The sequence below is a fragment of the Nostoc sp. ChiSLP03a genome, assembly GCF_034531215.2.
Classification (GTDB): Bacteria; Cyanobacteriota; Cyanobacteriia; order Cyanobacteriales; family Nostocaceae; genus Nostoc.
In genome coordinates, this window is the sequence record NZ_JAVRBQ020000127.1 from 1 (window position 1) to 115,343 (window position 115,343).

General features: G+C 41.1%; 77 protein-coding genes and 3 pseudogenes (1 of these 80 running past the window's edge). 36 read left to right on the top strand and 44 right to left on the bottom strand.

Annotation, left to right across the window (positions count from 1 at the left end):
• A pseudogene (locus RMY32_RS20630) lies at window positions 1-255 on the bottom strand (photosystem II q(b) protein); the annotation flags it as partial.
• A gap of 1,054 nt (window positions 256-1,309) precedes the next feature.
• Here RMY32_RS20630 and RMY32_RS20635 point away from each other — a divergent pair.
• Window positions 1,310-1,681 carry a DUF2237 domain-containing protein gene (locus tag RMY32_RS20635; protein WP_322709179.1) on the top strand — a complete coding sequence of 124 codons (372 nt, stop codon included), beginning with the start codon at window positions 1,310-1,312 and terminating at the stop codon, window positions 1,679-1,681.
• A 160-nt stretch (window positions 1,682-1,841) separates the two neighbouring features.
• Here RMY32_RS20635 and RMY32_RS20640 read toward each other — a convergent pair whose 3' ends face one another.
• From RMY32_RS20640 to RMY32_RS20660, 5 genes are all read right to left on the bottom strand, one after another.
• Entirely contained in the window at window positions 1,842-4,022 is a 2,181-nt protein-coding gene (locus RMY32_RS20640; RefSeq protein WP_322709180.1) for a response regulator, read from the bottom strand.
• 4 nt (window positions 4,023-4,026) lie between these two features.
• Window positions 4,027-4,599 carry a chemotaxis protein CheB gene (locus tag RMY32_RS20645; protein WP_322709181.1) on the bottom strand — a complete coding sequence of 191 codons (573 nt, stop codon included), beginning with the start codon at window positions 4,597-4,599 and terminating at the stop codon, window positions 4,027-4,029.
• Between the two features lie 77 nt (window positions 4,600-4,676).
• Window positions 4,677-5,540, bottom strand: coding sequence for a metal ABC transporter permease (locus tag RMY32_RS20650; protein ID WP_322709182.1), 864 nt, complete (start codon window positions 5,538-5,540; stop codon window positions 4,677-4,679).
• Between the two features lie 45 nt (window positions 5,541-5,585).
• Window positions 5,586-6,365: a metal ABC transporter ATP-binding protein gene (locus RMY32_RS20655; protein WP_322709183.1), complete on the bottom strand. Its 780-nt coding sequence runs from the start codon at window positions 6,363-6,365 to the stop codon at window positions 5,586-5,588.
• 150 nt (window positions 6,366-6,515) lie between these two features.
• Window positions 6,516-7,505, bottom strand: a complete 990-nt coding sequence (locus tag RMY32_RS20660) for a metal ABC transporter substrate-binding protein (protein ID WP_322709184.1) — start codon at window positions 7,503-7,505, stop codon at window positions 6,516-6,518.
• Between the two features lie 794 nt (window positions 7,506-8,299).
• Between RMY32_RS20660 and RMY32_RS20665 the strand changes: the two genes are divergently transcribed.
• From RMY32_RS20665 to RMY32_RS20685, 5 genes are all read left to right on the top strand, one after another.
• A complete protein-coding gene (locus tag RMY32_RS20665; RefSeq protein WP_322709185.1) occupies window positions 8,300-8,800 on the top strand; it encodes a DUF2231 domain-containing protein in 501 nt (166 codons plus the stop codon).
• Window positions 8,797-9,414 (top strand): DUF2231 domain-containing protein, encoded by a 618-nt coding sequence (locus RMY32_RS20670; protein WP_322709186.1) that lies wholly within the window; start codon window positions 8,797-8,799, stop codon window positions 9,412-9,414. Before RMY32_RS20665 ends, RMY32_RS20670 begins: the two co-directional genes overlap by 4 nt.
• Before the next feature lie 105 nt (window positions 9,415-9,519).
• Window positions 9,520-10,434, top strand: a complete 915-nt coding sequence (locus RMY32_RS20675) for a cytochrome c oxidase subunit II (protein WP_322709246.1) — start codon at window positions 9,520-9,522, stop codon at window positions 10,432-10,434.
• Window positions 10,435-10,447: 13 nt separating this feature from the next.
• Window positions 10,448-12,109, top strand: a complete 1,662-nt coding sequence (gene ctaD, locus RMY32_RS20680; RefSeq protein ID WP_322709187.1) for a cytochrome c oxidase subunit I — start codon at window positions 10,448-10,450, stop codon at window positions 12,107-12,109.
• Between the two features lie 138 nt (window positions 12,110-12,247).
• A complete protein-coding gene (locus tag RMY32_RS20685; RefSeq protein WP_322709188.1) occupies window positions 12,248-12,850 on the top strand; it encodes a heme-copper oxidase subunit III in 603 nt (200 codons plus the stop codon).
• Between the two features lie 114 nt (window positions 12,851-12,964).
• On the opposite strand, the gene RMY32_RS20690 is transcribed toward RMY32_RS20685, so the two are convergent.
• Entirely contained in the window at window positions 12,965-13,561 is a 597-nt protein-coding gene (locus RMY32_RS20690; protein WP_322709189.1) for a hypothetical protein, read from the bottom strand.
• Between the two features lie 199 nt (window positions 13,562-13,760).
• Window positions 13,761-15,113, bottom strand: coding sequence for an OB-fold nucleic acid binding domain-containing protein (locus RMY32_RS20695; RefSeq protein WP_322709190.1), 1,353 nt, complete (start codon window positions 15,111-15,113; stop codon window positions 13,761-13,763).
• Window positions 15,114-15,666: 553 nt separating this feature from the next.
• Here RMY32_RS20695 and gatA point away from each other — a divergent pair.
• On the top strand, window positions 15,667-17,127 hold the full coding sequence (gatA, locus tag RMY32_RS20700; protein WP_322690198.1) for an Asp-tRNA(Asn)/Glu-tRNA(Gln) amidotransferase subunit GatA: 1,461 nt from the start codon (window positions 15,667-15,669) through the stop codon (window positions 17,125-17,127).
• Window positions 17,128-17,232: 105 nt separating this feature from the next.
• Here the strand turns inward: gatA and RMY32_RS20705 are convergent, their stop codons facing one another.
• Together RMY32_RS20705 and RMY32_RS20710 are read right to left on the bottom strand one after the other, a co-directional pair.
• Window positions 17,233-17,694 (bottom strand): helix-turn-helix domain-containing protein, encoded by a 462-nt coding sequence (locus RMY32_RS20705; RefSeq protein ID WP_322693938.1) that lies wholly within the window; start codon window positions 17,692-17,694, stop codon window positions 17,233-17,235.
• A 296-nt stretch (window positions 17,695-17,990) separates the two neighbouring features.
• A complete protein-coding gene (locus RMY32_RS20710; protein WP_322709191.1) occupies window positions 17,991-23,447 on the bottom strand; it encodes a Calx-beta domain-containing protein in 5,457 nt (1,818 codons plus the stop codon).
• A gap of 512 nt (window positions 23,448-23,959) precedes the next feature.
• Here RMY32_RS20710 and RMY32_RS20715 point away from each other — a divergent pair.
• Both RMY32_RS20715 and RMY32_RS20720 read left to right on the top strand, forming a co-directional pair.
• The gene (locus RMY32_RS20715; RefSeq protein ID WP_322709193.1) at window positions 23,960-25,087 is read left to right on the top strand and encodes an acyltransferase family protein; all 1,128 of its coding nucleotides are present in this window, start codon (window positions 23,960-23,962) and stop codon (window positions 25,085-25,087) included.
• Between the two features lie 264 nt (window positions 25,088-25,351).
• The gene (locus RMY32_RS20720) at window positions 25,352-26,056 is read left to right on the top strand and encodes a CAP domain-containing protein (RefSeq protein WP_322709194.1); all 705 of its coding nucleotides are present in this window, start codon (window positions 25,352-25,354) and stop codon (window positions 26,054-26,056) included.
• A gap of 566 nt (window positions 26,057-26,622) precedes the next feature.
• On the opposite strand, the gene RMY32_RS20725 is transcribed toward RMY32_RS20720, so the two are convergent.
• From RMY32_RS20725 to RMY32_RS20750, 6 genes are all read right to left on the bottom strand, one after another.
• Window positions 26,623-28,005 carry a carotenoid oxygenase family protein gene (locus RMY32_RS20725; protein ID WP_322709247.1) on the bottom strand — a complete coding sequence of 461 codons (1,383 nt, stop codon included), beginning with the start codon at window positions 28,003-28,005 and terminating at the stop codon, window positions 26,623-26,625.
• A 573-nt stretch (window positions 28,006-28,578) separates the two neighbouring features.
• Entirely contained in the window at window positions 28,579-31,770 is a 3,192-nt protein-coding gene (locus RMY32_RS20730; protein ID WP_322709195.1) for an efflux RND transporter permease subunit, read from the bottom strand.
• 227 nt (window positions 31,771-31,997) lie between these two features.
• Window positions 31,998-33,626, bottom strand: a complete 1,629-nt coding sequence (locus RMY32_RS20735) for an efflux RND transporter periplasmic adaptor subunit (protein WP_322709196.1) — start codon at window positions 33,624-33,626, stop codon at window positions 31,998-32,000.
• Window positions 33,627-33,987: 361 nt separating this feature from the next.
• Window positions 33,988-34,086, bottom strand: a complete 99-nt coding sequence (locus RMY32_RS20740) for a hypothetical protein (RefSeq protein ID WP_409883626.1) — start codon at window positions 34,084-34,086, stop codon at window positions 33,988-33,990.
• A 494-nt stretch (window positions 34,087-34,580) separates the two neighbouring features.
• Window positions 34,581-35,870, bottom strand: coding sequence for a glycosyltransferase family 4 protein (locus RMY32_RS20745; RefSeq protein ID WP_322709197.1), 1,290 nt, complete (start codon window positions 35,868-35,870; stop codon window positions 34,581-34,583).
• A gap of 742 nt (window positions 35,871-36,612) precedes the next feature.
• Window positions 36,613-37,191, bottom strand: a complete 579-nt coding sequence (locus tag RMY32_RS20750; RefSeq protein WP_409883591.1) for a PEP-CTERM sorting domain-containing protein — start codon at window positions 37,189-37,191, stop codon at window positions 36,613-36,615.
• A gap of 577 nt (window positions 37,192-37,768) precedes the next feature.
• Here RMY32_RS20750 and glyS point away from each other — a divergent pair.
• Window positions 37,769-39,922, top strand: coding sequence for a glycine--tRNA ligase subunit beta (gene glyS / locus RMY32_RS20755; RefSeq protein WP_322709199.1), 2,154 nt, complete (start codon window positions 37,769-37,771; stop codon window positions 39,920-39,922).
• 84 nt (window positions 39,923-40,006) lie between these two features.
• Window positions 40,007-41,542 carry a UDP-N-acetylmuramoyl-L-alanine--D-glutamate ligase gene (gene murD, locus RMY32_RS20760; RefSeq protein WP_322709200.1) on the top strand — a complete coding sequence of 512 codons (1,536 nt, stop codon included), beginning with the start codon at window positions 40,007-40,009 and terminating at the stop codon, window positions 41,540-41,542.
• A 139-nt stretch (window positions 41,543-41,681) separates the two neighbouring features.
• Here the strand turns inward: murD and RMY32_RS20765 are convergent, their stop codons facing one another.
• From RMY32_RS20765 to RMY32_RS20780, 4 genes are all read right to left on the bottom strand, one after another.
• Window positions 41,682-41,906 carry a type II toxin-antitoxin system HicB family antitoxin gene (locus RMY32_RS20765; RefSeq protein ID WP_292719064.1) on the bottom strand — a complete coding sequence of 75 codons (225 nt, stop codon included), beginning with the start codon at window positions 41,904-41,906 and terminating at the stop codon, window positions 41,682-41,684.
• Window positions 41,906-42,097 carry a type II toxin-antitoxin system HicA family toxin gene (locus RMY32_RS20770; RefSeq protein ID WP_322709201.1) on the bottom strand — a complete coding sequence of 64 codons (192 nt, stop codon included), beginning with the start codon at window positions 42,095-42,097 and terminating at the stop codon, window positions 41,906-41,908. The genes RMY32_RS20765 and RMY32_RS20770 overlap by 1 nt, the downstream gene beginning before the upstream one ends.
• 136 nt (window positions 42,098-42,233) lie before the next feature.
• Complete coding sequence (locus RMY32_RS20775) at window positions 42,234-42,842, bottom strand: hypothetical protein (protein ID WP_322693924.1); 609 nt, start codon at window positions 42,840-42,842, stop codon at window positions 42,234-42,236.
• 170 nt (window positions 42,843-43,012) lie between these two features.
• A complete protein-coding gene (locus tag RMY32_RS20780) occupies window positions 43,013-43,600 on the bottom strand; it encodes a thylakoid membrane photosystem I accumulation factor (protein ID WP_322709202.1) in 588 nt (195 codons plus the stop codon).
• Window positions 43,601-43,956: 356 nt separating this feature from the next.
• On the opposite strand from RMY32_RS20780, the gene RMY32_RS20785 reads away from it, so the two are divergent.
• The 4 genes from RMY32_RS20785 to RMY32_RS20800 all read left to right on the top strand — a co-directional run bounded on the left by RMY32_RS20785 (window position 43,957) and on the right by RMY32_RS20800 (window position 51,351).
• A complete protein-coding gene (locus RMY32_RS20785) occupies window positions 43,957-45,315 on the top strand; it encodes a Mur ligase family protein (protein ID WP_322709203.1) in 1,359 nt (452 codons plus the stop codon).
• Window positions 45,316-45,385: 70 nt separating this feature from the next.
• A complete protein-coding gene (locus RMY32_RS20790; RefSeq protein WP_322709204.1) occupies window positions 45,386-46,204 on the top strand; it encodes a type 1 glutamine amidotransferase in 819 nt (272 codons plus the stop codon).
• Between the two features lie 73 nt (window positions 46,205-46,277).
• On the top strand, window positions 46,278-46,922 hold the full coding sequence (locus RMY32_RS20795) for a Uma2 family endonuclease (RefSeq protein WP_322709205.1): 645 nt from the start codon (window positions 46,278-46,280) through the stop codon (window positions 46,920-46,922).
• Window positions 46,923-47,382: 460 nt separating this feature from the next.
• On the top strand, window positions 47,383-51,351 hold the full coding sequence (locus tag RMY32_RS20800; RefSeq protein WP_322709206.1) for a COR domain-containing protein: 3,969 nt from the start codon (window positions 47,383-47,385) through the stop codon (window positions 51,349-51,351).
• Window positions 51,352-51,637: 286 nt separating this feature from the next.
• On the opposite strand, the gene RMY32_RS20805 is transcribed toward RMY32_RS20800, so the two are convergent.
• From RMY32_RS20805 to RMY32_RS20815, 3 genes are all read right to left on the bottom strand, one after another.
• Window positions 51,638-52,243, bottom strand: coding sequence for a Uma2 family endonuclease (locus tag RMY32_RS20805; RefSeq protein ID WP_322709207.1), 606 nt, complete (start codon window positions 52,241-52,243; stop codon window positions 51,638-51,640).
• A gap of 202 nt (window positions 52,244-52,445) precedes the next feature.
• Entirely contained in the window at window positions 52,446-54,059 is a 1,614-nt protein-coding gene (locus RMY32_RS20810) for an NAD(P)H-quinone oxidoreductase subunit 4 (protein ID WP_322709208.1), read from the bottom strand.
• A 586-nt stretch (window positions 54,060-54,645) separates the two neighbouring features.
• Complete coding sequence (locus RMY32_RS20815; RefSeq protein WP_322709209.1) at window positions 54,646-55,755, bottom strand: S-(hydroxymethyl)glutathione dehydrogenase/class III alcohol dehydrogenase; 1,110 nt, start codon at window positions 55,753-55,755, stop codon at window positions 54,646-54,648.
• 405 nt (window positions 55,756-56,160) lie between these two features.
• Between RMY32_RS20815 and RMY32_RS20820 the strand changes: the two genes are divergently transcribed.
• Both RMY32_RS20820 and rimM read left to right on the top strand, forming a co-directional pair.
• Entirely contained in the window at window positions 56,161-57,444 is a 1,284-nt protein-coding gene (locus RMY32_RS20820; RefSeq protein WP_322709210.1) for a valine--pyruvate transaminase, read from the top strand.
• A 203-nt stretch (window positions 57,445-57,647) separates the two neighbouring features.
• Window positions 57,648-58,235 (top strand): ribosome maturation factor RimM, encoded by a 588-nt coding sequence (gene rimM, locus RMY32_RS20825; protein WP_322709211.1) that lies wholly within the window; start codon window positions 57,648-57,650, stop codon window positions 58,233-58,235.
• A gap of 76 nt (window positions 58,236-58,311) precedes the next feature.
• Here rimM and RMY32_RS20830 read toward each other — a convergent pair whose 3' ends face one another.
• On the bottom strand, window positions 58,312-59,631 hold the full coding sequence (locus tag RMY32_RS20830) for a hypothetical protein (RefSeq protein ID WP_322709212.1): 1,320 nt from the start codon (window positions 59,629-59,631) through the stop codon (window positions 58,312-58,314).
• 806 nt (window positions 59,632-60,437) lie between these two features.
• Window positions 60,438-60,962: a hypothetical protein gene (locus RMY32_RS20835; protein WP_322709213.1), complete on the bottom strand. Its 525-nt coding sequence runs from the start codon at window positions 60,960-60,962 to the stop codon at window positions 60,438-60,440.
• Between the two features lie 255 nt (window positions 60,963-61,217).
• Between RMY32_RS20835 and RMY32_RS20840 the strand changes: the two genes are divergently transcribed.
• Window positions 61,218-63,599 (top strand): phosphoketolase family protein, encoded by a 2,382-nt coding sequence (locus RMY32_RS20840; protein WP_322709214.1) that lies wholly within the window; start codon window positions 61,218-61,220, stop codon window positions 63,597-63,599.
• Between the two features lie 431 nt (window positions 63,600-64,030).
• Here RMY32_RS20840 and RMY32_RS20845 read toward each other — a convergent pair whose 3' ends face one another.
• Both RMY32_RS20845 and RMY32_RS20850 read right to left on the bottom strand, forming a co-directional pair.
• On the bottom strand, window positions 64,031-64,213 hold the full coding sequence (locus RMY32_RS20845) for a hypothetical protein (RefSeq protein WP_322709215.1): 183 nt from the start codon (window positions 64,211-64,213) through the stop codon (window positions 64,031-64,033).
• Window positions 64,191-64,727, bottom strand: a complete 537-nt coding sequence (locus tag RMY32_RS20850; RefSeq protein ID WP_322709216.1) for a GNAT family N-acetyltransferase — start codon at window positions 64,725-64,727, stop codon at window positions 64,191-64,193. The genes RMY32_RS20845 and RMY32_RS20850 overlap by 23 nt, the downstream gene beginning before the upstream one ends.
• Window positions 64,728-65,041: 314 nt before the next feature.
• On the opposite strand from RMY32_RS20850, the pseudogene RMY32_RS20855 reads away from it, so the two are divergent.
• A pseudogene (locus RMY32_RS20855) lies at window positions 65,042-65,200 on the top strand (hypothetical protein); the annotation flags it as partial.
• Between the two features lie 215 nt (window positions 65,201-65,415).
• Here RMY32_RS20855 and RMY32_RS20860 read toward each other — a convergent pair.
• Entirely contained in the window at window positions 65,416-67,917 is a 2,502-nt protein-coding gene (locus RMY32_RS20860) for a hypothetical protein (RefSeq protein ID WP_322709217.1), read from the bottom strand.
• Between the two features lie 231 nt (window positions 67,918-68,148).
• Between RMY32_RS20860 and RMY32_RS20865 the strand changes: the two genes are divergently transcribed.
• The 3 genes from RMY32_RS20865 (at window position 68,149) to RMY32_RS20875 (ending at window position 72,946) form a co-directional block, all read left to right on the top strand.
• Window positions 68,149-69,666 (top strand): DUF1565 domain-containing protein, encoded by a 1,518-nt coding sequence (locus tag RMY32_RS20865; protein WP_322709218.1) that lies wholly within the window; start codon window positions 68,149-68,151, stop codon window positions 69,664-69,666.
• A 607-nt stretch (window positions 69,667-70,273) separates the two neighbouring features.
• On the top strand, window positions 70,274-72,385 hold the full coding sequence (locus RMY32_RS20870) for a TIGR00300 family protein (protein ID WP_322709219.1): 2,112 nt from the start codon (window positions 70,274-70,276) through the stop codon (window positions 72,383-72,385).
• A 42-nt stretch (window positions 72,386-72,427) separates the two neighbouring features.
• The gene (locus RMY32_RS20875) at window positions 72,428-72,946 is read left to right on the top strand and encodes a DUF2085 domain-containing protein (protein ID WP_322709220.1); all 519 of its coding nucleotides are present in this window, start codon (window positions 72,428-72,430) and stop codon (window positions 72,944-72,946) included.
• A gap of 76 nt (window positions 72,947-73,022) precedes the next feature.
• On the opposite strand, the gene RMY32_RS20880 is transcribed toward RMY32_RS20875, so the two are convergent.
• The 8 genes from RMY32_RS20880 to RMY32_RS20915 form a co-directional block, all read right to left on the bottom strand.
• Complete coding sequence (locus tag RMY32_RS20880) at window positions 73,023-73,667, bottom strand: hypothetical protein (protein ID WP_409883608.1); 645 nt, start codon at window positions 73,665-73,667, stop codon at window positions 73,023-73,025.
• Between the two features lie 211 nt (window positions 73,668-73,878).
• Window positions 73,879-75,156: a glycosyltransferase gene (locus RMY32_RS20885; protein ID WP_322709222.1), complete on the bottom strand. Its 1,278-nt coding sequence runs from the start codon at window positions 75,154-75,156 to the stop codon at window positions 73,879-73,881.
• 559 nt (window positions 75,157-75,715) lie between these two features.
• Window positions 75,716-76,975, bottom strand: a complete 1,260-nt coding sequence (locus RMY32_RS20890; protein ID WP_322709223.1) for a glycosyltransferase family 2 protein — start codon at window positions 76,973-76,975, stop codon at window positions 75,716-75,718.
• A gap of 203 nt (window positions 76,976-77,178) precedes the next feature.
• On the bottom strand, window positions 77,179-77,646 hold the full coding sequence (locus RMY32_RS20895) for a DUF2141 domain-containing protein (RefSeq protein WP_322709224.1): 468 nt from the start codon (window positions 77,644-77,646) through the stop codon (window positions 77,179-77,181).
• Between the two features lie 78 nt (window positions 77,647-77,724).
• Window positions 77,725-78,708, bottom strand: coding sequence for a glycosyltransferase family 2 protein (locus tag RMY32_RS20900; protein WP_322709225.1), 984 nt, complete (start codon window positions 78,706-78,708; stop codon window positions 77,725-77,727).
• Between the two features lie 221 nt (window positions 78,709-78,929).
• Window positions 78,930-79,934 carry an NAD-dependent epimerase/dehydratase family protein gene (locus tag RMY32_RS20905; protein ID WP_322709226.1) on the bottom strand — a complete coding sequence of 335 codons (1,005 nt, stop codon included), beginning with the start codon at window positions 79,932-79,934 and terminating at the stop codon, window positions 78,930-78,932.
• Between the two features lie 204 nt (window positions 79,935-80,138).
• Complete coding sequence (devC, locus tag RMY32_RS20910) at window positions 80,139-81,317, bottom strand: ABC transporter permease DevC (protein ID WP_322709227.1); 1,179 nt, start codon at window positions 81,315-81,317, stop codon at window positions 80,139-80,141.
• A 98-nt stretch (window positions 81,318-81,415) separates the two neighbouring features.
• Window positions 81,416-82,624, bottom strand: a complete 1,209-nt coding sequence (locus RMY32_RS20915; RefSeq protein WP_322709228.1) for an ABC exporter membrane fusion protein — start codon at window positions 82,622-82,624, stop codon at window positions 81,416-81,418.
• 1,443 nt (window positions 82,625-84,067) lie between these two features.
• Between RMY32_RS20915 and RMY32_RS20920 the strand changes: the two are divergent.
• The 7 genes and pseudogenes from RMY32_RS20920 (at window position 84,068) to RMY32_RS20950 (ending at window position 102,001) form a co-directional block, all read left to right on the top strand.
• A pseudogene (locus tag RMY32_RS20920) lies at window positions 84,068-84,345 on the top strand (hypothetical protein).
• Window positions 84,346-84,547: 202 nt separating this feature from the next.
• Entirely contained in the window at window positions 84,548-90,058 is a 5,511-nt protein-coding gene (locus RMY32_RS20925) for a polyketide synthase (protein WP_322709229.1), read from the top strand.
• Window positions 90,059-90,237: 179 nt separating this feature from the next.
• Window positions 90,238-91,965: an SDR family NAD(P)-dependent oxidoreductase gene (locus RMY32_RS20930; RefSeq protein ID WP_322709230.1), complete on the top strand. Its 1,728-nt coding sequence runs from the start codon at window positions 90,238-90,240 to the stop codon at window positions 91,963-91,965.
• Window positions 91,966-92,241: 276 nt separating this feature from the next.
• Window positions 92,242-96,990 carry a PfaB family protein gene (locus RMY32_RS20935; RefSeq protein ID WP_322709231.1) on the top strand — a complete coding sequence of 1,583 codons (4,749 nt, stop codon included), beginning with the start codon at window positions 92,242-92,244 and terminating at the stop codon, window positions 96,988-96,990.
• 234 nt (window positions 96,991-97,224) lie between these two features.
• The gene (locus tag RMY32_RS20940) at window positions 97,225-98,901 is read left to right on the top strand and encodes a PfaD family polyunsaturated fatty acid/polyketide biosynthesis protein (protein WP_322709232.1); all 1,677 of its coding nucleotides are present in this window, start codon (window positions 97,225-97,227) and stop codon (window positions 98,899-98,901) included.
• 2 nt (window positions 98,902-98,903) lie between these two features.
• Window positions 98,904-100,418 carry a thioester reductase domain-containing protein gene (locus RMY32_RS20945; RefSeq protein ID WP_322709233.1) on the top strand — a complete coding sequence of 505 codons (1,515 nt, stop codon included), beginning with the start codon at window positions 98,904-98,906 and terminating at the stop codon, window positions 100,416-100,418.
• Window positions 100,419-101,197: 779 nt separating this feature from the next.
• The gene (locus tag RMY32_RS20950) at window positions 101,198-102,001 is read left to right on the top strand and encodes an SDR family oxidoreductase (protein ID WP_322709234.1); all 804 of its coding nucleotides are present in this window, start codon (window positions 101,198-101,200) and stop codon (window positions 101,999-102,001) included.
• A gap of 111 nt (window positions 102,002-102,112) precedes the next feature.
• Here RMY32_RS20950 and hetI read toward each other — a convergent pair whose 3' ends face one another.
• Complete coding sequence (gene hetI / locus RMY32_RS20955) at window positions 102,113-102,832, bottom strand: 4'-phosphopantetheinyl transferase HetI (RefSeq protein WP_322709235.1); 720 nt, start codon at window positions 102,830-102,832, stop codon at window positions 102,113-102,115.
• Between the two features lie 494 nt (window positions 102,833-103,326).
• Between hetI and RMY32_RS20960 the strand changes: the two genes are divergently transcribed.
• Window positions 103,327-103,494 (top strand): hypothetical protein, encoded by a 168-nt coding sequence (locus RMY32_RS20960; protein WP_181929464.1) that lies wholly within the window; start codon window positions 103,327-103,329, stop codon window positions 103,492-103,494.
• A gap of 94 nt (window positions 103,495-103,588) precedes the next feature.
• Here RMY32_RS20960 and RMY32_RS20965 read toward each other — a convergent pair whose 3' ends face one another.
• Complete coding sequence (locus tag RMY32_RS20965; RefSeq protein WP_322709236.1) at window positions 103,589-104,653, bottom strand: YheT family hydrolase; 1,065 nt, start codon at window positions 104,651-104,653, stop codon at window positions 103,589-103,591.
• A gap of 157 nt (window positions 104,654-104,810) precedes the next feature.
• Between RMY32_RS20965 and RMY32_RS20970 the strand changes: the two genes are divergently transcribed.
• A complete protein-coding gene (locus tag RMY32_RS20970) occupies window positions 104,811-105,554 on the top strand; it encodes a response regulator transcription factor (RefSeq protein WP_322693880.1) in 744 nt (247 codons plus the stop codon).
• Window positions 105,555-105,987: 433 nt separating this feature from the next.
• Window positions 105,988-106,452 (top strand): hypothetical protein, encoded by a 465-nt coding sequence (locus tag RMY32_RS20975; RefSeq protein WP_322690784.1) that lies wholly within the window; start codon window positions 105,988-105,990, stop codon window positions 106,450-106,452.
• Window positions 106,453-106,537: 85 nt separating this feature from the next.
• Here RMY32_RS20975 and RMY32_RS20980 read toward each other — a convergent pair whose 3' ends face one another.
• Window positions 106,538-107,380, bottom strand: a complete 843-nt coding sequence (locus tag RMY32_RS20980; protein WP_322709237.1) for a methyltransferase domain-containing protein — start codon at window positions 107,378-107,380, stop codon at window positions 106,538-106,540.
• Between the two features lie 267 nt (window positions 107,381-107,647).
• Here RMY32_RS20980 and RMY32_RS20985 point away from each other — a divergent pair, with 267 nt between their 5' ends.
• Complete coding sequence (locus tag RMY32_RS20985; protein WP_322709238.1) at window positions 107,648-108,982, top strand: TrkH family potassium uptake protein; 1,335 nt, start codon at window positions 107,648-107,650, stop codon at window positions 108,980-108,982.
• 179 nt (window positions 108,983-109,161) lie between these two features.
• The gene (locus RMY32_RS20990; protein WP_322709239.1) at window positions 109,162-109,857 is read left to right on the top strand and encodes a TrkA family potassium uptake protein; all 696 of its coding nucleotides are present in this window, start codon (window positions 109,162-109,164) and stop codon (window positions 109,855-109,857) included.
• A gap of 208 nt (window positions 109,858-110,065) precedes the next feature.
• Here the strand turns inward: RMY32_RS20990 and RMY32_RS20995 are convergent, their stop codons facing one another.
• Complete coding sequence (locus RMY32_RS20995) at window positions 110,066-111,166, bottom strand: tetratricopeptide repeat protein (RefSeq protein WP_322709240.1); 1,101 nt, start codon at window positions 111,164-111,166, stop codon at window positions 110,066-110,068.
• A 206-nt stretch (window positions 111,167-111,372) separates the two neighbouring features.
• Window positions 111,373-112,566, bottom strand: coding sequence for a tRNA preQ1(34) S-adenosylmethionine ribosyltransferase-isomerase QueA (gene queA, locus RMY32_RS21000; RefSeq protein WP_409883621.1), 1,194 nt, complete (start codon window positions 112,564-112,566; stop codon window positions 111,373-111,375).
• Window positions 112,567-112,838: 272 nt separating this feature from the next.
• Here queA and RMY32_RS21005 point away from each other — a divergent pair, with 272 nt between their 5' ends.
• Window positions 112,839-113,228, top strand: coding sequence for a hypothetical protein (locus RMY32_RS21005; RefSeq protein WP_012412259.1), 390 nt, complete (start codon window positions 112,839-112,841; stop codon window positions 113,226-113,228).
• A gap of 70 nt (window positions 113,229-113,298) precedes the next feature.
• Here RMY32_RS21005 and RMY32_RS21010 read toward each other — a convergent pair whose 3' ends face one another.
• Window positions 113,299-113,847: a YraN family protein gene (locus tag RMY32_RS21010; protein ID WP_322709241.1), complete on the bottom strand. Its 549-nt coding sequence runs from the start codon at window positions 113,845-113,847 to the stop codon at window positions 113,299-113,301.
• Window positions 113,848-113,933: 86 nt separating this feature from the next.
• Window positions 113,934-114,443 (bottom strand): hypothetical protein, encoded by a 510-nt coding sequence (locus tag RMY32_RS21015; RefSeq protein ID WP_322709242.1) that lies wholly within the window; start codon window positions 114,441-114,443, stop codon window positions 113,934-113,936.
• Between the two features lie 87 nt (window positions 114,444-114,530).
• Between RMY32_RS21015 and RMY32_RS21020 the strand changes: the two genes are divergently transcribed.
• Complete coding sequence (locus RMY32_RS21020) at window positions 114,531-115,040, top strand: pentapeptide repeat-containing protein (RefSeq protein ID WP_322692137.1); 510 nt, start codon at window positions 114,531-114,533, stop codon at window positions 115,038-115,040.
• A 210-nt stretch (window positions 115,041-115,250) separates the two neighbouring features.
• On the opposite strand, the gene RMY32_RS21025 is transcribed toward RMY32_RS21020, so the two are convergent.
• A protein-coding gene (locus RMY32_RS21025) for a hypothetical protein (RefSeq protein ID WP_322709243.1) crosses the window boundary here: on the bottom strand, window positions 115,251-115,343 show its 3' end. It continues 285 nt past the right edge of the window; the window shows 93 of its 378 coding nt (coding positions 286-378); its start codon lies off the right edge, out of view — the gene reads right to left on this strand; the stop codon is at window positions 115,251-115,253.

The following is a 115,343-nucleotide window of genomic DNA, read 5'->3' on the forward strand; positions in this document are numbered from 1 at the left end:
GGAAGGTACTACTGCACCGGAGATGATGTTGTTTCCGTAAATCAAGGAACCTGCTACTGGTTCGCGGATGCCATCAATGTCAACAGGAGGTGCGGCGATGAAGGCGATTACGAAGCAAGCGGTGGCGGCTAGCAAGGTGGGGATCATTACTACGCCGAACCAACCGATGTAGATCCGGTTGTTGGTGCTGGTGATCCATTCGCAGAATCGATCCCATACATTGGCGCTTTGGCGCTGTTGTAAGGTTGCTGTCATGGTTTTATGATTGCGGTTATTTATGAATCAGGCGGTTTCGTTTTTGCCTGTGAAACTACTTTACACTGCTTTACAAAATTTAATCAAGTTTTATTACTACAGTAAAACTGATACGAGTTATCAGGTTTGCTTATTTAAAATCAAACAACGAGGCAAGAATACGCCAAAGTTATCTTTATATATAGCGGAGCGGAATGGCACGCTTGTAAAGCTCAAAGACTTATTGTATCCTCGTTCCTAGCCTGGAGGCTGGGAATGAATTTTGAGAGGCTCTGCCTCTTGTCAAGCTATGGAGGCGGAGCCTTCGAGGTTTCCCAGCTTGGAGGCTCTTAACCAGTTAGGGCAAGGGCTGTATCTTAACCAGCGTGCCATTCGCAAGTCTGACTTTTCACGTTATGTGGAAAAGCCAACGATTGACCTAACCCCCTAACCCCCTTCCCTCATAGGGAAGGGGGAAAATTCAAAGTCTCTCTCCTGAAGGAAGAGAGAAATAGAAGAGAGGTTTTCCAGATACCGTGAAAAGTCAGATTCGCAAGTAACCCTCTGTTCGCATAGCCTTTCATAAAAAAGGGAACAAGAAATTTTGATAGTCAGAAGCCACTTCGATTTGTAAAGACTGGCTCCTCTATTACACCAATAAAAAACGACTATAAGTATTATTTGCTTACTTTTCTGGGAATAATAAGTTTGTATATTACCGCTATTCTAAAAAATTAACCCTCAGCTTACCACTGAGGGCTTTTTTTGTTTGGCAAAATGGCATATCTGTAAATTACAGGGTTGCTATGGTATTTGAGTAGGATACATTCCATGCGAAAGTACTGACTTGCATTACCCCTGGTAATTAGCCAGGGGTTTTTATTTTTATTTAAAATGAGAGCGATCGCTCTTAGATATTCTGCTGAAAAATTTATTTTTAACGATTTTGAGTAAATAATTTTAGCATTCCCTGCTTTTGGGAATTAATTAGCGATCGCGATTTTTATTCAACCAGAAAATTGACAATAAATATAAGCTTATATTAAGTGGAAAAATCAAGTACAACGAATTAACGATGATAGACGCTAAAAATGTAATCGATGGAAACCTAGAGGTTTGCTGTACTTCTCCCGTGACTGGGTTTTACCGCGACGGCTTTTGTCGTACAGGTGGTCAAGATTTTGGATCGCACGTCGTATGTGCCCAAGTGACACCAGAATTCTTGGAGTTTACCAAATCACAAGGAAACGACCTCAGCACACCTGTTCCTGATTTTAATTTTCCTGGATTGAAGCCTGGCGATCGCTGGTGTTTGTGTGCTTCTCGCTGGCAAGAAGCTCTAGAAGCTGGCGTCGCTCCACCCGTCATACTTTCAGCAACCCATGCTAGAGCTTTGGAAGTGGTTTCTCTAGACGAACTGAAAAAACATGCTCTAAGTTCGTCTTGATTGGGCATTGGGCATTGGGCGTTAGGAGTGCTGAGTAATGAGTAATGAGTTAAGAGTTAGGAGTTAGGAGTTTTGTTTATCCCCTTGTCCCCTCATCTCCCCTGCTCCCCTGCCTCCCCTGCCTCCCCTGCTTCCCCTGCTTCCCCTCCCCAATTCCAAATCAACTCACTGGAACTTCAATAGGTAGTTTTAATATATTGGCAACCGCAGAAATCAACTTATTGGGGTCAATTGGCTTAGATAAATGCTGCTGAAACCCTGCTGAAAGTGCTTCTAAGCGGTCTTCCTCTCGCGTGTATGCTGTTAAAGCGATCGCGGGGATGCGTCCGCCTTTTTCTGGTTCCAAAGAGCGCAGTTTCCTAATCAGTGTATAACCATCTTGCTCTGACATACCGATGTCGCTAATCAGGATATCTGGTTTTGCTTGTTCGAGTACTACTAGCGCTTCATCAACTGATGCTACCGCACTGGCAAAAGCCCCATACTCCTCAAACATAAAACTGAGAAAGTTACGGGTATCTGCTTCATCATCTACAACTAAAACTCTTAATCCAGCAAGGGGCGTCGATGCCACAGGGGAAGAAATTTCTCCTGTAGCTTCTCTACTCACCTTACTACCCTTATTGTCTTGTAGAAGTGGTAGTCTGACAGTAAAGGTTGCTCCTTGTCCAGTACCTAAACTTTCGGCAAAGATTGCACCTTTGTGCAGTTCTACTAAATGACGGACGATCGCTAATCCTAGTCCTAACCCATTGTGCGATCGCGTTGTGGTACTATCTGCTTGGCGAAAACGCTCAAATACTTTGGGTAAAAACTCGGAACTGATACCAACGCCCGTATCGATAACTTCAATTTGGGCGTACTGGGATTTTAGATTTTGGATTTTGGATTTTAGATTATTGCTTTCATCAATATTTGCAGAGTCTAAATTTTCACTATCAGATTCAAATCTCAAATTGTTCGACTGGCTTGTACTGATGGTTGTGGAAGTAGCGCCCACACCGAAGTCTGAAATCGAAAATCCAAAATGTTTTGATAGCCTGACTTCTACCCTACCGCCTTTAGGGGTAAATTTTATTGCATTAGTTAATAGGTTCCAGACAATTTGCTGTAAACGGGCTGGATCGCCATAGACTGAACCGATCGAAGTATCCAGCAGAGTATTTAATTGAATATCTTTTGGTTCTGCTAGGGGACGAACTGCCTCTAATGCCGCCTCCATCACTGTGAGCAGATTCACTGCCGATACGTTTAACCGCAACTGACCGCGGATAATCCGAGATACATCCAAAATATCCTCAATTAGTTGCATCTGAGATATGGCGTTGCGTTCGATCGCCTCCAAGGCGCGAGAAGTGGCTTTTTCGTCAAGTTTCTTGGTGCGGAGGATTTTTGACCAGCCCAGCATTGAGGTTAGAGGCGTGCGGAGTTCGTGAGAGAGAACTGCTAGAAACTCATCTTTCATCCGATTCGCAGCTTCTGCTTCGTGTCTTGCCGTTTGTTCGCGAATCACTTGAGCGCGGACTTCTTCTGCTTGCTTGCGTTCGGTAATATCTTCGAGAGTGCCTACATAACCCAACAAGTCTCCTTGACTGGAAAGCATCGGTGATGAGCGAACTTGAACCCAACGAATATTACCGTGAGCAGCTTGAAAGCGAAATTCTTCTGAGTATTCCCGACCTTCACAAATGTAAGCAGACCAACTAGCGATCGCTCGTTCTCTATCTTCTGGATGAACAGATTCCAGCCATCTCTTCTCTAAACTCTCTGCGGCTTTCAGACCACAAATTATCTGATATCGGGGATTAGTATATTTACAGTTACCTTCAGTATCAGTTTCAAAAATGCCAACGGGTGAGCAGGTACTTAGCGATCGGAATCGTTCTTCACTTTGCCTGAGTTCGGTATTCACAGCTACCAGTTGCGCTGTTTGTTGCTTGATGGCTTCTGTTTTCTTAAATAGTTCTACAAATACTGTGACTTTAGAAGTCAAAATATTGGGGTCTAGTGGTTTGAGCAGATAATCAACAGCACCCAAGGCATAGCCTTTAAACAGCATTTGGTCGCTGGTGCTAAAGGCGGTAAGAAAGATAATTGGAGTGTGACGCGATCGCCCCCGATTGCGAATTAAGGTAGCAGTTTCAAAACCGTCCATCCCTGGCATTTGCACATCCAGCAAAATCACTGCAAAGTCTTGATGCAGCAGACACCTCAAAGCTTCTTCCCCGGAAGTAGCTCTCACGAGATTCTCCCCTAGTTTTTCTAGGATTGCTTCTAGTGCCAGCAAATTTTCTAGTTTATCATCTACTAGGAGGATGTTGACTTTGGATTCCATCTGCATCGGTTTATTTCGGTGATGATTGACAAAGCTTGACCATCTGGGAAGCAATGTTTGAGAGTGTCAAAATCCAGTCTACTTCAATAGCAGAAATTGCTGCCTCTGGCATAATGTCGCTTTCAGCTGTGGCAGGTTCTTGTACAATAGTAATTCCTCCCCGCGCTTTTATTTTCTTAAGACCTTGCATACCATCTTGGTTCGCTCCTGTCAATATTACACCAATAACTTCTTCTGTGTAGACATCGGCTGCCGACTCAAATAGCACATCAATAGATGGTCTAGCATAAGAAACAGGCTCATCAGTTGAAAGAGCAAAGTGACCTGGTTCAACCAGTAAATGATAATCTGCTGGGGCTATGTATATATATCCCGGTAGTATTTCGTCCTTGTCTTCCACTTCGCGAATTTTCAACAAAGTGGATTCTTGTAATAAATCCTGGAGTGTGTTGCTAGACTCTTTATGACGGTGTTGCACGATCGCGATCGCTACAGGAAAGTCTGCGGGTAAATTACCCAAGACGATTTTCAGTGCTGATAATCCGCCTAAAGAAGTACCAATTACCACAATTTTAAACGACACTTATTTCGCCCTCATACCTGTGGAATGGGGAGTTACGTAAATAGCAAAGAGTATAACAAAGAGTATTTCATACTGAATCAGTCAGTGTTTTCTTGCTTCTTTGCTCTTACTAGTAACCCATGCTTAGGTGCAAAAATCATTGCTACGATAAACAACAAGGTTTGCAACACAACTATGCAACCCCCCGTTGCACCATCGATATGATAGCTGATGTAAGTCCCCATGACACTAGAAAATACGCCCGATGCCATTGCAATTAGTATCATGTGGTCAAAACGGTCTGTTAATAAATAAGCTGTTGCTCCCGGAGTAACTAACATAGCTACAACCAAAATAATTCCCACTGTTTGGAGTCCGGCGACAGCAGTTAGCGAGAGTAATGATAGTAAAATATAGTGCAGTACTCTTGTATTCAAGCCGATGGAACGTGCATGAGAGGGGTCAAAACAAAATAATAGTAGGTCTTTGCGTAAAACAGCTATTGTTACTAAAGTAATTACGCTAATAATCACTGTTTGGATAATATCTTCATTAGAAATACCCAAGACATTACCAAACAAAATGTGCGTCAAGTCTACGCTGCTGGGAGTTTTGGAAACTAATACTAAACCAAGAGCAAAAAATCCTGTAAATACAAGTCCAATTACAGTATCTTCTTTAATTCTCGTCTTCGCTTTGATATAACCGATCGCAATAACTGAACCCACTCCAAAGACGAAAGCACCCACAGCAAAAGGGATATTTAAGACATAAGCAATTACAACCCCAGGCATTACTGCATGAGAAACAGCATCTCCCATTAATGCCCAACCTTTGAGGGTCATAAAACAAGATAAAACAGAACAAACCACCCCAACTAAGGCACTTACACAAATTGCCTTCACCATGAATTCATGCTGTAGGGGTGTAGTGAACCAGTCTAAGAATGCAAGAGTATTCATATTTTTATAACTTTAATCCAAGCAATATCAACTAAAAATTCTCAATCAATCAGATTCACCTTGATTTCCACGGATTAGCTGACTTTTGTTGAGAGATAAATCTCCAAGAGAACCGCCAAAAGTCCGTGAGAGATTCTCTTCTGTGAAAACTTCGGATGTATCACCATAAGCTAAAATAGTACGGTTAATGAGTACTACTTGGTCGCAGAAAGTAGTGATAGATGCTAAGTCATGAGTAGAAATCAAAATTGTATGACCTTCCTCTCGCAATTCCAGCAATAAGTCAATCATCGCTTTTTCTGTTTTGATATCTACCCCGGTGAAAGGTTCATCTAATAGTAAAACTGTTCCCTGTTGTGCCAAAGCACGAGCGAGAAAGGCACGTTTTTTCTGTCCGCCAGAGAGTTCTCCAATTTGGCGATCGCGCATTGACCACATTTGCATCCTTTCCAAACTCTCCCTCACCACTCTTCGATCGTTCGCCGATGGAATTCGCAGTATATTCATGTATCCATAGCGCCCCATCATCACCACATCATGGACACTTACTGGAAAATTCCAGTCCACCTCTTCTGACTGTGGTACATAAGCAACCAAGCTTTTTTTCTGTACAGTCTTTATCGGTAAACCATTAATCAAAACCCTTCCTGTAACTGGCTTCAAAAAACCCATAATTGCCTTAAATAGGGTTGATTTACCACTACCATTCATCCCTACTAAACCACTAATTGAACCTGCTTGAATTTGCAAAGAAGCACCATGTAAAGCTACTTTGCCGTGATAAGCAACTGTCAAATTTTCGACATCAATACTAATGGATTTCATTAAAAATCACCTCTAAAATTAATTAATAGTTTGTAGTGAGCGGCTTCAGCCCTCTTTCCAAAGACGTAACGTTTTCCAGAGAACAAAATCGGACTAAATTCGTTACTACAAGCTTATTTACAATAGTTAGATTTATTCTTGCATACTTGCTCATTTTTGCTCTAATCCCTGAGTTAGAGTATTAATATTACCTTCTAGCAACTTGAGATAAGTTGGTGCTGGCCCATTGGCTGGAGACAGGGAATCAACATAAAACACTCCACCAAACCTTGCTCCCGATTCTCTCGCTACCTGACGTTGCGCTCCATCGTTAACTGTACTTTCACAGAAAACTACAGGTATTTTATTTTTTTTAACTATATCAATAACTTTTTCTAGCTGTTTGGGAGTAGCTTGTTGTTCAGAGTTAACCGCCCAGAGATAAGCTTCTTTCAAGCCATAATCGCGGGTGACGTATGAGAAAGCGCCTTCACAGCTTACCATGTAGCGCTTGTCTGCTGGAACTACCGACACGGCTTTTCGCAGTTTCTCATCAACTTCCTTAATCTTTTGGCTGTATGCTTTGGCATTGGTGTTATAAGTCTCTGCATTCGCTAAGTCCAAATTAACCAATGCCTTACGAATATTCTCTACGTAAATCAAGGCATTTTCTGGTGACATCCAAGCATGGGGATTAGGTTTCCCTTTATAGGCATCCTCCGTAATTTCAACAGGCTTAATTCCCTCACTTAGGGTAACGTGAGGTACATTAGGAACGCTGTTATACAATTTCTGTGCCCAACGCTCTAAATTCAGACCATTATTCAAAATTAGGTCTGCTTTTTGCGCCCTCACCAAATCGCTAGGAGTTGGTTCGTAACCATGAATTTCCGCCCCTGGTTTGGTCAAAGATTCAACAATCGCCTTGTCTCCTGCCACGTTTTGCGCCATATCTGCAATGACTGTAAAGGTGGTAAGAACTACTTTTTTATCTAGATTGGTGTTAGTTGTGCCTGGGTTTAGACTTAACTGTGGTTGAGAATTGGAAATTGATGGGCTACACCCACTCAAACATAGCCACAATAGCAGCCCAGACGCTAAAGCCAATTTTTGCCCGTGCTGCGGTAGTTGCATCTGAAAGTTATTGATATTAAATCTCATTATAGCAATTTCATAATCTTCTCACTTTTGTTTCACTTTAGCAGAAGTAAGATAAAAATGAAAGAATTATGAAAATAATCTCAGAGCAAAAAAGCGAACCTATTGCAATAAACTGTATTTCTGAGTTCTGACTTAACCTTGATACTTTACTTTTGTCTTTTTAAAGGTTTTTTTGAGTGATTCAAATATTTTTGTTATTTACATCACAAACAAATATTTGACTATTGTGAAATAACTTACAGACAAATATGATTTTTCGGCTTTTTTGTATTTAAAAAAATGCAAAACTAAATACATTCTGAAAATCTTTTTTTGTTAAACAACTAACCTTTAAAAGTTTAATATTTATTGTTTTGACAATTCATAAAAATTTACTTAAGCTAAAGGATAGGTTAAGCAAATCAACAAACGACAGCGATTTGATTTAGCTACATCAAGAATTGCTGTTGCAGACTATTGGCATAAGGAAATGAATCAAAACAAAAATTATTCCATATAGGCAATTTAACCAAATTTGGCTACAAAAAGCTAAGACATGATTAAGCGTATTGCACCGCGCAGATATTGAACAGAATTCGGTCAATTATGGATGGATACTTGTGGTGATGTTAGTGAGTATCCAGAAATTATTGAAACTTGACGAGCGATTTTAGATTTTTGATTAGGGTCTTCTAGTTTATATCTCGTCTGGGACGGAATAAATCTAAAAGACGCTCGCTAAGACTGCGCGATCGCCAATCCAAAAATCCAAAATTTATTGACCAAAGTGCGGTAGATATGTCCAGGAGAAGACGATGCTTGAGTATTTGACATCTTTGAACGACCACAATTTGCCCTATCCAGATACGATTCATCCCATCGTTGTCCACTTCGTAATTGCGATGGTGTTATTTTCCTTCTTCTGTGATGTAATCGGCTATTTTACTGGTAAATCCGGTCTTTTTGAGGTGAGTTGGTGGAATATGTTAGTTGCCACGATCGCCATCTTCGTTGCGATTATCTTTGGTCAGTTTGAAGCGGGATTAGCACAGCCTTACAGCCTAGCGAAATCGGTGCTAAATTTGCATACGCTAATTGGTTGGTCGCTTTCAGGAATTATCACAGCGATTACAGCTTGGCGCTATGTGATTCGTGCGCGTAATCCCCAAAAAGTATCGATTTATTATTTGGGAGCCGGACTAATTTTAACCCTGATAGTTGGCTTGCAAGTATATCTCGGTGATGAACTTGTTTGGGTATATGGATTGCATACCGTGCCAGTTGTGGAAGCAATAAAGGATGGTGTGTTGCGATGAAATCAGAATTAATTAACCAATTAACCGACTCTCTAGGCGCAAACGGATTACCTTACACAATTCCCATTCATCCCAACTTAGTCCATCTGACAATAGGTTTGTTCATCATTGGAATCGCCTTTGATATCGTTGGTGTTCTGTTCCCCTTTGAAAAATGGGTCTTCAAATTTTTGGCAATTACTGTCGAACGTGACAACTTATTTGCTGTTGGCTGGTACAACATGTTAGCTGCCAGCATCATCACATTTTTCACAGTGGGAGCAGGCTTTTACGAAATGCTGTTGGCAACACCACCAGCAGATATAAAGAGTGCCTGGGGATTGCAGGCAATGGAAACTATGCTTTGGCATGGTGTAGGTGGTGTGTTCTTATTAGCGCTGATTGTTAGCATGACCGTCTGGAGAGCATGGCAGCGCTTCGTTTGGGGCAGACAAGAATATAAACAGACAGATAGAGAAGTGCAATGGATCTATCTGTTCGCAGGCATAGTAATCATGTTCGTTATGTACATCCACGGCACACTAGGAGCGCAACTAGCCGCCGAATTTGGCGTACACAATACAGCAGATAATTTACTGCGATCGCATCAAGACCTCAACACAATACTCAAGTAAGTCATTTGTCCTTTGTCATTTGTTTAAAGTTACTAACGATCGACCAATGACCAATAACTAATGACTAATGACCAATGACCAATGACTAATGACTAATAACCAATGATGAAAATCCAAAAGATTTTAAATATTTTGACGCTGCTTACAGGCGCGATCGCAGTGACTGTTACGAGTCTCTGGATCGGCAAGCAGGCTTACTCCTGGCTTCCTCCCCAAGCAGCAGCCGAATCCCTACTAATTGATGATTTGATTAGTTTCTTAGTAACCCTGGGTGCTTTCATCTTCTTGGGAGTCACAAGTACTCTGATGTATTCTGTGATCTTCCATCGGGCAGTCAAAGATGACTTCACTGACGGCCCGCCAATTCATGGCAATGTCACCTTAGAAGTTGTCTGGACAGCAATCCCAATTCTCTTGGTATTTTGGATTGCAGGCTACAGCTACCAAGTTTACGAACAAATGGGAATTCAAGGCCCATCAGAATTAGTTCATCTGCATAATCCGTTGGCAATGGAATCAGCTGATGCAGCACCAGCTAACGCTTTAGCAGAACCTGTTGAGAAAATTGACGTACTAGCTAAACAGTGGGCATGGGTTTTTCATTACCCAGAGAGAGATATTACCAGTACCGAATTGCATTTACCAAGCGATCGCCGGATACGTTTAGCGCTGAAATCACAAGATGTTCTCCACGGCTTTTATATACCTGCGTTCCGCCTCAAGCAGGATATTATTCCTAACCACGCGATCGATTTTGAATTTACTCCCATCCGCCCCGGACAATACCGATTAACCGATTCTCAATATAGCGGCACATACTTTGCGACGATGCAAGCGAATGTGGTTGTCGAATCTCCTGAAGATTATCAGCAATGGCTGGCACAAGCTGCAACCCAAAAGCCATCCCCAGCAAAGAATCAAGCGGCTTCTGAGTATGCTCAAACATCCAATCAATCAGTCCAAACTGGTTGGGTTACAGTTTCACCTGCTGCACCTCCTCTAGTCAATTCACCTGGTTGAAAGGAAAGTAATCATGACTAATGTTCCTATTGAAGGTATTCTTCTCCCTGATGAGAAGCATAACCACGAATCTTCAAGTAGCTGGAAAGAATACTTCAGCTTTAGTACTGACCACAAAGTAATTGGTATCCAGTATCTCGTTACCTCATTTTTCTTCTTTCTCGTCGGCGGTATCTTTGCGATGGTGATGCGGGGAGAACTGATGACACCCGAATCAGATTTAGTTGATCGCACCGTCTACAACGGTATGTTCACCATGCACGGCACTGTGATGCTGTTTTTGTGGACATTTCCCTCACTGGTTGGTTTTGCTAACTATTTAGTGCCCCTGATGATTGGGGCGCGAGATATGGCATTTCCCCGCCTGAATGCCGTTGCCTTTTGGATGGTGCCAGTAGTTGGGATTTTGATGATGGGGAGCTTCTTCGTCCCTGGTGGCCCAGCCCAAGCCGGTTGGTGGTCTTACCCGCCAGTCAGTCTCCAGAATCCCACAGGTAACTTGATTAATGGTCAAGTTCTCTGGCTGCTAGCGGTGGCAATATCCGGCGTATCCTCAATTATGGGGGCAGTCAACTTTGTCACCACAATCGTGAAGATGCGGGCCCCAGGAATGGGCTTCTTTCGGATGCCCTTGTTTGTCTGGGGAGTATTTAGCGCCCAGATTATCCAACTATTCGGACTACCTGCATTGACAGCAGGCGCGGTGATGCTGCTACTTGACCTCACAGTTGGCACCGCCTTTTTTGACCCTAGCAAGGGTGGGAATCCAGTCATGTTCCAGCATTACTTCTGGTTCTATTCCCACCCCGCCGTTTACGTGATCATTCTGCCTGTCTTTGCGATTTTCTCAGAAATCTTTCCAGTTTATTCACGTAAACCTCTATTTGGTTACAAAGTAGTTGCTATTTCATCCATCTTGATTGCAGGAGTAAGCGGCATTGTTTGGGTACACCACATGTACGTCAGTGGTACATCAGGCTGGATGCGGTTGATTTTCATGCTGACAACGATGTGTGTGTCTGTCCCCACAGGAATTAAAGTATTTGCTTGGGTAGCAACTATTTGGGGCGGTAAACTGCGGCTAAATACCCCCATGCTTTTTGCCTTGGGCGGATTAATCATGTTTGTCTTCGCCGGCATCACAGGCATCATGCTTTCTTCTGTGCCAGTTGATGTCCACGTTAACAATACCTACTTTGTAGTCGGACACTTCCACTACGTCCTCTACGGCACCGTGACGATGGGCTTATTTGCAGCCATCTATCACTGGTTTCCCAAAATGACCGGGCGGATGTACTCCGAAAGCTGGGGTAAAATCCACTTCTGGTTAGCCTTCATCGGCACCAACCTCAACTTTTTGCCCATGCACCCCTTGGGATTGCAAGGAATGTTACGCCGAGTTGCTTCCTACGCCCCAGAGTATCAATTCTGGAATATCATCGCCAGCCTCGGCGGATTTCTCTTAGGAATGTCCACCTTGCCCTTCATCTTCAACATGGTGATTTCTTGGATGCAAGGCGAGAAAGCACCCGCTAACCCTTGGCGAGCAATTGGACTAGAGTGGTTAGTTTCTTCACCACCCCCACTAGAAAACTTTGAAGAAACTCCCATCATCATCTCTGAACCCTACGGCTACGGCAAATCAGAACCCTTAACAGCCAACCTCCCAGAATAAACGCAAACTATCGGGAAGACGCAAAAACCCTCCGCGTACCTCTGCGCTTCCCTCCGCGACGGCAGTCGCTCATGGGGGAGACCCCCAAGACCGCGCTGCCTCTCCTTTGCGTTTCAAATTCATCCCTCAAAAAGCAAAATGGACAGCTATATCAATTCCGAAGAATTGCACCATACAAGCGCAGAACACAGCCACGATGAAGAAGGCAACAAAATGTTTGGCTTCATCGTCTTCCTACTGTCAGAAAGTGTCATTTTCTTGAGTTTTTTCGCCGGATATGCCATCTACAAAACAACAACCCCTAACTGGCTACCAGCAGGTGTTTCTGGACTAGAAGTAAAAGAACCGGCAATCAACACAGTAATTCTTGTTGCTAGTAGCTTTGTAATTTACTTAGCAGAACGCGCCCTTCAACGCCATGACTTAGTAAAATTCCGCCTGTTTCTCTTAGCAACAATGGCAATGGGAACTTACTTTTTAGTTGGACAGGCGATTGAATGGAACGGTCTGGCTTTTGGTTTCACCTCCGGGGTATTTGGTGGAACCTTCTATTTACTTACAGGCTTCCACGGTTTGCACGTTTTCACTGGTATTCTGTTGCAGTTGATAATTTTGGTACGTTCTTTTCTACCTGGCAACTACGATACAGGTCACTTCGGTGTCAATGCAACTTCATTGTTTTGGCACTTCGTCGATGTTATCTGGATTATTTTGTTTATCCTTATCTATGTTTGGCAGTAAAAATTGGTGGGAAGGAAAACCCAGATAAACTCTCTGGGTTGGTGTATGTGGCATTGTTAATTACTTTTATGCCCCATACACCATTCACTGTAATAACTATATTTGGGTTTTAGTTCAACCTTTCAAATTAACCTTTTCTTCAAACTTTGACCCATCTTGATGAGATAAAAATTTTTCACTACTGTGATAATTTCTTCGCCATTGTTCGAGCTTATCTATAGATATTGATTTAGATGTAACATTCACACCATTTCCTCGCCAAGCAACTTCTGCATCTGTTGTAAAAACTCCGCACTCTAATTGATCTAGCCTCATATTCCAATATTCGCTAAATCGACCTTTTAAAGTAATAACTTGCTCAAATACCTTGTTTCGATGCTTATTTCTTCTTTTTCGTTCTGTTGCTCCAGTTGCTTCTGTATCAATAAACTTAGTTTCTATTAGAAATAAACTACCTTTAAAGGTTAGGAAGACAAAATCACACTTTCCTAAATCTGTATAATCTGAAATTGGAGACTTTTCAAATAACAGCAATTCAGCGCACGAGGGAAACAATTCTTTAATATTCAGAAATAAATAAGCTTGCAATAGAAGTTCCTTATCATAAGGAAACAAGATTACTCCTTCAAAAAATTTTTGAATGTCATCGTGAGTTTGGGGTTGAATTTTTTTACAGTATGAAACAAATCTATGTAGCTCGTTGACAATCATCAAGTTCTAACTCCTTCCCCCGGTCGCAGCCTTAAGGGTCTTAGCATCAAAAGATACCATTCTCTCAAGGAAATCATCATCCGCATAAGTAACTAAAAAAACGATTAAAATCCTCAATACTTAAGGCAATTTACTGTTGACAGTTCAATCAAACGAATTTTTAAGTTGCTCAGTATTGGTGGATTTTTCATTCCTGGCTTCAGCTACCAGTCAGCGATTTTATATGAGCAGGAAAACTGGCATTTTGCAAAGCTTGAACAGTTATTCGAGAATCTTGTACGCAAAATTGCCAACCTAAGCGAACAAGTTTACGAGAAGTTTCAGTTTGAATAATTCCAATCACTGGCATTTTTGCTTTTTCTTTGTCTACTGAATGGTCTTGTAAAATCGTTTTCAAGCGATGTAAATCTTCCATACTACCTGCTTGCTGGGGATTTAATTCCACCATTACCATTTGTACTGTTTCCACTGGTTCTGCATCTTCAAGAATAAATTGAGTTTGCTCGTCACGTCGGTCTACTTTTCCCCAAATAATCAATCTAGTATCAACTTGGAGTAGGGAACTTATGCGTTCATAAGTTTTCGGAAAAACTACAGCTTCTGATTGTGTAGTTAGGTCTTCTACTTGCAAGATTGCCATCTGATCGCCTTTTTTTGTCACCACTTTTTTGACGTTATTTAACATCACAACTGCACAAAGCCGTGTATCATCTCTTTGTTCTCCCAGTTGCGAAAGGTTAATTGGTGTTAAAAGCGGTGCTATTTGCCGTAAGGATTTCAGTGGATGATCTGATACATAAAAGCCTAATAATTCTTTCTCCATCTGCAACTTTTTCTGTGGGGGTAAATCTGTCACAGGTTTAGATTTTGGAGCAGTTTCAAAGGCATTATTTGCTCTTTTATTCTGAGTCGAAGAAAAGCCGTCGCCCAATAAATCAAATAGATTCCCTTGACCGCTAGCTCTATCTTTCGCACGAGATTGTGCCCAATCATACACTAATTCTGAGTCGTTAATTAACTGTTGGCGGTTGGATTCAATTTTGTCAAAGGCTCCACAGTAAATCAACGACTCCAGGGTTCGGCGGTTAACAGCACGCAAATCCACGCGATCGCAAAAATCAGCGAGTGATTTAAACTCTCCTGTCTCATTTCTCGCTGACAAAATAGAAGCGATCGCATTTTGTCCCACGTTACGCACCGCCGAAAATCCAAACAGAATCTTTCCTGCCGTTGGCGTAAAATCAACACCAGAACGATTAATATCTGGTGGATCTATGGATATCCCCATATTTGTACAGTTAGTAATGTATCTCTGTACCTTATCGGTATCACCACTGTTAGCTGTTAACAGCGCCGCCATATATTCCAATGGGTAATTAGCTTTTAAATATGCTGTTTGATATGTTACATAACCATAGGCTGTTGAATGGGATTTATTGAAACAATTAGCAGCTATTAAGCCATTTTTTATTGTAAAATTGTGGTCACGCTCCACCCCAATGTCATAAACATTTTGTTTGCCTAAATATTTACGTGTGGCTATTTTTATCATCCTACCTTACCTCGAAAAATTTTGTGTAATTGATAAAATTATGAAATTTGTAGTATGAATAAGGTGTAATACAAAATTATATCATTAGAAAACACTGCTATACTCTTACACAAAAGTAGCCAATTATAGATGAAAACTTTAGCAAACTATTCAATAGATGGTTGATAGCCATGTATTTGCTGTTTTTAAAAACATATCAAACACATTTCAATACATATTAATCCGCTTAGTCAGATGAATGACCAATGGCAAGCAGAGGAGAATAAGCAATAGACCTGCCTTAAAAATAGGGACTGGGGACTGGGGACTGGGAACTGGGGAAGAGATATTTTATATTGTTCCTTGTGAGTTCCACTTATGAAGTCTCTTGGCATTTGTACCTTTTCCACTCTTGTAGGGAAAGGGGGTTCATGTTAAAGGGGAATGTTACTTCTATCCCTTTCCTCTTTACCCTTTACCCAACTTCTGCAAGAAGTCTAATGCCCAATAACCAATACCCAATTTTGACCAATATGTACTAGAATCAATGACTTGAGTCACAAAGAGAGCAATCATGGCATCCATCCGCGAGTTGCACCAACAGCTGGTTAAAAAAGAACGTTCTGCCGTTGAAATTACCCAAGAAGCTTTAGAGCGCATTCAAGCGTTAGAGCCGAAATTGCACAGCTTTTTATGTGTGACGGCAGACCGGGCATTAGAGCAGGCGGGTGCTGTGGATGCCAAAATTGCCGCAGGAGAAGAAATTGGGCTGCTGGCGGGCATTCCTGTGGGTATCAAGGACAATATGTGTACCAAGGGGATTCCTACCACCTGCGCCTCTCGGATTTTAGAAAATTTCGTGCCGCCTTATGAATCAACAGCGACGCAAAAATTGGCAGATGCTGGGGCGGTAATGGTAGGTAAAACCAATTTGGATGAGTTTGCAATGGGTAGTTCCACTGAAAACTCTGCTTATCAAGTCACGGCTAATCCTTGGGATTTGTCACGAGTTCCAGGTGGTTCTTCTGGGGGTTCGGCGGCGGCGGTGGCGGCTCAAGAATGTGTAGTTGCTCTCGGTTCTGATACTGGCGGTTCAATTCGCCAACCTGCATCTTTCTGCGGTGTGGTAGGGATGAAACCAACTTATGGTTTGGTTTCCCGTTATGGCTTGGTAGCTTACGCTTCCTCTTTGGATCAAATTGGGCCATTTGGAAATACGGTAGAAGATGCGGCAATATTATTAGGTGCGATCGCAGGTTACGATCCCAAAGACTCTACCAGCCTGAAAGTTCCCATTCCCAACTATGCTGCTAGCTTAAAACCAAACTTCAAACCCAGAGGTCAGCTAAGAATTGGTATCATTAAAGAAACTTTTGGTGAAGGTTTAGACTCTGTTGTGGAACAAGCTGTTACCAAAGCAGTAGATCAACTACAAAGTTTGGGAGCCGAAATTCATATAATTTCCTGTCCCCGCTTTCGCTATGGCTTACCCACTTACTACATCATCGCCCCATCAGAAGCATCAGCAAACCTGGCTCGTTACGATGGCGTTAAATATGGGTATCGCGCTCCTGATGCAGATAATCTGTTATCAATGTACACTCGTACCCGTGCCGCTGGTTTTGGTACAGAAGTCAAACGCCGGATTATGATTGGCACTTACGCTCTTTCGGCTGGCTATTATGACGCTTACTATCTGAAAGCGCAAAAAGTCCGTACTTTGATTAAGCAAGACTTTGAAAAGGCTTTTGGCGCGGTTGATGTGTTAGTTTGTCCCACATCTCCCACTACAGCATTTAAAGCAGGGGAAAAAACTACTGACCCCTTGAGTATGTATTTAAATGACTTGATGACTATTCCTGTAAATCTTGCTGGTTTACCCAGTTTGAGTTTGCCATGTGGTTTTGACGACCAAGGGCTACCGATAGGATTACAGCTAATTGGCAATGTGCTGCGAGAAGACCAACTGTTTCAGGTAGCTTACGCTTATGAACAATCTACTACTTGGCATCTGCGTAAACCCCAAATATCTTGAAAATTGTCATTTGTCATTGGTCATTTGTCATTGGTTATTAATTCTTTTCCTTTACTCGGTACAGACGCGATTAATCGCGTCTTTCCACTCCCTCTATGTTTTTGGTCATTTGTTAGTCTGATTACTGACTATTGACTGTTGATTATTATTTTCTGGAGTCAGAGATTCAGCTGTCAGTTGTGGATTAAGTATATGAAGAAGACCAGCAGATGCACTAACCAATAATAAAATATAGGTCAGAACAAGAGGTATGTATGTATTTTGTTTATTGTCTGAGTGGCGAGCATTTTTAGAGTCTTTAGAGACAACATTGGTTATAAGGCTGTACGATAAAGCATTTCCATCCAGCCCTAAAGCATCTCCATAACGACGAATGAATCCTTGCAGAAAAATCGGCTCAGGTAATTCTTCAAATCGATCTTCTTCTAACGCTTGCAAAATACCTACTCGAAGCATTGTCTGAGAGGCTATTTCTTCTATGCGGATAGATTTTTCTTGTCTTACTTGTCGCAAGCGTGTGGTTATTTCCTTTAGTTGCTCTACTTGAGCTTCATTTAAGAGCGTCACAGTCTTCTCCTGTATGGGCTAATTCTACTATTCATTGAGAAGACTTCGATCCGCATACGTAATTATACTGAATATTTGATTTTCGGATAAATTTTTTTGATAATGGCTTAATCCTGTATTTTAAAATGCTAGTCAAACTTTAGCTACGTATGTATTAAGTTTTATTTAATACTTTAAATTATAAAAAGTTTGTTGGATAAATCAAAAAAGCTGTAATTTATAGCACAAGTATTTTACCAACGGCTACTCTGGGCTGGGATAATTGCAGCGATCGCTAATGTTCTGCTCAATAACGATTAGTCATCATTCTTGATTGTGCCAACTCCTTGGTAATTATTAAATGTGGCATTTGCCGCACCATAGATATTGACAAAAAATGTTTCGTTGGGTTCAACTTTATTATCACCTCTGACGCCAATACTAATAACTTTGCTAGTTTCGCCAGGGTTGAAAACAATTGTCCCTAAACCAAAATTATAATCCGAGTCAGATTCTTTAGCGGTACCATCACTCGTACTGTAATTTACGACTATCGGTTGATAGAATTCGTTCGAGAGAGTGACGACAAAATTAGCATTAGTTGTCATCCCTGTTGTGCCTTCTTTGACTAATACATCTGCAATGCTAATGGCTGGAGGTTGGTCATCATTTATGATAGTAGCCACTCCCAAGCTATCAGTAATCGTGGTGTTTGTAGCACCGAAAAGATTAACGGAAAATGTCTCGTTAGTTTCAGCTTTGTTATCACCTATGACACCAATAGCAATAGTTTTGGTGGTTTCGCCAGGATTGAAAACGATTGTCCCGGAAGCAGGGTTGTAATCAGAGTCAGAAACTTTAGCAGTGCCATCACTCGTGTTGTAATTTACAGTAACCTGCTGTAAACTCGCTGCGGAGAGAGTGACAATAAAGTTAGCATTAGTTGTTGTGCCTGTGTTACCTTCAGCAATTGAGACATCAGAGATAATAACAGTTGTTAGATTATCATCATCAATGATGGTAGCTACTCCTAAACTATCTGCGATCGTGCCATTTGTCGCACCTGAAAGATTAACAGAAAATGTCTCGTTGGCTTCACTTTGGTTATCGCCTATGACGCCAATATTAAGAGTTTTGCTAGTTTCACCAGGAGCGAAAATAATTGTTCCTGAATCAGAGTTGTAATCAGAGTCAGAAGTTTTCGCAGTGCCATCACTCGTGTTGTAATTTACAGTAACCTGTTGATAACTGGCATTGGAGAGAGTGACAACAAAGTTGGCATTAGTTGTTGTGCCTGTATTGCCTTCAGAGACTGAAACATCCGAGATGCTGATAGTTGGTTGGCTGTCATCGTTGATGATGGTAGCAACACCTAAATTATCTGCGATCGCGGCATTTGTTGCACCCAAAAGATTGACAGAAAATGTCTCGTCAGTTTCAAATTTGTTATCGCCTACAACACCAATGCTAAAAGTTTTACTGGTTTCGCCAGGATTGAAAGTAATCGTCCCGAAAGCCGAATTGTAATCAGAGTCAGCAGCATTAGCAGTGCCATCACTGGTATTGTAATTTACAGTAATCTGTTGAGAACTAGGGTTAGAAAGACTGATAGTGAAGTTAGCGTTAGTTGTTGCACCTGTGTTGTCTTCAGTAACAGAGATATCCGAGATGCTGATAGTTGGTTGACTATCATCGTTGAGAATAGTACCAACTCCTAAGCCATCTGCGATCGCGGCATTTGTTGCAGCCGAAAGATTGACAGAGAATGTCTCATCAGTTTCAGTTTGGTTATCGCCGACGACGCCAATACTAATAACTTTGCTCGTTTCGCCAGGATTGAAAGTAATAGTTCCAGAAACAGAGTTGTAATCAGAATCACCAATTTGAGCAGTGCCATCACTCGTGTTGTAATTTACAGTAATCTGCTGATAACTAGGATTAGAGAGACTGATCGTAAAGTTAGCATTAGTTGTTGTGCCTGTATTGCCTTCAGAAACTGAGACATCCGAGATACTGATAGTCGGTTGGTTGTCATCATCAATGATATTAGCCAATCCTAAACTATCAGTAATTGCGGCATTTGTTGCACCTAAAAGATTAACAGAAAATGTCTCGTTGGTTTCAGTTTTGTTATCACCAATGACACCAATGCTAATAACTTTGCTAGTTTCGCCAGGATTGAAAGTAATAGTTCCAGAAGCAGAGTTGTAATCAGAGTCAGCAACTTGAGCAGTGCCATCACTCGTGTTGTAATTTACAGTAACCTGCTGATAACTAGGATTGGAGAGAGTGACAATAAAGTTGGCATTAGTTGTTGTGCCTGTATTGCCTTCAGAAACTGAAACATCCGAGATGCTGATAGTTGGTTGGTTATCATCATTGATGATGGTAGCAACTGCTAAATTATCTGCGATCGTGGCATTTGTCGCACCTAAAAGATTGACAGAAAATGCCTCGTCGGTTTCAAATTTGTTATCGCCTACAACACTAATGTTAAGAGTTTTACTGGTTTCGCCAGGATTGAAAGTAATAGTTCCAGAAGCTGAATTGTAATCAGAGTCAGAAACTTGAGCAGTGCCATCACTGGTGTTGTAATTTACAGTAATCTGTTGAGAACTAGGGTTAGAAAGACTGATAGTGAAGTTAGCGTTAGTTGTTGTGCCTGTGTTGCCTTCAGCAACAGAGATATCTGAGATGCTGATAGTTGGTTGGCTATCATCGTTGATGATGTTTACTGTAGCCGAACTGTTAGTAATTGTGGAATTTGGCGCTCCAGTTATGATATTGGGGTTACTCAGAATAACAGTAATGTCTTCATTGAGTTCAAATGTATTGTCACCCAAAACATCGGTTGTAATTGTTTTTGTGGTTTCCCCAACAGCGAAGCTTAAAGTTCCAGATGTAGCAGTTCCTCCACCCGTAACTTGAATATTGTTATAGTCACTGCCAAAAGTTGCTGCACCGTTAAAAGCATAATTTACAGTACTAGCCACGCCAATACCACCACTACGAGTAACTGTGAAGGTAACAGCTTGAGTACCGCTATTACCTTCAGTTAAAGTTGAGGTAGGAGTAGAAATTGCATATTGAATCGCATCATTAGCAGCAATATTTAGAGTAGTTTCAGTTATTGTCCCTAAATCAGCACCTGTTAGCGTGCCGAAGTTGAGTACAACTGTTTCTGCATTCTCAGGTAAATCGTCTGGGTTTATAGTAAAAGTGATTAGCTGTGTTAAATTTGCGCCTGTTGCCCCAGCAGTAAAGGAGATGATAGCGGGGGAAAAAGTGTAATCGTTGCCATTAGTAGCCGTACTATTGTTTTTGACGACAATAGGAACTGTGATAGCGGTTTCAGGAGAGGCATCTAAGGTAACAGAAATAGTTACTGTAGTGGCAGTACTATCTTCTGTTGTATTGTACGTAGCAGCACCAAAGTTGACTTTTGGAAGCACATATTCAAATGCTCCAATGTCAATTCTCCCGCTTTCAATACGGTTAAAATCCGTGCCACGCTGATCCGTAGTTAAGCCACCATTGTAAGCGGAATCGCCAGCATTCCTGGCAGGACTGTTAAAGTATAGAGCATGAGTTTGTGTAGAACCACCGTAATCTCCTAGCGGTTTGAGTCCGGGATTGGGGTTAATAATATCTGTACCCGTGCCCAGAGTCCCGGATGATTTACCAGTAAGATTGCCAATCAGGTTGTAAGCATTACCATTGAAGTTGCTACCATAGACATCAGATCCTTGATTACCTGGGTCAATATTGCCAGCAATGATGCTATTGCTGATGCTTACCGTACCGCTAAATTTATAAATGCCGCCACCATTACCTTGGCCATTGTTATCACTATCGGCAGTATTTCCAAAAATAGTGCTATTGCTGACTGTGGCATTGCTGGTGTAGATGCCGCCACCATAAGTTTTAGCTGTATTGCTAGAAATAGTGCTATTGCTTATGGTTACACTAGTGCTACTGAAAATGCCGCCACCATTGCTGTTCGCAGTGTTGCCAGAAAGAGTACTATTGCTAACTGTGGCATTGGTGCTGTATATGCCTCCCCCAAGATTCGCTATGTTGTTAAAAATACTGCTATCGGTGAGTGTGGCACTATTGCTGTAAATGCCGCCGCCGTTAGTGTTTGCGGTGTTGCCAGAAAATGTACTGTTGCTGACTGTGACACTACTGGTGCTGTAAATGCCGCCGCCGCTAGTGTTGGCAGTGTTGCCAGAAAAATTACTATTACTGACTATGACACTACTGGTACTGTAGATCCCGCCACCATTTGCTCTATTTCCCCCAGTTATCTTCAACCCATCAATTGAGAGAGAGGCACTGGCATTAAAAACACGGGAAGTATTGTTACCACTGATAGTAAGTTTATTAGCCCCAGTTCCTTGAATGATGACTCCTTCAGTAACATTCAATTCTCCAGAAGTGAGGGTAATAGTGTCGGGGGTAACATCACCAAATATCCCAGTCGTATCAAAGATGATTGTCTCAATCCCTGGATCGTTATTGGCATTGATAATAGCTTGCCTCAACGAGCCAGCACCGCTGTCATTGGTGTTAGTTACTATATAGGTGGTGCCATCTACTTTGACAGATACATCGTCAATGGCTAAACCATGATCGTTGCCTGTATCATCTATGTCTTCCCAACGCAATATAATCTCTTCACCGTTAGCTATGGGGGTAGCTAGATTAAATATTACAGGAGTTATGACAGTTCGATTGGCAATTTGATTACCATTCAGGGAACCTGCGGTTGCAGTTGCAATTGGCCCGGTGAAATCTAGCGATGTGACAGGCGTCCATGTTCCTGTTTCCAAACTTGTGAGAGTTGACCCAGTTTGATAACTGAATTTCAGCTGTTGCTGCGATGTATTACTACCATTACGCCATTGCTCACCCGTATAACCTACTTGCAACTTAGTAATTGGTGAACCTGTATTGTTTTGGAGGCGCAAACCATAATAAATAGTTCCTGTAGTACCAGAAGCTACAGAACCAAGTGCTCGGTCTGTGGTCGTACCAAAACTGTACATTGCACCTGTATTATTACTGCCATTACCAGCGCTGTAATTTGTTCTTGTGGAATACCAGCCTGAAATGGTTGAATCATTAGTCCAAGTAATAGATGTTCCAGAAGCAGCTAATGTGTTGAAGTTTTGAGAGTATGTGCCAGTAAAACTAGCTGGCAAAATCGATTGGTAAGCCTGTATTACTTCAGGTTGAAATGCCAGGGAAGCCTCAATTTTTCCTGTCTTCACCTCTAAATCCCAATCGCCACCTAAAGCTGCACTTCCGGTTTTGTTATTAGAAGCGGCAACATCTGCTCCAGTAATTTGGCTAATCTGCTGTACAAATTTTATGCCTTCACCACTGGCTACATCACAGCCATAAAGTAGGATGTCAGCTTTATCTGTTAAAGCATTTGTCCACTTTTTTAACTGATTTTTGTAGCTATCCAGATTGGTAAGGTTGAAGTTGATTGACCCTAGCTGCAAACTCCCCACACTTCCGTGGGAAACAATGTGAATTGATTGAACTGAATTGGATTTACGTTTTGCTAGAAACTCGGTAATTTGTGCTAACCCGTCTCTATTGGCATCAAGAATAACAACTTCACTGCCAAGTATAATACCAGCCATTAAGCTTTGGTAATCTATAACTTTTGGATCTATAAAAACAATATTTGTGCTTGCATCTATTAATTTGATAGTAGACTTATTTATACTTTCAGAGCGATGATTTTCTGGCAGTTTTATCATAATTATTCCTTAAATATAATTTATTAGCTTTAGCTTAGTAAGATTTAGCGTGCATAACAAAATAGAAAGTGAATGACTCTGCATTCGCTTTCATTTCCAAATGAAATCGGTAATTAAACTTTTTATTTAATGAGAGAAAACCGCAATATTTTTAGTTGTTATATAAGCACGCCTTGAATAAAGTTAGCTGTTTTTTAGTCACAGCTTTTGTTTATAGCAATTTATACTAAGTCTATTGACAAAACAACTGCATTTTCACTTAAATAACGATAGATTGATTGAAATTTGAGTATATCTAGTTTTATTAACAGTTCTGGTACTACCAATCCTTTTTGAATCGCTAAACTAAAACTGTGGTCTAGGTGCGATCGCGTACTTCTAGTTTCATACAAGATAGTATGGGCAGAAACCTTGATGAAAAACTATATTTGGTAAGTAAACCTATAAATTTTGCTTGCTTACCTGCATCAAGCGGAGTACTTTAGATACTCATGTAACATAAAATTCCGCTTATGCGCCTGACTTCACTGGATGTTTTTCGCGGCATTACTATCGCTGGAATGATTCTCGTTAATATGGCGGGTGTCGCAGATGATGTATATCCTCCCTTAGCTCACGCCGATTGGCACGGCTGCACACCAACGGACTTAGTATTTCCTTTCTTTCTCTTCATTGTCGGTGTAGCGATGACTTTCTCGCTGTCAAAATACAGCGAAGGCAATAAACCAACCTCAGCTGTTTACTGGCGGATATTGCGCCGCACCGCTATTCTCTTTGCCTTGGGATTACTACTAAATGGCTTTTGGAATCAAGGTATTTGGACTTTTGATTTGAGTAGTATCCGCATTATGGGAGTGTTGCAGCGCATCAGCCTTACCTATCTGCTGGCTTCCCTAGCTGTTCTCAACCTTCCGCGCAAAGGTCAATGGATACTAGCAGCAGTGCTACTCATTGGCTACTGGCTAACGATGATGTATGTAGCAGTACCAGAGCATGGTGCAGGAGTTTTGACGCGAGCAGGTAATTTTGGCGCTTATGTTGACCGCCTGATTATTCCCAAAGCACATTTATACAAAGGTGATGGTTTCAACTTTATGGGAGACCCAGAAGGGCTTTTCAGTACTATTCCCGCGATAGTAAGCGTCCTCGCTGGCTACTTTACTGGTCAATGGATACGCAGTCAATCTGTACATTTACGTACAAGTATCGGTTTAGGATTATTCGGAGTTGGTTGCTTAATTATCGGTTGGGCATGGGGGTGGACATTCCCAATTAACAAAAAGCTGTGGACAAGTTCTTATGTAGTATTTACAACAGGTTGGGCGTTACTATTACTAGCAGCTTGTTATGAACTGATCGAAGTACGGCTGATGCGTCGCTGGAGTAAACCTTTTGAAATTATGGGCTTAAATGCGATCGCTCTTTTCGTTGCCTCGGTTTTGTTAATTAAAATTTTAGTCAAAACTACTATTGGCACCGGCAAAGACGCTCCTAGTACTTACAATTGGATTTACCAGAATTTTTTCGCATCTTGGGCGGGTGTGCTGAATGGTTCCCTGTTATTTGCCTTATTCACCGTGTTGTTGTGGTGGGCTGTTGGTTTTCTGATGTATCGGCAACGCTGGTTTCTAAAAGTGTAAAAAAGATTTTTGTTATTATTTACGTTTTAATGTTTTCAATGTTACAACAGGTGTTAAGTGATGGATTCTAACACTCTAGGAACAAAGGCAATCGCAACTTTATCAATATTATTGGCGCGTTAATCTGCGCTTTCTTTAGCAAACTTACTTAAACCCTGATATCGTTTCTAACGGCAGAAGCGTCTACAGACTTATCTGTGCGTTGAAAATTCTTATTTGTTCTAATTCACTAAATTAATCCATAGAAAAATTGTGAGGTAATCGATGCGTCGCATGAATTTTTGGGTATTTTTGCCAATTACCTTGATATTGGGCTGCTCAAATCAACTGCTACAATCTAACCCGTCTGTAGCCAACTCTAACCCAGCAGTAGTTAAACAAACTAGTCCAACTTTATTAGCAAAGGCGAGTTACCTTTCACCCTTGGAACAACAGGTAATTGTTGAAACCAATAAGGTAAGAACAAATCCTAAAGCATACCTCCCGATTCTGGAAAACTATAGAAAGCGCTTTGAGGGGAACCGGGTAAAAATTTCTAATAATACTTATCTACGAACTCAAGAAGGAGTTAAGGCAGTTGATGAAGCGATCGCATTTCTCAAATCAGCACGTCCTGTAGGAACCTTGAGTGCATCTAAGGGTATGTCTTTAGGAGCAAAAGATCACGTAAAAGACCAAGGCCCAAAAGGTGCTATAGGTCATGATGGTAGCGATGGTAGCAACCCTTTTACTCGCATCAACCGCTATGGTAAATGGCAAACAACCGCAGGTGAAAATATCAGTTATGGGCCAAACAGCGCTCAAGATATCGTTATGCAGTTAATTATTGATGATGGTGTGAGCGATCGCGGCCATCGAAAAAACATTTTTAATGGTGCTTTTAAAGTCTCTGGTGTTGCTTATGGAACTCACAAATCATATAGAACAATCTGCGTGATTGACTACGCTGGCGGATATAGGGAAAAATAATTTACGCGGGAAGGGAGTTCATATAAGCCCAAAATCCTGATGTAGAGACGCGATTTACCGCGTCTTGAAAGACCAATAATCTACACTAATAACCCTTAACCCAAGCGTATTAGGGATAACCTGGCGATTATAAATCATGGTTACACAAGCCAAGTCCGCCTGCGCTGACTCAAAGAATTTGAAACCCGCCTAAGCGGGTTTTGTCTGTGTAAACAAGAGACTTGTTGGCATTTGTCGGGAAAAGAGGAAGGTGGAGTCCCCTTTGGGGATAAGGGGCGCAGGGTGGTTTCATACGAAAAAAGAAAAATATATAAGTCTTGATTTTTCATGTATAACGATAGATTTTGACCCCTCTCCAAACCTCTCTCCGCTTCGGGGAGAGGCTTTGAAACCCATTTTTAGTTTTTCTCTCGTTGTATGAAACCACCCTGCCTTCTGGGGAAAAGGGGCGGGGGGAAAGGGAAAGGTTCTGTATTTTGCCTTTCCCCCTTAACCTTTACCCTTTTCCCACCTCTTGCAAAAAGCACAAATGCCAAGAGGTCTAAGGTTTATAACTGCCCATTGAGCTATTTTGCAGCAAACCAAGCACCATGAAAGCCATAAGGCACTCGCTGAGGAATTATCACCCGCGCTACAGGTTCAGCTGTTATATCTTGGGCATTCACTACTACTAATTCTGAAGTATCTGAACCCTCATCATGGACGAAAGTCATCAGCCAACCATCATCCTCAGCCGTTGCACCAGGACGCGGCGCAAACACAGTTTCACCGTTATAGCGCCCCTGTCCAAATTCATGTATTTGGGATTTTCCACTATTGAAGTCGTATTTGATGATACCGTCAAATAAAGGTACGGGACTGTTTGCCGCTTTGTTAGTGTAGCCATATCGGTTTTGTCGCCCCAATCGGTTTTCGTTGACGCGGGGAAATTCGGAAGCTACATCATCCAACATCTCTTCACGTACTGTCCCCGTGCTGAGGTTAAATCGCCAGCGATGCAAACGGGGAATATTGGCGTTTGGATCGGGTTGCGAATCATCAGAACTCAAAACAGTTGTAGAACTCATACGACAGGCAATTAGCACTACTTCGTCTCCCTCTTCGTAAGCGTTGAGGGTATGGAAGACGTAGCAAGCAGGACTTTCAAACCAGCGGATATTACTGTTGTCACCGTGACGTGGTATAATGCCAAAGCGACTAGGGCGATCGCGCTCAAACATCATTACAGGTTCTCCCCGTTGCGATCGCTCTAGGTTAAAAGTCAGCGGCAAATCCATGAAAATTGTGTAGTTTTCAGTGATGGCAAAATCGTGCATCATCACGCCTATTGGCAGTTCAATTGGCACCGTCCGTAACAGTTCGCCTTGTGCTGAGACGAGACTATATTGCAGATATGGTGGCGCAAACAAAGAGTAGCCAAAGAAAATCATTTCCCCTGTAACGGGGTCTACTTTGGGATGGGCTGTGAAGGCAGAAACCAGCTTGCCATTGTAGCTATATTCGCCAATGGTTTCTAATTCAGGCAGGTTGATGGCGTGAGGTTTACCTCCCTCGTTCAGCGCCAACATCTGACCAGCGTGCCACACTAAGGCAGTATTGGCAGTATTTTTGTAGCGACCGTGAGGATTATCCATTTGTGGTGGTTCTAACAACCCAGTCCAGATAGCTTTACCTGCTTCTCGTTCTTTTTTCCATCCAAAAGTCTGGACGTAGCGGTTACGATAAGTGGCTATGCCGTTGCTAATTTGCACACCATGCAACATCCCATCCCCATCAAACCAATGATATTGACCGATAGGCGTCCATTGAGGGTTAGGGCCATTCCGCACAAACATCCCTGATAGGTCAAGGGGTAATTCACCGATAACTGGCAATTTGTCGGTGGTGATTTCTTCATGAACTGGAGCAAAATTGCCATCGAGATAGGGATTGACTGCTATTGTTACCATTGTCTTGATTTCAGCGTACATTTGTACTGTACATTCTGGTTTGTCATTATGCCCACATGGTTTTGAGGGCGTTGTGGAATTTTTGCAATCGGTCTACAAATTCAATTTTTTCTCTAGCTGTTTAATTCGTTTGATTTGTAGGAGGTTCCATTTATCTTCAGAATAAGGTGTGCTATAGCAGATATCTAAGATTTATTTAGCGATCGCTAGTTGTATATAAACTTAATACAAGGACATTATCCGCTAATTTAACTGGTATAAGTTATTTATTCTAACCGTTGACTTCTGTTTTAGTTTTCTTTCAAGAGTTGCTAAAATTTTTGGACAACTATTCATGTCAGTATTTGCTAAATGCATTAGTTTATTTTTGACCAATTTACTCTTACGATCAAAGTAAATATTTAGTCTATATCTCGATAGGAATAAAACGACGATGTCTTGGGCATTGAGTCCAGCAGCATTTAAGGTACTTGCAGTTACAAAGTATCCCATCATAAACCTTGCTTTATGATGGGATAATTTATTTTTTGCAAGCCCCTAAATTGATTTGCTTCAATCGATAACGAGAAATACTCAATCCTCAGCTTTTGTTGAATATATAGCAGTGTTACCATTCAATGACACTGCTTCTGCTGGTATTTCTTGATGCCGATTTGGTTTGATAAATCGCTCTGTTATCGTTTTAATTACAATATATAAAATTGGCACTACAAACAAACTCAAGAAAGTAGCGATTAACATCCCACCAAAAACTGCTGTTCCTAAAGATTGGCGACTTCCTGCACCAGCACCTGTGGAATTAGCCAAGGGAAAAATTCCTAAAAGAGTAGCAAAAGCAGTCATCAAAATTGGACGTAACCGTTCTTGTGAAGCTTCAATTACAGCTTTAGTCATTGAAAGACCTCGATCTCGCAATTGGTTAGCAAACTCCACAATTAAAATAGCGTTTTTACTAGCTAAACCAATCAACATTACTAGACCAATTTGACAGTAAACATCATTAGAAAAACCCCGTACCGATTGAGCTACAAGCGCTCCAAAAATAGCTAAGGGAACTGATAACAGAATTATAAAGGGGTCAATGTAGTTTTCGTATTGAGCAGCTAGCACCAAAAATACAAATACCAATCCTAATCCAAAAATCAGGGGTGCTAAACCGCCAGAATCTATTTCTTCTAATGCAGTCCCTGACCATTCATAGCCATAACCTGCTGGTAAAACTTCTTTAGCAACTTGTTCCATTGCTTTAATTGCGTCTCCAGAGCTAGAGCCAGGGGCGGCGGCACCATTAATTTCAATTGAGCGGAATAGATTGTAGTGATTTATCGTTTGCGCTCCCACAGTCGGAGTAACTGTGACTAAGTTACTCAAAGGAATCATTTGATTCTTTTGAGAACGAACGTATAGTTTACCAATATCTTTTGGGTTGGAACGATACTGTTGATCTGCCTGGAGATACACCCGATAATTGCGCTGCTGGAGATTAAAATCATTGACATATTGCGATCCCAAAGCAGTTTGTAAAGTACTGAAGACATCATCTATGGAAACTTGCAATGATTTGGCTTTATTGCGGTCTACTTCCACAAGCAATTGTGGTGTATCTGCGGCAAAGGTGCTAAATACAGCTTGTAATCCTGGTGTTTGATTAGCTTTACCCAGCAACTGACCCATCGATTGGACTAGATTTTCTAAGCCACTGTTACCTCTGCGGTCTTGCAGTTGAAAAACAAAGCCGCCAAAGTTGCCTAAACCCTGAATTGCTGGGGGGTTTACAGGAAAAACTCTGGCTTCTGGGATTGCCATCAACTTCCCTTGCAAGCTGCCAATAATCGCCTTTACCGATTGATCGGGTTTTGAGCGCTCATCCCATGATTTTAAAGTGGTAAAGATGATGCCGCTATTGGCGGTGCTACCACTAAAACCAAATCCTCCGATCGCAAAAGTCCCCACGACTTCAGGAATTTTCAGAATTTCTTTTTCTACCTGTGCAATCACATCGCTGGTATATTGCAACGAAACCCCTTGCGGCCCTTGGATAATTGTGATGAAGTAACCTTCGTCTTCATCGGGTAGAAAGGCTGTCGGTACTGTGATGTACAGCCAAGCAGTCATTCCCAAGGAAACAATAAACAACCCAATGACGATACCTTTAATGCGTACTAGAAAAGTAAGCGATCGCTTATAACTATGCTGTACCCAGTCAAGAAAGCGATTCATCTGCCCAAAAATCCAACCCAGCCAGCCTGAAGGTCTTTGTCCTTGACGCAGCAACACCCCACACAAAGAAGGTATCAGAGTCAAAGCCAAAAAAGTCGAAATCGCAATGGAAAAGGCGATCGTTAGCGCAAATTGCCGATAAAGTGCGCCTGTGGTTCCCGGAAAGAACGCCACTGGTACAAATACCGCCATCAACACTAATGAAGTGGCAATCACCGCGCCAAATAGTTCCGCCATTGATTCACTAGCGGCTCGGCGAGGATTTATACCTCTATCCTGAATAAAGCGGCTGATTTGCTCTACTACAATGATCGCATCATCTACCACCATCCCTGATGCTAAAGTCAGACCAAACAAAGTCAAACTATTAATTGAAAAGTTAAAAACTTTGACGAAGCCAAATATCCCAATGAAGGAAAGCGGAATAGTAATTGCGGGAATTAAGGTAGTTCGCCAGTCTTGCAAAAACACAAAAATTACAATTACAACCAGCACCACCGATTCAATCAAGCTCTTAAGCACTTCTGCCATCGACTCTTCGACAAACATGGTTGTGTCAAAAGCTACCTGATATTTCATGCCTGGGGGAAAACTTGGAGCCAATCGCGCAATTTCGGCTTTGACTCCCTTGGCTACATCCAAGGCATTACTACCAGGAATCTGATAAATCCCTAAACCGACAGCATCGTTACCACGAAATCTTAGAAATGAACTGTAGTTTTCTGCACCCAGTTCTGCTCTACCGACATCTTTGAGCTTGACTAATGTGTTATCATCTCCAGTTTTGAGGACAATTTCTTCAAATTCTGATGGTTCTGCTAATCGGCTAGCAGCACGCACATCAAGTTGATACCTTTGTCCTTCAGGAGCAGGTTCTTGTCCAATTCTCCCTGCACCAACTTGCAAGTTTTGTTCAGATAAAGCATTCGCTACATCTTGAGTTGTTAGCCCCCGATTGGCAAGGCGAGTTGGATCTAACCACAGGCGCATTGCATAGCGGCGTTCGCCAAAAATTTGAACGTTGCTCACACCTTTGACTCTTTTTAAGGCATCTGCTAAGTAAAGGTCAGCATAGTTACTTAAGAATGTATTGTCGTACTCTTTATTTTCAGGGAATAAACCAATCGCTAAGAGGATGTTACTAGATTCTTTCGATACTCGCACTCCCGTGCGTTGCACAGAGTCTGGTAGTTGTGGCTGGGCAACAGAAACACGATTTTGCACATCCACAGCTGCAATATCTTTATCACGCGATGAATCGAAGGTGGCTGTAATGGTACTAGTACCATCGTTACTGCTGCTAGAAGTCAGATATCTTAGTCCCTCAACCCCGTTGATTTGCCTTTCTAAGATATTTGTCACTCCGCTTTCTACGACTTCTGCACTAGCTCCGCTATAGTTGGAAGTTACAGTGATTTGGGTGGGACTAATTTCTGGGAATCTGGCGATCGGTAGTGTGGGAATACTGATTAATCCTGTTAAAAGGATGACGCTCGCACATACCGACGCAAAAATTGGCCGCTTAATAAAAAAGTCAACAAACATAGTTTAAAAATTGGGCTTTGGGTATTTGGCATTAGGTATTGGGGAATGGGGAACTCGGGGCCCCCTTTGGGGATTAGGGGCAATGGGGCATTAGGCATTGAACATGAAGAAGAGACAAGAGAGACAAGTCAGAGGGGGGAGACAAGAGAGACTTGTTCAATAATTCACCCTTGTCCCCTTTGTCTCCCTACTCCCCCTGCTTCGTTCCCCTGCTCCCCTGCCTCTCCCTATGGCTTCTGACTACCCACTTCTTGCGGTGCGGGAGTGATGGGAGCGCCATTAGTTAGGTTGAGAATACCGGAAACAACAATTCTGTCTCCAGCTTTTAGTCCTTCGATAACTTGATAATTATTCCCCTCAATAACTCCCAATTTCACAGGTTTTTGTTGAGCTACTAAAGCTGGCGCTCCAGCTTTCTTTTCTGCTGGTGCTTCAGCTTTTTTTTCTGCTGGTGCTTCAGCTTTTTTTTCTGTTGGCGCTTCAGCTACAAATACAAAAGTCTCTCCACCCAAGCGAGATACTGCTGTAACTGGAATTAAGATTCCCGGACGTTCGTTCCAGATCACTTTGGTTTGCACTGATTGAAGATTAAGCAGTCGATTTCTCGAATTGCCAAAGTTGGCTTTTACCAAAACTGTCTGCGAATCGGAACTAGCATTTGGGGAGATAAAACTGATCTTACCCCTTGCTATGGGTTTGTCTTGGACATCCAGCATTTGCACAGGTAAGCCCAAGCGCAACTTTCTGGCTTCGGCTACGGGAACGGAAATATTCAGTTCTAAAGAGTCGTTTCTAGTTAGTGTAGTGAGTTGATCGGCTTTTTGCACATAATCTCCCACTTTTGCTGGAATATCACCAACAATGCCAGTGAAAGGTGCTAGAACTTTTGTGTATTGCAATTGGACTTGGGCCGCTTGAACTTGGGCAGCTGCTTGAGTTACTTGCGATCGCGCTTGGGCAATTTCTTCTGGGCGGGAACCATTTTCTAGTTGCCTTAAGTTTTGTTTTTGTTGTTCCAAAGCACCACCTAGCTCGTTGATACTCGATCTTCTGCTTTGGCGGAGTTGGTCTAGGCGTTTCTGGGCTACGACTAGAGCAGCTTCAGCGCTTTGCTGTTCTTTGACATATCCTTCTAAGGTATCTTGGGAAACTGCACCCTCTTTTCTCAATTGTGCATATCGTTTGGCGCGTGACTGTGCTAGTTCCACATCAGATTTAGCTGACTGAATTTGAGCCTCAGCCTGAGCAATTTCTTCTGGTTGCGATCCCGATTGAGCATCTCTAAAGCGAGCTTGGGCTTGAGCTAACTGCGCTCTGGCTTGGGCAATTTCTTCTTGTCGCGTACCCGCTTGAAGTTCAGCAAGCTTTGCTTGGGCTTCTTGCAGTGTGCCTCTAGCTTGTAATAGTTGAGCTTGGACATTATCACTTTGCAGACTAATAATGACTTGTCCTTGTTGAACGCGGTTGCCCTCTTGGATGAAAATCTCGGTAATTCGCCCTTCAACCTGTGGCTTAATGATTACTGAACGTGGAGCTTCTAAAGAGCCAATAAACTCCGAACTGTCTTGAACGGTTTCAGTTTTCACTGTCGCTAGCTTGACTGGAACTGCTCTAGGTTGACCGGCATTTGCCCCAGCCGCAGGTGCATTGCTAGCATTACTAGTTTGCCACCAGCGCCAACCAAAACCTACACCTGCAATTAATAAAACGATTCCTAATATCAGAGGCCAACGCCGTTTTTGAGGTGGCTTAGGCGATCGCTGTGGCAATTCTTGCGATTCTTGACTAGAATCAGTAACAGCAGGCTGTTCTATTTCAATGGGTAAGGGAGAGTCAGGGAACTCAGAATGGGACATCTTCGTTTTCTCGTCTTGTGGATTTAGACTTGGGCAATCTACTCTTCGCTAAAAATGCATTATTTTGAATAGTTTTTTAGCCCTTTTTTCTCTATGTTGGTAAAAAATATGTTTGGGTATTTGGGCGATCGCTCACGATGTCTAGCACCTAAAATGAACCAATTTTGTTCAGCACATTATGGTTGATTTGTACATTACTTAACTCCGTTCAATTTCTTAAAGTGTAATTTATAGTCTTTCGTTAGTCAGTATAAACACAGTGCTTTCTCTCTAAGCTAAAGCACGGTTCATATTGGTGCAGCTAAAGCTTCTGCCTGTAAAGCAATCGTTTTGGTAATTAAAGCAAGTTAGTAGTTGCTTTTTAGTTATGGAAATGACGAAATAAAGTTACCTCATTGACCGCAGCAACACGAGAAATTTCTCGCGTTGTCGCTGTGATTAAACCTGTCGTTGCAAATATATTGGTTGCTAATTAGATCAAGAGTGCATAAGTTTGTGCCGTACTTGATGGTAATGTTTTCTACGAGTGTTTGCAAGCGCTTGCTTGCATTATAACCACATAGCAAACGAAATTAGTATTATTTACAGATGACTTTATCCCTCTTGAGTAGTACTGAATACTGATCTTAAGGAAGAAAACAGTCTGGAGCGATGCCTTTTCTACAAGACACAACTCTTGGAGAGGCTTTGCCAACGCCTAGCTTGTTTCCCCTATGGGTTCGACGGGCTACGCCTACGCTGATTAATTCGGCTCTATTAATCATCAAGTTATCCTCACCAAGAACGACGTGCAATCAGCCAGTGTTCTCTAGATTCCTATTTTTGAGCAGTCTTAACTTCCTACAGTTAGTTCACCCGATCGGTTGATCTTTAACTCACCCGAATGGGTGATTTAATTTATTCCAATCGGGGTTTTGTTTGTGTAGCTAACGAGTGATGAATCCTCAATCCCCTTCAACCATCCACAACTGATTTCTTAGAATCGAATTTTGGTAAAATCCCCACAGTTGATTTTCGGTTGGTAACAATATGAGAAAAAAGCCACTCATAGCGATCGAGCGCTTGCTCTAAAGAATAGTTTTCTTCGGCAAATTGTCTTCCTGTGTTACCTAGCTTCGTCACTAGAGCCGGATTAGCATATAAATTACGCACCGCAGCAGCCATTGCTTGGGGCGATTCTGGTTCAACAACTATCCCACCACCACTGAGTTCGATGGCTTTAGCAGCAGTACCAGTGGCCGGAACTGAACCCACAATTGGGCGACCACTCGCCAACAAAAGCGGTATTTTTGAAGGCATATTGAACGAAATCACATTGTGCTTTTGCACAATCAGCCCAACATCAGAAGCCGCTAGCATTTCAGGTAGTTTTTCTCGCGGTTGTAACGGTAGTAGCAAAACATTATCTGCTCCCTTTGATAAACAATATTCCTGCAATCTTTGCAATGCTCTTGATTCGCCAACAATGACAAAGACAATCTCTTTGATATGACGTAAACAAACGGCTGCTTCGATTACTGTCTCTAAACCTTGCGTTAGAGCAATATTCCCTGAATAAAGTACTACAAATTTTCCATCTAATTGATGGTTAGATATCCAAGAGTTGCTCTGTTTCGGTAACGGGCGAATAAAATTTACATTTACCCAATTGGGAATACAAACGATTTTATTAACAGGTACTCCCTTATTTACTAAATTCTCACGAAACCCATCAGCGATCACACTAATAGTGTGTGCAGTCCGATATGCAAATTTCTCTAAAGCAGCAAGAGTTCGGATCATCCACTTGTTTTTTAATAGCCCGACACGCACAGCAGCTTCTGGTAAAATATCTTGCACATTTAGAACTACTGGGCAGTTGTATAACCAGCCTAATGTTGTTGCTGGCAATGTACCTAGTAGGGGCGGAACTGTTAAGATAATCACATCTGGTCGCCCACCTTTAAAAGCTTGGGGTAAGCTCGTGAAAACAAAGCTCAACTCCAATAACAGCCGATCCACTAGGTTAGGTTTAGACTTAATTCGCACGTAACTTCGCGCAATTGTAACACCATTTTTTTGTTCTGTAAGATACCATTTATTTTGATACCCATCGTAAATTTCGCGCTGAGGATAGTTGGGCATTCCCGTAATCACTCGCACTTTATGACCTCGCTTTACTAACCCTTCTGCCAATTCAGTCATTAACGGAGCAATTCCAATTGGCTCTGGATGATAGTTGTAGGAATAAATCAGAATATGCATGAACTATTTGTGAATTTTGTGAAGATAGCATGAGACGATCGAATTACTTATTAATAGCTAGTAGGGGCTGCTATTTTTATTGCTTACAGTGTTTTCTTTTGCATAAAGCATAAAGCTATAGGTTTAGAGGCAGGAAGCAGAGGTATAAACTGTTTATATCTAATTTTTATCTCTGTTTTTCCTTACCTCATTTATTTACAAATGCTGTATTTTGACTGGTTAAATTGTTTAATTAAAAAAAATGTGTTAAACATTGCTTATAATTTTTTGTAGGTTTAAAAAATAATTTTTGTCTTGCATAAAACACTTAAAAATTAAAATATGAATTTTGATAAACGGGTGAGATTATTGATAAATATAGACTTTATTTTTTGATGATTATGACAATAGTTGGTCTTTTTATTTCCGAACTAATGCCTAAATTTACACTTGGGGAATTGTAACATTATATTCAGTGTTATGCATATAACCCTCATTCCGCCTTTTAAACTGGCACATGAAGTATTTTTAACCAAGTCACCAGTATTGTATTAATTGAGGAGAATCCCACTTTTTGAGTAGTTCAAAGGCGCTGACTAAAACAGTGTTGAGTGCTGAGTAATAAATGCTGAGGTAAAAGTAAAATTAATTTCACTCATATTTTTAATGAGGTTATATGATAACCCCACTAGTTAACTGAACTAGTAGGGCTAGAATAGAGATTCAGTAAATTTGGCAAGCTCTGACTAGAAAGCCCTAATTTCTAGTAAAAGGCTTGCTTTTTCTTTAGAGTTGAAGCTATACCCAAACCAGCAAATGCTAGCAAACCCAACAAAGAAGCAGGCTCTGGGACTTTGGATACTTGAATAGAGCCAGAATTTTGGTCTAGTGTTGTTGACGTTCCCTGTTGATCGACATCCCGACGTAATTGCAAAGAGTCGCCAACCGTTCCCTGAAAGAAATATTCTCCAATTACACCCGTTCCTCCGGCGACATCAAAGGGCCCAAATAATGTCTGAGTGGAAGTATTAAAATTGAAAGCGAAGAAATTAGATTCTGATACTCCACCACTAACGGTGTTATAGGTTCCCAGAATATTTTTAGATGGGTCTAAGAAGGAGACATTTAAGGATTGTAAAAAGTTGGTGGCTCCACTACCAAGTTCTGAAATGATTGTTGGTGCTGTAGTTTCGTCGTAGCTAAATGAACCTGTTGCTGAGTAACCAGCATTACCTTGCCAATTAAAGTTTAATTCAATAGCTTGGGCTGGGTTATTAGCACTAGTAGTGATCGCAACACTGGTTGCTGCGATCGCAGTAATTTTGGCGAAAATATTTTTCATGGTCATAACTCTAAAGCTGATTGTCATGATGCATATATCAATGCATCAATCAACACTAAGCTTACGATAGAAATATATATCCGTAAATACCGCATAAAATACAAGATGTAATGTAATGAATCTATGAAGAGAAGCACTTGTTTTATAAATTTTGCATAAAATGTCAAGTCTATAGTATGTTTGACGACAAACTTCTCTGCGTCTACGCTTCTTTCTATACAATCCACCCTGGCTTAACTTCCATTCCTCATTTATCGTAAATTAAAGGGTTTGAAATCCCTGCATTTTCACGTAGTCCAGTTACTCTTTGCGTGGTGGCAAGCAGAGGGGCAGAGGTGCTTCAGGGGCAGAGGGGAAAGAACTTGTACGAATCTCTCCCCTGCTCCCCTGCTCCTCTCTCTGCCGACCTCCACAAGCGCATTTTTGGGTTAGTGAAGTACTAGATTTATCTATCGGGTCAATCCAAAATCCAAAATCTAAAATCTAAAATTGTCTGACCGATTCAGCTAAAAATCACGAGCGATCGCTTGAGAATAACTGATAAAGTTGAGCTACGCAAAGTTGAAAACAGTGTTATATGCCTGGGTTTCTATTAGAAGTTGGTACAGAAGAACTACCTGCAAGTTTTCTCAGTGATGCTTTAGTGCAATGGCCGGAACGCATTCCCCAAAGCCTGGAAGCAAACAGCCTCAAGGGCGAAAGTATCCAGGTGTACGGTACTCCCCGGCGGCTGGCGGTATTGATTACAGGTCTACCATCGCAGCAACCAGACCGAGAAGAAGAAATTAAAGGGCCCCCCGCCCAAGCCGCCTTTAAAGATGGTCAGCCGACAGCAGCAGCAGCAGGCTTTGCCAAAAAGCAAGGTGTGGAACTGGAGGCGCTGTCAGTTCGCCCCACTGACAAAGGGGAATTTGTCTTTGTGCAAAAAAGAATTCCCGGTCGTCCTGTGGCGGAAATTTTGACAGAACTTGTTCCCCAGTGGATTTGGGGTTTAGAAGGTAAGCGGTTGATGCGTTGGGGAAATGGAGATGCCAGGTTTTCTCGACCGATTCGTTGGCTGGTAGCTTTGTTAGATGAGACGGTATTGCCTTTAGAATTAGTGAATGGTTCTAAAACAATTCAGAGCGATCGCCTTTCCCAAGGTCATCGAGTCTTACATCCTGAACCTGTGACAATTGCCCAAGCTACTGATTATGTTACCGCCCTCAAGTCTGCTTATGTCACCGTTGATCCAGAAGAACGGGTAAATCTGATTAAAGAACAAGTAAATGCAGTTGCAGAGAATTTAGGCGGGTATACAGTAATTTACCCCGATTTGTTAGCGGAAGTAACCAACCTTGTAGAATATCCTTCCGCAGTTGTTGGTAAATTTGAACCAGAATTTTTGGAATTACCAACTGAGGTAATTACTGAAGTGATGGTTACTCATCAACGTTATTTTCCTGTATTCAAACCAGGGAGTTTTGAGCAAGAATTATTGCCCAATTTCATTACCATTTCTAACGGCGATCCGAAAAAATCAGATATTGTTGCTGTAGGAAATGAAAGAGTAATTCGTGCCAGATTAGCTGATGGTAGATTTTTCTACGAAGCTGATTTAACTAAACCAATAGATAGCTTTTTACCGCAATTGGAAAAAGTCACTTTCCAAGAAGAATTGGGTTCGGTGCGTGCCAAGGTAGATAGAATAGTTCAAATTGCCGAGCAAATTAGCAGTCAATTAGAATTAGCAGAAGATCAAAGCCAAAGAATCCAACGTGCTGCTTTATTATGTAAAGCAGATTTGGTGACACAAATGGTCTATGAATTCCCTGAACTGCAAGGCATTATGGGAGAAAAATATGCTTTGGCTAGTGGTGAAGATGCCGAAGTAGCAAAGGCAATTTCTCAACATTATTTGCCAAAGGGAGCCGGTGATGTGTTACCAGAAACACTCACGGGTAAAATCGTAGGTTTGGCCGATAGATTAGATACTTTAGTGAGTATCTTTGGTTTAGGTTTAATTCCTTCCGGTTCATCCGATCCTTTCGCCTTACGCCGTGCGGCTAATGCTGTAGTTAAAATTGCTTGGTTTGATAATTTACCGATAAATTTAGATAATTTATTGGCACAAATAGCCACGGACTTTGCAGCAAAATATCATAAAGACCAGGCATTATTAACCACAGCATTACAAGAGTTTTTCTTGCAACGCATCCGCACTTTATTACAAGAAGAAAAACAGATTGATTACGATTTGGTAAATGCAGTTTTGGGAGAAAATGACCCAGAATACACAGAACGGACGTTAAAAGATTTATTGGATGTGCGCGATCGCGCTTTGTACTTACAACAAATCCGTAACGACAGTACCTTAGATAACATTTACGAAACCGTTAACCGTTCCACACGATTAGCCGCTCAAGGCGATTTGGATACAAAACAGCTAGAACCAACAACCGTAGTTCGTCAAGAATTATTCCAAAAGCCCTCTGAAATAGCTTTGTATAATGCGCTAATCGAATCAGTGCCACAAACTCAAACAGCACAGCAAACCCGAAATTATCAACTGTTAGTAGCAGCACTCACAAAAATTGCTCCAGCAGTTAGTAACTTCTTTGATGGACCAGATAGCGTTTTAGTTATGGACTCCGATCCAGAAATCAAGCGTAATCGGTTACATCTGCTCGGACTAGTTCGCAATCATGCCCGTGTTTTAGCTGACTTTGGTGCGATCGTCAAAAATCTGTAGCGTAGGTCAACAAAAACTTGTGTAATTTTTGCCAAGAAAGGCTACTATAGGGAGTGCTTAACCAGGGACACTCTGCTGCAATCTATGCCAAGAGCTACTGTTGTTGGATTGGGAAAGTCCGGTGTTGCTGCGGCGAGATTGTTGAAACGGGAAGGTTGGGAGGTAGAGCTGAGCGATCGCAACACCTCCGAAACCCTCCTAAAACAACAACAAGAACTCGCTGCCGAGCAAATAACCGTTAAACTAAGACAATCCCTAGAATTGAATGGTGCTAATTTACCGCAATTAATAGTCGTTAGTCCTGGCGTGCCTTGGGATATTCCCGTATTAGTTGAGGCACGCCAATTAGGTATTGAAACCATTGGCGAAATGGAACTCGCTTGGCGAAACTTACAATCGCTACCTTGGGTAGGAATTACTGGCACTAATGGCAAAACTACTACCACAGCTTTAATTGCTGCCATTTTCCAAGCAGCAGAATTAAATGCACCCGCCTGCGGTAATATTGGCTACGCCGCTTGTGAAGTTGCCCTATCTCAGGGAGCAGGGAGCAGGGAGCAGGGAGCAGGGGGAGCAGGAGAAAAGTTTGATAACTCCTCACTCCTCACTCCTCACTCCTCACTCTTAACTCCTCACTCTTCACTCGATTGGGTGATTGCGGAAGTTAGCAGCTATCAAATAGAATCTTCGAGTTCTCTTGCTCCCCGGATCGGTGTTTGGACGACTTTTACACCGGATCATCTTAGTCGCCATAAGACTTTAGAGAACTATTACAATATCAAAGCCAAGCTATTGCGTCAGTCCGAGTTGCAAGTGTTCAATGGCGATGATGCCTACTTGAGCCAGCTAGGTTTAAGTGCTTGGCCTGATGCCTATTGGACAAGTGTGAGAGGAAAAGATTTTCTGATTAGCGAAAAAGGCTTTTACATTGAAGATGGCTGGGTTGTGGAAAAATTGACTGCAACCTCAGCACCAGAACCAATTGTGAAAGTATCTAGTTTGCGAATGGTGGGAGAACATAACCAGCAAAATCTGTTGATGGCAGTAGCAACAGCAAGATTAGCGGGAATTAATCGTGATGCGATCGCACTTGCAGTTCGGGAATTTCCTGGTGTTGCCCATCGTTTGGAGCATATCTGCACATGGGAAGGTATTGATTTCATTAACGATAGCAAAGCCACCAACTATGATGCGGCTGAAGTAGGTTTAGCATCTGTTAACAGTCCAGCAATTTTAATTGCTGGTGGAGAAGCCAAAGCAGGTGATGATACTGCTTGGCTAGCACAAATTCAAACCAAAGCTGCTGCTGTGTTATTAATTGGCTCTGCTGCATCCGCATTTGCCAAACGTCTCCGAGAGGTGGGGTATCATACATACCATATTGTGGAAACTATGGAAAGGGCAATTCCCAAGTCGGCAGAATTAGCCAAGCAGTATCAAGCGCCTGTAGTATTGCTATCTCCGGCTTGTGCGAGTTTTGACCAGTACCCAAATTTTGAGGTGCGGGGCGATCGCTTCCGTCATCTATGCCTTGCTTGGGCAGGAGGCTGGAAACCTGCCAGAGTAGAACTTCCAGAACTTGAAAACTCTACTCAAGAGTCCATAGTTCAAAGTCGATAAGCATTGTTTGTCAACAAGTTCGTAGTAAGGACTTTAGTCCTTGTTTTCTAAGCACTAAAGTCCTTACTACAAACTCTCAAAACTAATTTGACAAAATACAAGAAGGATTATTTGGTACTAATTTAGTAGTTTTCTATAATTAGATTTTGCTATAGTTTGCAACTTCAACCTCATGAGCGATGCTTGTAGGTTTAGGAATAGGTAAACCATCTTCTAGCATTCCTTCTATATGAAATTCAATAGCTTCTGCAATCATCTGCTTGACTTCTTCTAAAGTTTCACCCACAGCGACACAACCTGGTAAATCAGGGACATAAGCGCCGTAGCTAGTTGCTCCCTTTTCAATCACAACTGTATAACGCATCAGTCTTCCTCCAATTGAGCTTGTCTCCAGATATTTTTCAGAGTACCAATTGGCACATCCACATTTAGCTTACCAGCCACTGTTACAGTACCAGGTTTATCAGGATGTTTGAACTGTCGATGACTACCTTTAGTTCTATCAAGATACCAACCATCAGCTTCCAGTCGCTTGATTACATCACGTACTTTCATGTTACTACTTATCTGTACAGGTAAAATTTCTGTTACAGATAGAGTGCCTTATTGAGAAAGCAAAGTAAACACAATTATGTCGCAATTCTGTCCGTCATTTTGTCATGGGTTTTAGTATTCCTACTTAACACATCAATCAACCAATAGGGCGATTTCCGGGATTGACTGCATGAATATATTCACTACCCGATCGCGGCCTTCCTCGTTTATAATAAGCTTCTTCTGGTTTACCCCATCCTAGCTGCAAAATCATTTCCAAAAAGCTAGAATTTTCCCACTTGCACAAACTTGCCCACTCTGTTCTTTGAACAATTCTCTCTACATCAGATGTGACAATTTGTTGGTGTTGTTTACTATTATTAAAACTCAAGTATAAATCCATTCCTATAGTGACTTCATACCAAAATTCTACGATAGAATTTTTAGCGGCTTTTAATATCTCTAAGTCACCATTGAGGGCAATTAACTCACTATCTATTTCGGGATAATGCAAGTTTTTTCCTTTAACTGTCATTTCCCGCCAGATAATACCAGAAACTCGATTTTCTCTTTGATACTCATGAATTGCAGTTTTGAAATCTTGATAGGCAGTAAACTGTTGCAACCCATCAGTTCTGATAAACTGGTCAATTACAGGATTGCCAGAGACTTTTATTTCTAACTTTAAGCGTTTTCCTTTCAGGCAAGCTTGGCGTTCGGCTGCCAAAATTTGAATTAGTTCCTGGGTGGTGTAAACCTTTGACATCAGAATAAACTCTATTTAGTCATTGGTCATTGGTCATTAGTCATTAGTCAGTTGTTACGGACTTATAGACTATAGATTAACTTTCTAATCATTATGCTTTGACATCGGCGGCAATGTAGTAACAGATATAACTAAAAATTAGGGCAGACCAATTTGGTCTACCCCATAGGTTACTTAGCTAACTCACTACTAAACTCGTTAAAAGCTCGCCGCTTTAGCTGTGCTGTTTCAGTGCGTGGTAATAAATCAAAGATTTTACGAAATTGATCGTCTATATCTTCATAAGGTACTTGACCCTTTTTATTCAAAACTACTTCACCTGATTTATTTAACACCACGACTTGAGGAACGCTTCCAGCATAGTAATATCCTGGTTCAGTTGGGTCGTAGGTCTCTTTCTGCGGGATAGCATCTACATTAATCGGCATAATCTCTGCTACCTTGCCATAGAATTCCTGTACCCGTGAAATGGAAATGGCATATCTTTTGGAATCACTGCTATCATCCAAATAAAAAGCCAAAAATACGGGTTTATGTTCCGCTAAAGTTTGTGCGAGTGTCTGTCTGGGAGGAACTAATGAACCATTGCCAGCATAAACAACAAAGATGTTGCCATCATATAAATCATTATTCAGACCAGCAGATGCAGGTTGCATACTTATAATGAAAAGACTTACAAGCAACAACAGGCATTTGGACAACCACCTTTGCCAGCTAGTAATTTGTTTATGTAAAAAAAGAAACTTTGTGCTATTCATCAAAAGGAACCTTGCAAGCTACTACTTGTTGTGAGTTTGTGCTGAATTTGGCCAACTGGGCTGGATATGTAATTACGCCCACGCACTATTTTTTAAGATAACGCCTACTGAGATTATCTCTCGCAAGTGGCTGGTATTGCTACGCAGAATTCAAAACAGAGGTAAAGTAGCGCAACAATCCAAAATTATTCGACTGAGTGTAGCCGTACCCTTCCGGGGAAGCAACACGTAGCATTCCGCAGAAAAGTCTAAAATTCAAAATTGCGAATACTGGCTTTTTCAGCCAGGATTCGCTAAACTCACAAGATTAAATTTGCACTTTTAATTAACAACCGCCAGAAAACTAGGGTATAGATGTGGGAAACAAAATACAATTCATAGATAGACTGCGATTGGGTTTCGCGGTGTCAGTGGCAAAGAGTGTGACCTTTATAGTGCAATATCTTCGACGGGCTGCGCCTACGCTCCGTCTAGGTGCTGGTAGTGTATTACCAGGGGCGATCGCTCGTCGCATTGAACCCAGACTTTTACAATTATTGAGTCAGCAAGTTAAAAACGGGGTGATTTTAATTGCTGGTACTAACGGCAAAACTACTACAGCGCTGCTTTTATGCACAATACTAGAACGCAAAGGTTTTCGTGTCACTCATAATTCTACAGGTGCAAATCTAGAAAATGGCTTGATGACGGCGCTGTTAGAAAGCACCAACTTACTAGGTACGCTAAATTCTGATTACGCCATTTTAGAAGTTGACGAAAATATTGTACCGAAAGTATTAACGCCACTCCAGCCGCGAATCATTCTCTGTTTAAACTTGTTCCGCGACCAACTTGATAGGTACGGCGAAGTAGACACAATTAGTAAGCGTTGGACAAAAGTTATTTCTACCCTACCACCAGAAACAGTGGTAATTCCCAATGCTGATGACCCAACTCTATCTAACCTCGGTCAACAGCTACCTCAAAGAGTGTTATTCTTTGGCTTGAATGAACCAGAACATTATCTAGAAGCAATTCCTCACGCTGTTGATTCTATTTATTGTCCAAAATGTGGACATTCTCTAGATTATAAGGGTGTTTATTTGTCTCATTTGGGAGATTTTACTTGTCCTAAGTGTGGTTTTAGTAAAAGTAAACCGACTTTGGAAAGTAGTGAATGGTCGCAAATTCTGGTAGGTTTATACAACAAATATAATACTTTGGCGGCTGCAACTGCGGCTATGGAATTAGGAGTTGATGAAGCAACAATCAGAGATACTATTAACAACTTCCAAGCTGCTTTTGGTCGGGCGGAAGATTTAGTAATTAAAGGTAAACGAGTGCGAATATTGTTATCAAAAAATCCTGTGGGAACGAATGAAACCATTCGCGTAGTTACTCAAAGCACAGATAAAACCACACTGCTGGTATTGAACGATCGCACGCCCGATGGCACTGATGTATCCTGGATTTGGGACGTAGATACCGAGAAACTAGTCGAACGCGGGGGGACTTTGGTTGTAAGTGGCGATCGCGTCTACGATATGGCACTACGTCTACGTTACAGCCAAAAGTCCCCTGAGAGTAACTTAAATTTAATAGTCGAAGAAGATTTGCGACAAGCGATCGCTACTGCATTAGAACATACACCAGAAAATGAAACTCTGCATATTCTACCTACCTACTCAGCCATGTTAGAAGTGCGAGAAGTACTCACTGGTCGTAAAATTCTTTAAATTTGTCATTGGTCATTTGTCATTTGTCATTTGCGATCGTCTTATTCCCTATTCCCCATTCCCCAAATTTATGAGTTCTCAAAATATAGAATTAACAATTGGTTGGCTTTATCCGACGCTGATGAGTACTTATGGCGATCGCGGTAATGTAATTACTATAGAACGTCGCGCCGAGTGGCGGGGATACGATGTTAAAGTATTACCCTTAGATCAAAATTCTACAGCCGCAGATATTAAAACAGTAGATGTCATAGTTGGTGGTGGCGCACAAGATCGTCAGCAAGAGATTGTCATGCGTGATTTGCAAGGTGCAAAAGCTGATGCAATGCGCGACAAAATCGAAAATGGAACACCAGGAGTATTTACTTGTGGTTCACCCCAATTACTGGGACATTATTATGAACCAGGCTTGGGACAACGAATTGATGGTTTGGGAATACTCGATTTAGTCTCTGTGCATCCTGGTGAAAATACTAAGCGCTGTATTGGCAACTTAGTAATTGAAGTGACAGCTTCCCGTCTGGCGCGAGATTTAAAAGAGATGACAGGTAGCACACCATATTTAGTAGGCTTTGAAAATCACGGCGGACGCACCAAACTGGGAAAAGTGGAAGCTTTGGGGCGAGTGGTGTACGGTTTGGGAAATAATGGTGAAGATGGGACAGAAGGAGCATTTTATCAGAATGCGATCGCTACTTATTCCCACGGGCCATTGTTACCGAAAAATCCTTTTGTTGCCGATTGGTTAATTCAAACAGCGTTGCGGCTAAAGTATCAGCAAGAAATTACCTTGACACCTTTTGACGACAGCCTCGCTGCACAAGCACGAGAAGCGATGTTTAAGCGATTGAAAGTCAGTTTACCAAGTGTTGGTGCGGCGAAAGTTTAACCTCAGTTCGCTGATTAAGCCTCTCCCCGAAACGGAGAGAGGTCAAATTTGATATAAAGCAAGGAGGCAAAATATGACTCAAGCCTTAGCCAAACAAATATCATTTGATGAATTTATCTCTTGGTATCCAGAAAACTCACAACGACGCTATGAACTACATGACGGAGTAATTGTTGAAATGGCTCCTCCTACAGGCGAACATGAACAAATTGTTGGATTTTTAGTTGGGGAAATAGTTACAGAATACAAACGTTTAAAACTACCTTATTTCATCCCCAAAACAGCTTTCATTAAACCGACTCAGAGCGAAGCAGCTTACTCCCCAGATGTAATGTTGTTGAATAACTCTAATTTAGTAAATGAACCTTTGTGGAAAAAAGAATCTACTGTAAGCCAAGCGGCATCAATTCCTTTAGTAATTGAGGTGGTAAGTACCAACTGGCGAGACGACTATTTTACCAAAGCAGGTAAATACGTTCGCGCAGCGTCTCGAAGAGAAGAGGTCGGAATACCTGAATACTGGATTGTAGATTATCTAGGCTTAGGTGGTAGGCGGTTTATTGGCAATCCTAAACAACCAACTATCTCGATTTACCAACTAATTGAAGGCGAGTATCAAGTTAGGCAATTTAAGGAAAATGACCGCATTCAATCGCCAGCGTTCCCAGAGTTGAATTTAACTGCTGAACAGATTTTCCAGGCTGGAGAAGTCGCGTAAAAAACGGCTAAAGAAGTAAAAGAACCATCAAAGACTCATCGGCGAGTATCAAAGACTCATTCACGAGTATCAAAGACTCGTCCGCGAGTATTAAAGACTCATTCACGAGTATCAAAGACTCATTAACGAAGTTCATAGCCCCATTAATGAGTATTAAAGACTCGTTTACAAGCAAATCTGAGCCATTGGTAATGATAAATTCTTTTTAGATTCCGTAAAAATCATTAGCGCTCATGTAATGTTACACAGGATAGTAGATTGCTTTGATATCTTGCAGCATTCTCAATTAGTAGTCGCGATCGCCTGAAACTCGAAGTTCTAGAAACCAATAGCCAAAGCCACTCAAATGGACTAAAACCTGTGGTGGTTGTTGGGATTAGTGCAAAATATAAGTAGTTGCGAGATTGTCCAGCGAATCAGGGGCATTATATATAATTTTCGTTGACAGGTGAACCTCAATATGGCAAACACGCCTCAAAGTTACCTTGAAAAAATCCGAGAAGCGAAAAAGAAAAAGCTTAAAAAATTAGATTTAAGCAATAATTGGCGTACTAATGACGAGGAAAAATTAACGGAAATTCCTGCTGAGGTGTTTGAACTGGAATGGTTAGAGGTTTTGAATTTAAGCGGCAACCAATTAACGACACTGCCAGAAGCGATCGCCCGCCTGCAACAACTCACTTTCCTGGATTTAAGCGGCAACCAATTAACGACACTGCCAGAAGCGATCGCCAGTCTGCAACAACTCACTTTCCTGTATTTAAGCTACAACCAATTAACGACACTGCCAGAAGCGATCGCCAGTCTGCAACAACTCACTTCCCTGAATTTAAGGGGCAATCCTATCGAAAAGCCACCGCCAGAAGTAGTTGAAAATGGTATTGAGGCGATTAAAGATTATTTGCGGCAACTGAAAGCAGAAGGCACAGATTATCTGTATGAGGCAAAGTTACTAATTATCGGCGAACCAGGTGCAGGGAAAACAACACTGGCTAAGAAAATTGAAGACCAAAATGATCAACTCCGAGAGGAAGACTCTACAAAGGGAATTGAGGTGATCCAGTGGGGTTTCCCAATGGAAAATGGGCGAGAATTTCGAGTCAACATCTGGGACTTTGGGGGGCAAGAGATTTACCATGCTACTCAGCAGTTTTTCCTTACTAAACGTTCTCTCTATGTTTTAGTAGTAGATACTCGTAAGGAAGAGACAGATTTTTATTATTGGCTGAATGTGGTGGAAATGTTGAGCGATAACAGTCCCCTGCTAATCATCAAAAATGAGAAGCAAAACCGCCACAGAGAAATCAATGAACGTGAGTTACGAGGGCAGTTTACTAATATTAAGGAGACTTTATCAACAAACCTTGCTACCAACAGAGGTTTAGAACAAGTTTTAAAAACAATCAAGCATTATGTTATAAACCTACCTCACATTGGCAGTCCCCTCCCAAAAACCTGGGTTAGAGTCCGGGAAGCTTTGGAGAGTGACGCACGCAATTACATTAGCTTGGATGAATATTTGAACATCTGCCAACAAAATGGGTTCACCCAAAGAAATGACAAGTTGCGGTTAAGCACCTATCTGCACGATTTAGGGGTATGCTTGCACTTTCAGGAAGACCCACTTTTGAACCAGACCGTCATCCTCAAACCCAAGTGGGGAACTGATGCAGTCTACAAAGTGCTAGATAATGAAAAGGTGATTCGCAACCTGGGCAGTTTTACACGATCTGACTTGGCAAACATCTGGTGTAAAGACGAATACGCCACGATGCATGATGAACTCTTGCGCCTAATGATCAACTTCAAGCTGTGCTACGAAATTCCCAGAAGCAAAGGAAAATATATTGCTCCACAATTGCTATCTGCTAATCAACCCTCCTATGACTGGAATGAAACCAACAATCTGATTGTACGTTACACTTACGAGTTTATGCCGAAGGGCATCATTACCCAGTTCATTGTGGTTATGTATGAGTTGATTAATGAACAAGAATGTGTCTGGAAAAGTGGCATTGTTATAAGTAAAGACCAGAGTAAGGCAGAGGTAATTGAATATTACGGCAAGCGTGAGATTAAAATTCGAGTCTCAGGTCGTCACAAAAGAGATTTGATAACCCTAGTTACACATGAAATTGATAAAATTCACGCTTCTTACAGACGACTAAAATATAACAAGTTAATACCCTGTAATTGTGTAATTTGTAAAAATAACCAACAACCGTATTTTTATCCATTTGAAGTTTTAAGGCAATTTGTAGCAGATCGTGGACGCTCAATTCAGTGTCAAATAAGTTTTCAAATGGTTGATGTATTGAGTTTGATTGATGATGTTGACGAGAGAAGGGAGTTAATAGGGAATGAAACTGCAATGATACCTAATTTAATATCATTAAATCAAAATTCTAGCCAGGTTAAAAGTTATATGGATCAAGTGAAACAAGGTAGCGATTTGTTATATGAAGCCAAAATATTAATAGTAGGTGAACCCGGTGCAGGCAAAACATCACTGATGAGAAAGTTGGTCGATCCAGATTATCAAGTAGTTCCCAAAATTGAAGAAGCAACTTTAGGAATTAATGTTCATTCTGACTGGGAATTTAAAGATACTAAAAATAAAGAAATTAGCTTTAAGGCTAATATATGGGATTTTGGAGGGCAAGAAATTCAATATACTATACATCAATTCTTTTTAACGAATCGTTCATTATACGTGCTAGTAGTAGACGATCGTAAACAACGTACAGAATTTGATTATTGGTTCAATATTATTAAAATACTTGGAGGCAATAGCCCTATTTTAGTTGTTTTAAACGAAATACAATATTCATATAATAGTAATTTTGATTTAGGAACTTATAGAGAACGTTATAACGAACTTATAATAGAACGTTGTGATGTGAATCTAGCGGTTGAAGATGGACGTTTTAAACCTTTAATCTTGAAAATACAACAAATGCTTTCTCATTTAAAACATATTGGTGATCAACTTCCTATAAAGTGGATACAGGTTCGTCAAGAATTAGAAAAATTAAAACAGAATCATAATTATATTAACCTAAAGGAGTATTGTGATATTTGTAAAAAGCATGATATTTTAGAAGAATCAAGTTATTTATTATTAAGTAGCTACTTACATGATTTAGGAATAATACTTCATTTTCAAGATGATAGTGAATTACATGACTTAGTGTTTCTAAACCCGCAATGGATTACAAATGCAATATATGTTGTTTTATCAGATAAAAATTTACATAATCAAGGAGGTAAATTCAGTAAAATATGGCTGTTTGATTATTGGAAAAGGAAAGGTTACACCTTTGATCAAAGAAATATATTATTAAATTTAATGAAAAAGAAAAACTTTGATATTTGCTATGAATTAAACTTAGAAGATAGCAAAAAATATTATATTGTGCCACAATTGTTACCAATTAAAAAGCCAAATTATAGTTGGGATAATACAAATAATTTAAATTTTCGTTTTCAATATCCTTTTATGCCCAAAGGCATAGTAGTACAATTAATTGTACGCTTATCTACTTATATTGCACAAGATAATAAAGGAGATTTAGTATGGCAAAAAGGAGCTATTTTTATAAAAAATGATTTGAATAAGAATGAAGTGTATAGGATCGAAAACAGAGATATTACTAAAGCAGAGGTAATAGAAGCTTTAAATAAAGATGGTCAGAAAATAATAACGATAAAAGTATCTGGATTGGCTCTAGAAAAAAAAGCTTTACTTACTATAATCTTGAAAGAAATAAGAGAAATACATAAAAAATTCAAAAATTTAGATGTGAAAGAATTGATTCCTTGTAATTGTCAAACTTGCAGCAATAATACTGAACCATTTTTTTATGATTATCAGCTTTTAGATAAATATATAAAAAATAAAATCTCTAAAATTAGATGTAACAAAAGTTTACAAGAAGTAGATATTTTATCTTTGATTGATGACCTAATAGATTATCCTTTAAATAATGAATTTAAGTATTCACATTTTCAAGAAATGCCAACACCTGGAATATACTTAAGTGTAAATCAATTGCAAGAGCAACAACAAAGTCAAATTCGTCAACAGGAAAATAATACTATGTCAAATATTCATCAATATGGTTCTGGAGATAATATTGCTGGTGATAAAGTCATGCGTGATAAAATCCGCACTCAAATCAACAACTCCCAAAACTTAGCACAAGCAGCAAAAGATATTAAAGAACTTTTAGATCAACTGTCACAAGAATATTCTAGTACTGCGATGGTTGGCGTCAAAGCAGTAGAGGAAATAGAACAAAAGCCAAAATTGAAAGCTCGAATTGTCAATGCCCTGAAAGAAGCAGGATCAGAAGCTCTAGAAAAAGCAGTTGATCATCCTGCTGTTAGCATTGTCATAGCAGCCGCCAAGGGCTTCATAGATGGTTGAAGATATGGTAATTTAATCAGACTAAAAAGTAAAATTCACTGCCTAAATACTAGCTTGTTTTACTATAAAATTGAATAGTAAATTTATGTTTTCATTCAGAGTCACAAGCGATCGCACCACCATATATTAATGTTCTTCGCCTTTTTCCTGAAGGAGCGCTCAAACCACATTTTATTATTGTTGAAGTGCAAACTTCATATCTGATCTGTCAACTCTAATTTTCCGGATAAATACTGTTATTGTACTTATGCCAGTCTTTTTCAGTACTGAAAAACTAGCTTATTTCCTACCAAATCTGACTTAAATCCAAAACAAAGCCAGGTAATAACGATTCCTCATAAAGTGTCTTAGGGTTATCTAATTTCTCAACCGGAATATTAGGACGATAAATAAAAACTTGGCGTTGTTTTCTATCAATTAACCAACCAAGTTGTGTGCCATTATCAATATACTCTTGCATCTTGTCTTGCAAAATTCGCAAGTTGTCGCTCTCAGAACGCAATTCAATCACAAACTCAGGACAAATCGGTGCAAATTTTTTTCGCAGTTCCAATGGTATGTCTTCCCAGCGATCGCGTTTTATCCACGCTGCATCGGGCGAGCGCACTGCACCATTAGGCAAAATAAACCCACCACTGGAACCAAAGCCTACACCTGTACCATCTTGCTTTGTCCAAATACCCAACTGAACAATAATGTTAAAGTTATGTTGATCGGTTTCGGAACCAGTAGGTGGCATAATCATTAATTCTCCCACAGCATTGCGTTCGATACGAAAGTCTGGATTTAACTGACAAAACTCGTAAAATTGATCTTCGGTTAATGCGATCGCAGGTTGTAATTGCAAGACCATTGGTATAATTTCTGTGACTACAGGTAAGTTGGTGGTCATAATTGCTGTTTGGCTACTTCACTTGCCTTCACTATAATCTCTTCACGCTCTAGGCGCTTTGCGAATGCGTCTACATGAATTGCCCTTACCTAAAAATCTATTTCAACTCAATAATGCCAAAATTTTAGGGGTAGTTATGAAACCACCCCTTTATTCTCCTAATATTTAGAATTTACTTGCAGCCTTTTAATGGGAAGTTAATTTACTCAGAAATTTTAATCGAACTTTCAACTTGAGAAGTCGCCAGTGTTGGTGCAGAGAAAATACGTGAGTACAGACTTGATGGTTGTTGATGAGCAACAATTGGTAAAACTTGACGAGCATGGGCGGCTAATTCTACCGCTTTCACATCATAAGTCTGCGTTGCTAATTTTGGATAAAACCCGATTCCGATGATTGGCAGTAGCAAACAAGCGGTAATAAATATTTCGCGGGGTTTGACATCAGATATTACAGCATCCAAGTGCAACTCTTTATTTTGCTCCCCATAGAAGACTTGACGCAGCATCGACAGTAAATAAATCGGTGTCAAAATCACGCCAACTGCTGACAGCAGCACGACTACAACTTTGAAGCTGGAACTGTAAACATCACTGCTGGCAATACCCAGAAACACCATCAACTCACCCACAAAACCACTCATTCCGGGTAAAGCAAGAGAAGCCATTGAACCAATGGTAAAGAGAGCAAAGGTTTTGGGCATTACTTTAGCCATACCGCCCATTTTATCCATCATCAAGGTGTGGGTGCGATCGTAAGTCACGCCAGACAGGAAGAATAAGCTAGCAGCAATCAAGCCGTGAGAAACCATCTGTAATACTGCACCGCTGATACCAAGCTCTGTGTAAGAGGCAATCCCAATCAGCACAAACCCCATGTGGGCAATTGAAGAGTAAGCCAAGCGGCGTTTGAGATTGGTTTGAGCAAAGGCACAGCAAGCACCGTAGACAATGTTAACCACACCCAAAACTGCTAACACTGGAGCAAAAGTCACATGGGCATTGGGCAACATTTCCACATTGAAGCGGATGAGAGCATAACCACCCATTTTTAACAACACACCAGCCAAAATCATTGAACCGGGTGCTGATGCTTCACCGTGGGCATCAGGTAGCCAAGTGTGTAAAGGGAAAATCGGCATTTTCACACCAAAGGCAATTAAGAAACCTGCATAAACCAACAATTCCAAGGTTTTGGGGTATTCTTTCATTCCTAGAGTCGCCATATCGAAAGTGACGGTATCTCCAGAAAATGCCATTGCAAAACCGGCAATCAAGATAAATATTGATGCAGCAGCGGTGTAAAGAATAAATTTGGTAGCGGCATAACGGCGGTTTTGTCCTCCCCAAATGGAAATTAGCAGGTAAACTGGCACTAACTCGATTTCCCACATCAGGAAGAACAACAGCAAATCTTGGGCAACAAATACGCCAAGCTGGGCGCTGTACATCGCTAACATCAAACCATAAAATAATCGCGGCTTGGTGTTAACTTTCCAAGCCGCGAATATTGCGAGGGTATTTATTAAGCCTGTCAGAAGCAGTAAGGGCATCGATAAACCATCAACCCCCACAGCCCAATGCAAACCTAACTGCGGTATCCAAGGATAGTTTTCTATAAGTTGAAGTCTTGAACTCTGGAAGTCGTACTTATACCAAAAGGCATAAATCATCAGTGCAAAGTCGGCGATCGCAACTCCCAAACTATACCACCGGACAGTTCTACCTTCCTTGTCTGGGATTAGGGGGATGGCTAAGGTAGCCACCAAGGGTAAGAGGATTATGGCTGTTAGCCAGGGAAATTCAATAGCATTCATTAATTCTGACAATCAATTTGCCTTATCAATTTTGATTTCATTATATTAAGGAATCAATATTTTTGTAAACATTCTTTAACTCTAGAAGATTAAATTTTTGACAAAGATAAGAACATATACTCATTTAATGTCGAATTTTCAGTTTAAATAAGAATAAATACTTATCGGGTTTTGACGATTTTATTCTAAATGTAAACTTTTGCAACGTCAACAAAAAACGGTAGCTAAAGCCACCGTTACAATACAGTTACATTTTTTGGTTCAGCCCAATTGTCAAAACTATTTAGTTTACGCTTATAAGTTGAGTCATAAAGCTAACCCTCTGTATTAGACTTCTTGGCTTTTGTCGGGAAAAGGGGAAAGTGGGGTTCCAAGAAGGGGATAAGAAGCGAGGGGAAGGAGAAAAGGTTCTGTATTGTCCCTTTCCCTTTTAACATGCACCCTTTTCCCCAAGAGTGCAAAAAGCACTTTTGCCAAGAGGTCTATTGGGTTAAGTGCAACGCCAATTTAAGGTTTAGCTATGTACTGAGATACTTTAATGTGCTAACTACGAGAGCAAAATCCCTTTTAAAACATCCTCTAACAGCTAAAAAGTCACCACACTACGAATTGATTCACCTTTGTGCATCAATTCAAAAGCATCATTAATTTGCTCAATGGGCATCACATGGGTAATTAAATCATCAATATTTATCTTACCTTCCATATACCAATCAACAATTTTCGGCACATCTGTACGTCCTCTAGCGCCACCGAATGCTGAACCTTTCCAAACGCGCCCAGTTACTAATTGAAAAGGACGAGTACTGATTTCCTGTCCAGCACCAGCAACACCAATAATCACGCTCACACCCCAACCTTTGTGGCAGCATTCTAATGCTTGACGCATAATTTTGACATTACCGATACATTCAAAGCTGTAATCAGCACCGCCTTTTGTTAAATCAACCAGATAGGGAACTAAATCACCTTCTACTTCTTGAGGATTAACAAAGTGTGTCATACCAAATTTTTCCGCCAAGGCGCGTTTGTTGGGATTAATATCTACCCCGACAATCATATTTGCCCCCACCATCCGCGCTCCTTGGATGACATTTAAGCCAATACCACCCAAACCAAAAACCACAACATTTGCTCCAGGTTCCACCTTGGCAGTATTGATGACTGCACCAATACCAGTAGTCACACCGCAGCCAATGTAACAAACCTTATCAAAGGGGGCATCTTCCCGAATTTTTGCTAAGGCGATTTCTGGCAGTACTGTATAGTTAGCAAAAGTTGATGTACCCATATAATGATGAATCATTCGCCCATCAATACTAAAGCGACTGGTGCCATCGGGCATAACACCGCGTCCTTGAGTTAGGCGAATGGCTTGACAGAGATTAGTTTTGAAACTCAAACAATATTCGCATTGGCGACATTCGGGAGTGTAGAGGGGAATCACACGATCGCCTGGTTTGAGACTGGTAACACCAGCGCCTACTTCCACTACCACACCAGCACCTTCATGTCCCAAAATAGCCGGAAACAAACCTTCGGGATCGTCACCAGATAAGGTAAAAGCGTCGGTGTGGCAAACCCCACTTGCTTTCACTTCAACTAAAACTTCGCCGACTTGTGGCCCTGATAGTTGAACGGTTTCAATCGTCAACGGCTTACCTGCACTGTAAGCTACTGCTGCTTTAACTTCCAATGTCAGCGCTCCTGTATAGTTTTGTCATTTGTCATTTGTCATTTGTCAATAATTCTTCTTCCCCTGCTCCAACTCATTACTCATTACTCATTACTCCTCTGCTCCCCTGCTTCCCCTGCCTCCCCTGCCTCCCCTGCTCCCTGTAACCTGTACCTATTCTCTTCTTTACTCCCCAGTTTTCTCACAGGCATTGAACGCATGATAAACTTTTGTATTACTTCATCGTATTTACTAAGCACGATCGCGGCTATAACGATAAATATTATTACCTTTGTTAAAATGTCATTCTCTGGCTAGATTGGTTAAAGGCGGCAACAGCTGTTTTGGCAACGATGTAAACTGGATGTCAGCAGCAAACCCCAAATAATTTGTCCACCCCTAAATTAATATATTTTGTCACAGCTTATGAATCCTGCCCTAACTCAAATTGGCGCTCAAATGTCCAACCTGACTGGCGTCAGAGCAATCATGAAGGATATTATCGAAACATTACGAGCGGGTGCAGGGCAACAGTTTATTAATTTGAGTGCTGGTAATCCGTTGATTTTGCCAGAGGTAGAGCAATTATGGCGGGATTGTACTGCACAACTTTTGGCTAGTCCAGAATATGGTGAGGTAGTTTGCCGCTACGGTTCAAGCCAGGGCTATGCACCATTCGTTGAAGCGATCGCCAACGATTTTAACAAACGCTACGGGTTAAAATTAACCGATCGCAATATCCTCATCACCCCCGGTAGTCAAACCCTCTACTTCTACGCTGCCAATACCTTCGGTGGCTACACCCCAAGCGGCGAGTTAAAACAAATCGTTTTACCCCTCAGCCCTGACTACACAGGTTACGGTGGCATTTGCTTAGTTCCAAAAGCCTTAACTGCCTACAAACCAACTCTCGATATTGATGCGGCTGCTCACCGATTTAAATATCGCCCCGACTTCAGCCAACTTACGATTACAGAAAATACGGGTTGTGTTCTCTTCTCTCGCCCCTGTAATCCCACTGGTAACGTCCTCACGGATGATGAGGTGAAAAAGATTGCCGCCCTAGCTGCGCCTTATAATTTACCCGTGTTAATTGACTCGGCTTATGCGCCTCCCTTCCCAGCATTAAACTTTACCGAAATGACACCAGTGTTCGGTGATAACATCCTCCACTGCATGAGTTTATCGAAAGCCGGATTACCAGGAGAAAGAATTGGTATAGCTATTGGTGATGAAAAGTGGATTGAAGTGCTGGAGTGTTTCCAAGCAAATATGAGTCTCCATTCTTCACGTTACGGCCAAGCGATCGCAGCTTATGCAATCAATTCTGGTGCTTTAGTGGAAATTTCTCACACTGTCATCCGTCCCTTTTACCAAAATAAATTTACCGTTTTAGAAACCAGCTTAGAACAAGCGATGCCCAAGGATTTACCTTGGTATCTCCATCGCGGTGAAGGAGCAATTTTTGCTTGGTTGTGGTTACAGGATTTACCCATGAGTGATTGGAAATTTTACCAGCTAGTTAAGCAAGTAGGTGTGATTATTGTCCCTGGAAGTACCTTCTTCCCCGGTTTAGACCAAGAGTGGGCGCACAAGCACCAATGTTTCCGCATCAGTCTTACAGGTACAGATGAAGAGATAGCCACTGCTATGCAACGTTTAGCAAAAGTGGCCGAAGAAGCTTATCAGCGTGCGGCTGTGACTGCCTGATTAAGGGCAGAGGGGCAGAGGGGCAGGGGAGCAGAGGAGTAATGAGTAATGAGTAATGAGTTGGAGCAGGGGAGAAATCAATTCAAAATTCAAAATTCAAAATTGAAGATTCAATCTCCATACTCAATGCCCAATGCCCAATGCCCAATGACCAATGACCAATGACAAATGACAAATGACAAATGACAAATGACAAATGACAAATGACAAATGACAAATTAGATAATTGGTTAGAAATTGGTAAGATTGTTGCCCCTCAAGGATTGTCTGGAGAATTACGGGTTTATCCTGTATCAGACTTTCCCGAAAGATTTGAAGTACCGGGAAAACGTTGGTTGTTGTGTTCAGGTGACACAGAACCGCAACCAATCGAATTATTAACAGGACGTTATATCAGTAATAAAAACTTGTATGTAATCAAATTAGCTGGCGTGGAAAATTGCGATCGCGCAGAGGCCTTGCGCGGTTGTAAATTAATGGTACCAGCAAGCGATCGCCCCCAATTAGGCGAAGATGAATATCATGTCCTCGATTTGATTGGCTTAGAAGTCTTTATGCAAGCATCTGGCGAACTCGTAGGTACGGTGGTAGACATCATCCCTGCCGGCAATGATTTGCTAGAAGTAAAATTACACCCATCTTTTACCACTGACAAAGGACAAATAACAAATGACAAAAAGCAAAAGACTGTTTTGATTCCATTTGTAGAAGCGATCGCACCAGTGGTAGACTTGCCATCTGGTCGTATTGAAATTACGCCACCGCCTGGGTTATTGGAAGTTAATAATTAGATTATTCATTGTTATTAAATTGTTGTTATTGCTTGACCATAGCTTCACAGCATTTTATTTTTGTGTGAATAACAAATTAATCTTGAGTTATTTTTGATGCGAGCAAAATTGAACGCTGATCGTGCATTGAAATATTAAGCTTGGTTGCTAGTTTTTGACGATCCTTATATCCTATATCATGCATATAACAGTGGCGTAAAATAATCTGTTTCAATAAACGATCGCAAACAGGATTTTTGGAGAATTCAGAGTGCAATTTATCAATCTTATGAGTATCTAATTTTTTTTCAAACTGTAATTCAATGATTTCTTGAATCAAGCAGAATGAAGGCTTATAGTTGCTTTCAGTTACTTTAGTATAGATGTCACGACCTTTGGCAGAACCTAGAGAAAACCCAATTTTGTAAAGCATCCCCAAAATAACGTTATAATTAATTCCTAAGTAAAAAGACTTGACTTCCTGAATAATTTTTGAGTCGTGAAGATTTGGTTTTTGTTCTAATATTTTTTGAATTTTCCTGATTGACTCTTCTCGCACGAATTCCGAAAATTTTAGAAAGACGCTAAGAAATCTTAGTGAAACCAAAAGTGATTCTTCATAGATAAACTCTAGAGAGTTTCGCTCCAGAGAGCCAAGTCTATTTCTTAAAATTTGTCCGCAGACTTCAATTGCTCTAAATACTTTGTTCACCTTTATCATGAATTCTTCTACGTCTTTGTCGTCATCTACAAGGTTATTCTGATCTTCATGTTGTTCAATAAAATCTTTTTGTCTATCATCTTCTAATCGTTCTTGCCTTGCGTCACGATTCTCTAAAACAAGGTCAGGTATTTCTTGAACAAAATCTTGAAGAAAAGATAAAGAACTTGCTTCTAGCGTCACTTCTTTTTCATCAGAAAAAATATCCATAACAGAAAGTAAAATCTCCTCAATAATCCACGGATCTTTGGAATGGTGCGTAAGAAACAGAACTATGTTTGATGCCTTCTCAAGATGAATCGTATTTACTAAATGTTTTATTCTCTTTTTAGCTTCTTCTCCTCGATGAAGAGAATCTGCCAATTTTTTTGCTGCAAAGAAGTAAAACAGATAACGGTAACGAAACTTTAGACCAGCCTCTGATAGTTGCAGAATAAATGAACTGACTAAATCTCTAATTACTTTGTCTCGATCAACTGTAAGAAAATTATTTGAGTAATTTTTAAAAAATACATTTAAGCCAGAGTCATCAAGACTTTCAGAGGAAGACTCTAAAATTGCTCCCCCAAGTTCTGATAAAACATTGAGGTATGTATCAATCTCAGTTTGTTTTACATGAACACGCTCTAGGGCTTGGTAGATCAAATATTGATAACAGTGTCCGTAAGCAGTCAGTTCAAGTCTCTGTGTAGTCATTGTCTCGAAAGACTGAAGAAGCATCAAAATGTGGAATGGTTTTGCTGGAACTACATTCTTGCGTACAAGCGAGTCTACATGGAGACGCAGTTCATCTATCTTTGCCCAAATCTGCTGATCGTCTGTTTCTTCAGTTAAGTCTAGTGCAACCCATTTCTCAATTAGTTTGGCACGATGGACATTATCAAAAGGAAGAATTTCTAATTTTTTATAATCATCAAGATCTGCAAAATCAGGTACCGCAAATCTAAAAGATTCCTCAGCAAACAGAATAGTGCGAGAAAAAATTGAATTAATACTTGCTAGAAATTTACTTTTACCCTTCTGATTAAGTTTGACTGCTGATATATCATCAACAATACAAATAACATTAGATTTATTAATAAATTCTTCTGCTGATATGAAATGATATGTATCTGAAACTAACTTTGCAATTTGTTCCTCAATCCTAGAACTTTTTATATTTGCCCCGTCAACTAGTAAAGGTAAGAATCCAAAAGAAAGAGCATCTAGGCAGATTTTTTTGGCAAGAGTAGTTCTGCCTGACTGCTCATCTCCTAAAATAAGGATACGGCTATCATATTCTAGTAGCTTTTCACCTGAAATATTTGATGATATTCCTTCTAACGATTCTTTTATAACTTTTAAATTAGGGAAGACAAATAAATCATTTAGAGAAATAGTTTCACGATTTCGATGTGCAAACTTTATTCCAGTATCATCAAGAAAATCTTTAAATTTATTTGAGAATTCTATATTTGAGTTTGAAGTAGTGCTTAAACTACTGAAGTGGTGTTCACTATAATTTAAAGAATCTGTTTTTTTTTCATTGCTCTGTTAATCAAGCTAATAAAATTTGGAAAATGGTTACGCAAGAAGTTTTCTGTATCTAGCTCCGCTTCGTAATAAATTCCCACAAAAGGGGGGATTAAAGAAATTACTCCTTTGAGCTTTGCTGCTGCTGATTTATCTGGCTGATTTAGTTTATCTCGGATTTCTCTCAAGATTATAAGGGCTTCATCAGGATAGCTAGGTGAGCTTATCTCAATTTTATGAACTTGGTTCACAATTTCTGCAACTACAAACTGTGCCTCTGGTTCTGAAAATTCGATAGATCCTGACTGCTCTGATAGAATCTCCCAGTACTGTTGTTCATACGGCTGCATCTCTTTTTTTATGTCGGCGATCTGCAACTTAATTCGCTCCTTGTCTTCATAGGGAGTCGTTGTCAACGTCAATTCTTTACCTGACACCTGTTGACGATAACGGGTCAGAATGTTCTCAAGGTGGCTCAGGCGATCGCTCGACATCCCTAAACTCCAAAATTTCAAAAACAACTGTTCAGTTTTACACAATCTAGTTCATTATGTCTTTAGAGTTTTTACATAACTAGAACTTACATATCGTACATAAGTACTATACGTAATTTGAGTATTTCAGCCATGTTTAGCACCCAGCGATGAGCTAAGGAATTTAGGCACAAAGGCTGAAAAAATTCATCATCGGTTAGATGGCCATCATCTTGAAAATAAGTAAGATTACATACTGGTGAATCCGTCAAAATCCTTTTGTAATGGAGTGTCGAAATGACATTAGCCAGTCCTCCACAAACAAAGCCTTTAACAGATGAAGAATTACAGAAGATAAACGCCTACTGGCGTGCAGCGAACTATCTTTCGGTTGGGCAAATATATCTACTAGACAATCCGCTACTAAGAGAACCTTTAAAGCTGGAACACGTCAAACCGAGGCTCTTGGGTCACTGGGGAACAACGCCAGGGCTGAACTTGATTTATGCTCACCTAAATCGGGTTATCAAAAAATATGACCTCAACACAATCTACATTGCTGGGCCTGGTCATGGAGGGCCTGGACTGGTAGCTAACACCTACCTAGAAGGAACTTACACCAAGTACTACCATAACATTTCCCAAGATGCTGAAGGAATCCAGAAACTCTTCAAACAATTCTCTTTCCCTGGTGGTATTCCCAGCCACGTTGCACCGGAAACTCCTGGTTCGATCCACGAAGGCGGGGAATTAGGTTATGCCCTCGTCCACGCTTATGGTGCTGCCTTTGATAACCCTGATTTAATTGTTGCTGCTGTTGTCGGAGATGGCGAAGCGGAAACAGGTGCTTTAGCAACTAGCTGGCATTCCAACAAGTTTCTTAACCCCGTACATGATGGAGCTGTACTGCCGATCCTGCACCTGAATGGGTATAAAATTGCTAACCCAACAGTATTGGCACGGATCGGTCGTGAGGAATTGGAAAGCTTATTTGTCGGCTACGGCTACAAGCCCTACTTTGTCGAAGGTGACGATCCCGCAGATGTCCACCAGCAAATGGCGGCGACTCTAGATATAGCGATCGCCGAAATTCAAAGTATCCAAAGAGAAGCCCGCGTACATGGTTTCACCGAACGTCCTCAGTGGCCGATGATTGTCTTGAAAACCCCTAAAGGGTGGACAGGGCCCAAGGAAGTTGATGGCAAAAAAACAGAAGGTTTTTGGCGATCGCACCAAGTTCCCTTTGGCAACATCGCCAAACAGCCAGAACACCTGAAACTCTTAGAAGATTGGATGAAGAGTTACAAACCAGAAGAACTCTTCGACAGCAACGGTAAGCTGATTCCCGAATTAGCAGAACTGGCTCCCAAGGGGCATCGACGCATGGGTGACAATCCCCACGCTAATGGCGGTCTTTTGCTGTGTGACCTGAAAATGCCCGACTTTCGAGACTATGCCGTAGATGTTCTCAAACCAGGGCAAGCGATCGCTGAAGCTACCCAAGTTGCCGGAAAATTCCTGCGGGATATCATGCAACTTAACCAAGAAAGCCGCAACTTCCGCATCGTCGGCCCCGACGAAACGGTATCGAATCGCTTGGGCGCTGTGCTAGAAGCGACAGACAGGGATTGGGCAGCCCAGATCCTCCCCGAAGATGACCACCTTTCCTCCGACGGTCGGGTGATGGAAATTCTCAGCGAAACTAATTGTCAAGGATGGTTAGAAGGCTACCTCCTCACCGGACGCCACGGGTTTTTCTCTTGCTACGAGGCGTTTATCCACATCGTTGATTCGATGTTCAATCAGCATGCCAAATGGTTGAAAACGACTAGACATATTCCCTGGCGTAGACCGATTGCTTCCCTCAATTACCTACTCACCTCTCACGTTTGGCGACAAGACCATAACGGTTTTTCCCACCAAGACCCCGGTTTTATTGACCATGTAGTTAACAAAAAAGCAGAGATCGTTCGGGTGTATTTGCCGCCCGATGCCAACACTTTGCTATCAGTAACCGATCACTGCCTGAGAAGCCGCAATTATGTCAACGTTATCGTTGCCGGAAAGCAACCAGCATTGCAATACCTAAATATGGATGCTGCTATCAAGCACTGCACTAAAGGCATCGGTATTTGGGAATGGGCAAGTAACGACAAAGACGGCGATCCAGATGTAGTGATGGCTTGTGCTGGGGATATTCCCACCTTAGAAACCTTGGCGGCTGTGGATATTCTGCGCCAGCACTTTCCAGATTTAAAAGTGCGGGTGGTGAACGTAGTCGATTTAATGACACTACAGCCAAAAAGCGAACATCCCCACGGTTTAAGCGAAAAAGACTTTGACACGATTTTTACCACAGATAAACACATTATCTTTGCTTTTCATGGCTATCCCTGGTTGATTCATCGCTTAACCTATCGTCATACTAACCACGATCAGATGCATGTGCGCGGCTACAAGGAAGAAGGAACTACCACCACCCCCTTTGATATGGTTGTTCTTAACGAACTCGATCGCTTCCATTTAGTGATGGACGTAATTGAGCGCGTACCAAAATTGGGATATAGGGCAGCTTATGTCAAGCAGCATTTGCAAGATAAGCTGATCGAACATAAGCAATACATCCAGAAGTACGGCGATGATATGCCGGAAATTCGGGACTGGAAGTGGCCTTATTAATCGGAGGACTTACGCAAACAATAACCAAAATCTTTATTTTCAGGTAGGGGCAATTCATGAATTACCCCTACAATGTGCAGTTTTGCGTAAGTTCTAAATAGGAAATAATATCAATTCAAAATTCAAAATTCAAAATTAAGAAAACCAGACATAACAAAGGTTTGGGAGTATGTATCTGTTGCATTCTTTTTTTAAATTGGTATAAGTAGACCTCTTGCAAAAATCCTTGAATCACCTCTCTCCTTGTGAAGCGACAAGCCTTTCTTTAACGTGAGTTCGACGAGTGCTATTTTGACCTCTCCCCCAGCCCCTCTCCTACCAGGAGAGGGAAGCAAAAACTTTTCTTTTCTCGTTCTCCTCCCTCTCCTTACCCAGACGCTACGCGTTCGCTTTTTAGGAAAGGGAGGCTGTCCGCGAAAGGTCTGTCGAACTCACGTTATATTAAATTCAAACAGTCGTTGGTTGAATTCGGGCGATCGTTTATTGAATTCGGGCGGTCGTTGATTGAATTCGGGCGATCGTTTGTTGAATTCGGGCGGTCGTTGATTGAATTCGGGCGGTCGTTGATTGAATTGTTCCTCATCTGGTGATTCAGCTAATTTCACTTTCACCATGCCAATCTGCTCGACTCAGGCAATAAACAAAGCACTCATCGTCACCAAACCGTCGATACTCGATAAATTTGAAGCCAAAGCGTTCATAGAAGCGGTGAGCGCGGGTATTACTGGCTAGCGGATCGATAAGTATAGCCGTCACTTGGGGATCGGCAAAACATCGAGCAAGTGCAAGCCGCATCATTTGTGTTCCATAGCCTTTACCCAAATCAGTTTCTTCCCCAATCCAGATATCAATTGCACGAAGATTCGCCGTCACATCACCCCAGTAATGGCTATCCTCATGTGCTGGATCGATAATCTGAATAAATCCGATGGGACGACCATCAATTTCAGCAATCAATTGCTCTCTCCATTCGGGAGTGCGTTCAAGTTGTACTTCCCAGCCCCAGTCATCGTTAGGATCGGAGTTAACTACATGAGGTTGCTCATCCCAGTGGCGCAATAAATCCAAATCAGCAAAGCTAGCAGGGCGGAGGTTTATCTTTATCGCAGGTGGTGGGGCATAGTTCATACTGTTTCTCCTATGTTTTCGGCGATTCACGGGATGAGTTGAATCACGACATCGTTGGGGTCTGTAACTTGAAAGAACCTTTCACCCCAAGGTTCACTCTCGATCTCCGTTGTAATTTTCACATCTTACTGATTGAATTCGCGCGTCAAAAATCTCAAAGTAATGAATGGCAGTAAGAAAAGCCTAAAGGCTTGTGTTGTCTTGTTCCCAGCTTGGAGTCTGGGAATGTATCTAAAAGAGGCTCTGCCTCTTGTCAAGCTACTGGAGGCAGAGTCTCCCAGAATGGGTTCCCAGCCTGGAGGCTGGGAATCAGTAATTTAGTAATGGACGTAATTGAGCGCGTACCAAAATTGGGATATAGGGCAGCTTATGTCAAGCAGCATTTGCAAGACAAATTGATCGAACATAAGCAATATATTGATAAGTACGGCGATGATATGCCGGAAATTCGGGACTGGAAGTGGCCGTATTAATAGGAAGACAGGCTTTTTCAGTTGAAGAGAATATACAACTTTGCTAACTCCCTGACTTTGTAGGAAAGGGAGTTTTCGTCTATCATCAGTGAACCAAGTACAGTTCTCAAAACTATAGCAGGTAACAAAGAATAGGCAACAGGCTTAAAAGTCTTTTGCTATCGGGGTTTGACGTTCAGTTTCTCTACTAACCTACCTGGCAACTGCTATAACTACTACTTTCCCCGTGAGGCTTTTTCCCTCTTTCTTCTCTGCTCTATTGTATTTACGTTCTCTTGCTGCTGTTTGCGGTATTCTTTGAATCCATCACTGTTTTCATATTTTTCAATCCATTTGTCACCTTGCATGTCCCCCAAATCTCTTGTATAGACCATATAAGTTTCAGGGTTTACACCTAATTTTTCCAAATGTTTTAAAGTCGTATACATCTGATGCATGTTAGGCTTATAGTGACCGCTTTTATCTGTGATCGCTTCAAGTTTGCCATTTATAACCTGAATGGCACCAGCACCTTTAACTGGGATGCCAGCTAAAGCACTTGAATGATGATATTCCCCTTCCTTATGGGCATCAGCATAGAACTTTCCATCAGGGCTAAGAACAAAAATCATCCAATCATTTCCATTATTTGGTGCACCAAGAGCTATCATACCTTTTGAGCTAAGGTCATCTCCAAAGGCATCTATCCATTTACCTCCGCTAATCGTGACTCCTCTTGGTCTGCGCTCTGCTTCCGACTCCAGGTATTTGACTCCTGGAATCTCGATTTTTTTTCGATCTAGGTAATCCCAGAAAGACTCTGTAGTGGGAGGTGGTGAAGATTTCCCAGCATACTTTGATTTTGCTTTCCACTCCCAAAAATTTGTTTCGCCATCCTCTAGTTGTTTTTGCTCTTCAAAAGCCGTTCTTATCTGTTTGTCTTTTTCGTCTTGCTCATTCAGCCATTCAATGATTCCAGTCTCTTTCATCCAGTTGTGATAATGTTCATGTCCTAATTTAAAAGCAGGTCGATGCAGTGCATCCCACGCCTCTAACCAATAATTTTCCTCGTGGTCGAGTCTCATAAAATTTAAACTTTTAGATTTACCTTTTATTTGAGGTAAAGATGAATCTGTTCTTACTATCTTCTTCAGTTTATTCCAGCGTTCTTTCCCGGTTGTCTTTGGTTTAGTTTGCTCTTCTACTTTGCTTTCTGGTATCTCTGGTTTAGTTTGCTCTTCTACTTTGCTTTTTAGTATGTTTATGTTCGTTGACTTCTTGAGATGCTGCGATAGAAACTTTTGCATGAGACCTCGAACCTCATCATCACTCAAGCGAGAGACAACCTTATTAGGGTTTTGCAGCAAATCAGGTATTTTTTTTCGTGCTTCTGTAATATCTCCACGCTCAAGAATATCTTGAGTTTCTTTTAGATGATATTTTAGAGTTAGTTTAGGAGATTTTTTATCACTACGATATACAGTAAATGAATTAAATTTAATATTGGTTATGAAAGTTTTATGGTCTTTTCTTAACTGTTCACTTTCTTTTTTTAACTTAATTTTTTCCTTAGTTTTTTCTATAATTTTTATGATTTCTTCATCGCTTAAAGGAGTAATTTTAGTGATTCCATATTGGATTTTTCTTGACAGTAAATCAGTTACTAATTTTGGTGAAAATTGCATTATATCGTCGTAGTCAAGTTGAAAATCATGTTTTGATCTAAAATTATCTGGATTCTCTTCTTTTTCTTTTTTATATTCCGAAAAAAGATAGTCTGCTATTTTATTTAAATTTTTCTCAACCTCTCGATTGATATCAAATAAGGTTGTTTCTGATTCAGAAGAGGTACTTGGTATTTCATCTTCTGATTTCACCTCTTCCTTTGATTCTTGAGGTCGAAAATCTGAGGCTTGTGAATCTGTATCAATGCTCGATCCAGACTCGGTTTCTAACTGTTGCGTCTCTTCCTCTGCTTTGATAGACTTATTCGCTATCGGATCTGTTGTTGGTTTTTTCTTATCACTCAGCCACGGTTGTGAGTCAGTTGAATCTTTATTTTCTTGTCCTATCTGTTCAAACTTTTTAATCTTATCTTTAACGCCTATATCACTCAGCGACGGTTGTGAGTCAGTTGAAACTTTATTTTCTTGTCCTATCTGTTGAAACTTTTTAATTATATCTTGAACGCCAAGAAGCTGGATAACATCTCCATCTGTCTGAGTTACCTTACCCTGTATCCCATCTACTGTATTTACTACATTACCCGATTCACTTGAAGCTGTTCTCTTATCGCTTACACCAACCTGATGTTTTAGTTTAGAAGCCGTCTGAATAGGAATATCCTTACTCTGCGGTTCATGCATTTGGCTTACGACATCTGTGGCTACCCTATTTGCTTCCTGCTCATACTTATCTTCAGGTTGCCCAATTGTAAGTTGTGGCTGAATTTGTTGTGCTAAATGTGTTTCACGCCTTGTAAATAAATCAGGGATTTCTAACAGGTTAGGCTGATTCTTGCTACTTTCTTTTTTCTGCATCCAGAAGTTATTCATCTTAGCTTGCAATACACCCAAGCGTTCCTGTCCTTCTGGCGTTATCGTGCCATATTTTGCCTGGATCTCTAATTTTGTAGCCTCCATTTTTTGAATTTGGAAGGCTTGATTATCTATTTGTTCTTGGGTGAGAGGCTTCTTTGATGTCTGTTTACTCTGGATAGGAAAGTATCGAGGTGTCAACTTGGATATTTCTTGGGGTCTTTGGTGACTTTGTAAGGTAGCTTTGTGGAGTCTTTGGAATTTCATTTATGATTTGTTTGTCACTCAGAGCGAACGTATTGTAACACCAGAAGTGTTTGCATAATTTTTTAACTTTGTACTGTTCAGTAATTTCAGCTACTTAATGCATCGACCGCTACTCATTTTCATGGTTAGCGCTAGGATAGCTATGTATTTTATTAAAGTATAAATATGACTCAAACTTTTTACGTAAATCCAGTATCAGGTAGCAATACCAACCCAGGTACTCAACAAGCCCCTTTCAAAACTATTACGCAAGCCCTGAAGGTAGCTACTGTTGATACCAAAATTCAACTAGCAAATGGTAATTACAATGCTGCTAGCGGTGAAGTCTTTCCGTTAACAGTTCCATCTGGTGTGACAGTGGTGGGTAATGAAACCAATAAAGGCAATGGCATTTTGATTGAAGGAAGTGGTACTTACCTAAGCCGTACTTTTGCGGGTCAGAATGTCACATTTGTACTGCTAGATAAAGCTGAACTCCGAGGAGTGACTGTAACAAATTTGGCTAGTCGTGGTAGTGGTGTTTGGATTGAATCAACTGCCCCTACTGTTGCTAATAGCACCTTCATCAACAATAAGCGGGAGGGAGTATTTGCTACAGGCGATGCTAACCCAGTGATTCTAGGTAATGTGTTCAGTGAGAATGCAGCTAATGGAATTGCGATCGCTAAAAATTCTAAAGGTCAAATCGAAAATAACACCTACTCTAAAACAGGTTTTGGCATTGCCATTAGCGATACTGCATCACCCATCCTTCGAGATAACAGAATTTATGAAAACCGTTCTGGGATTGTCATCTCTGGTAGCGCTCGTCCCGTATTACGTAATAATGTCTGTGAAAATAATACTGATGATGGGATCACAGTGATTGGAACTGCTCTACCGGATATCGGCAGTATCAATAATCCGGGGGGCAATACTCTACGCAATAACGGTAAATTTGATTTGCAAAATGTCAGTTCCAACAAGCTGATTTCTCTAGGAAATAAAATAGATGCGTCTAAAGTTACCGGAAACATAGAGTTTGCAGATAGTTCGGTTCCAACACCGACTCCAACGCCAACGCCAACTCCAACGCCAACTCCAACTCCAACTCCAACCCCTGCTATTGAATTAACCGATATTGCTAATCATTGGGCAGGTGGGTTTATTCGGGAATTAGTCAAATTGGGGATAGTTAATGGTTTTCCCGATCGCACATTTAAACCCGATGCGACAATGACACGGGCACAATTCGCGGCAATAGTGGTAAAAGCTTTCAACCCACCACCAAGCCGTGCAGCGATCAAATTCAAAGATGTACCAGCAGACTTCTGGGCATCTAAGGTAATTCAGCAGGCATATCAGGGTTTATTTCTCTCTGGTTTTCCCGACAATACCTTTAGTCCCAACAAAAATATCCAGCGCGTGCAAGTGATTGTCTCTCTGGTGAATGGATTGGGGTTATCTAGTGATGGTACGGCAACTATCAAAGTTTTCGATGACCAAGCCAAGATTCCTGAATATGCCAAGGATGAGGTAGTAAAAGCTATAGACAAGGAAATTATCGTCAATTACCCAAACCTGAAACAACTCAATCCTACCCGCGATGCTACACGCGGTGAGGTAGCGGCGATAGTGTATCAAGCTTTGGTAGATGCAGGGCGTGTAGCAGCAATCGATTCGTCTTATATAGTGACTGCTTGAGGGGGCAGGGGGGAAGGGGAGACAAGGGGACAAGGGGACAAGGGGACAAGGGGGAATTATTGAACAACTCTCTCCCAAGTCTTCCCCCTCTCTTCTTCGTCTACCTTGTCTCTTCTTCATGCCCTCTGCATACCTCTGCCTCTGGAGCATCCTTATGCTACCTACCCTTCAGCTTAACAAGCGTGCTATTCAAGCCACGGGTGTTGGTGAAAGTTAAAAGCGAACGCTGGGAAAATCGTTCGCTTAACTTTACTTGCCGAACATAGTGGTTAGTTGCTTGTTAATAGCATACTATAGACTGTGAATTTCAGAGCATTTGACAAAGATTTTGGTGCTAATGCCGATGAATTCGATCTAGTTGCTTCGCCCTCTAATACGCCCCCAGTGGCCCCACTTTCTTGGAAACCTAAATTAAATCAGGCTTTCTTGATTTTGAATTTTGAATTGGTATTATTACCATGTTCCAGTAATAGAATTGAGAGCGAAGGCTTGATAAAGTCTTCAACTATCAAAAGATAGATGCTTTAGTAGCAGATTTTACCTGTAAAAAAACAAAAGTCTGTATTCAAAGTAAGCTTGTAGCATATAAAACGCTTGTAAGATTTTTATGACTTCCCGGATTCGCTTTTTAATGTGCCCTCCTGACCACTACGATGTGGACTATGTGATTAATCCTTGGATGGAAGGGAATATTCACAAGTCATCGCGCGATCGCGCCGTGGAACAGTGGCAGGGACTACATCAAATCCTCAAACAACACGCCATTGTAGATTTAGTACCACCTGAAAAAGGCTGGCCTGATTTGGTTTTTACTGCCAACGCTGGCTTAGTTCTGGGCGATAATGTCGTCCTCAGTCGCTTTTTGCACAAAGAACGTCAGGGAGAGGAGCCTTTCTTCAAGCAATGGTTTGAGGCAAATGGTTATACAGTCAATGAACTTCCCAAAGATTTGCCCTTTGAGGGAGCAGGAGACGCACTGCTGGATCGAGAAGGACGCTGGTTATGGGCGGGATACGGTTTCCGCTCGGAATTAGATTCTCACCCTTATCTAGCTAAATGGCTGGATATTGAGGTGCTATCCCTGCGATTAATAGACGAACGTTTCTATCATCTAGATACCTGTTTTTGTCCCTTAGCAAATGGCTATTTGCTATACTATCCCGGCGCTTTTGATTCTTACTCCAATCGCTTAATTGAAATGCGAGTCGCACCAGAAAAGCGAATTGCAATTGAAGAGGCTGATGCAGTCAACTTCGCTTGTAATGCGGTGAATGTGGATAGCATCGTCATCATGAACAAGACGAGTGATGCTTTGAAAACCCGCCTTCAGGATGCAGGTTTCCAAGTGTTGGAAACACCACTTACGGAATTTCTCAAAGCTGGTGGTGCAGCTAAATGCTTAACTTTGCGGGTTACAGAACCAGTTAGGGATGAAATTCATGCCAATGTCTCGGTAGAAAGCCGCGTCATTCGCATGGAAGGACATTTGCTAGATGCTGGCTTAATTAACCGTGCTTTGGATTTGATTATAGATGCTGGCGGAAGTTTCAAAGTCCTGAATTTCAACTTGGGAGAACAACGGCAAAGTACTTCAGCCGCCGAGGTGAGGGTATCAGCACCATCCCATGAGGTGATGGAAGAAATTATCTCCCGATTGATTGATTTGGGTGCTGTAGATTTACCCCATGATGAGCGAGATGCCAAACTAGAGCCAGTAATTCAAGATGGCGTTGCGCCCGATGATTTCTACGTCAGTACAATTTATCCCACGGAAGTGCGAATTAATAGTCAGTGGGTGAAGGTAGAAAATCAGCGGATGGATGGCGCGATCGCCATTACTGAAACTCCCACAGGTTTAGTTGCTCGATGTAAAATCCTCCGTGATTTAAAAGTTGGCGAACAGGTAATTGTAGATGTTTTAGGTATTCGCACCATCCGCAAAACTGAATCGCGGGAACTCCGCAGCACCCAAGAATTCAGCTTTATGTCGGCGGGAGTTTCTAGCGAACGGCGCGTGGAATTAGTCGTTGAGCAAGTGGCTTGGGAATTGCGTAAAATCCGCGATGCTGGTGGTAAAGTAGTTGTCACGGCTGGCCCTGTGGTAATTCACACTGGTGGCGGCGAACACCTGGCGCAACTGATTCGAGAAGGATATGTACAAGCACTGCTGGGTGGTAATGCGATCGCAGTTCACGACATCGAGCAAAATATCATGGGCACTTCCTTGGGTGTAGACATGAAGCGGGGTGTCGCCGTACATGGAGGACACCGCCATCACCTCAAGGTAATTAATAGTATCCGTCGTCATGGCAGCATTCCCAAAGCTGTGGAGGCGGGAGCAATTAAAAGTGGCGTGATGTATGAGTGCGTCCACAATCATGTACCTTTTGTGCTTGCGGGTTCCATTCGGGATGACGGGCCTTTGCCTGATACCGTAATGGATTTGATTCAAGCACAAGAGCAATATGCCAAACACCTAGAAGGTGCAGAGATGATTTTAATGCTGTCATCGATGCTGCACTCCATTGGTGTGGGAAATATGACCCCGGCGGGTGTGAAAATGGTATGTGTCGATATTAATCCAGCTGTAGTGACTAAGTTAAGCGATCGCGGTTCTGTAGAATCAGTGGGTGTGGTGACAGATGTAGGGTTATTCTTGAGTCTGTTGATTCAGCAGTTGGATAAGTTAACAAGTCCTTATGTAAATAAGGTACGTTAAGAAAATAAACCGCGAAGACGCAAAGGGCGCGAAGAAAGGAAGATGACAAGAGTAGCTTTTAGTGAAGAGTTGCAGGTTAATTGGGTAAGTTTTATAGCTGATTTCTTGTTGGTAGGGATGGTTTTTGGCCCGCCGATTGCTCCCTTTTTGGCTGCGTCTGGAGTGTCTTTGCTTCCTGGAATTGCGGACATCATTTATTTCATGGGTAATCATGTCTGTCCGCAACCAGAGATGGGGTTAGATTTAGCACCACCGTTTATTATGGCTGTGTGTATGCGCTGCTACGGCACTGTCACGGGTTTGCTAATTACTCGTCTGTTGTACGGCGTAACTGCTGGTAAAGGATTTTACTGGTTAAGTCAGTATGGCTGGAGTGGTGTGGCGATCGCAAGTGTGCTGATGATGGCTTATCCTTTGGAATTAGCAGCACAGATTTTCGGTTTGTGGAATTTTAATAACTATCTGGTTACGCCTTTTGGGTTAACTACGGGTTTGGCGTGGGGATTGTTTACTATGCCGATTTTGCACGAGTGGCATAGTGCTAAAACTAGTTTACGTTAATTGTAGAAACGTTGCATTGCAACGTCTCTACTGAACATTATTGGTATAGTTTCCTCTTTTTTAATGGGTTAGGGAATTAAGCCTTAACTGAATCGTATTGATTTACAGGACTAGGAGCTAATTTATGTTTACGTTTCCGTCGTAAACCTACACTTAAGGCTCCAAAAGTTAATGCACCCAATGCAAAATTAGGTTCGGGAACACTGGCAATAGTAGACTTATTCTCTACACTATCGGAAGATCCGCCAAACTCAGTTAAAAGCAATTGGTAGCTAAACAAACCGTCTGAATCACCAATAAATTGCAGAGGTGCTGAAAATTTCAGCACAGTGCCATCAAGGCTGTATGGTACTGAACCCCGAATCTTACCCCAACCTCCTGAATTTGGTTCAAATGACCCAACTGAGAACACATCACGTATCCGAATGTCACCTGCAACATTAATTTCTTCTCCGCGAATAATTGAAGAAAGGTTACTATAGGCAGAGAGCGGTCTAAAAATAGGCAATTCCCCACTCGGGTCAATATAGTATTGAAAAGAATCGGCTTGTCTATCAAATTGATCGACTGTGAAAAAATCTGGCACTCTATTAAAGTTTACAGTGAATGTTACTTCTTGAGCATCAAGATTTACCACTGCTGACTCTGATTCAACTAATAATACTGCTTGTGCTATTTGCCCTGTGCCCAAGGCAATTAAAGCTGATCCAAGCAGAGACACTGATAACTTCTGTGCGTATGTCATAAAAATTACTTTTTAACCGTAGTATGACATCAAGATAATACGGCAAGTAACATATTTGTTAAAAGTTATAGCAGTAATTTCACTGAAAATTTATGATAATTTTACAGAATTTTTCACAAAAATTGTACTGCTCAGGATAAACGATCGCTAGTATTTAGAATACTAGCGATCGTCATATTTGCGATCGTTATCCTCTTATACTGCTTGTACCTACCTTCACCTTCTGCGCTCTTTCAACGATTTGGTAAAGTTTGTGTTCAAATTTCTGCATACACGCTGACCAATCAAACTCGAGTATAGAGGGGCGAGCGTGTCTAGTCATATCTGCTTTCAAACCGGGATTTTCCAAAATCGCAATTACCTTTTGGGCAAAATCTGTAGGATTGTTAGGTTGGGCAAGGAAGCCATTCCGACCAGGAAATACCTGTTCTGAAGTTGAAGGTGCAACAACAGCAACCAGAGGAGTTCCAGATGCTAATGCTTCGTTATTTGTCGTGCAGAAGTTCTCGGTGACGGAGGGATTGACAAAAACATCCGCTCTAGCAAACCAACCTAGAAGTTCTGTACCGTGAGACTCACCCCATATAGTAATACCCGATCCAAACTTTTTAGCACGCTCGCGGATCTCTTCATCTAGCGGGCCACTACCAACAATTACCAGATGGACATCAGGAATTTTCGCAGCTATGACTGGAAAGATATCAAGCAATTGGTTGACATTCTTTTCCGGGGTAATGCGTCCGACAAACAACAGAGTTGGTCGGTTATCGTTAGGAATAGGATCGTAACAAATGTTTCGCGGGTGAAATTTTTCGCAATCGATACCTTGATAAGCGACGTATTCAGCGCGCTGGCATTTCAGTTCTTCGTATTTAGTCAGTTGTTCTTTAGAAGAAAAGTAATTGAAGTCATAAGACTCACTAAATTGCTTGACTAAAACGGGAACGATGGGACGAACCAAATTGAAAAATCGCTCTCCAAAGTAATATTTGATATACGCAACAATATCTGTATGGAAGAGTGATATTATTGGCGTGCCTGTTCGTTTTGCGTATTGAGTGCCGATTGGACGACCATAACCTTGTAAGAAAAATGAGTATAAACCTCTCATTTGGGCTGCTTCTTCAACCACGATAATATCGGGCTGAAATTTCTCCAGCAACTTGGTATCGCTCCAATGTCGATAATTCAACGGTTGAGGAAGAGACTTATAGAATAGTAGTGGTTCTGTAGGAAATGCGTAAGCAGAAAAATTGGGGAAAGATTGAATTTCTTCTAAACCTGGCATGGGGCGATCGCCAACATTTTTGGGGTAGCGATCGTTGATTTGCGGATGGATTAAAAAAACCTCATGTCCTTGCTCTAGCAACCAACGAACTCGTTGGTGTACTGCAACGGAAACACCAGTTAAGAAAGGAGCGTACAACCCTGTAAACAGTGCAATGCGAAGTTTTTGCTTAGTCATAATAAAGGGGAATATTTCACAAAATTGCTGGTTTTTAACTTAGGATTTACGCAGCAAATGTTTGATGAACATCCTGATTATTTGGCTCAGAAATTCCCACTAATACAACTAGACTAAGGATTTACGCATTGTTAAATAGCTGAAATTGTCGATTTTGAAGTAGATGTTTATAGTGCTTCTAGTTTGTGTGCAATAGATTTTGACCTCACTTCCATTCCTCTCTCCTTGTAGGAGAGAGGCTTTGAGGTTTACTCCCCAAAGCTAGTAGGGAAGGGGTTGGGGGTTAGGTCTGTATTAGACTCAATTGCAAACCCCGATATAAACTTGAATCGAAACTATCCAAACATCCAAAAGGCTAAGTCAAAATTCCCCTTAATATATTTGTCTAAACCCTTGTAAAAAATGTCAATACGTTTTGGTAATCAACAAGTAAAAACGTATATTTTTACAAGGGTTATAGCTAATATAGTTCTACTAAATATAAGATAATACAATTTGAAGACTAGGGAATGTTTAATGTAATAACTTTCATGCCCTAGTTGAGATTTATCGATTTAATTCAAAGAGAAACCTTGCTATTAATCGGTTGATCCAACCATTGATAAGGGCGATATTCCACTAAGCGGACATTCCAAGGCCCTTGCACGCGATAGCTGACACCGCGCCAGGTGACTGTTGATGTCCACAGGGATGATAGCATCGCTAACCCATAAACCCACTGTGTTAAGGGAATCCCAATTAACATTTTAATGATTGTAGCAGCTGATAATTTAGCGATCGCCTGGTCATTAGAGCGAACTACTCGCTGTATCTCTAATTCCAACACCAGCATGATCAAGAGTAAGGCGACAGTATAGACTCCATAGCAGCCTAACAACAGAGCCGCAGCTTCCCATTTTGCCTCTAACAACGACTCTAGAACTAACACGAACAGTAGAGTCGGAAACAAAATGCTAGAAACAGCTTCACTTACAAGAGCCAACCAACGGGGATGATACAGTCGAGAAAAAAGGATAAGGCGCTTGAGATAATCTATTAAGTTGAATAAATCAATCTCTTCACGATTGACTATTAGCAGCGAAGGCACAAACTTTACCTGAAAACCATGTTTTTTCAGGATGTCGTGCATCATAAAATCTTCGCCTAAAGCTTGTCCCCACTTATCTAGCAGTTCTGTTTGGCGAAGTACTTCTGTTTTCACAGCCAAAGTTCCACCCCAAGGAATCTGGAAGATAAACATTTGCACTACTGTGGAGACATTGCCGACGTACCGCACTAAAGAACCCCAATACCTACCTGTTGGTACGTACCACCGATTGCCAGTTGTTGCGCCTACTTTCGCATCGCCTAGAGGACTGACTAATTCTCGTAGCCAATTGAGATGAACTATAGTATCAGCATCGACTAAAGCAACCACCTTGTAGGAGTCGTCCAACTCTCGGACAGCTTGGATTAAAGAACTGCATTTGAGACTACAAGTGTTGCGTACTATTCTCAAAGGGCTGATTTGAACGTTGGTTGCTTCTTGCTCAGTGATGGTTTCACTAGCAATTTTCCAAGCGGGATCTTCGTGACTATCAACGATTAATTTTAAATCATATTGTGGATAGTTTTGATTTAGGAGCGATCGCAAACATCTAGGCAAAAACGGATCGGCTCCGCGTAAGCAAAGAATTACTGCTGTTTTGGGTAGCTGATCGTCTGGTAATAAATTTTTTTTAGACGAGCGCAGATACCATATAAAGACAAGCGTAAAACACACCTGAATAACCAGCCAACCCGTCAAAGACTTAGACAGAAATATTGCCAAATCTTCCATTAAATTTTTAGTCTCCGACAGAATGAGGGATTGGGGAAGGTGGGGCCCCCTCTGGGGATAAGGGGTAATGGGGATTAGGAATTGGGGACTGGGGATTGAGAATTAGGAATTGGGGATTGGGGATTGAAAATCAGAAGTATTTCCTAAACAAGGAGTCCCTAGTCCCCAGTACCCAGTCCCCAGTACCCAGTCCCCAATCACCTTTACGAATCAAGTGAATATTTCATGATGATGGTCACTGTTGTATTTTTGTTGACAACAAAACTGGCATCACGAAACTTTGGTGTACCTGTTTGTATAGAGACAGTTGGATTTTTAGAAATTCCAAAACCTTCTTTGGGAATACCGAAAAAGTCTTTATTGAGTTTGCGATCGCCATTTTGATCGTCAACTACAGCGACAGCATAAGTTCCAGGCTTCAAACCGAAGAATTCTTTTTTTACAGAAGTGCCAGTAATTTTAGCGCAGCCACTTTGAGCTTCACTAGTACTACTCATTGGAAATCCTTTTTCATTTGCATAAACTCGAAAGCAAATCTCACCTTTTTTGTGATGTATTCCATTTACTACAACATTAAGTGTTGCAGTTGGCTCTGCGTTCACTGTTTTAGCAAAACTGATGCTTGCTAAAGTAGCAAGCAAAACATGAGATAGTTGAAATAGTTTCAGCATAATTTTGTAATCAAGATAAGTGATTTTGAGGCTGATAGAAAGGCGCGTTAGTCAGCTTTGATTTGTGAACTGATTCTTTCAAAGAATGACTTGCTCTTCTTTAATGAATGCTGTTTTCCAACCTTTCCAAAGTACTTGCAGCGCATTTAGCAAATCTTTCAGCAAAAGATATTCTGTCCCTTTTAACTGCTGATATAGACTTATATGACAACATAGCCGCTCATATAAACTCAGAGGACAACACCAGATGGAGAATATATATTCCCAAATCATTCTCCAATGTGGCAATAAAATTTTTCCTTTCTTTGCTGAATCAAACCACACTGCATACCCATAAAAATCGGGGAGCATACTCAAGAATGATTTTTGGTTTGTATTTGTTAACAACAAATAATTGGGAAAAAACATACTCATTGATTGTTGCGGATGACTTCTGATGAAAAACAAGCATTCAGGGATTTCATAAAACCTACCGAGAATACCAAGTCTTAACAAGAGAATTCCATCTGCATTACCATAACCACCCATAGGCGGTATCTTTTTCAAAACACTAGCGCGAATTACCCCGTAACATTGATAACATAAATGCTTGGTCAGCAATTCGTGAAAACGCTCCTGTGCTTTTAGTGCATCAGCCTTAACTTTGATATCGTAATTTTGGATAAAATTCCCCTGTTCATCAATGAAATATGCCTGGGAGTGACACAAGATTATAGTAGGATCTTGGTCAAGTACCTCAACACACTTCTTGATAAAATCTGGAGAATGTAAATCGTCATGAGCTGCCCATTTAAAATACTCACCCGAAGACAGTTTCAAGACGCGATTAAAGTTACCAGCACAACCGATATTTGTGTCATTGCGGTAGTAACAAATACGTTGGTCTTGCTCGGCATAAGCTCTACAAATTTCCTCAGTTTTATCTGTCGAGGCGTTATCTGAAATAATAAGTTCAAAATCTTCAAAGGTCTGAGCTAAGAGTGAGTCTATGGCTTCTTTGAGAAATTGTTCACCATTGTATACAGGTAATCCGATGCTCAATCGTGGCTGATTGCTACTCATAGAAAACAAGTATTCGGAAAATCTGTGGATTATTTTCTGCTTAATCGTAATTAGGTAGATGCAACGTAAGAATTCAGAAGTCAGAATTCAGGAGTCAGGATTAAGGATACTTTGATACCAATCTGAATCATTTCAAGTAAATCAAGTGTCTTCTAGCTTCTTCATTTTGTAATTATTCGGAATTCTGATTCTTGACTCCTGAATTCTCAAAAATCTGTAACCTATTTCATCAAGCTTTGAATATCTGTTTTTTGCAGCCATTCATGTGTTTGCTGCATTCCTAATTCTAGGTCAATTGTTGGTTTATAATTTAACAGATTTTGGGCTTTAGTAATGGAACAAGCGTAAGGACGAGTCATAAAATCTATAGACTCTGGTAAAATATCAACTTTTTTCCGAAACAGTTTTTGTCCTTGAACGCGTAGTTTTAGAAACAATTTGATTTCATCTTTCGATAATGAAAGAGGGGCTTGTAAATCTTCCATTGCTGCTAAACGCATAAAATACTCTTTCCAGGAAGTTTCTTGTCCATCGGTGATATTAAATATTTCACCGTAGATTTCTTTTTCCATCGCTAAAAAGATGCCATCAATCAGGTTATCTATATATACATGATTGATTACTCCTTTAGCATCATTGGCGCAAGCAAATAATTTTTGGCGCATCATCAGAATTGGTCTAACTATCCAGGGAATACTTCCAGGGCCATAAATATCTCCGGCTCGAATAATGATGATGCCAAAATCTGACGGATTATTCAGTTCTAAAAGTGCTGTTTCGGCTTCAATTTTCGTTTGACAGTAGGGATTATTTTCGCCAGAAAGTGGGCCGGATTCTGTAACACTATCAGGATAGTTAAAACCGTAAACCATCACACTAGATAAATGCACAAATGTTTTGACACCAGCTTGTTTAGCAGCTTTAGCCATGTTGACAGTACCGCCAACATTCACATCACGAAAATGCTTAATTGCACCAGCTTCTTCAGCAATTTGCTCTGTATGTAAAACGATATCTACTCCCTGACAAGCCTTTTGAGCAATAGTAGAATCGGTGATATTACCAATAATTACCTCTACACCTAAATTCTGTAATTGTTTGTTCTGTTCTGTAGAACTTTGTAGTCCACGAACCTTCATCCCTTGCGCTATGGCTAACTCGGCTGTACGCAAACCGACAAATTCATTAATCCCGGTAATTAGGAGAGTTTTGTCTTTGAGGTTCATAAAATCGAAATTATTGTTAAATACGTGAATTTGATTTGTTAGATAAAAGACTTAAAGTAATACCAAACTTCAATAATGGTAAATACTTTTAATCTCAAATCTAAACTTTGTATAAGAAAAATTTTTCTGGAGAGAGGTTGCATTAATACTTAGTTATCAGTTTAGATCGTGGCAAAATAATTAAATTATTTTGCTACCAAGTAGTTAGAAAATATCTCCCGGATCTGCGGAGCGAAGTTTATTGATAGCAAGCGCTCCTGATGTTATACACATTAAGACTGTTGAAGTTAAGACGATCGCTGCATTATTAGTGGTCATAACTATTGGTAGTTTAGTTGCTTCTGCTGCAAAACTATACAATAAAACAGAAGTAAGAAATCCTGGGATATAACCCAATATTGCCAAAATCAAAGCTTGCTGAAATACTACATTTAATAAATAGCTATTGGCATAACCGATGGCTTTTAAAGTGGCGTAAGCAACGAACTGTGTAGCAATATTGCTGTAAAGAATTTGATAAACAATAACCACACCAACTACCGCAGCCATTGTCAACATCAAGTTAAGAATAAAACCAATTGGTGTTCTAACAGCCCAATAGTTTTTTTCAAAATCAATGAAGCCTTGGCGGGTAAAAACTTGGACATCACTAGGCAAATTTGCCTGTAAATTTTTCAGTACTTTTTCGGCATTAGCACCAGGTTTGAGTGAAATCAAGCCAATATCGATCATATCTGCTGGACGAGTATTGGGATTTATCCTCAAAAAAGTGGAGTCACTAACAAGTAAATTTCCATCTACCCCAAAGGAAGGACCTAATGTGAATAAGCCACCAATTCTCACTCGATAACCAATTAATGAATTGTAGGGAAATATTTCAATTGTCTGTGCAGTCTCTCCCGCATTAAATTTTTCAGCTATTGGGCCAAACTCTGGGCGAGAACCTCGGTCAAAAAGCACAACATCGGGAATTTTGAGTTTATCTAAATTTTTCTCAACTTCTGGAAGATTCATCACAGGTCTACCTGGATCGAAACCAATAACATATATTGAATATTTTTCACTAGTAGCCGGATTTTTCAGTTTGGCAAATTGCAAATACATGGGGCTAACTGACTCTACGCCATCAAACCCCAAAGATTGATATAAACGAGTCCGCGAAAAACTTTGATTTGAGGTCAAAGATTTATATTGCGAACTAACTAAAAATAAATCTCCCTTGAGATTCTGATGAACTGCGGTTGCACTGGAATAGAGGGCATCTTGAAAACCAAGTTGCACAAACATTAGCAGCACAATAAAGCCAATCCCGGCTACAGCTACTAATAAACGAACTTTTTGCTGGGCTAGCTGTAGCCATGCTAAAGGAATTTTGAAAATCATGGATTTATTTATTATTTGTCATACCCTGCGGGAAGGCGAAGCGCCTATGTCATTTGTCATTGGTCATTGGTCATTTGTGAATGACCTATGCCCTATGACTAAATATGAATGGTGACATCGACTTGTAAGTTAGTGAAACGAGCGACCTTTTCACTGTCGGCGGGATTATCAATGGAGATTTTTACTTCCACTATTCTGCGGTCTGTATCTGAACCAGGATTGAGGCTAAAGATGCTTTGTTTGTCAACTTGCCAACCAATTTCTTTTACAGTTCCTTTTATTGTTCCAGTAAATGCAGTGCTGGTAATGGTGGCTTTTTGTCCTACACGCACTTTTTGAACATCGGTTTGATACACCTCTGCAATCACATACATTTGAGATGTCTTACCTATCTCAGCAAATCCTTTGTTGGTGCTAATTACTTCTCCGGTTTTGGCGTGAATTTTCAATATTTTGCCATTTATAGGAGATTTGATGTAGCTTAAATCCAAGTCGGCTTTTGCTTGTTGAACAGAAGTTGTGGCACTGTTGACTTCGGTTTGTGCAACTTGAACGTCTACGCTACGCACTTCGCTAATACTGGTGAGTTGCGCTTGCGCTTGTTTGCGTTGTTCTTGGTATGTATCTTGAGTTCGCTTGAGGGTGGCTTGAGCTTCTGTTAGCTGCTGTTGTGTAGTCTTTAGTTGCAAAGCTTTGCTATCTGCTACAGAAGCCGCGATCGCACCTTGTCTATATAATTGCTGATAGCGATTATTCTCGGCTTGAGCGTTGTCTACTTCCGCTTGGATGCGGTCAATTGTCGCCTGTTGTGTCGCAACGTCTCCTTTATATTGTGGCTCTAACCGGGCAATTACAGCCTTTTGAGCATCAACATCTCCAGTTTTACCTCCAGATTTCACCTGCGCTAATTTCGCTTTGGCAACTTGGAGTTGGTCTAAAGCCTGTTGCAATGCGGTTTTAGAACGACCATAATTTTCGAGATAGGCCAATAATTGCCCTGCTTTAACCGCATCTCCTTCTTTCACCAACAGTCTATCTACTCGCACCCCATTATTAGAAGTGGGAGCAGTCAAAGTAGTAACTTCGCCTTCTGGCTCTAAACGTCCCAAGGCTGTCACAGCAACTTTCGCAGGAGCAGCAGCTTTGGGAGGATTTGCTGGCGATGTCACAACTTTGGGTTTAGACCAATAAGGTGTCAAACTATAGAAAGCGATTAATCCAGCCGCTAAAGTCAGAGAAGCTGCTAAAATTACTTGCGATCGGCCTACGGGTTTTCTGAATAATCGACTTTCTTTATTTACTGCCATATTTTCATTCCAATTCTGCTTTTTTAGAGAATATCCTGGTTATATTTAGTCGATTAAAATAGACTCATCCGCAAATTCCCAAGAGGGCTTTTCCTCTAGGTTTTCTACCTCGTTCGAGTGGATGGTTCTAAATTGGTTTTATATGAATTGTTGTACGCTTTTACCGCCCAAACTTAGTATTGTGGCGTGAAAATTAATGGCGTGTTACTTCAAAGCTTCCTAAGTTATATCCTATTTTGTCATCTAATCCCGTAGCGTAAAATACAATAGCGCTAGTCAGCAAACTTAACTCTCAAGAACAACCAAGCGCTAATAAAAATGAGATCAAAACCTGGATAAACTTGTTATCAAGTATGGACTAAAAATTGATTATTGTCAACTAATTGAATTTGTATAAATCCTGATTATCTCACTAAAACATTTCATCACAATCAAATGATGTGCTGAAAAAATGTACCAATTGCTAATCTATTGTCTAGCAAGTGAAAACGTACAAATAGTTCGTTATTAAGCAGATTTGATATTACTAACAGATTATTATTATCGAGGTTGTGTAATATCAGACATTCTTATTGTTTTTGATTCTACTAATTCAATGCATGAAGTGATACTTTGGTGAGTTAACGGACGTTAAAAGGGCGGTTATAAACCGCGTCTACACGAGGCAAAACCTTTTAACTGATGCAATCATGATTATGTTTATCAAGTAACATACTAAAAATTAATATTTGCTTTATAAATAACCACTTTGCTTCTTAAGTTAACTTATATTAAAAAATAACCAGCAATTTTGACTCAATTATGATATTTTTCTGAAAAATAATACTGATAGTTATTGGCTTTATCTATGTATTCATTCAATTTTGACTTACTAGACAACAGATTTGTAGTGTTAACTTAACCAAGAGAATATTTATTAGGACTTACGCAAAAATTGCTAAAAAGCTTAATTTATCGAACCGCCAAGACGCCTTCTCTACGAGACACTACGTGAACGCGCAGCGTCTCGCAGAGAAGAGCGCCGAGAATTCGTAGAGTGTGCGTAAGTCTTATTTATGTTTAACCCGTAGATAACAAAATTTTTCACATATTTATTTAGTTATAAATTATACTTTTATGCTAAATTTATTCAAAATTTCTATCATTAAGAGTATATGGTTATTTATAAAATAAGTTTAAAGGAATGATTTAGTTTCTGTAAAGTATGCTAGTGTTTTTATTAATTCAATGCTTTAAAGTGGTTATACAAACTAGTTATTTAATTAATATTTTGAAATTAAAAATAACTAAAAATAACTGCGTTGTCATTACCTAGAGATCGTTTAATTACTTTTTCAACTTGCATAAACTCGGATTAAAGGTGGTGTCTTTTCTGTAACGAAATTGTCAACTTTACTGGGTCATATACCATAAAATATATTATCCTGGACGTTAAAACTAGCTATGACATTGATTGAGATACAGAACGTTTTTATTAACACCAGCTATGTTGCTGTGTTTAGGCTAGATAATAAAACGGTTTCGGGTGAAAAAATGTTTCTGTTTCCTTAGTTACTCCTCAGTTTTCTTCGCTCCAGTAGGATACTATTGCTCAAAATCTCTACTATTACAAATGGATTGAATTCACTGGTCAAGCAGCTATTACACTCCAAGACTATTTTACCAGTTTCAACAACGTCATCGACCTATTGCCACGATATCAAGAGTCTAGCGTTGGATAACATTTTTTCGTGATCCCAGTGTGCCAAAGTTGCCTGGAAACATAAGGCTTTACCCCGGCAGTATGTATCGTGTGGTGTCGATTTGGAGGCAAGCATTTAGCAAAGATAAGATAGCTAATTGCTTACAAAACGAGAGATTTTCATTATTTAGTAGGCAACAGAATTACTGTAGCTACACAATCCACAGTACTAACTATGCCCTATGTCTGCTTATTCGATTGATACTGCCTTAGCTGAGTTAGAAAGCCTTATCAATAATTGTGAAAAGGCTGTGATGAGGTCTATAGAGGAAAAAAACATGAAGTCAGATAAATCAGATAAATCAGTGTCAATTAACAAAATTAACAGACAATTACAACACAATCCTATCGCCATTGTTGGGATGGCTTCTCTATTGCCTCAAGCCAGAAATTTACGCGAATATTGGCAAAATATAGTAAACAAAATGGACTGTATTACTGATGTTCCTTCTACTCACTGGAGTGTCGAAGATTATTACGATCCAAATCCTAGAACTACTGAAGATAAAACCTATTGCAAAAGAGGTGGGTTTCTTCCAGAGGTAGATTTTAATCCGATGGAATTCGGCATACCACCCAGCATTTTAGAAGTCACAGATGTATCGCAACTATTAAGTTTAGTGGTTGCAAAAGAAGCGATGGAAGATGCAGGTTATGGCGAAAACCGTGAATTTAACCGCGAGATGGTTGGGGTAATCTTAGGCGTGGCGATGGCCAAGCAATTAGGAATGCCACTTTCAGCTAGGTTGGAATATCCGATTTGGGAAAAAGCACTCAAAAGCAGTGGTTTATCCGATGAAGATACCCAAAAAATCGTTGATAAAATCAAAAGCGCTTATGTGAAGTGGGATGAGAACGCTTTCCCTGGAATGTTAGCTAACGTAGTCGCCGGACGAATTGCCAATCGCCTGAATTTTGGCGGGATGAATTGCGTAGTTGATGCTGCTTGCGCTAGTTCTTTCGGTGCTTTAAAAATGGCAATTAGCGAGCTAGTTGAGCATCGCTCTGACATGATGCTGACTGGTGGTGTTGATACCGATAACACCATCATGGCTTACATATCTTTCAGCAAAACACCGGCTGTTTCTCCTAGTGAAAATGTCAAACCTTTCGATGCTAAGTCAGATGGAATGATGCTGGGTGAAGGTATCGGGATGATTGTCCTCAAACGGTTAGAAGATGCTGAAAGGGACAACGATAAAATATATGCCGTAATTAAAGGTATTGGTACTTCCAGCGATGGACGTTACAAGAGCATTTATGCTCCCCGCAAAGAAGGCCAAGTCAAAGCTTTAGAACGCGCTTATGAAGATGCCGGCTTTTCTCCCGCTACTGTTGGTTTGATGGAAGCACATGGCACTGGTACAATGGCTGGAGATCCGACAGAATTCGGTTCTTTAAAAGACTTCTTTGATGTACACGATCGCAAAAAGCAGCATATCGCTTTGGGTAGTGTGAAATCGCAAATTGGACACACAAAAGCGGCTGCGGGTGCGGCGAGTTTGATTAAAACTGCTTTGGCTTTACATCACAAAGTATTACCGCCCACAATTAACATTACCGAGCCAAACCCTAAACTCAACATTAAAAGTTCATCCTTTTATTTGAATACCGAAACTAGACCTTGGATTCGTCCAGAAGGGGAAGCACCCAGACGCGCAGGTGTAAGTTCCTTCGGCTTTGGTGGAACCAACTATCACGTCGTTTTGGAAGAATATGAAGCCGACCAAAACACCGCTTACCGCTTACATAGTGGTGCTAGTGAAGTGCTGTTGTTTGCTCCCACAGTAGAGCAATTGTTGAGCAAATCGGAAGAGATTTTAGGTAAGTTGCGATCGCCAGATGCATTGGCATATTACGCACAATTAGTCAATGAGTGCAAATCGCCACAAATTCCCCTCTCTGCTCCCCGATTTGGGTTTGTCGCGGAGAATCTCGAAGAAGCTTGCAAGTTGCTGCAAACTAGCATTGACTGGCTGAAACTCAAAGGTTCAGCAGCATCTTGGGAACATCCCCAAGGGATTTATTACCGTGCTTCTGGTATGGAGTTGGGTGGAAAAGTTGTCTCTCTATTTTCTGGTCAAGGTTCGCAATACTTGGAGATGGGACGCGAACTGGTGATGAATTTTCCTTTGATGCGCCGTCTTCATGGCTATATGGATAGCCTGTTGCTCAAAGATAATTTGCAGCCGTTGTCAGAAATCGTTTTTCCTCATCCTGTGTTTGGAGAGGCAGAAAAAAATGTCCAAATTGCTGCCTTGCAACGCACAGAATACGCTCAACCAGCCATCGGGGTGTTGAGTGCAGGGATGTACAGCATCCTGCAACAAGCTGGGTTCAAGTCAGATTTTGTAGCGGGACATAGCTTTGGTGAACTAACAGCGCTATGGGCTGCGGGGGTTTTGAGTACGGAAGATTACTTGTTCCTGGTGAAAGCTAGGGGTCAAGCAATGGCTGCACCCGAAGACCCAGATCATGATGCGGGAAGTATGCTGGCTGTTAAAGAAGACATCAGCAAAGTGGAAGCAGTGCTGAGACATTTTCCGCAAGTTGCGATCGCTAATCAAAATTCTCCGACTCAATTTGTCTTGGCTGGGCCGACCGCAGAAATAGCGAGAATCAAAGAAGCTTTACACGAGAAAGGATATACGGCTGTATTACTACCTGTTTCAGCAGCGTTCCATACACCGCTAATCGCCTTTGCTCAAAAATCCTTTGCGATCGCCACCAAGTCTGTTAAATTCCAAAGTCCCAAAATCCCTGTTTACAGCAACGTTACTAGTAAGCAGTATCCCAAAGAAGCGCAAGGTATTCAAAAAATCCTCGAAAGCCACCTTTCTAACTCGGTGCTGTTTAAGCAGGAAATTGAAAATATCTATGCGGCGGGTGGTACTTGCTTTGTGGAATTTGGGCCGCGGAGAATTCTTAGCAACTTGGTGAAAGATATCCTTGGCGATCGCCCACATATTACCGTATCTTTGAACCCCAGCACTCAAAAGAATAGCGATCGTTCTTTGCGGGAAGCAGTTGTGCAGTTGCGGGTGATTGGTTTGGCTTTGAATAACCTCGATCCTTACCAACTTCCCCAAACCATCCCCCCAATTGAGACGAAGAAGACATTAAATGTCCGTTTAAACGGGATAAACTACAGATCCGAAAAAACGAAAAATGCCTTCGCTCTAGCTTTGCAGGATGGGCATAAAGTCACATTACCCACCCCTGAATATTCTGATGCGATTCCTTTATTTAGCAGCCCAGGTGTGACTCCACCTATAGCAGCGATCGAAACTAACGGACATAAAAAACTTACCCCAGCAATGAACGGTGTGACTGCTAGTATCATCACCCAGCCAGAGCAACAGATGAATCCTGTTACCCTGTCACAACCAGCCCAGGAATCTAAGATGCAACCAACACCAGAAAAGCTTACAAATTACGAACAACTTTTAGCAAGTTTAGAATATCTCTTGACACAGTTCCAGGAAAATCAAGCTGAGAATTTACAAGTTCATGGTACTTATCTCAACCATCAAATGGAATATGCTAAAGTGTTTTTCCAATTGATGCAGCAGCAGAATTCCTTGTTAAGTGAAAGTAAATCAACAGCCGAAACTGCCAAAATGAAGCTAGTTGTCATGGAAAGCTTAGAGCGTAGCATGATGCAGTTTCATTCCCAACAAGGTGAAACTCTACGCATCCATGAACAATATCTTCAAGAGCAGCTGGAATATACTAAAAACTTTTTCCAACTCATCCAGCAAGAATATTCTCAAATCATCTCTGGTGATGGAGCAACCCAACTAACAGAGATAAGTAATTTCACTCCCTTCACAACAGAAGCACCAGTACCCGCCACTACCAAGATAGTAGAAAGCCAGCCTTTGCCTGTAACTGAGCCTGTAGCTAAAAATGGCTTAAATGTCACCCAAGAACCTCTCGTGCCCGCTCCACAGGTGGTAGAGCCAGTAGTTGAAATTCCTGTATCCCCCACTGCTAAGAAGGATGAAAATTCTTCTTCTTTGCTCCCTAATCTTTTCTCAACAGAGACAGTAGAGCCTGTAGCGGCATCACCGGTTCCTCCAGTAGTAGAACCCCAACCTGAAGTTGTAGTCAAAATTAGCTCACCTCCAGTTAACGAAATTGTTGCATTCACCCCAGAACCAGCACCCACAACTGCTGCACCTGTATCTGGCGCAACCATCGATATTGTTGACTTGGATAAAAACCTCTTAGCCATCACCAGCGATAAGACCGGCTACCCAGTCGAGATGCTGGAAATGGACATGGATATGGAGGCTGATTTAGGAATTGACTCCATCAAACGGGTGGAAATCTTAGGGGCGCTACAGGAAATGTACCCCAACCTACCCAAACCCAATTTAGAAGAACTCTCAGAAAAACGCACCATCGGTCAAGTTGTAGAGTATCTGCAATCCCACGCTTCCAAAAGTATTACTGTAGAAATTGCAGTTCACGAAGTACAACAAGCAACTGAGATTGCAGTAGAGGCTGCACCCGTAGTTGAGGTAGTCGCTGCACCGGAACCAAGCGTAGTTGTCGCATTCACCCCAGAACCAGAACCCGCTACAAGTTACTCCAACAAAGAGGAGCTAGTGCTGAAGACGGGTTTCCCGTCGCAGGCGACTGGCGTTGGACTGGCGAACCCGGAGGGTGATGAATTTGCAAACTTAGGTGAAACCCTGTTAGCCATCACCAGCGATAAGACCGGCTATCCAGTCGAGATGCTGGAACTAGAAATGGACATGGAAGCCGACTTAGGAATTGACTCGATTAAAAGGGTGGAAATTTTAGGGGCGATGCAAGAAATGTACCCCAACTTACCCAAGCCAAATATCGAAGAACTCGGCGATCTTCGCACCATCGGTCAAATAGTCGATTACCTACAGCAGTTGGCTGGAGGTGAAAAAAAAAAGTCTGAGCCTGAGTTTGTCCAACAACCACCGGAATTAGAGCATACTATCCAGCGCCATCCGGTCAAACTCAGAAGCCTAGCACAGCCCGATTACTTGGATTTCACGTTACCAGAGGGACACATCGGTTTAATCACCGATGATGGTTCCCTCACCACTTACAAATTAGCTGAATCCCTAATCGAGAAAGGCTGGAAAGTAGTAGTTATCAGCTTCCCCCAATCGCTGATCGCCCAACAAGCGCCTTTACCCACAGGAGTAACCCGCGTCACCTTAGCAAATTTGAGTGAAGAACATCTTCAACAACAATTGCAAGCGATCGCATCTCACTGCGGAACGATTGGGGCCTTCATCCACTTACATCCGATGTTTGTAGGAAATCACACCGGCAGTATTTCTTATAACGAATCAGAAAAGGCGATCGTCAAGCACGTATTTTTGATGGCGAAACACCTCAAACCCTCTCTAAACGAAGCCGCAAAACATGGACGTAGTTGTTTCTGCACAGTTGCTCACCTTGATGGAGCCTTCGGTTTAGAGTACAAAGTCAACTTCGGTGCGATCGGCGCTGGTTTGTTCGGATTAAGCAAAACTCTGAGATGGGAATGGCCGAAGGTATTTACTCGTGCGATCGACCTAAGCCCCAGACTTGACGCTAAACAGTCAGTACAAAACATCATCGCCGAACTTCACGACCCCAACCTTTATATAAGTGAAGTTGGCTACGGCTCACAAGGACGAGTCACCATTATCGCCGATTAAAAAGTTGATTAATGTTGTGTGCAACTTTCTCTCGAACCTAACCCCCAACCCCTTCCCTACAAGGGAAGGGGAGTAAGAATCAAAGCCTCTCTCCCTGTGGGGGAGAGGTTTGGAGAGGGGGTTACAAGTATCAGTTGCACATCAAAAAACCCAATTTATGCAGGTATTCACGAGGATTTATGACACAAACAGCCCAGCTTAGTCCATCATCTGTCTTTGTCGTGAGCGGCGGTGCAAAAGGGATTACGGCTGAGTGTACTATCAGATTAGCCCAACAGCAACCCTGCAAATTCATCCTCCTCGGTCGCTCCGAACTATTAGAAACCGAACCAGATTTTGCTCAAAATTCTGATGACTCTGCATTGAAAAAATGCATCATGGAAAATCTTCTTTCTCAAGGAGAGAAGCCCACACCCATGAATGTGCAAAAAATATATAACAAAATTACCTCCAGCCGTGAGATAAAAAAGACTCTAGCAGCAATTGAAAAAACCGGAGCTAAAGCCGAATATATCAGCGTTGATGTCACAGATACGCCAGCTTTACAAGAAAAACTTGCCACTGCTGTCCAACATCTCGGCCCAATTACAGGAATCATCCACGGCGCTGGAAACTTAGCTGATAAGTTAATTGAAAAGAAAACAGAAGATGATTTTGAAAAAGTTTACACCGCCAAAGTTCAGGGTTTAGAAAACCTGCTAGCTTGCGTCAACCCTAGTCAACTTCAGCATTTAGTTTTGTTTTCTTCAGTAACAGGATTTTACGGAAATCCTGGACAATCTGATTATGCGATCGCAAATGAAATTCTGAACAAATCAGCCTATATATTTAAGCAAAGTTATCCTTCATGTCATGTCGTCGCTATCAACTGGGGTGCTTGGGACAGTGGGATGGTGACAGCAGAATTAAAGAAGATTTTTCAAGAGCGAAAAATTGAAATAATTCCGATTGCAGTTGGGGCACAAATGCTCGTTAAAGAAATGGATAATATCAATCATGCAACCGCGCAAGTTGTTATTGGTAGTCCACTTGTTCCAATGGCTGCGGAGTTAGATTCAGAACTACGAACCCATCGTATCCGTCGCCAAATGACATTGGAGGCTAATCCATTTTTACACGATCATACTATTGCTGGCTCTCCAGTTTTACCAGCAACTTGTGCAATGACCTGGATTATCAATGCTTCTGAACAATTATATCCTGGTTATAGATTGTTTTATTACCAAGATTTCAAAGTTTTGAAGGGGATTACTTTTAATGAAACATTAGCGAAGGAACATATTTTAGAAATAGAAGAAATTTCCAAAGTTAATCTTGAAAGAATCAAACTTAAAGCCAAAATTTCGAGTAAAAACCCTGAAGGAAGAACCCATTTTCATTTTAGCGCTCAACTTAATCTCCAGCGTGAAATCCCGGATGCACCCATCTATGAATCTCTCAATTTCGAACCAGATAACATCATCACCGCGACAGGAAAAGATTTTTACCAAAATGGTGGGGCGACATTATTTCACGGCCCCGGTTTTCAAGAAATTAAAAGAGTTTTAAACATCAGTCCTGAAAAAATCGCAACAGAATGTTTGTGGCCAGAACTCACCGCAAAGGAACAAGGACAATTCCCCGTCCAATGGGTAAATCCTTACACAACTGACTTGAGTATGCACGCCTTATGGATTTGGACACAACACTTTCATGAAGAAGGTTGTTTACCTGGAAAAGTAGAGAAATTTGAACAGTTTGAAATGATACCACATAACGAAACATTTTATGTTTCTTGTGAAGTACTAGCTAAGACACCAAGTAGTGCGATCGCAAACTTTATCATACACGATCGCCAAGGTAAAATCTATTCACGAATGCTCGGCGCTCATGCCATTATTTGGTCAATGAAAATGCTCAGAAGCTAGTAATCTGTGAAATTTAAAGTTTGTAGTAAGGACTTTAGTCTGTGAAATCGTGGCGAATTGAGGGTTGAATTTTAAACGCAAAGGTTCGCAAAGGGAAACGCAAAGGATCGCAGAGAATTTGCTAATAATTCAACTCTAATGTTTTTACTACAAACTATCAAAGCTAGCTTAATCTTACAATTGCTATAACTTGCCTGTTTTTAAGTTTGGGGAACAGCGTAAATCCTGCCTTTTAATTATCTCTTGCTAAATACCCAAACTCGGAGCATATAAATCGTGGAAAAAATAGCCATCATCGCATTATCATGCCTATTCCCCGATGCAAAGAATCCTGAAGAATACTGGCAAAACATCGTTAATCAAAAAGATTCGACATCTTCTGCAACCGTCGAAGAAATCGGAGTAGATCCGACAATTTTTTACAATCCAGTTAAAGGTATACCAGACAAAACTTATTCCCTAAAAGGCGGATACATCCGCAACTTCCAGTTTAATCCATCTGAATACAATCTACCATTAGAATTTGTTGATAGCTTAGATAACACCTTCAAATGGTCATTGTATGCCGCTAAACAAGCAATTGAACAAAGTGGTTATTGGGGTAATCAAACTGTTCTGGCAAAATGTGGCGTAATTTTAGGTAATTTATCATTCCCAACAAAGCTATCTAATCAATTATTCTCTCCAATTTACCAGCAGGCTATTAATCCTGCGGTCAGAGAACTTTTGCAGGATGAAGATTTTGATTTAGCTTTCCCAAGTGCAACTAAAGCGTCTTTATACAATGCGATGATATCTGGTTTACCAGCATCTATCGTTGCTCAAGCACTATCTTTATCCCAGATTAATTTATGTCTGGATGCTGCTTGCTCATCATCATTTTACGCGATTAAACTAGCATCTCATTACTTATGGTCACACAAAGCTGATGTCATGTTAGCTGGAGCCATAAGTTGTGCAGATTCCTTATTTGTGCGGATGTTATTTTCCGGTGTTCAAGGATATGCAGAAAACGGCATTAGCCGCCCCTTAGATAAATCCTCTAGAGGGCTAATTCCCGCCGATGGTGTTGGGATGGTAATGCTGAAAAGATATTCTGATGCCGTTAAAGATGGTGATAATATTCTTGCCACTATCTGCGGTAATGGACTCTCAAATGATGGCAAAGGTAAACATTTACTCAGTCCGAATCCTAAAGGGCAAATCCTAGCTTTTGAACGAGCCTATAACGAGGCAAAAGTTAGTCCCAAAACTATCGATTATCTAGAGTGTCACGCCACCGGCACATTACTAGGAGATACAACCGAATTCAACTCCATAGAAACATTTTTTGGTCAAAATCAAGCTGCACCTCTGGTAGGTTCTGCTAAGGCAAATACTGGTCACTTGCTAACTGCTGCCGGCATGGTTGGCTTGACTAAAGTGATTTTGAGTATGTCTCATGGTGTAATTCCAGCAACCATGAATGTTTCGGAACCTTTAACATCAGAAAATGGTACAATTTCCGCCAACAAAATTGTTAGAACAGCTACGGCATGGCCTAATAATAACGCACCAATCAAACGGGCAGCTATTAGCGCTTTTGGTTTTGGCGGTACTAATTCTCATCTGATTTTAGAGCAAGGAACTACAGGAGAATCAGTTGAATCAACTCCATCTGTTCCACCTACCAAAGTTGCCATTGTCGGCATGGATGCCTTTTTTGGTAGCTGCAATGGTTTAGATGCTTTTGAACGCAGTATTTATGATGGTACACAGCATTTTACTTCTCTACCGCCTCAAAGATGGCATGGGATAGAAAATCAAGAAAGCGTCTTGAAAGAGTACGGTTTAGCAGATGGAAAAGCACCAGTAGGGGCATACATCAAAAATTTTGAAATCGATACTTTATCGTGCAAAATCCCACCGAATGAAATCGAGAAGTTAAACCCACAACAATTGTTGTTTTTGAAAGTTAGCGATCGCGCCGTAAAAGATGCGAAACTACAGGAGGGTGGCAATGTGGCTGTGATTGTCGCCGCCGAGACAGAATTCTCTGTGCATCAGCTACAGCAAAGATGGAATCTCTCTTGGCAAGTTAAAGACGGCTTACTCAACCAAGGAATTTCTTTACCTGCTGAACAACTGGCGCAACTAGAAACCATCGTCAAAGATAGTATTCATCAACCAGTAGAAATCGGCGAATATGTAAGTCACATCGCCAACATCATGGCGAGTCGGATTTCGGCTTTGTGGAATTTCACTGGCCCTGCATTCACCGTCAGCGCTGGCGAAAATTCTGCCCTCAAGGCGTTGGAAGTTGCCCAAATGCTACTCGCTACCGGAGAAGTTGATGCAGTGGTTGTGGGTGCGGTGGATTTAGCCGGTGGTGTGGAAAATGTCTTATTCCGCAACCAATTTGCACCAATTAATACGGGTGTAAATACGTTGGGTTACGACCAACAATCAAATGGCTGGACGGTTGGCGAAGGTGCTGGTGCAGTTGTCCTCAAGCGCTACGAAGAAGCTAAGGAAGACAACGAACGCATCTATGCAGTAATTGATGCCATGAGTTTTGCACAAGGTAATTCTACTTTGAGTGACTCTCCGGTAAAACCTGATGCCTCAGCTATTAGCAATGTCTGCAAACAAGCTTTCCAGATGGCGGAGATTCAACCCACAGAGGTTAACTATGTGGAAGTCTTCGGTAGTGGCATTCCCCAGGAGGATGAAGCGGAAATCACAGGTTTACTGCAAGCTTATCCAAAAGTGGGCAATGGTTTGCACTGTGCATTAGGCAGCGTCAAAGCCAATATCGGGCACACCTACACAGCATCGGGAATTGCTAGCTTAATCAAAACCGCTCTCTGTCTTTATTACAGGTATATTCCCGCCACACCAAAATGGTCTGGTGTCAAAACACCGCAAGTATGGGAAGGTAGTCCTTTCTATGTGGCGATGGAATCAAGACCTTGGTTTGTCGATAAAGGTGGTACACGCAGAATAGCAGCAATTAATAGCATGGGTATAGATGGCAGTTACGCCCATTTAATCTTATCGGAAGAACCCAGCCAAGAGGAGCGGGATAACAGATATTTGCAGCAAATGCCTTTTCATTTGTTTCCGATCGCAGTTAGCGATTGCTCCAGTATACCCGATATCTTAAACCATCTGCAAAAATCCATTGAAGCTAGTTCTTCTTTATCAGCTACCGCCAGCCAAACATTTGCTACTTTTCAACAGCAATCTGATGCAAAATACGTCTTATCAATCGCAGGACGTAACACAAAAGATTTACTCAAAGAAATTGAATCTGCCCGCAAAGGTGTAAATAATGCCTTTGAAAATGGCACAGATTGGCAAACACCAATAGGTAGCTATTTCACAGCGAAACCATTGGGTAAAACTGGAGCAGTTGCTTATGTTTACCCCGCCGCAGTCAATTCTTATATTGGCATTGGTCGCACTGTTTTCCGGTTATTTCCGAAAGTTTTCGAGGACTTAAAAAGTAACAATCTCTACAATCGGGCTGCTGATGTTGAAAAGTTAGTTTATCCCAGAAGTTTACCTAAATTGACAACTAGACAACTAGAAACTCTCGAAAAGCAATTGTTAGATGATTCACTGGCAATGTTTGAAAGTGAAATTGCCTTTGCTAGATACATGACGGCAATTTTCCGAGATGATTTTAAAGTCAAGCCGCAATCCGTATTTGGGTATAGCTTGGGTGAAACTAGTATGATGGTTGCCCAAGGAGTTTGGAGTGATTTTGAGGGTGGAAGTAACACCTTAAACTCATCACCTCTATTTGGCGATAAGTTATCTGGACCGAAAAATGCTGTGCGTGAATATTGGGGATTAACAGATTCACCAAACAACAATTTTTGGAATACTTATGTTCTCATGGCGACTCCATCGCAAGTAAGAGAATGCCTCAAACATGAGAATCGCGTCTACTTAACTCAAATCAACACACCAGAAGAAGTATTAATTGCCGGTGATGATGCCGCCTGTAAGCGAGTAATTCAAACTTTAGGTTGCAATTCTTTCCCCGCTCCTTTCGACCATGTGATACATTGTGAAGCGATGCGATCGCAGTACGAGGAAATCAAGAAGGTAAACACCTTACCATCACAAAATCTTCCTGGTATTGTGTTTTATTCTGCCGCCGATTATCAGCCAATTGTACTTGAAAGTGATGCGATCGCGCACAACATCGCCAAAGGATTGTGCCAAGAACTTGATTTTCCGCAATTAGTTAATCGTGTCTACGATGATGGGGTGAAAATATTTTTAGAAGCAGGCGCCGGTAGTGTTTGTTCCCGATGGATTGATAAAATTCTTGGCAGCAAAGAACATATCACAGTGTCTCTAAATCGTAGAGGGATGGATGACCATGCTTCAATGGTCAAAGCATTAGCAAAATTACTCAGTCATCAGGTGAACGTAGATTTATCACCGTTGTATAGCAAAGCCCAAGAAAGCGCTAATTCAAGTAAAGCAACATTGAGAACAGTTACCTTGGGTGGGAAAGCGATCACTGCTACAATTTTGAGCGAAGAAAATCGCAAACTTGTTGAAAATTTAGTTGAGGATATTAAGTGCGATCGCTTCAAAATACAGCATCCAGATATACCTAATCTTCAACAATCTGAAATCACAGATTCTCTTAATACTTCCAACCACATAACCCCAGAAGAAACTTATTCCTCTAACATCTTGCCTCAGCCAGAAGAAGTAAAACCGAAAAATATCATTGATAACGTTTTTGAATCGAGAGAACAATTACAATCTTCTGAGTCAAGCGCAATTGGGCAGCAAAATCCTCTTTATTCGCCACCTGTCATCACTAAAAAAATTAGTAGCATCATCAGCATGTTCGATTTAAATAAGACTCAGTATCAAAAGCTCAATGCTAATAATTCAAAGATAACTAAAGCACACACTGCCTTCTTACAAGCTAGACAAGATTACAGTCAACAAATGAGCGAAATAATTCAATTGCAACTAGCTTGCGCCCAAAACTTGCTTAACGACGAATCCTAAGAATTCCAAATGTAGACTCCTGTCAATATGATTCGGTTAAGATCCCCCCGCCTACGGCGACCCCCTTTTTAAGGGGGTGAATAAAGAAAATACCCTCCTTTTTAAAGGGGGTTGGGGGGATCTTCAAGTGATAAACAAGCTAACCAAACCGTATTAAAACTTTTTCCAAGAGTTTACATCTTTCAACCTTCAACCTTATCATCCATTGTTTGTATAATCCGAGGGATAACTGCCGTGACAACCGTAGATACGGTACTAAGTAAACACGATAATGGTCTTAATTTCTCTACCTGGTCTTATAACGAAAACCAGGTTTGGAAAGGTTCTTTAGAAACTGTATCTTTCGAGAAACAAACCATCAAAGGTAAATTGATGGTGTTAAATAAACCCTGCTACATCGTGAAAGTTGCCGGAAAAATCGGTGTCACAAATGAGGGGTATTTATGCCCTGGTGATAATGGCACAACAGCACAAGTAGAACTGCTAACATTTGCAGCCCCAATCCGCATTCAACAATTTGGAGATCCGAATTTTCTCTCTTTTCATGGAGTGAAATATGCCTACGTTACTGGCGCAATGGCTGGCGGAATTGCCTCTGAAGAAATGGTCATTGCACTCGGTAAAGAACAAATTTTAAGTTCCTTTGGTGCAGGTGGTTTAACTCCAGAACGTTTGGAAGCAGCTATCAATCGCATTCAACAAGCTTTACCTCAAGGCCCTTATGCATTTAATTTAATTCACAGTCCTAATGAACCTGCGATTGAACGCCGCGCTGTGGATTTATATCTCAAATATCAAGTGAGAACAGTAGAAGCATCTGCATTTCTCGACTTGACTGTCAACATTGTTTATTATCGTGTTGCTGGATTGGGATTGAATAGTGCCAATCAAATTGAAATCAAAAATAAAGTCATTGCCAAAATTTCTCGCCGAGAAGTTGCTACTAAATTTATGCAACCAGCACCGGCCAGAATAATCAAAGAACTTCTGCAACAAGGGTTAATTACTGAGTTACAAGCAACTCTTGCAGCCAAAGTCCCAATGGCTGATGATATTACCGTCGAGGCTGATTCTGGAGGTCATACAGATAACCGTCCCCTGGTTTGTGTGTTACCTTCTATTATTGCCTTGCGGGATGAAATTCAAGCACAATATCATTACCAAACACCCATTAGAATCGGCGTTGCAGGGGGAATTGGGACACCACAATCAGCATTAGCAGCTTTCATGATGGGTGCTGCTTATATAATGACCGGTTCCATTAATCAATCATGCGTTGAATCTGGGGCTTGTGAACATACCAAAAAGTTACTAGCTCAAGCAGAAATGGCTGATATGATAATGGCTCCAGCAGCAGATATGTTTGAAATGGGAGTCAAATTGCAAGTTCTCAAACGGGGTACAATGTTCCCCATGCGAGCGCAGAAATTATTTGAACTCTATCGCGCTTATGATTCCATTGAAAGCATCCCCCTTGCAGAAAGAGAGAAATTAGAAAAACAAGTTTTTCGCAAAACTATTGCCGAAGTATGGGAAGGAACTGCGGCTTATTTGTCTCAAAAGAATCCTGAGAAACTTGGGAAAGCAGTTAATAATCCTAAACTAAAAATGGCGTTGATTTTTCGCTGGTATCTAGGATTATCTTCCCGTTGGTCTAGTTCTGGTGAAAAAGGTAGAGAAGTCGATTATCAAATTTGGTGTGGCCCGGCAATGGGCGGTTTCAATGACTGGGTACGCGGTTCCTACCTGTCTGAACCAAATAATCGTGGTGTAGTTGATGTTGCTAATCAAATTATGACTGGTGCAGCCTTTTTGTATCGCGTTCAAAATTTGAAAATTCAAGGGCTGCAAGCTTCCGATTATTACAGTCAATATCACCCTGTTCGTTCTACATCATTGTTGGAGATTTAAAAATGACTATAAAACAGTCTTTCACAGCAGACGATATTCAAATATTTTTGGTATCTAACTTAGCTAAGTTGTTAGGAGTCGCAACTGATGAAATAGATGTCACAGAACATTTAGAAAACTATGGGTTGGATTCAGCCCAAGCAATGATTTTAGTAAGTAACTTAGAAAAGTTGCTAGGATTTCAACCCTCTCCATTGTTGCTGTGGCATTATCCAAATATTGAAGCTCTTTCACAGCGTTTAGCTGAAGAAGTGCAAGATGGTTCGCCAATTCAAGATACAAAGGTAGTAGCCTCTAATGCCAACGCTGCACCCTCAATTCTAGATTTAAGTGCCGAGGCTGTTCTTGACCCTACCATCAATCCCGGTGCCGCATCTAATGTGCTTGTGGGTGAACCCAAGAATATCTTTTTAACTGGAGGAACGGGCTTTTTAGGAGCTTTTATCATCCGGGAATTGCTACAGGAAACTAATGCGGATATCTATTGCTTAGTACGTGCTGCTAATGCCGAAGAAGGCAAAAGCAAACTCCAAAAGAATTTACAACAATATGCAATTTGGCAGGAAGAATTTAAGTCCAGAATTATTCCGATTGTCGGCGATTTATCTCTGCCATTGTTAGGTGTTGGCTCTGAGCAGTTTCAAATTTTAGCTACCAATATTGATACTATCTATCATAGCGGTGCTTTGTTGAATTATGTTTTTCCATACTCAGCACTGAAAGCAGCCAATGTTTTAGGAACTCAAGAAGTTTTAAGATTGGCTTGTCAAATTAAAGTCAAGCCTGTACATTACGTTTCTAGTGTTGCTGTTTTTGAATCCACTGCTTATGCTGGCAAGGTTGTTAAAGAGCAGGATGAATTCAATCATTGGCAAGGTATTTATCTTGGTTATTCACAAACTAAATGGGTAGCTGAAAAGTTAGTCAAAATTGCTCGTGACCGTGGACTGCCTGTAACTATCCATAGACCACCTCTGATTTCTGGTGATAGCAAGACAGGCATTTGTAACACACATGACTTTATTAACTTGATGACCAAGGGCTGTCTACAAATGGGATATTTCCCTGATGTAGATTATATGTTGGATATGTCACCTGTTGACTATGTAAGTAAAGCGATCGTTTATCTATCACGCCAAAAAGAATCTATAGGTAAGGCTTTCAATTTACAACATCCCCAACCTGTTTCTTTGAAAATATTAGTTGAGTGGATACGCTCATTTGGTTATTCAGTTGAGATGATTCCTTTTGAAAAATGGCAATCTGAATTAATCAATAATGTGTCTTCTGTAGACAACCCTTTGTACACTCTGCGACCATTTTTACTGGAACGTTGGTCTGATGAACAACTGACTATTCCTGATTTGTACTTGCAAGCTAGAAGACCTCATATTAGCTGCCAAGATACTCTCCATGCACTAGCAGGTAGTTCTATTGCTTGTCCTCCAATTAATTCTCAATTGTTTATGACTTATACTGCCTACTTGATTCAAAGCGGCTTCTTGAATCTCGCTTAGGAATTCACAACTTGCGTAAAATGTGTCAAGACTAAATTGTTGCAAAAAAAATTGTAATAGCGCGGCAAGCTGAATTTATTGGGTTGAATAATTCTGGTAATGATTAAATTTTGGTTTTTCTGAGTTTTTTTAACCCAACATTTTAAGCATGTCACGCTAGTAGGTTGGATTGGAAACGAAATCCAAAATTTTCAAAAATTTGTTGAGTTTCACTTCTTTCAACCCAACCTACAAATCTTCAAAACCTACGCAGTATTGCACTGCCATCTACATCTAATGCACTATTTTAGCCTTGACACGCCACTACAAAATAATTTTCTTTAGTCCATGTTTTTTAAAACTCAGTACTACTGAATAACCAATATTTCAGATGCCAGCAATAATTCATACACTAACAGCGGCAATATAATTGCCCTGTTTTTTTATGTTCAATCATGTAAATTTTTAGTATTCATCTCTTGACATAAGCAATCGAGGATAGAATGGTTAGTGTCTGGCATAAAAGTTTAATTTTACCCGCTTGCTTTTGTGAGTAATCAAAAGTGACAGCTAGCAGTCTTAAATAACCGAGCTTCTTTAATGCCTAGCTTTTTCGATGCATAAGTCCTAAATTTACGTTTGGACTGCTACATCTATTTAATGAACCACACAAGCATTTGCAAGGGTAATAACTCAAGATATTTCTCGTTGGGTCAGATATTACGCGTACTTAATTGTAGAACGAGAACCACTGTAAATGCAACGCAGCTTCATCAAGTTGAATTCACTAACATTCTTACATGAACACAAAACATCAAGGTCAGAGCAAGAAAACTGCTCTTATTACTGGAGCAGCTGGTGGAATTGGCTACGAATTTGCATGTATATTTGCTGCTCATGATTACAATTTGGTCTTAGTAGACAGAAATGGGCCAAAGCTAGTAGAAATTGCAGTTAAGTTCCAAGAGAAATTTGGGATTTTTATCAAAACTCTTGTTAAGGATTTATCTATATCAACTGCTCCTGAAGAAATTTTCACGGAGTTGCAACTCGCCGATATTAATGTTGATGTGCTGGTAAATAATGCCGGATTTGGTATCTATGGATTATTTCACGAAACAGACCTAGCTACTGAACTGGAAATGCTACAGGTAAATTTGGTGTGTCTCACCCATTTAACTAAGCTATTCGTGAAGCACATGGTCAAGCAAGGTGAAGGTAAGATATTAAACGTCGCCTCGGCTGCTGCTTTTCAACCTGGGCCTTTGATGGCAGTTTATTTTGCTACTAAAGCTTATATCTTATCTTTTTCAGAAGCGATCGCTAATGAATTAGAAGGTACAGGTGTCACTGTGACAGTTCTTTGTCCAGGCTCAACTGCATCTGGCTTTCATGAAAGAACCGGAATGGCTGACTCGAAGTTGCTCAAGGGTAAGAGGATGATGGATGCACAAACTGTGGCCGAGATTGGTTTTCACGGTTTAATGAAAAACAAAACCATTGTTATTCCTGGTTTACTCAATAAAATACTTGCAAAATGCGTCAGATTTGTACCTAGGAAGGTGGTGACAAGAATTGTGCGAAATATGCAGGAAGATAAGTAAGCAGGTTGTCATTTGTCATTTGTCATTGGTCATTTGTCATTGGTCATTGGTCATTGGTCATTTGTCCGCAATATCTCTCTTGTTTCATTTAGGAGATGAGCTTAGTCAACATCAATATTGCCAGGACTTTAAGTTCCAGCCAAAATTCTCTACAGCAACAGCAGCAACATAATTGTTCGCAGGTATTAGTTCAAAAAGACTCCAGTCTTCAGATATTTGTAACTTAGCTGGTTTTGTGGGAGTTAGTGATACTTCAATTTGCTCTAACTGAGATAATCCGTCTCCAGTTGCTTTTAAATAAGCTTCCTTACAAGTCCAGTAACGGAAAAATATCTCTTGCTGTTGGTTGGGAGATTGCGATCGCAACATCTCATATTCTCTCGGTAAAAAGAACCGTTTGGCAAGAGCTTCTAAATCAGACATTGGGCGAATATATTCTAGGTCTACACCAATTGGGCGAGTACAATTCACTGCACACAAACCCAACCCTTGGGAATGAGACAAGTTAAACGCCAGTCCACTATCGGCAAATTTATCTGCTAGTACTGGTTTGCCACGCTGTTGATAATTAAACTCCACTTGTAACGGCTGGATACCCAAGTAGCGCCCTAATATAGTTCGGAGAATACCACGACCTGCGATGAAACGCTGTCGATGTTCTTGAAAATAGAACCGTTCAGCACGAGATGTTTCGTCACTGGAAAGAGTTGCTGCTAAATTTTGTAGTTGTGTTTCTGGTTGGTCAAGGTCTATACGCCAGACATGAATCTCATCTGGTAGCAAAGTTAAATTTGTCGGTGCAGGTAGCCAAATATGATTAAAAGCGGTCATTGAGTCAAAAAGTCAAGAGAGTTGTACTTTAATAGTTTGTTTAATTACGACGATTATTACGGTTGGATCTGATTTGACGCTTTAGCATTACTATATACAACTGCGCCTGTTTTTCCTATAATCTGCCATAGGTATTGTTAGATATTAAGTCTAGCTGTAAATATAAATACAGGTAGCCGCGATTGCTTTTGCCAGCTAAATATTATAATTTATTACTCTAGATGTACGCTCCTCAACTCCATATTAAATCCCCTGAGACAGCATACTTTAAAACTCTTAACAGAGAATCGCAAATTTTATTTTGGCTACAACATTAGCTATTACAGCATTTCTCAAAGTAACTACAACTAATGTCTGCAAGTGTTCTGAAGTAGATATCTCTTCAGTAGGAAATAGTTTTTCTCAGAAAGTGTTAAATCTAAAACAAAAAACCCTTGCTAAAGCTTGTTAATAAACTATTAGAACTACTTTTTTGTAGAACATAGTGAGGATGAATGATTATTAATTTGGAGTACTTTGCCTTTTTTATACTGCTACTGGCAGCGCTGCTATTAGCAATTAGGCAAATGAGCGTTGCTTTGGATGAGTTAGATATTGCGCGTTTTACTCTCTGGACAGGTATTGCTTCTGTTATTGCTGGTTTACCAATGATATTGTGGTAACTTCGGGGTCAATGCCATCCTCTCTATTTTGGGCTTCCAAGCAATACAACTCCATCCGTCGAGTATCCTCGCAACTAGAATATCGTCTCGCCTATTACTTTGTTCGCTTTTCCTCCAACCATTGTAAAACCCGATTCCATGCCCACCAAAGATCGGGGTCTTGTACTTGACGTTGGCACTCTTTGCTACTTAAATAGCCAACATGACCGCCATACTGAGTAAGTAACAAATCTATTGCGGGATTGCGATCGCACGCTTGTTCTAATTCCGGTATGATAGCTGGGTCAAAAAGTGGGTCGTTAGCAGCATATAGAATCAAAGTCGGTTTTGAGATTTGCGGCAATATTTGTAAAGCACTACTAGCTTGGTAATATGCTTCCACAGAAGGAAAACCAAGTCGCTTAATTACCAATTCATTATCAAAACCCCAAATGCTATTCGCCCGTTCAATCGCTGCTGGGTCAAGGCTTCCCGGATGGGCATCATGAATTCGCCACGCCAGTTTTTTTAAATTTTGGGCAATCCCTGCTTCCAAATATCTACCGAAAGGCTTTGTAACCAGATAAGATAGCGATCGCTGTGAATCTAAACTTGGACAAATCACCATATCACCGCCAATATCGCTATCTTCTAATCCTAAATCTTCATACTCCCTAATCACCTCACCAGCCACCTTCACCGCCCAGAGTGCCAACTGGCCTCCTAAAGAATACCCTGTAAACCAAAATTTCCCCGGACATCCCATTGCCTTCGCAGCGGCGGCGATGCGAACAAAATCTTCCCCTTCATACAAACCATCAGAAGTTAGAGTCGGGGACAAAACGGCCGTTTTGCCGTGGGCCCGCCAATCAAATAACACCACAGCATAACCTTGAGCGTAGGCCTTACGTCCTAGCACTCTCAAAAACCATTCTGTCTCTAACTCTCCGGTAATACCATAAGTACCGATAATCGTGCTATGAGCATTTTCCGGGATGGCAACCAAGCCAAAAATTGGCACACCTTGGCCACCAATAAAGATTTTTTCGTGATAAGACGGTTCTTGTAAGAAAACAGTACTTTCCCAGTTGCGTTTTCCCCACAAAGCGGTGTATACAGTCATCATCACACCGTTTTGTAAAAACCAAGACGGATTGTAGGGGGGAGTATAACACATCATAGACTATAAGATTTCGTGTAATTGAGTCTTGATTTCACAGTCATTTAATCTTAATATTTATGTAAGATTTAGAAGCTTTTTTAGAATTGATTCAAAAATCTTTGTATCTATCAAAGGTTGTTAATTATCCTTAATAAGTAGTAATAATTTTTTAAGAATGCCGAGGATTCTTGTCATAGACGATGACCCAGCGATTTCAGAACTAGTTGCCGTCAACTTGGAAATGGCTGGCTACGATGTTAGTCAAGCTGAAGACGGCATCAAAGGTCAAGCGCTGGCTCTCCAGCTGCAACCAGACTTGATCATGCTCGATTTAATGTTGCCCAGAGTAGATGGGTTCACCGTTTGCCAACGCCTGCGCCGCGACGATCGCACCTCTGAGATTCCCGTGTTAATGTTGACGGCTTTGAGCCAAACTCAGGACAAGGTGGAAGGCTTTAATGCTGGCGCAGATGACTACCTCACCAAACCTTTTGAAGTTGAAGAACTGCTGGCGCGAGTGCGGGCACTTTTGCGGCGTACTGACCGGATTCCCCAAGCCGCAAAGCATAGTGAAATTCTCAACTATGGCTCATTAACCCTTGTTCCCGAAAGATTTGAGGCAATATGGTTCAATGAGACGGTGAAATTGACTCACTTGGAATTTGAGCTACTTCACTGCTTACTGCAACGCCACGGTCAAACAGTTTCTCCCAGCGAAATCCTCAGAGAAGTTTGGGGCTACGATCCTGATGATGACATAGAAACGATTCGAGTGCATATTCGCCACTTGAGAACCAAGCTAGAACCAGACCCTCGCCATCCCCGCTATATCAAGACAGTGTATGGTGCTGGATACTGTCTGGAATTACCCGCTGTACCTCCATCGAATGAAGGGGCTTCGGTAACAGTCGTTGAATGAAATCACGCTAAATTCCCTTATCTAAGCTATCACTTAGGCAAGAACTCTCTGTAACTCTTATTCCTTACCGCTTAGTTAAGGTTATTGGTGGGATTTAGTAGTATGTAGAGATGTTGCAATACAACGTCTCTACAAGTGTATCCGTGTTTTTTTTAATAAAAAGCGTCTTTTGTCAATGAGTTAAAATACTTAAAGTAAGCTTAGTGAAAATGATAATCGTGTGAGGGAGAGGAAGAGGATGTGATTTTCGGTCGCACTCCTCTGCCTCTTTTTGATTATCATTATTTTCAAAGTCTTTGACAGCTTAAATATTATATGAAAAAGTTATGAAAAAATATTGTAACGACAGAATAACTTTGTCAAAAACGTGCTTAATTCTTAGGTAAATTCAATTATGAAACTGAAATAAGTTACAAAATTGGAGTTAATAATAATGCACTTTTTTATAAAAGGTTATTTGGTGAGTATGTTGGCTGGAGTCGTAAGCTTAGTGGCGAACCAAGCTTTGGCAGTAACGGCGCCAGGAGCTACTATGAAGAATTCTTTTCCCCAAGACAATTCATGTTTAAGCACTTCGAGTTATGGGGGAATTATCAATAACTGTAGTTACAGTGTTCAAGTTGTAGGAACCCTACAACTGTCACCAGGTTCTCACCCAACGTCAGTCAGAATTAATGGAAATAATAGCTCGTGTCAAGCAATTTCGATTAATGGTGTTGGAAACGGTGCCGCGTTTAGTTCTCTAGTTAATACTACTTCTGGGCCAAAAGTTTGGCAAACCCTGAATCTCGGTAATCTTTCTGTATTTGATGGGCCTGATGGGAATAGCGAAACAGGTACACTCTTTAGCTGTTCGCTCGAAGCTGGTGGCATTATAGGCAATTTCACAGCAAAGTAAAATTTCTGAAGCTAGATATTAGCCGTCATTGAATTTCTTAAATTGTAGTGCGATCGCGCTGTTTCATTACAGCGCGGTCTTGTTTCTACTTATTCCCACACAATAAGCCAAACCGAACTAACCCGCGTTCATAACCGCGACGCATCAACCCCAGCGATAACGCCCCTTGAATGGTAGTCCAACCAGCATTGAGTAAGCCCCAAAGTGCTTGGGGAGTGAACGCCGAATCAATGACTACATTCCAAAAGGGGGCGACGGCGGTTGACCAATCGGCGGTGCGAATATTGTTTAATGGAAGTTGACGTGCGATCGCTTCATACTCTGGTAAAGAAATTACATAAGGCAAACAATACACCCGATAAATATCCTGCAAATGCTTTTCCTCATCCGCCGTCAGTGGTAACTTATCAGTCGGTCGATGACACCAAGTCACCATAATTAACTTGCCGCCAGGTTTCAATACCCGATAACACTCCTGGAGAAACTTAGTTTTATCCGGCATGTGTTCGCCGCTTTCCAGCGACCAAACCAAATCAAAAGAATTATCAGCAAAGGGCATTTCTTGAGCATTGGCGACTTGAAACTGAGTTTTCAGACTCAAATTCGCTTCCATTGCGCGTTCCGTTGCTCTGGCAGCTTGCACAGGACTCAAAGTAATCCCTGTAGCCTTAGCATTAAACTTTTCTGCCAAGTATAAAGAACTACCACCAATACCACAGCCAACATCGAGAATATTTTCTGCTGATTGTACCCCCGCCCAATTGAGCAGTTCCTCGATTAAATCAATTTGAGCTTGACGGCGGTCTTTTTTCTGACTGCCATCGACACCATAGTAGCCGTGGTGCATGTGTTCGCCCCAAATCTGTTCCCACAGACCAGAGGAAGCATCGTAGAACTGCTGAATTTGCTGGTAAAGTGTTGCACTCATGAAAAAAGTAGTATTGAGACGAATTAGAATTCAAAAAAAACATACTTGTAGGCTACCATGTGTGTTTTTAATTAAATAAGGGTATTTTTGTTCCAAGAAAAGTAAACCAGGATTTTTCCAAGTAGGATAAATCCTGGTTTACCTTAATAAACAGTTCTTGCTCGAATTTATACTAAGTAATCCCAAGTATGGCTACAGATTGAAGTATGTGCCAACCCATATTAAATCTGGCTTTTTGAATTTTGAATTTTGAATTTTGAATTAATTATGACCGTTTCTCGCACAGTTTGCCTGGGATTTTTGACTGTCATCGCTATAGGAACCATCTTGCTAATGATGCCTTTCTCGACTAGCGATGGTACATGGAACGACCCTATTGTGGCGCTGTTCACCTCAACATCTGCGGTTTGTGTTACTGGCTTATCAGTGGTCGATCCTGGTACTTATTTTTCTTTTTGGGGTCAGCTGTTTATGACACTGTTGGTTCAGATTGGCGGTTTAGGCTATATGACAAGTACTACCTTTCTGATTCTGCTAATTGGACGCAAGTTTGACCTGCGACAAAAGGTAGCTATTCAACAAGCTTTAGACCGACCAGGAATGAGCGGGAGTGCCCAAGTCATCCGTTCAATTATTGCCACAACTTTAATTTTTGAAATTACAGGAATATTCTTACTTCTACCAGCTTTTATTCCAAAATATGGTTGGAATCAAGGACTTTGGTTAGCAATTTTTCATAGTATCAATGCTTGGAATAATGCTGGTTTTAGTTTATTTAAAGATAATTTAATTAGCTATCAATCATCCTTTTTAGTAGTTTTCACCATTAGCATATTGATTATCTTTGGGGGAATTGGCTATCAGGTAATTTTGGAAATGTATCTTTGGTTGCGCGATCGCATTCAGAAAAAAACTCAAAATCAAGTCTTCACCCTAGATTTCAAAGTTGCAATCAGTACAACTCTGATATTATTATTAGTGGGGATAATAGCCTTTTTCTGTATAGAAATCAGAAACCCTGAAACATTTGGTTATCTAAATTTACGCGACCAGATATTAGTAGCTTGGTTTCAATCAGTTACTCCCAGAACTGCTGGTTTTAATACCATCGATATTGGCAAAATGACTACTGCTGGTCTATTTATTACAATTGCGCTGATGTTTATTGGTGCAAGTCCAGGTGGCACAGGAGGAGGCATGAAAACAACAACCTTGAGAGTTTTGACCAGTTGTACCAAAGCGATTCTTCAGGGTAAAGAAGAAGTTTTGTTGTACGATCGCAAGATAGCAATAACTTTAATTTTGAAAGCTGTAGGTGTGTTAGTAGGATCGATAGCAACCGTGATTTTCGCCACGATTTTAATTAGCCTCACAGATCCAACATTAGATTTTATTCAAATTTTGTTTGAAGTAGTATCAGCCTTCGCTACCGTAGGGCTTTCTACAGGCATTACAGGAACTATCTCTACAGCAGCAAAGCTCATCTTAATTGTCACTATGTACGTTGGCAGAGTGGGTGTTTTACTGCTGATGTCTGCCGTACTAGGAGATCCCCGCCCTACCAGAATTCACTATCCTGAAGAAAATTTACTCGTGGGATAGTTAGGGAGAGGGAGTAGGAAGTAGGGGATGAGGGAGCAGGGGAAGCAGGGAGAGAATAAATAATGACAAATGACTAAACTGATAAAATATACATTGGAAGGCAAAAATAAAATTTTTAATTCAAGCGGTATAACCGTTTTTTGCCCTAAATACAGGGAGCCATCATAAGGATAAAAAGGGTGAATCTGTCATCATTAAGTTTTTTTCGCAGTTTACGCAAAGATAACCAGCAATTTGCTGTAATTGGGTTAGGTCGTTTTGGTCGCTCTGTCTGTTCCACACTGCATAATTTTGGTTATCAAGTGCTGGCAACAGATATAGATGAAAAACAAGTTTCAGCGGCATTAACTGAGGGAATAGTTGGTCATGCTTTGCAACTAGACTCTACAGAACCAGCCGCACTCAAAGAAGCTGGAATTTTTGAATTTGATACTGTGATTGTCGCAATTGGCAACTACGTTCAAGAAAGTATCATAACCACCCTCAATGTGAAAGAGGCTGGCGTGCCTCATGTAGTTGCTAAAGCTTCTAGTGAAGTTCACCGTAAACTGTTGCGGCGAGTAGGAGCAGATCATGTTGTTTTTCCTGAGTATGAAGCGGGTTGTGCCCTAGCGCGTACTCTTACTAAACCAGCAATTCTAGATCGGTTTGACCTCGACCCAGATAACAGTATTGTAGAGTTGATTGTGCCTGATGAATTTCACGGCAAAACCATCACCGAACTTCAACTTCGTAACCGCTACGGTTTAAATTTACTAGCAGTAAGCCAGGATGGGAAATTTCAAATTAATCCTGACGCTACCAAGCGTTTAGAGCGTGGTTCAGCAATGGTTGTTATTGGTTGCAATAAAGATATTAATCGTTTGCCGATTTAAAAAAGTTAGGAGTTAGGAGTTATGCCGTGTGCAACTTTTACTCAAAACTAACTTCCAGTAGAGAATAGACTTATTGCATGAATCCCTTGCCCTTACCCTAAATCCCTCTCCCAAGCTTGGGAGAGGGATTTTGAAATTGGCTCCTTTTCTCCCAATTTTGGGAGAAGGGGTTGGGGGATGAGGGCAAATTGCCTTAACTTTGAGTTTTTTATTGTCTGGGACTTGTTGAAGTGGATTGTGGTTCAACTGAGACAGGCACATCGCCAGGGTTGGCGGACGTTTCTGGTTGATTTGCCGTCTGTGGTTCAGGTGTTTGTACTGTAGAATCTGAACTCTGAGAAGGAGTAGCTGTTTGACTGGCTTGAGGTTGCTGTTGCCCAGTTTTCTGAGCAATTTGCTGCATTAGCTGCTCAATTTTTTGGGCTTGTTCAATGTTGCCTTGCTCGCGATATTCATTGTGAGCGCGTTTCAAGGCTCCACTGGCTTTTTTGAACTCGCCTTGATTATATAAAGTTACTCCCAAGTTATAGTAAGCTGAGGCACTTTTTGGATTTAGACGAATCGCTTGCCGATAAACAGAAATAGCCTCAGAAGCTTGACCATGCATTGCTAGCAAATTTGCCATATTGCTGTAGGCTGCGGCATTTTTAGGATCTAGCTTCAAAGCTTGGCGATAATTGGCGATCGCAAGCTCGATTTGACCTTGTTGTTGCAAGGTGATCGCTAAGTTAAGATAAGCATTGGCATTGCTGCTATCTAGATTAATTGCTTTTTGGTATGCAGCGATCGCTTCCTCTAACTTTCCTTGTTCGTATAGCAACAAACCCAGATTATACAGTGCTGCCACCCTTGTGGAATCTATTACCAAGCTCTGGCGATAAGCGGTAATTGCTGCATCTTTTTCTCCTTGTCGGTGCAACACTAACCCTAAGTTGTAATAAGCTTCGCTAGAATTGGGATTAAGTTTTATCGCCTCTGTAAATTCTTGTAAAGCTACATCCAAGCGATTTTGCTCTATAAATATATTACCCAGATAATTTCGTGCTGCCCCAAGGTTAGGATCTCGCTGCAACGCTTGGCGAAAGGCATATTCTGCACCTTGTAAGTCTTGGCGGTTATAGCGCGTAACTCCTTGCTGGAAAAAGCTAGCTGCTTCCAGATTCTGAGAAATAGCAGTTTCTGCCAGCAGCTTGCTAACTGGAAAATTAGTAATTGTCGGTGCAGCCAAGAGCAAAAATGCAGAACAGCCACCGACTGTTACCTGACAAAATAAATTTAACCAATGAGAAAATAGGTATTTTTCAGACATTAATAGCAGACCTGTACTTATTTTTAACCCCTTATAAGTCAGAGTACCCACCACGAAAGAAAAAATTCCCAATTTCCAACTTTTATAGCAAGGGACTGGGTAATAGGGACTGGGGACTGGGTGAAAAGTCTTTTTGTGTCTAAGTTTTATCGTCTGTTGATGTCCTAACCACCAAGGCTTGTGCTATAACTCTTAACTCCTAACTTTTAACTCCCCACTCCCACAGCTGACGGCAAAATTAGCATGGCATCACCGAATGAATAAAAGCGATATCCAAAAGCGATCGCTTCGTTGTATATATTCAATAACCGTTGCCTGCCAATTAGGGCACTTACCAACATCAACAAACTAGAACGCGGTAGGTGAAAATTCGTAATTAAACCACCTACTACCTGCCATTGGTAGCCAGGATAAATAAACAAGTCTGTTTTGCCGCAAAATGGTTGTAAATTACCAGATTGAGCCGCCCCTTCTAAAGCCCTTACTACCGTTGTTCCCACAGCAATAATCCGCCCGCCAGCAGCTTTCGTGGCGCGGATTTGCTCTACTGTAGCGGCGGGAACTTCAATCCATTCTTCATGCATTTGATGGGTAGTTACATCCTCCACTTCCACAGGGCGAAATGTGCCTACACCAACGTGTAGCGTTACAAAAGCTCGATCGATTTGGCGATCGCTCAACTTTTGTAATAATTCTGGGGTAAAGTGTAATCCTGCCGTTGGAGCTGCGATCGCTCCTGGTTGTTTAGCATAAACTGTCTGATACTGCTCATCAGCTGCTTCTGAGGTAGTAATGTACGGTGGTAACGGTACTTCACCAAATACCTCTAACAGTTGCACCAAAGTCTTCCCCTCTGGTACATCAAATTGCAACAAACGTCCCCCGGTTGCTGCATCTGTTTCTAGAACCGTAGCCGTTAGGTGGCGGCTGGGGACTGGGGAAAAATTTTCCTCTCTGCCCCCCGCACCCCGCCCCTCTGCCTCTTTTGAATGCCCAATCGACGCTTCCCTTGGTTCAAAGATAATCTTTGCTCCTCGTTTGAAGCTTTTTCCTGGCTTAACTAAAGTTAACCAACAGTTATGCTGCCGTTCTTCCAACAGCAACACCTGAATTTTCGCACCAGTGGATTTATGACCATAAAGCCGCGCTGGAATGACTCTTGTATTGTTCATAACTAACAAATCGCCAGAGCGCAGCAGTGCAGGCAAATCATGGAAAATATGGTGTAGAGGTGCTGTTTCGATGCCTGTAGTCGGAGAATCAACTACCAGTAACCGCGAACTATCTCTAGGAACTGCTGGGTTTTGGGCAATGAATTCTGGAGGTAGTTCGTAGTCATAGCCAGCTACCGAGCAATCTAATTCAAAATTTTTTTCTTGTGGGCTAGATGTATCTTTCAAATTGACTTGTACTAGTTTTTGGTTTATTTAGTATTTATACTCTCTTAAAAAGTCTGAGTTAAGTTTTCCCTTATATTGGAACTTTAAGGGATCTTGGCTCAGTTTTGCCGCTAGGCTATAAGATTGTTACTATTAAGTAACACGGAAAACTTAACATAAAAAATGGGTAAACCTCCCCATCAAAAAACGGGGGCTTTTACCCTACCGGGAACAGGCACTGATTGACGAATATAGATATGTAGGATTGGCTTTGATCCCAAGCACCAACAAACATGGAATACTTGTACTATCTGGCAAATGCCAGTCTAACCCTGAGGGTCGTTCAACACCTCCACGCTAGACCCCAGACACCAGTTTCGTTCGTCACCGTAATTCATCAAATTGATGGCTGGGTGGTTAGGATCAAACTCAAAGGTCAAGTCTCGCCCCAAGAAGATGGCGACTTTCGGGCTTTTCTAAATGAATTAGGAATTAGCTATGAGCCGCCAATGAGGGTGCAAATGGCACTTTGGAGTTTGGAAGCTGGACAGTGCCCTGTGGATGTGATGCGTCGTTATCAGGTAGCGATCGTTTCTCATGGTAGCCCAGAAAGAGATGAAATTGAAGCGTTCCGGCAACAGTTTGTCCGGGGCTTAGGTTACTGTCCAGAAACTTTAGCGTGAGACTATTTGGTTGTAACGCTACTACAAAATTATTGGTCATTGGTAATTAAGATATTTTATCCATTACCAATTAACCATTATCAATTGAAGAGTCAAAAGCTGCCGGAATGTATTCTTGCAGCTTAAACTTGTATCCGGGTACAGATGAAGTAGCTAGAGCTTTCTGATTTGCTGTAACCCCAGTCAGATTTTTTGAGATCCTTTGACAGTAGACAATAGCAACATCAAATCGACAAGAATAATCTGCCTTCTCAGGATACTGAGCTAAGAATATGCCAGCTGTACGCCAAATTTTTGCTTGCTTTTGTGGAGTGATTGCGCTTCTTCCCCCAGCATCCCAACTACCTGAACTGCGGGTTTTGACTTCAACAAATGCCAACATAGAGTGGGGAGTGGGGAGTGGAGAGTGAGGAGTTAGGAGTGAGGAGTTAGAAGTGAGGAATTCTTCCCCTGCTTCCTGGCTTCCCTGCTCTTTCCCACTTTCTTCATCATATTCAGCAATAATATCGATTTCCCCCCAGCGGCTAGAAAAGCGACGATGGAGAATTATCCAACCTGTAGATTGCAACCATTGAGCTACTAAGTCTTCTCCTAATTCACCACTATTTGGACAATGCATATAAACTTTAGTATTCTCGGTTATTTAATTCAACAGAAAAATAAGAGTTTCTAGTAGTTACCCAAAATCATCCTCCCATGATGTGCTTATTCTTCACTTGCTGGCGTAGCATTCCCAACAGTCAAAATAAAGTGATCATAATTGGGGTAAATATCCATAAAAAGGTGATGCTCGACATATATGCCACCACCGCATTCCAAAAAGGTGATGAACGGCTCATAAGGGTCAGGAAGACCATTCGCGGGGACTGCATCAAATTCCCGTAGGCGACACCAAAATAAGTAATTACTTACCCCTTGTACAAGATAGGTTCTACCACGCTGGTATGGTTCCCTGTTGTATAACTCGTCCAGCCATTGCATTAGGTTAGATGGGAGTTCAATGTCAGGGCGAATCTGGACAGCAAGATTTTCAAAAATATGCTTCTGTTCGCTCTGCAAAAACTTTACCCATTGCCTTACCCGCGACAGAAATTCTAACATCAGTTCTGTAAGTCTTTCGTCTTTCTCCCCCATTCCTAATGTATCCCACTCAATAGCCTGAAGTCGTGCAAAGGCAACGTTCAAATCGTCGTATGAACTTGAATTAGGATTCATAAAAATATTTTTAAAGGATTTTTGCGCTAAAATCTCTGACTCAAGGATAATGAGATGGAGGAGGGTTCGCCATTGGCTAAAAATAGAATGAATTCTAAGTTAAGCGCCCGGATTTGGGCAAGTATACTCAGCTTATTCCTCTGGGTAATAGTTGGCATCACCGTAACAGTCGGTTTTACTCCAACAGCTTTGGCACTTGAATATAATAAAGAAATTTTGGTTGATGCTGATTTTTCAGGACGTGATTTAACAGACTCCAGCTTTACTAAAGCTAATCTTCGCCAGAGCAACTTTAGCCGAGCTAATTTGAACGGTGTCAGCTTCTTTGCAGCAAATTTAGAGTCTGCGAATTTAGAGGGTTCTGACTTGAGAAATGCGACTTTAGACTCGGCTCGTTTAGTCAGAGCAAATTTGACAAATGCACTGTTGGAGGGTGCTTTTGCTGCTAACGCCAGATTTGATGGTGCAATCATTGATGGGGCAGATTTTACCGATACGCTGCTGCGTCCCGATGAGCAAAAAAAATTGTGCAAACTTGCCAAAGGGACTAATCCCGTTACAGGACGAGATACGCGTGATACGTTGTTTTGTCCTTAGTATTTTTTAGCTGGGAATTGGGCATTGGGCATTGGGCATTGGGCATTGGCATTGGGCGTTGGGCAAAACAGTTACGTTAGCGTCAGCAGGGCGTTTAGCCTGTGCTGAGTAAAGAAGTAAGATTCCCCACTCAGCACTCAGCACTCTTGAAGGTCATTGGGCATTGTGCATTGCTTATTCCCCATTCCCTACTCATAAAATATTGAGCAACTACCAACCACTCGCACCAATCTTTTGACAAACAAATTTCATACCTTTGCCTGGTGAAGAACTTGCTACAAAAGGGATTTCTCCTTTTTCTTT

Bases quoted from the DNA above. Each gene is read 5' to 3' on its own strand.
- RMY32_RS20635 (WP_322709179.1), top strand. From the start codon at position 1,310: ATGATAGACGCTAAAAATGTAATCGATGGAAACCTAGAGGTTTGCTGT.
- RMY32_RS20640 (WP_322709180.1), bottom strand. From the start codon at position 4,022: ATGCAGATGGAATCCAAAGTCAACATCCTCCTAGTAGATGATAAACTA.
- RMY32_RS20650 (WP_322709182.1), bottom strand. From the start codon at position 5,540: ATGAATACTCTTGCATTCTTAGACTGGTTCACTACACCCCTACAGCAT.
- RMY32_RS20655 (WP_322709183.1), bottom strand. From the start codon at position 6,365: ATGAAATCCATTAGTATTGATGTCGAAAATTTGACAGTTGCTTATCAC.
- RMY32_RS20660 (WP_322709184.1), bottom strand. From the start codon at position 7,505: ATGAGATTTAATATCAATAACTTTCAGATGCAACTACCGCAGCACGGG.
- RMY32_RS20665 (WP_322709185.1), top strand. From the start codon at position 8,300: ATGCTTGAGTATTTGACATCTTTGAACGACCACAATTTGCCCTATCCA.
- RMY32_RS20670 (WP_322709186.1), top strand. From the start codon at position 8,797: ATGAAATCAGAATTAATTAACCAATTAACCGACTCTCTAGGCGCAAAC.
- RMY32_RS20675 (WP_322709246.1), top strand. From the start codon at position 9,520: ATGAAAATCCAAAAGATTTTAAATATTTTGACGCTGCTTACAGGCGCG.
- ctaD (WP_322709187.1), top strand. From the start codon at position 10,448: ATGACTAATGTTCCTATTGAAGGTATTCTTCTCCCTGATGAGAAGCAT.
- RMY32_RS20685 (WP_322709188.1), top strand. From the start codon at position 12,248: ATGGACAGCTATATCAATTCCGAAGAATTGCACCATACAAGCGCAGAA.
- RMY32_RS20690 (WP_322709189.1), bottom strand. From the start codon at position 13,561: ATGATTGTCAACGAGCTACATAGATTTGTTTCATACTGTAAAAAAATT.
- RMY32_RS20695 (WP_322709190.1), bottom strand. From the start codon at position 15,113: ATGATAAAAATAGCCACACGTAAATATTTAGGCAAACAAAATGTTTAT.
- gatA (WP_322690198.1), top strand. From the start codon at position 15,667: ATGGCATCCATCCGCGAGTTGCACCAACAGCTGGTTAAAAAAGAACGT.
- RMY32_RS20710 (WP_322709191.1), bottom strand. From the start codon at position 23,447: ATGATAAAACTGCCAGAAAATCATCGCTCTGAAAGTATAAATAAGTCT.
- RMY32_RS20715 (WP_322709193.1), top strand. From the start codon at position 23,960: ATGCGCCTGACTTCACTGGATGTTTTTCGCGGCATTACTATCGCTGGA.
- RMY32_RS20720 (WP_322709194.1), top strand. From the start codon at position 25,352: ATGCGTCGCATGAATTTTTGGGTATTTTTGCCAATTACCTTGATATTG.
- RMY32_RS20725 (WP_322709247.1), bottom strand. From the start codon at position 28,005: ATGGTAACAATAGCAGTCAATCCCTATCTCGATGGCAATTTTGCTCCA.
- RMY32_RS20730 (WP_322709195.1), bottom strand. From the start codon at position 31,770: ATGTTTGTTGACTTTTTTATTAAGCGGCCAATTTTTGCGTCGGTATGT.
- RMY32_RS20735 (WP_322709196.1), bottom strand. From the start codon at position 33,626: ATGTCCCATTCTGAGTTCCCTGACTCTCCCTTACCCATTGAAATAGAA.
- RMY32_RS20745 (WP_322709197.1), bottom strand. From the start codon at position 35,870: ATGCATATTCTGATTTATTCCTACAACTATCATCCAGAGCCAATTGGA.
- RMY32_RS20750 (WP_409883591.1), bottom strand. From the start codon at position 37,191: ATGAAAAATATTTTCGCCAAAATTACTGCGATCGCAGCAACCAGTGTT.
- glyS (WP_322709199.1), top strand. From the start codon at position 37,769: ATGCCTGGGTTTCTATTAGAAGTTGGTACAGAAGAACTACCTGCAAGT.
- murD (WP_322709200.1), top strand. From the start codon at position 40,007: ATGCCAAGAGCTACTGTTGTTGGATTGGGAAAGTCCGGTGTTGCTGCG.
- RMY32_RS20765 (WP_292719064.1), bottom strand. From the start codon at position 41,906: ATGCGTTATACAGTTGTGATTGAAAAGGGAGCAACTAGCTACGGCGCT.
- RMY32_RS20770 (WP_322709201.1), bottom strand. From the start codon at position 42,097: ATGAAAGTACGTGATGTAATCAAGCGACTGGAAGCTGATGGTTGGTAT.
- RMY32_RS20775 (WP_322693924.1), bottom strand. From the start codon at position 42,842: ATGTCAAAGGTTTACACCACCCAGGAACTAATTCAAATTTTGGCAGCC.
- RMY32_RS20780 (WP_322709202.1), bottom strand. From the start codon at position 43,600: ATGAATAGCACAAAGTTTCTTTTTTTACATAAACAAATTACTAGCTGG.
- RMY32_RS20790 (WP_322709204.1), top strand. From the start codon at position 45,386: ATGAGTTCTCAAAATATAGAATTAACAATTGGTTGGCTTTATCCGACG.
- RMY32_RS20795 (WP_322709205.1), top strand. From the start codon at position 46,278: ATGACTCAAGCCTTAGCCAAACAAATATCATTTGATGAATTTATCTCT.
- RMY32_RS20800 (WP_322709206.1), top strand. From the start codon at position 47,383: ATGGCAAACACGCCTCAAAGTTACCTTGAAAAAATCCGAGAAGCGAAA.
- RMY32_RS20805 (WP_322709207.1), bottom strand. From the start codon at position 52,243: ATGACCACCAACTTACCTGTAGTCACAGAAATTATACCAATGGTCTTG.
- RMY32_RS20810 (WP_322709208.1), bottom strand. From the start codon at position 54,059: ATGAATGCTATTGAATTTCCCTGGCTAACAGCCATAATCCTCTTACCC.
- RMY32_RS20820 (WP_322709210.1), top strand. From the start codon at position 56,161: ATGAATCCTGCCCTAACTCAAATTGGCGCTCAAATGTCCAACCTGACT.
- rimM (WP_322709211.1), top strand. From the start codon at position 57,648: ATGACAAATGACAAATTAGATAATTGGTTAGAAATTGGTAAGATTGTT.
- RMY32_RS20830 (WP_322709212.1), bottom strand. From the start codon at position 59,631: ATGACTACACAGAGACTTGAACTGACTGCTTACGGACACTGTTATCAA.
- RMY32_RS20840 (WP_322709214.1), top strand. From the start codon at position 61,218: ATGACATTAGCCAGTCCTCCACAAACAAAGCCTTTAACAGATGAAGAA.
- RMY32_RS20845 (WP_322709215.1), bottom strand. From the start codon at position 64,213: ATGGTGAAAGTGAAATTAGCTGAATCACCAGATGAGGAACAATTCAAT.
- RMY32_RS20850 (WP_322709216.1), bottom strand. From the start codon at position 64,727: ATGAACTATGCCCCACCACCTGCGATAAAGATAAACCTCCGCCCTGCT.
- RMY32_RS20865 (WP_322709218.1), top strand. From the start codon at position 68,149: ATGACTCAAACTTTTTACGTAAATCCAGTATCAGGTAGCAATACCAAC.
- RMY32_RS20870 (WP_322709219.1), top strand. From the start codon at position 70,274: ATGACTTCCCGGATTCGCTTTTTAATGTGCCCTCCTGACCACTACGAT.
- RMY32_RS20875 (WP_322709220.1), top strand. From the start codon at position 72,428: ATGACAAGAGTAGCTTTTAGTGAAGAGTTGCAGGTTAATTGGGTAAGT.
- RMY32_RS20885 (WP_322709222.1), bottom strand. From the start codon at position 75,156: ATGACTAAGCAAAAACTTCGCATTGCACTGTTTACAGGGTTGTACGCT.
- RMY32_RS20890 (WP_322709223.1), bottom strand. From the start codon at position 76,975: ATGGAAGATTTGGCAATATTTCTGTCTAAGTCTTTGACGGGTTGGCTG.
- RMY32_RS20895 (WP_322709224.1), bottom strand. From the start codon at position 77,646: ATGCTGAAACTATTTCAACTATCTCATGTTTTGCTTGCTACTTTAGCA.
- RMY32_RS20900 (WP_322709225.1), bottom strand. From the start codon at position 78,708: ATGAGTAGCAATCAGCCACGATTGAGCATCGGATTACCTGTATACAAT.
- RMY32_RS20905 (WP_322709226.1), bottom strand. From the start codon at position 79,934: ATGAACCTCAAAGACAAAACTCTCCTAATTACCGGGATTAATGAATTT.
- devC (WP_322709227.1), bottom strand. From the start codon at position 81,317: ATGATTTTCAAAATTCCTTTAGCATGGCTACAGCTAGCCCAGCAAAAA.
- RMY32_RS20915 (WP_322709228.1), bottom strand. From the start codon at position 82,624: ATGGCAGTAAATAAAGAAAGTCGATTATTCAGAAAACCCGTAGGCCGA.
- RMY32_RS20925 (WP_322709229.1), top strand. From the start codon at position 84,548: ATGTCTGCTTATTCGATTGATACTGCCTTAGCTGAGTTAGAAAGCCTT.
- RMY32_RS20930 (WP_322709230.1), top strand. From the start codon at position 90,238: ATGACACAAACAGCCCAGCTTAGTCCATCATCTGTCTTTGTCGTGAGC.
- RMY32_RS20945 (WP_322709233.1), top strand. From the start codon at position 98,904: ATGACTATAAAACAGTCTTTCACAGCAGACGATATTCAAATATTTTTG.
- RMY32_RS20950 (WP_322709234.1), top strand. From the start codon at position 101,198: ATGAACACAAAACATCAAGGTCAGAGCAAGAAAACTGCTCTTATTACT.
- hetI (WP_322709235.1), bottom strand. From the start codon at position 102,832: ATGACCGCTTTTAATCATATTTGGCTACCTGCACCGACAAATTTAACT.
- RMY32_RS20960 (WP_181929464.1), top strand. From the start codon at position 103,327: ATGATTATTAATTTGGAGTACTTTGCCTTTTTTATACTGCTACTGGCA.
- RMY32_RS20965 (WP_322709236.1), bottom strand. From the start codon at position 104,653: ATGATGTGTTATACTCCCCCCTACAATCCGTCTTGGTTTTTACAAAAC.
- RMY32_RS20970 (WP_322693880.1), top strand. From the start codon at position 104,811: ATGCCGAGGATTCTTGTCATAGACGATGACCCAGCGATTTCAGAACTA.
- RMY32_RS20975 (WP_322690784.1), top strand. From the start codon at position 105,988: ATGCACTTTTTTATAAAAGGTTATTTGGTGAGTATGTTGGCTGGAGTC.
- RMY32_RS20980 (WP_322709237.1), bottom strand. From the start codon at position 107,380: ATGAGTGCAACACTTTACCAGCAAATTCAGCAGTTCTACGATGCTTCC.
- RMY32_RS20985 (WP_322709238.1), top strand. From the start codon at position 107,648: ATGACCGTTTCTCGCACAGTTTGCCTGGGATTTTTGACTGTCATCGCT.
- RMY32_RS20995 (WP_322709240.1), bottom strand. From the start codon at position 111,166: ATGTCTGAAAAATACCTATTTTCTCATTGGTTAAATTTATTTTGTCAG.
- RMY32_RS21005 (WP_012412259.1), top strand. From the start codon at position 112,839: ATGGAATACTTGTACTATCTGGCAAATGCCAGTCTAACCCTGAGGGTC.
- RMY32_RS21010 (WP_322709241.1), bottom strand. From the start codon at position 113,847: ATGCATTGTCCAAATAGTGGTGAATTAGGAGAAGACTTAGTAGCTCAA.
- RMY32_RS21015 (WP_322709242.1), bottom strand. From the start codon at position 114,443: ATGAATCCTAATTCAAGTTCATACGACGATTTGAACGTTGCCTTTGCA.
- RMY32_RS21020 (WP_322692137.1), top strand. From the start codon at position 114,531: ATGAATTCTAAGTTAAGCGCCCGGATTTGGGCAAGTATACTCAGCTTA.